Here is a 102,629-nt window from a genome sequence, read left to right on the forward strand (position 1 = left end):
CTGAGCGGGCTGCTCTGTTCCCGAGTCAATGTCGCCAACATTCATCCTGGATATCTCGGCGCCGATTTTCAGCTCACGCCGAACCCGCACGCGGCCGTGCCGCTGCCGAACGGGTTCCGGCTCGACGGCACATACTTCCAATTCGCCGAGTCTAAGGAAGATTACACGGTAACCCCTGTCGAGACTGCGTTTACCCCGTCAGCAGAGGCGTAACCCTTTGCATAGGGTTTTCCCCCACGCAGCGACATCGCTCAACTCGCTGCGATCGAGATATGGCATCAGGACGCCGAGCAACAGGCGTACCCACGTCAAGGCGGAGGAGCGATCGAGCCCATCGAGGTCCGAGATGTCCATTGCCAGCTGAAGTGCAGCGTCTACGCCTTCTTGAAGTTGTCACGCACAAAATGAAATGCGGAAAGCGCCTCGTCATTCACCCGCAACATCTCGTCCATCAACTGGCGGTATCCGGTTGCAGTAGCAACGGAGTTCGGCACAGGTTCGAACTTTTTACCGGTTGCCCGCAGAAGAAGACCGGGTGCGTGCTCGGCCAACGGCAGCTTGGGAACATCGTGTTTCCTGAACTCTAACGCGTAGGAGGATAGCGACTGCGCAAGAAAACCGAAGAGAGCATATTTGTAGAGCAGCTTGCGGAACTGGACGACACCGTCTTCTGAGAGCGAATGCCACCATGAAGGAACGCCTACCGGCTCGACATACCCGACCAAGGTGTCGAGCTTTTCAGTGATCACGGGCGAGAAGTGTTTCCTAAACCAAAGCTGCTCAAATTCGGCTTGAAACTCCGGCCAAGTCACCAACGAGATGTTGGTAGCAGCTGCGGCATCAAACGCGCCAGACTGAAACCCGCCAGTGCTTATGATGTAGCCCTTGTTCGCGCCAACGTCGTTCATGACGGACCTCAGTGCCAACACCTTCTCCTGGGGGACTGCAGTTTTCCAATTTTTGCATTCGCAGACTAGTGAGTAGCGTCGACCATCGTCGGTTGTTTCGACAGAGTAGATGTCGATTTCAATCCTGGAGCGAACGGTCGGCAGGGTCTTCTCCACCTCAGCATTCATGCCTGCCTCGCGGAGGATAGCCGCAACCATCTGCTGCAAATCGCGCCATTGCTCCGGTGTCTCAGTGGTTATTGTCATGGAAGCACCCCTCGCAGCTGGTGCTGGTAGCCCTTAGTGCATTTCCGAAATACGGTCGAATCGAGCCGGACGCGCCGAGGCGAACTGGTGCCGCTACGGAGCTCACAGAGCGAGCGGCAGCGATCAGTGGAGAAGCAATGCCCATGCCCAGGCACAATCGGCGGCATAGTGAAAGCCATCCAGCATGAGGCTGACGGCACGGCTTCGCGTGAGCTGAAAAAGCGCCTTTGAGCGGGCGTCACCTCGCGATTTGGTGGTAGACAGAACAATTGGATAAGAAACGTCTGCCTTTGCCTCTCGGCGAGCACGCGACTTTGACTATTTCCATTTGCCCGAGAAGATTTTAGCGTTCGTTGTTGATCAGCGTACAGCAGCGTCTGGAAATACGTATTGGGCCGTGCACGACCGATATGAAGGTCATAACCGCTATTCAGCACGTAAAGCCGGTCTCGTGCTGACGCACACGACCAGAAGTGCACGAACTGAATCTTTGCTAACACCGAGTTGATGTGCCCATCTGTCCCATGGGCAATGCAACTCGGCCTCATGCGCGATCCAGAAAGTTGGAAGCATTCCAGGCCAATTGGGTGCCGCGTCGGACAACCGGGGGCACGGATATCGCAGCGAACCTCCGCGATGGAAGGGGCAACATCGTCGGTAAAAAGAGCTAACAAAGAGCTGTCGGCGGCTACGTCGTGGGAACGAAAAACGAAGAGAAGCAGAACTTTCACGTGCGATTTTTGCGCACGCTATTCCATAAATATCTGATTTTATTTACCTATTTTCCCCATCCATCAAAGGCGTTGATCAGACGGGATAGCTAACGGGCGCTATGAGCATTCGATCAGTCTCACTCGTCTCGTTCGCCAACCCGGCTCCATTGTAAGGTACCCATACTCTTCTCGGCATCGAGCTGAAAAAAGAATTTGTGGGGATCGATCCTGTCAAACGATCGTTCAGTTGGTCAATCCTGTCGGAACACCGAAACGCCGATCGAGCCTAGCTATCTCCCGACAGACCGATCAGCCTTCAATTTGACCTTCGAATTTTGCTAGGAGAGATGTTCCAAGGCCCGGGCCTTCCAGATGCACGCCAATCTCGTCGAGAGGGTTGTCCATTGAACCCGATTGAGAACCCCAGTTCATGGTGCTAACGACGACATGATCCTTGTCCCACAAGAGAAATTTCGCGTGGACTTGGGGATCCTCCACGGCGATCAGATCGACAACGCCATTTAGCCGTTCCCGGTGGGCCGCGATATGCCGCCGCTTAATAGGACCAGACCGGCGGGAGTAGTAAACTCGGACATCATCGAGCCGGCGACCGGCGACTTCGGCTGGATTGAATAGTCCGGGCACCATAGTGGCGCCAACCTTGTTGGTACAGCAGACAAACCGCTCATCGGCCTCATGCGCCACCGTGCGAAGCAATCGCTCATGATCATCCGCTTGAAGGATACTCATCCGAACCGGCACACGGCCACCTACATCGGTGCTGGGCGACAAGGGACTTCGGGTGCGCCTTAATTCGGATGCCGTAAACTGAAGGATTTCAATCGAGCGGCGAGCGCCTGAAAGAGGCGAGATGATCGAACGTAGAAGATCCAAGCCGGCAGCCGCCGCGAGATTTTCGTTGAGTTCGACAGATACCTCCACGGCCGAAAACGGCGACGACAGCCAATTGGAAGAGCCAAGCAAGACGACAGCGCCTCCTTGGCCGTCATCGGCAGCGAGGCATTTGACATGGCTTCTAACGGAGTCACGCTGTGCAAGGATAGAACCACGCGCATGCCGCACCGAGGACAGCCGTACGTTTAGCTCCTGCATCGCGATCGCATTTTTCCTCTCGGCGTCTAGCGTTGTGCCATAGAACAAATGGCAACGCACGCCCCGCAGACAAGCCTGTTCTAGCGCTATGCGGACACGCTCGTGACGTTCAGTGTATTTTTCATTGTGAGGCGCGACAAAGGTTGAAAGGACAAAGACATCGAATTCGGCTTGACCGACGATGCGCTCGAAGCATTCGAGATGTAGGTCCCCGCCGACGATCAACTGTTCGTCGGCAATTGTCGTGTCGATGGCGGGTGACCGGCTTGGTTGCGGGTCGCTCGCTTCTGGAAGCATTCCGGTGCTGATCGTTTCCTGAAGTGCTTGGATCAAGTCCTGACTCGCTCCCTCGGGAAGGAGACCGTTTTTTACATCGTTGAGCTCGATGGCGAGGTACTTTCTTTCGAGAACAGAATTGATCGTTTGGACCCCACGCAACCATTCTCCGGGGCGAAGCATGCCGGCCACAAACTGATTGACCCGTGCCGCCATTGTGTCGTCGGTCTCATCCGGCCCGGCAGGAAAGTTTACCTTGTGATTGGCATCGGTCATTCGATAGAGCGGAGCGGTTTCTACGTCACGGTTTCGAAAGACGGAGTGTCCCACTTTCTCAAGTACGAGACTGATGTGAATCTCGCGATCTTCGGTCCGCTCGGGCAGAGCGCCGCCTAACCGAATGAAGTTCTGACCGATAGTGCTTGTAGCCAGTTGGGGCGCGGGAGAGAAGCGAACTTCGACCAACCCGAACTGCATCAACCGCGCGATGGTGGACCCGACGACTTGGGTAGGGATTGCAAGCGATGTGGCAACATTCTCGATCGTGCCCGGGGCACGATCGAGCGCGAGTAGGATCATTTCTTCGATGGGGCTCCATCCCCAGGTGCGCTGGACGATGGCGCGCGCGCGGTAGTGCCAGGCAGGAAGGTATACTTTCACGCCGAAAATCTCCCATTGTCATCGACCTCAACGATGAAAACCCCCTTCCCGACGCGCTCGAACTCGACCGTGGAGAGCTTCGCGAGTTCCTTCAGCATCTTTCGAAGGAATTCAAGCTCATCACTCTTTTCCTCCGGATCGATCCCTTCGACCACCTCGCGGATGAATCGCTGACTTGTGGCAAGAACCAGCTTTTGTTTGGCACGGCTGAGCAGCACATTCATGCGTTGTGGGCTTTTTACGAATCCAAGGGCACGTGATCCAACCATTACGTTGTTGCGCGTGAGGCTGGCCGCAACAACGTCGGCCTCGCTTCCTTGGAAACTGTCGCTCGTAAAAACAAACTGTCCGTTACTGCGCGGGCTGGCGAAGCCGAACAATGTCTTGTCCTTCTTAACCTGATGATTAAGCAAATGTTTGAGCCAATTAACCTGCGCCGAATAGGGCGAAAGGATCACCAGCGTGGGCCTGCGCCCGTCCGAGCCAATCACCGGCTGTAAACCCTTTAACGCTGTTATCAGGGCCTCCGCTTCAAGCTCGTTTCGGTACGACCGCTTCACTTTAAGTTCGAAATGTCGCCTTTTGGCCATGCTGAGTGGGGGAAAATCGAGAAGGACGATCGGTGCACCGAGGTAGGGCACGGTCGACATAACGGTGAGCGCGCGATCTTTGACACGATCGGAATGAATGAGTTTTTTGTCATAGAAAGTATTAGACACGAGATCGCCGATTGCAGGGTGCATGCGGCTCTGCTCCAAAAGGGTATTGACAATGGTGCTCGACCGGCCCGTGTGTTTTTCACGCTGAACTTCGCGCTCAGCAATCGACCGAAACGGCTCTTCAAGACGCGCCGCTGTCGCGAGCACCTCCTTCATTAGAGGCTCGTTCGCCTTGATAATATCAAGCGCTTCGGTGACTTCCTTCGGCAGATCGGAAATGGTTTCAAGCTGCTCTTTAGCGTCGCGCAGTAGCTCGGCCGAACGTTCACTATCGTATAGTTTTTGCCGTTCTGCTGCATCGAAGGGAGAAAGCTGGTTATGATCGCCAACCATAATTCTCCTGTTGCCCAGTAGTAGTGCTCCGATAAGCTCCGCACCATTCGCGCGAGCTGCTTCCTCAATGATTACCCAGTCGAACTGTTCGCCGTCGGCGATCATCTCTTCGATGATAGGCGATGATGTCGTGGCAAGCGTAACATCGGACGATCGCAGCAACAGATTGTCGGTGTCACGCAACACGCGCTCCGCGACGCTTGTTTCCGACGCATCAGGCCGGAGCGCCTGCTTGATTTGGTATCGCTGATTGACCATCACACGTTCAGTGGCATGATCGGCGGCCGAAACAGACTGCAGAAGTCTAACAGAGCTCTCGCGCAGAGAGCTGATCTCCTCGGTCGATCGCGTTCGCTCGACACGAACGACAATCGTCGTATCGGACCCCAGGATCGTTTTGAGTTCATCCTCCATCTGAATCAGGGTCTCGTGGTTTTGGGCCGAGACCAGAAGCCGGGCATCCGGCGTTTCTCCCAAGATGCTCTTAACGAGATGCGAGAGTAGAAAGGTCTTTCCGACACCAGGAGGGCCGACAATGACGTTGATGGATCTCCCAGACACAATAGCGTCCCATGCGACCTTCTTCGACGCATCCATCGTTGCGGGCGGAGCACCCGGAACCGCAATATCGCGTAGCATATCGTCCATCGTGACCTGCGCGGGATCGTCGATAGCTCGCAAGAGTTCAATATTTGCTCGGGCTGCCACGATGTTTTGAAAGCGCCGGCGAATAGCGCGCTCGAATCCACTATCCCGTCGTGGGCGAAGATAGAAAGTATCTCCGGGCACAACCGCTTCACTTGTTGCGAACGTGAAAGCTAAGCGGCCGTCAGCGACAGCGCCGGTTCCCTCATAGCTGAGTTCGGGCAGCCGCTCGCGATCGCCGGCGAGCTTATCGATGTGTGACAGCGTCCAATTCGGCTTGCCGTCGTCATACTTCAATTCGCGACTTAAGGCGTCGTACGCCGGGCGCAGTCCCATCAGTTTGCGCTGAGCGTCACGCTCTGCGTCCTCGCGCGATGCGATCCAGACCAAATCGGGATCTCCGCGCGATGGCGGATCAAGCACTTCGACGGGATAGAAGCGAAACTTCTCGCGCAGCCAGCTAAAGGCTTCGAGGAGAATTAGGGCGTACCAAGTTGGTACATCGTCTGCTTGGTTGCCTGCGCGGCTTTTGCCGTTAGGATCCATCCAAGGCTTGGCACCAGGGCCAAGCCGGAGCACGCGCTCTTCCGCGCTCTTGCGTGTTCGCGTGAGATGAAGTCTGTGGCGAACCTCGACTGCATCATAGATATAATCGTCAGGTCGCCTCTTGCTGGCATTTTCAATCATGCCAATACAGTCATCGACTACTTTTACGCCGTACGTGGCAAGGTCGGTAACTAAGCGCACAAAGGTCTGGTTTACGACAGCGGCTCGAATCGTCGGCCGGCCCAGATCTTCCTCCACAAACCGGAGAATCGCATCTCTGTCGTCGGCCCGAATGGTGCCCGACGTAAGAGCCGGGAAGTCGCTTTGCGCGACTTTGGGCGACGGGTAGAGGATCAGTTCGCCCTCGGCGCTTGAGCCCGACCGCTCAAGATCGGCCACGACCTCGGCCAGCTCGCCTAGGACAATGCTGCCGTCAAACAGTTGGTAGTGTGGTGGATTGGCAAGTCGATTGAGCATGCGTCGTTCAATCGACAACAAGGACGGGCCACCTCCGTCCTCTGTAAGGCCAAGGATACGGGATGCGGCTTGCCCAAGATCGCTCCAGTCCTGCCGAAACGAAACGGTACCTGCGGGCCGCAGAAGATGACCCGCACCACCGATATCACCATCCGCAATATGTACGCACGCTTCGTATCCGCCGAGCCGGAAATCCTCTTTTTCATCACCATGGGAGAAGATCGCATGTTCACTGATGGTGCCATGCACTATGCCCGAATAGTGACAGAGCGCGAGCCCTTCCGCTACCCGCACGATATTGCGCCAGAACACCTTGCGCCCTGTCGTTGTCAGTAGGCGGCTGTGTCGTGCTCGGACCCGGTGCGACGACCCGCAGATGGGACCACCAGGATCAACCATGATGATACCGAGTTCATTCTGATCTTCGACGATCTCAAGGACCTCAACCAATAGATGGCGCGCTCGGCGCGACGAGAGCACACGGCGCACGCGTCTGAGGCCACGCGTGATGAGCCGCTTTAGATCTTCGTCGAGCGGAGTTCCGGTCTTCTTGAAGAGACGCAGGAGATAATGTTCGCCATCCGCAATGCCCGTTGCAAAGCGAAGCTGGGACTTCCACCCGTCGATCCCGCCGTGAAACCCAGACTCAGCAAAGTTAAATCGTGCATCAAGAGTGAATTTGCCTTGCGTGGGAGCTCGCGTCATAGAGTCCTGACCTGCTTTAGAGACAACCCTGATGATTCGCATGCGAGAACGCAACTATAGGCCTAGTGGGACTGTTCTCGACCTCAAACGGGGCTTTTGCCCACCTTTGTTTGCCGGCAGAAGGGAACGGGATGCCATTCCTCGCGGAGTGCTGTTGCTCCGTGTCAACCCCGCACCAAACGGGGTAGAACTCGGCTATAGAGGTCATGGCGAGAAACTCAGCCCTAAGGCACTTGGTGACCAGCTCAGTTCCAAAGGCCGAAAATCGACTCTAGGAGCGCCCCGGTGCGACCGCCGTCAACTATACCGGTCGTACACCTAAACATCATCCAAAACAGCGGAGCCCATTTGCCGATACGAGGAGTGTGGGAGCTATCAAGACACTTTATCGGTAGCTCCATGGAATTCGCCCGATGCAGTGGCGCGTATGCGGCGGCTAAGCCAGACAATGGCGTGCGCCTGACGACTTGCCAGAAGAGGCGAGCCAGCTAGAAGCAAAAAGAGTTGCAACGCGTTTTCGCCGTTCGCAAAAGCGAGCGCCTATTTCCAACGCGGCCGCCCTTAGCCACTATCTCCGTTTTGGGGGGCAGCCATGGACGCACCAATGTATCAGCTCCTAAAGGAGCAACTTGCCGCAACCATTCACGCGCTGAGGGTCACGACCTTCAATCGCGGCAACGCCGTCCAACGGCTCATCATGGCTCTTTACGCCACCATCATCGAGCAGATCGATAGCGCAGTCGCGTTGGTCGACTCCGGTCGCTCTACAGGCGTTGAGGCAATCTTGCGCTCGTGCCTGGAGGCTCATGTCGACCTACTGAACTTGGCGTCAGACCCGGCGTATGCCGACCAGATGCAAGCCCATTACCATCAGCAGTTTCGGATCGTTTGCCGCGAGGCGATCAAGGGGACCAACCCGTTTCTTGCCGGGATTGAGGCCGACGCGCCGGCGCGCCTTGCGGAGCACGAGAAGGAGCTTGCGCGGCTCGGGAAGCCACTGGACACCAAGACCCGCTTCGACATGGCAGGAATGGGTGACATCTACCGATCGATCTACAACAGCCTGTGCTGTGAGACCCACAACGTAAGCGCGAATTTCCCCGCACCTTTTGCTGTTGAGTGCTCTGATGCACAAGGTGTCCACCGAAATAGGTGGACACCAAGTGATCGAAGAAGATGAGCAGAAACTGCGGGTGAGGCTTGTCGGTCGGGACGGGCGACGCCGATACGACGCCGCATCGAAGGAGCGTCTTGTCTCGGCCTGCCTTGAGCCTGGCGTGTCGGTATCGAAGCTCGCGCTCGAACATGGGGTCAATGCGAACCTTCTTCGGAAGTGGATAAAGAAGCGCGCGGAGACCCAGTCCCTCCCGCCGTCCCCGCCACCTGCGTTCATCCCGGTTCAGATTGAAAGCACTTCCGATCGGGCCTTGCTGCGACAGAGCAGCATGGCTGCGGTGGATTTGCCGGGGACTTGCGATGGGGTGCGTTGGTCGGCATCGAAAAGGACAGCGCATTTTTCCTCTCCAGCCAAGGTGAGCGCGTCGCTGCCGAACGGCGTGACGTTGACGCTGGAATGCGGTGATCTGGATGCATTGACGGCGACCATCGGAGCACTGGGTCATGTTCAGACTGGGCGCTGACCTGAAAGTCTACCTGCACCGCGAGCCGATCGACTTCCGGGCCGGCATCAACAGCCTCGCGGTTCTGGTCCAGGAGACGATGGCGCTCGATCCGTTTGCTCCGGCGGTTTTTGCGTTCTGCAATCGCCGTCGCGACCGGATGAAGCTCCTGTTCTTCGATCGCTCGGGCTTTGTGCTGGTCCTGAAGCGGCTGACCGAGGACAGGTTCAGGTGGCCGCGCCGGGAGGCAGCGGTGGTCACGCTTACGACCGAGCAATTGCACTGGATCCTCGACGGCATCGATATCGATGCGATGGTCCGCCATCCGGTGCGGCAATATCAGGTTGCCGGTTGAGGGCTCTCGAATTGAGCGGTTGACGCGCCGGCATGCTTTCGATTCAAGAATCTGATGAATCGACCCGGCGAACCGACTGTTGAAGAGTTGATGGCGCGTATTGCTGCGCTGCAGGCGCAGAACCGTCACCTCACCGAACGCGTCGTCAAACTCGAGGAAGAGCTGGCGCTTGCACGACTGCATCGTTTTGCGCCGAAGAGCGAAAAGCACATTGACCGCCTCTTCAATGAAGCCGAACAGGCTGCGGATGAGGACGCCGCCGACGGCGAAGATGGCGGCGTCGTTGTCCTGCCGGACACGGGCTTGCCGGCGAGCGAAGGGGCGACGGGAAAGAAGCGCGGCCGCAAGGCCTTGCCGGAAAACCTGCCGCGCGAGCGCGTCGAGTACGACCTTCCCGACGATCAGAAGGCTTGTCCTTGCTGCCGTCACCAGATGCATCGCATGGGCGAGGCCGTTACCGAGCAACTTCATATCGAGGTGAAGGCGAAGGTCCTGCAGAATGTGCGATTCAAGTATGCTTGCCGTCATTGTGAGCATACCGGCATCAACACGCCGGTCGTGACCGCGCCGATGCCCACGCAACCTTTGCCGGGCAGCATCGCTACGGCCTCGACGCTGGCCTTCGCGCTCGTTCATAAGTATGTCGACGGCACACCGCTCTACCGCCTGGCGCAGGCATTCGAGCGCGCGGGTGTTCCTGTCAGCCGTGGCGCTCTGGGTCACTGGGTGATCGGCTCGAGCGAAAAGCATCTCTCCCGCATCTATGACGTGCTGAAGCTGCGGCTCAGATCGCAGCCCCTCATCCATGGCGACGAGACCACGGTCCAGGTGCTGAAGGAAATGGACAGAGAGGCCACCAGCACCTCGTACATGTGGGCATACCGGAGCGGCCACGACAGTGACGAGCCGATCGTGCTGCTCGATTATCAGCCGGGTCGCGGCCAGATACACCCGCAGACCTTCTTGGGCGATTACCGCGGCATCGTGATGAGCGACGGCTATTCCGCCTGGCGCACGCTGGAAGGAGCAACGCATCTTGGATGCATGGCCCATTCGAGGCGGCGCTTCGTCGATGCCCTAAAGGCGAGGAAGAAAGGCGGCGGCCCGCCGGAACAGGCGCTCCGGTTCTTCGAACAGCTCTATCGGGTTGAAAGGCGGGCGCGGAACCAAATCCCCGATGACGGCGAAACGCGAGATCACTGCATTCGCCGCTTCCGCCAGCAACATAGTGTCCCGATCCTCCAGGCTCTCAAGGCATGGCTCGACGACATCGCTCCAAAAGTCTTGCCGGACAGCAAGCTCGGCGACGCCGTCTCCTACACCCTGAACCAATGGGGATATCTGACTCGTTACACCGAGGACGGCAGCATGCCGATCGACAACAATCTTCTCGAGCGTGACATCAGAATCTTTGCAACGACCGATTCATACTGCACCTCCTCTTCAAACGTCCGGAAACAGGGACTTTTGGTTTTCCATTTTGATGCGACACGGGCCTCTGTGACGCGGAAACTGGGTCACTTGATCCTTTTCCAGGTCCGCAGCTCGTATTTGGTGCGGTGCATCGGGTACCACCTGCTCGGTAGGGAGCACGCCCTCCTTGATCAATCGACGGACCCGATGGGCAGTAACCCCAAGCTTTTTGGCGGCTTCGGTCAATGTGAGCCACTCGCCATTCTTTTCGGCGGATCGGTAGCCGTGGATTTTATGGACCGTGCGCAGTGCCCCGACACGGCGCCCAGTCCAGGTTTTGCCTTGCCCGGTCTGCATTCCCATCCGGTTGAGAGTGGCGGCAATGTCTGTGTCGGACCACCGGGTCGCCATAGACCGCATGACGGCAAGGGCGGCCTCCGGAGTACTCTGGCCATGTTCGCCAGCTTTGGGTTTGCGAATGCGCAGCTGGGAGTGCTGGCCGCCTTTCCAGTGGATCGTCAAAATGACTTCACGCTGCTCTTCATCGATGTCAGCAATGATATCAGTCACGAGAGCACGAAGGAGTTGCTGACGACATCGCATGTCGACGTTAGGTGCGCGCCAGGCGGCCTCCAGATCGGTGGCAATGCCAGTAAATTCGGGGACTGGGGTGACAAGATCGATTTGTCGCGCTTGGGCCAAACCAGCTTCACAGGCTTCCACGCGCCTGAGCGCTGCCTCCCAGCTCTTCTCCAGTTGGGCAGCGATCAGCCGGTTGTCAGGGTCGCAAGCAGCATAGCGACGTTCAGCGAGAGAGGCCTCGTATCGGGCTTGCTGCAAGTCCAACTCCACCATGCGGTGTCGTTCTTCCAGATTATCCCGATGCGCCCGATCAGCTTCCATTGCGGCCTCGATCGCCATCGGCGTCACGGCCCTCAATATCTCTTTGCCGATAGCAGGGTCGATGCGAGATGCGCCAAAAGTCATGCATCGTGGCTTGGCCAGCATCTGATTGATACGTTCGCAGCGGTAATAGGGATGCCCCGGAGGCCGCCCCGAGTAGACAACGCCCAACCGCCTTCCGCATCGGCCGCAGGTGAGCAGGCCCGCGAGCAACGCGCGGCCGCCACGACCAGACTTGATGCCGCCTTTCTGGCCGAAGGCATTGACAGCGATGTGGCTCTGGTTCCTCTCAAACTCACTCCAATCGATATAGCCTTCGTGATGATCCTGGAGCAGCACGTCCCACGTTCCAAAGGGTTTGCCGTGGCCGTAGCTTTTACGCGCCCTGCCATCGACAATCTCGGTTCGCTTCTCGCTTTTACCATAGACATAGACCCCAGCGTAGACGGGGTTCTTCAGGATCGAAATAACGCTTCGATAGCGAACCGGCACCCAGTCGAAGGACACCGTTTTGCGCCCGTCAGAAGGGCGAGGAAAATGGAAATTATCAGCCGTCAGCGAAATCAGCACCTGGCGGGCGCTGCCAAGCTCGCGGAAGCGCGAAAAGATGAGGCGGATCGCCTCTTGTACCCGCAAATCGGGATCAAGCCCCAGCCCATAGTCGCGGTGCCAGATATAACCGATCGGCACACTGAGACGCAGCTCCCCCCGCCGCGCTTTGGCGCGAGCCGCGTCAAGCATGCGCGTTCGCAAAATGCCGAGCTCAAACTCGCTGATACTGCCCTTCATGCCCAACAACAATCGATCGTTAGGCCGACAAGGATCGTACACTCCGTCGAGATCTATGACGCGCGCTTCAACCAGGCCGCACAGTTCCAGGAGATGGTGCCAATCCCGGCCATTGCGAGAAAGACGCGATGCGTCGAGGCAGAGCACTGCGCCAATTTTGCCCGTGCACAGGCCGCTCACCAGTCGTTCGAAACCAGGGCGGTCTACAGCACCGCTGGCGGTACGACCAAGGTCATCGTCGATCACATCGACATCACGGAAACCCCAGCGTCGCGCGACATCGACAAGTTCATATTGTCGCCGCTGGCTCTCCAGGTTGTTCTGGACCTGACCCGGGGTCGACTGTCGAACGTAGACCACAGCTTTGCGCTTCAGCACCGTGGCTGGAAGGAGATTATTGCCCGTCATCGCTCGCCTCCTTCGTCGCGACGCCGGCCGCGGCCATCAGGAGGGTCGCCAGCCTGGCGACAACAACGCTTCGTTCCCCGTCGCTCAGGCCTCGCATCTGCGGCGTATCGAACGGCATGCTCAGCTGCTGGGTCAGCACTGGTAATGTCGGGGGTAGTGGTAAAGCTTTCATGGCGCGCCTCCTGGATGGCCGTGAGTCCATCCCTCGAAGTCTGCCTGAAACCGCGCTCGGTAAGCAGTCTATGAAGCTCTACAAGCCCAATCACCGCAACGCGCGGTTCGCCCATCTCCATGTCGGCGCAAAACGCCCGATCCAGCATCCACTCCGCCGCCTGGATGATCTCACCCGGCCTGATCTCTACCCGGATGATCGCGCCATTGGCCCGGTCCTCGCGACCTTCATGCCGAAAACGACCGCCGTAATATGGATGCCAGCGATAATGAAACTCCACCATCTGCCCAACATGGGCAGAATGACCCTGCGATGGCCACTGGTCGGAAAAGTTGGCTGTTCAGCGATACCGTCGACGGAGCCAGGGCCAGCGCCGTCATCTACAGCCTGATGTTGACCTGCCGCGCCTGTGGCGTCGAGCCGTTAGCCTGGCTGCGCCACGTCCTCACTGAACTACCTCAGCGCCCCGAGAACGCAGCCATCGACGACCTGCTGCCCTTCAACTTCCTCAAAACCGCTGCAGCCTGATCCGCTCGGACGCGTCCGTCTGAAAGCGATCAGCTGTTGCAAGGGCCGTCGACGTGCGGGGAAATGAGCGCTTACCCCACAACAACATGCGGGCGCTGATGGATCGCCATTTCACGAACCATGGCACGGACGAGATACCAATTTTCCAGATCGCGATATTCACCGGCATGGAGAAGGTGGATTTCGACGCGGCGATCGACACCTTCCTGTCAATCCTCACCGGCTCCAACCGCACCGTTCACCACTACCTTGGTTCAGACCAACTGGAGAAGCTGAAGGTGTATGCGCAGCGGCGGGCGGAAATGCCGGTCGCTACACCAGTGACCGCGTCCGTTCCAGCAGAGCAGCCTCCGTCCCATAAATAGCCACGAGCCTCTTCTGCCCTTTATGGATGGCGTGGCGATAGGGGAGGTCTGACTGTGAAAGTGATGCCGCCAGCACAAAGGAATAGCTTCAGAATGGAGAGCACGTTGTCCCATGCCTTGGCCGTCACGGGGATGATGGATTTCGGCCGGGGACCACCAGCGTTCACCGGTATCAGGAAAAACCACCACGCAGCCGAGGGCGGCTATGCGGGGTAAAGTGGGCACGATCAGCGGCATTCACCCCAACACAATACCACCTAAACGGTCACTTGCGGGAAGGATCGTTCCAGCGCGTGTATCGACGGAACAGCGAAGTTGGGTCCGGCTTCTCCTCCGGCTTGGGCTTCACCAGCTTCTGCGGCGCCATGTGGTATTCGATGGCGTCCTTGCCGAGGCAGATTTGCTTCAGGTTTTGCACGAACAGCGACACGTCGCCGAAATAGTTGGGGTAGGTCTCCACCAGGCCATCCATCCGGTCGACCTCAACCATGACCACCCGGGAGTCGTCCTGCCCTGTTTCGACCAGTCGCTCTATGGCGCTCACCATCGTCGAGGCGTCGCCCTCGCTGCTGAACGACGTGACATCAACCGTCTTCTCAACGCGGCGGTAGCGGATCACATAGAACTGACCCTTGTCGTAGTCGTAGTTCTCGGCGTAGTGCGCCAAAATCTTGATGTTATCGAGCAGCTGCGCGGCACCCAGAACGTGATCCAGCTCCCGCAACTCCTTCAGGCAGTCGCTGCGGCTCGGCATCCCCTGCGGACCGGCGCCTCCTTCCACGCGGGCAAACTCTCCCGACATGAGCTGAAACAGCCTTAGCCAGTTCACATCGCCTTTGTGGTGCTTGATGTCCTGCCCGAGAAAGAGCCCGACAGCTTCCACGGCGGTTGCCCATGAATGCTGGAGCCGTGTCCGAACCTGAAGCTCAACACGCCGTCGCTCGCCCTTTTCGAAGTCCAGCGCAAAGTGGTGACTGCGGTAGCCATCGTCTTTCGGCGTCGATGTAGGGCGACTGACGTCGGATGTTATGCGGAAACTCGCCGCTGATGGATGCGACCAGCTTTCGAACGCCATCCATGTTGTCGAGGATCGCTCTGCAACCGGCGATGTCCTGTATCTGGTCGAGATGGATAGGCGTCGTGGAGAGCTTACGGCGAATGGCTGCCATGCGCTTCACGCGGCCAGCGGTCATGCCGTTGCACCCCAGTGTTCGCATCCGGGCGATGACGGACTGGCGGACGCTTCGCATCGGGTAGACGTGCGACTCTCGCCAATCGTTGGCGACCGAGAACACCCGGTAGAGTTCGTCCTTCTCCGCCTTCGACATGTGTTCAAAGCCAACGATCGGTTGGCCGAGTCTTTTTCCGGCAGGCCGCACTTCGTTGCCGGCGAGGATTGCTGCTGCTTGCATCGTCAGAGTTCGAGTCTCTATTGATGATTGCGCACCATAGCCTGATCCCGGAAGTTCTGCATCCGTTCTTGCGCACCCTTCACAGAAATCGCTAGTCAGCTAGTCGAACTTTGGCCCGTCCGACAGCTTCATGTATGCATCGAACCCGGCAAGGTTTTCGTCGGTGGGCAATTCGCTTCGGTCTCGCCACGACCGAATGCCTTCGGCCACGTTGCGACGGTTCAGGTTGCCCAAGATGACCTGGCCGGCTTCCATCTGGTAGTCCAGCGATCCGCACCAGCGATTGATGCGGCCGTAACCCGGCGCGTAGGCGGTCGAGCTCTTTTTGCCGCTTACCTCGTGCTTGGCGAGGGATATGCGGAGGAATTCGAGCTGGGAGAACAGAACGTGGGAGACCCGAAGGTCTTCCCAGATTTTGTCGATGATGGTCGGGTCATCCAAAACCCGCTGGAGCTGCTTAGCCCGAAGCTCTTTCGCGTAGTGGCGAAAACCCTCGTCCCGGCTCAGCCCTTCAATCTTCAGTTTCAGGCCGCCGTTTTCATGCCACTTGGCCACGTCCTTGACGCGGGCCCGCCATGTACGAAGCAATTCGTAGGCGCTGAAAATCCACATCTGAGACTGGGCGTTGAGGAAGGCGAGTAACGAAGGATCGAGCTGTTCGTTGAACTCGCTCTGCAACGCGTCGTATTCCAGTCGGGTGATGAACTAGTCGACGATAGAGACGTTGGTTGCCTGCATCCGCAGATACGGGTCGTCGAACAGCTGTAGCTCGGACAACGAGGCATCCAGTGCCGACCAGTCGATCTTCTCGAACGGGAGGTAGCCCGGCACCCGATCGTCGCAGTGGTCGTCGTCGAAATCCAAAAAACGTCCTCCTGCAGCGAATTTAGCATGCGCTGGCGTGACAGCACATCGCCACCGGACGGCAGCTTCCGGGAAATGGCATTGAGATCCCAGTAGCCGGAATGAGGCGCATTGCCGCCGTTCAAAACGTAGATCACTGGGCGTTCCTGCTGACGCGCGCGGTCAGGAAGGCACACATGCCAGAAGTCGACGCCATCCAGACTATCCAAAAACCAAATCTAGTGTGCCACTTTGTCCATAAGCAACCGCAATTCCGGCTGAGGCGCGACCCAGAAAGTTCGAAAAGCTTCCAAGAACCCCAGGCAAACTGGACGCTGCAGCGGACCATGAGGTTCACGGATATCGCGGCGAACATCCGCATTGGAGCGGTCAATATCGTCGGCAGAAGAGCGTCCGAAAAGGGCTGCCGGCGGCTCCGTGGTGGGAACGAAAAAGAAGAGAAGCAGAACTTTCGTGTGCGATTTGCACACAACATGTGAACTAGCTGATTGTATTTAGGTATCTGCCCCATCCATCACTGGACAGATCTTGTCTCTCCAGAGCTCAATCTGACGCAGCATCGCCTTTTGGTCGAATCCCCCAACTGGGTCTGAATTTGCGATCTGGTCCGGTCTAAAGATATCCATCTCTTCCAGTTGGAGACCAATCACGCGATTCACGCTGCCGTTTCTCCCAATTCTCGGCGATCTCAGCCCATCAACGTTGGGCGGCGAAATGATGCGTAGCGGTAAAGCAGCACGCCCTGGCAGCGGCCGGTTTGCAGGCCCCAGAAGGCGACGTGCATTCCGGCAGCGGTCCAACTCTCGATTTGATAGCCGAAGCTGGTGAGGGATCCGCCGAGGACAGGCGCTTGCCCCGATGAGCGGCTCCGCCGAGGTCCCGCACACCAGCGTCGTCGGAGGGCTCGTGGCGACAGAGAAGAACGCTGTCACCGCCGTCGCGGGGAGAAAAGGGCACTCCTATCGGCCGCATCCTCACCGGGCAGGCTTTCGCCGGGATCGCTGTGGCATTGCAAAATTGTTATACTCTGTTGCCCCCACTGCCGATGCGGCCTCCCACTCGAAACCTCTGAAGGCATCAGGGCGAGAAGGAATGCGACGCTTCTTAAGCGTGTAAACCGGATCGTGCGGATGCGGTGCTCCAATAGGCTGTCGCGGGCCGAACCGTTCTGCTTCAATGACCGCTGGTGGGATCTGCTCCTCGAGCCAATCGTAGACCACTGTCCGTTCGGCAATCCGCCACTCCCCCTCCCTCTTGTGAAACAGATCGCAGTATCGGCCGCAGAGGAGCGCCTGGCGTACTTCTCCGTCGTTGTCCGGTCCGCGTTGCAGCGCGGTGAAATAGCTCTCGACCGCGGCCTCTGCCCCGCCGATGAATTCGATCAGGACGTTTGTGATCTTATGGATGTTGCGGGGTCCGCTCTTGAAGACGCCGAGCGCAAACCGGATGAAGCCCTCTGCCGAGCCGCAATTTGCCCGGTGATTGTCATGCGCATCGGGCCAATACGCGCTGCGGAGCGCCGCTTCATCCGCGCGGTCTATTCCGCGGCAGTACCGATAGAGGCAGTCGCGGATCGCCTCGCGGTCGAGTAGTTCGGTAATTTTCGTCTGGTCCATCGGCTCTGTCGCAAATTCTGTGATTGGAAGAGGTGTTTCGCGAACCCTCGCCCTGCCGTTTGCGCCTCATGGGGAACACCTCGGCGCCGGGAATGCCCCCGCGGAGTTGGACGTGGACCGTGCTGGGACAGAGGTCGCGTGCCGTCCTTTCCAGTGCGGCCACATGGTCGACCCCATTCAAGCCCGCCAGACTCTCGGTTGAATGACGTCTGATTCAAAGCGTCAGCGGGTGAGTTCCAGCGCACGTTCAGGACAGGACCGCGCGCCTCGCGATGCACGCAGTTCCTCCCCTTCCGCAACTTCAATGTCACCAGGCAGGATGTAACCCTCGTCATCAAGCTTGAAGATGTCCGGCGCTTGCGCCGCGCATCGCGCGTGACCCTGGCATTTGGCACTTTGGACGATGATGCGCATGGCGCTGCCTCCATTGTCTGTGCCCGTCGCGGGCGGGCCTAGGACCAGTCCAAGATCAAATTTTCGATCCCGAACACATGGCCGCCAGAGGTTATGGGTGCCGTACCCTGCTTGATCCTGAAAGCCGGGATGCGCGCCAGCCACTCCTCCAGGCCAATGACAATCTCCCGCCGGGCCAGGTGTGAGCCAAGGCAACGGTGGGGACCATAGCCAAAGGCGGCGTGGCGGTTGTCCTCCCGCTCCAAATCGATCGTGTTGGGGCATTCGAATTCCGCCGGGTCACGATTGGCAATCATCGTGGCGCAGGAAACATAGTCCCCCTTCCGGATCGGCGCGCCTTCGAAGTCGATATCTTTCGTTGCCACGCGGATCAACTGAATGGGCGGATAGGCCCGCAGCAATTCTTCGGTTGCGAGCGGGATGCGGTCCGGTTCGCTCCGCAGCAATTGCTGATCTTTGAGGTTGCGCGCGAGGTACGCCAAGTCAAAGCCTATAGCTGCTGCGACCGTGTCGAGCCCAGCGACGAAGACAAGCACGCCGATGCCGCGGACTTGGGTGTCCGTCAGCCGGCGGCCCTCGACCTGTGCCTGCACGATAAAGGTCATGAAATCGTCAACCGCCTCCTGGCGGCGCATGGCTGCAAGTTCGTCGATGAATGCCACGATCGTCCGGGCAGCCACAGGTCGTTCCTTATCGTCGCCGTGGAGCAGATCTTTCCCCCAGCCGACGAATGTATCGAGTCGGTCATCGGGCAACCCCAGAAAGCGAAGAAAGGTGCTCACCGCGAAAGGAAAGGCAAAATCCTTCATCGCGTCGCAGCTTGTGCCCGATGCGACAATTCTATCGATCAGCATGATCGCTTGCTCGCGGACAGCCGGCTCCAACACCCTCACCCGCTTTGGCGAAAGCAGCGGACTGAGCAGTGAGCGAAAGACGCCATGGGCCGGTGGATCGAGCTCAAGCGGGATCGTCGGCCAGTTTTCACCCAGTATGGAGGAGAAGATGCTGCGATGGCTGGAAAAAGTCTCTGCGTCCTGCAGCACCTTCCGCTGGTCCGCGGCACGGGTGATGACCCAGGTACCCCGGCCATCTTGCGTGTTGTAGCGGGAGTAAAAGATCGGAGGCCCGTCATGTACGCAAGCGACAGCTGCGTGTGGATCCCCGTTGGGTGTTGGTGGCATCCCTGGCGATGTAAACAGGCTGAAGTCCCTCACCATTTCGGGCGGGACATGATCTGGAACGGGGTTGGTCGCCATTTTGCTTTCTCTACATTGGCGTTCATGGCTCGATTGAGATTGCACCGCTGTTCATAAAGTCGATTTCCAGCATGGGTACGTCTCTTGTCGGGCGCCTTCTAGATTCTGTCGCCTGATACAGCCCACCTGCACCAGCGCGAATGAGATCGGTTGCGAATTCAATCAGAAGGGGCATCTCCGCCGCGCTGCGGTCATGAAGCAAAGCCGCCGCTTATCCCCGTTAGGGTTGAGAGGCTGGTCAATCGCCGCTGAGCTCCGTGATGCACTGCTGACGCCCTGCTGATGCCCTGCTGATCAAATTGTCAAAGCAAGTTGCGTGCCGGATAGGCGTACCCATGGCGCTGCACCCAAGCGATGCCAGCCTGCACTGGGCCCACCGCCGCTAGGTTGATGATCACCTGTCCATCATTCTTAGGACAACGTCCGACAACCGACATCCACGTCGGTTCTGTCGAGACCGCTACATCGGGCTGTTCGGCCTGGCTGCTGCTGCCTTCCGGTCGACGAGCGAGGAGATCGCTCGCACGGCCCGGATTGAGCAACGACGCGATCCAGCACAAGGATCGGGTCCGGTCCGACAAGACCCGGCGGCGCTTGCGCGCGATGATTGAAATTATCAACAAGGTCGAGCCGCGCTTCGGTTCGGCGCTGATGGCGTATGGGTTGTATCGCTCGGAGCCGCTGCAAGGATTTCCGGTCAGACGAGCGATGCACTCGTGCGCAGCGATCCGGCCGGCGACGAGCCTGACTGTATCGATGCGGTCAATTCCGGCGTGCACACCTGACCGTCCGTATGCGCTACGACGGCAAGCTCTATCGCACATGGACTATATTTCCTCGCGAGCCGCTGTCGGAACGTGGTGCCGAGTCCTATGGCGGCCGGTTCATTCCGAGGGCCTGTCGGCTCTACACATCCCTGTCGGTCGGACCGGGAACGCGTGGCAGACTCTCGGCCAGAAACCGCCAGTCGCTGCGCTCGCGTTCGCCTTCCTTGCGCGCGCCGAAGAACTGGATGATCATCTTGCCGTCGGCGCCATAGGCTTCAACGGACGTGACGTGACCGTCCCTCGTCGGCTTGCGCACGGCCCAGACCTCGCGGATGTGATGAGTCCTAAGATGGAGATGGAAGTTCTCGTCGAGCACATTGATCCGCGGCCCGATCTGCTTGACCGACTTGATCGGGCCGGAATGGATCTGGATGCAACCACGATTGCCGACAAAGCACATGATCGGCATCTCGTCTTCGGCCGCCTGTTGGAACAGGGCGCCAACGGCGTCATTGTCGAGCAGCCAGGCGTAATCCTCGTCGGCCATACGCATCGCCTGGCAGCGGCTGAGCTTCAGTGTCTTCAACATATGGTAGAACTGATGCACGTCGCTCAGCCGGCTCCAGTGCTCGCGTAGGTCGTCGACCGTGGCGGCTTGGTCTGGACTCACTGCGTTATCGCGCGCCCCGCTCGCCTCGACCGATATGATCGGCTCCTGGTCGGAGGATACGAGCTCTGCCGCCAGATTCTGATAGGCGTGCAGGTTCGAGGCGGGCCTGAGATGTATTTTGTGCATCGCCTCGCCGGTGGCATCAAAGAATTGCAGGCTGCGGCGGATCTCGGCTTCCTCGCGCTTCTCGACGGCGAAGCCATACGCCCACGCTTTCGGGAAGATGCGCAGGTCGATCTCGTCGCCGAGCACCATGGCATGCGGGTTGCCGGTGACCACTTTGTCGTAAACGCCGATCTTTTGGTGCACGGCACTTTGGTTGCGGGTGACCGCCATCACCTCGCCGACCGCTTCGAGGCCGGTCAGCAGATCATCGACGCGCGGCTCGATGCGCACCGCGCCGTGACCACAATGCGCCGCGACCAATTCGGCTTCCGAAATGCCCAATCGAGCGGCGAGATCATGCTCCCGGATTTTCGGATTGTCTTCGCACGCCCGCCGGATTTCGTCCGGCGACGGTTTCTCGCGCTGGTCCATGTCTTACCCCTGCTTCCACCTAAGTGTGAGGATCAGCTGCCCTGCCGGTGAATCTTCAGCCGATAGGGCGTGCCGTAATGCTCGACCCTGATCTGCTGCTGGCCCGTGAACAAAGTGTCGCTGGACAGCGTGCGCACGTCGCACCCGCGCGAAAACCGGGGGTGCTGTCGGAGCGGCGAGACCCGAGTGACACGAGCAGGCACATGCCGACGGAATCCCATCGAGCCGGTCGGCGGCCACTGGGCGGTGGTGAGCGATTGTGGGTGTTGTCGCAATCGGCCAATCGGGCATTCGGATGCCACGGGCGGCGCTGCTTTGCCAAACAAAGCGTATCTGACCCAGTCCTGACATTTTGCTCCCTTGCTTCGCCCCATCGACCGCGAGGGCACCCCGACATGATTGTGGATCGGCAGTCTCTTGCCGCCTCGCCAAATGGAGCTTCAAAAACCGTGCCAATTGCGCCGAAGCAAGCTCAGAAGAAGTCTTCTGTAATGGTCATTGCTTTAATGTGAGTTCAGCCAACAACTCAGGCCCAACATCCCCCGTGGCGGACCCGACAAACCCGACAGTACGTGTCGGCTGGCCGACACCTTCGCAGCAATGGACTCACAAGAACCACCGCAGTGTCAGAGATGCCGTGCTGTGTTGAAACATTTTTTCGCTTTGGCACGGTGCATGCAACGTGATGCGCAAGCAGGTCCCGGACTGAGGAGAATGGAGCCATGATTACGCTCACCGACAACGCTGTTGCCGCCATCAAGACTGCTCTTTCCCGCGCCAGCGAGCCGGCGGAAGGCTTTCGCATCATGGTCCAGGCCGGCGGCTGCGCCGGCTTCAAATACTTAATGGGCCTGGAGAGCGTGTCGCGCGAGGGCGACGCGATCACCGAGACAGATGGCATCAAGCTGTTCGTGGACGCGGGCTCCCAACCGCATGTCGCCGGCATGACCGTCGACTTCCTCACCGGGCTCGAATCTTCCGGCTTTGTCTTCGATAACCCCAACGCGCGCGAGAAGTGCGGCTGCGGCAAGTCCTTCAGTTGATCGCCCGAAGCGCCTGTGCGGGTCCATGAAGCGATTGCCGCCGACGGACTCATTTGCGGCAGAGGAGGCTTATATGGCCGGCACAACAGATGTCCCTGTCCTCAAGAACAAGGCAAGGTCGAAGCCGATCTTGGGACCGGCAATCGCTTCAGGTAGGATGCAAAGAACGTCGCCTCCCGAAACAGTTCGGTTCCTGGTGGCACCCAAGCTGCTGGCGGCCAAATCGCGCCGCTGCGCCAAATTCGGCTTATCGATAACGTTGTCGTGTTCGGGCGTCCTTACCTGCGGGCTGACGGCGGCGACTGCGGACTTGTCCATGTCGACGCCGATCCGGTCTACGTCAAACTCTCGGGCGTCCGCGCCGGCTGCCAGTTCGGGCCCATCATCATCAACGGCATACGCCAGAGGCTCAATGAGGCGGTCGCGCGCTCGCGTCATTCCGGTCAACTGAGGATCGCACATGGTACCTGTCTACCTCGACAACAACGCAACCACACGGGTCGATCCTGAGGTCGTGCAAGCGATGTTGCCGTTCTTTAGGGATCAATTCGGCAACCCTTCGTCGGCGCACGCTCTTGGCGCCTCAGTCAGTGCGGCGGTGAGAAAGGCGCGGAGGCAGTTGCAAGCTCTGATCGGCGCCGAGTTCGACGATGAGATCACCTTCACCTCGGGTGGGACAGAAAGCGACAATGCAGCGCTTCTTTCGGCGCTCGAGGCGGCGCCCAACCGAACCGAGATCGTGACGTCCGCGGTCGAGCATCCCGCCGTGCTGACGCTCTGCGCGCATCTTGAGAAGACCCGCCGCGTCAAGGTGCACAGGATCCCGGTGGATTGCCGTGGCCGGCTCGACCTCGACGCCTATATGGCCGCCCTCACCCCACAGGTGGCAATCGTCTCGATAATGTGGGCGAACAATGAGACTGGTGTGATCTTCCCCGTGGCCAGGCTTGCCGAGTTGGCCAAGGAAGTGGGCGCCCTTTTCCATACCGATGCTGTGCAGGCGGTCGGCAAGCTTCCGATGGACCTGAAGTCGACCGCAATCGACATGCTGTCGCTCTCCGGCCACAAGCTGCACGGGCCGAAAGGGATCGGCGCGCTTTTCGTAAAACGTGGCGTCAATTTCCACTCGCTGATCAAGGGGGGCCACCAAGAACACAACCGGCGTGCTGGCACCGAGAATACGCCCGGCATAGTCGGGCTCGGCATGGCGGCCGAACTCGCCTTGAAATTCATGGACGACGAGACCACACGGGTAAAGTCGCTCCGCGACCGTTTAGAGGACGGGATTCTCCAGCGCATCCCAAGCACCTGTGTCACTGGTGATCCCCTGGAACGGTTGCCCAACACCGCAAACATCTCCTTCGAACATGTCGAAAGTGATGGAATTCCACTCCTCCTCAGCCGCGTGGGCATCGCGTGTTCCTCCGGCTCCGCCTGCACCTCCGGCTCTCTGGAACCGAGCCATGTCCTGAGCGCGATGAAAACGCCACACGCGGCAGTCCGCTTCTCCTTGGCGCGGGACAACGGCGAAGCGGACGTCGACCGGGTGCTCGAGGTCATGCCGGCAATCGTGGAGAAGCTGCGTGGCTTTCCCAGTTCTGGGCCGGGTAAGCGAAGCTCCGAAGACGTTCAATCCGGTCTGTGCCTGAGCGGCAGCAGAACAGGCTACCGTTCATGACCCGTCATGTCTTTCTCAACGATACGACCTTGCGCGATGGCGAGCAGGCGCCCGGCGTCGCCTTTACCACGACGGAAAAGCTGGAGATCGCCGAGTCTCTTGCGGCGGCCGGCGTCACAGAGATCGAGATCGGCACGCCGGTCATGGGCGCCGACGAGATCGAAACAATTCGCGCCGCGGTCGAGCGACGTCTCCCGGTTCGGCTCATGGCCTGGTGCCGGATGACGTCGTTGGATTTCGATGCAGCGATCGAGAGCGGCGTCCACGCCGTCAATCTATCGCTGCCTGCGTCGGACATCCAACTTGCCGCCAAGCTCGGCCTCGATAAGGCGGGAGCGCTCCATGTCATCGAGCATATGGTCAGGCGCGCAGCCGCCGCCGGCTTCTTCGTCGCGGTGGGCTGCGAGGATGCCTCGCGGGCCAATCGGGATCATCTCGCCCGCGTCATCGAGACGGCTGCACGCGCCGGCGCAAGCCGCGTCAGGCTAGCCGACACAGTCGGCGTTCTCGACCCGTTTTCGACCTTCGAACTTGTCGCCCAGCTCGTGGCGCAGTCTCCAATCGACCTTGAATTTCATGCGCATAACGATCTCGGACTTGCTGCCGCCAACACGCTGGCCGCGATCCGCGCAGGCGCGCGCCATGCGTCCGTCACCGTCCTGGGGCTCGGTGAGCGTGCGGGCAATGCCGCGCTGGAAGAGGTGGCCGCCGCGATGGCGGTCTTCGACGGCGCGGATACCGGCATCGAGCTGACCGCATTGCCCGACCTCGCCGCCCAGGTGGCTTGGGCTGCCCGCCGGCAGACCGCGGCCATTAAGCCGGTCGTCGGCGCCGATGTTTTCACCCACGAATCCGGCATTCACGTCGCAGGGCTGCTGAAGGACTCGCGTACTTATCAGGGGCTCGATCCGGCTCTCGTGGGCCGCTGCCGGCGTATCGTCATCGGCAAGCATTCCGGCGCCACTGCGATTGCCCATGTGCTGAGCGAAAGCGGTCGCGATCTCGACCCGGATCTGGCAGCCGCGATGGTGGCCCGCGTCCGGCGCGAGGCGGCCGAGACCAAATCGACCGTCACTGCAACTCAACTGGTCGAGCTCTACGATGGAATGTGCAGCGAGGCATCCCTCGCGGAGCTGTGCGGGTCCAGGTCAGCCGTGCGCGAGCGCACCGACACCACAGTTTTCCGACCAGGGAGAATGCAATGAATTGTTCCGCTGACAGCCGCCCCATCGATGTCACCGACATCCTCGCACGACTGAAGCGCCTGTCGGCTGCGGAGGAGTTCTTCGCAGTCCTTGGCGTCTCCTATGATCCGAAGGTGCTGAATGTCTCGCGGCTCCATATCATGAAGCGCGTGGGCCAATACCTTGCCGAAGAAGATTTCTCCGGTCTGCCCGACCAGGTGATTGCCGCGCGGGTGCGCGCGACGCTCGAACGCGCTTACGAGGACTTCGCGGTTTCCTCGCCGCTCACGCATCGGGTCTTCAAGGTGCTCAAAGACCACGATCCGAACAGACCTGCCACGCCGGGCCGCACCTTTGTCCCGTTCGACTCCGTACTGAAGCGGTTCGGACAGGAATGACCGCGACACGGGTTGCGACGCGACAATGTCGAGAAGCCGACAAATCCGGTCATCACCACGGCGCCCTCAGAAGCAACCAAGCGAAGTTCTAGGAATAGGGGGCAGCGCAAACAGTTGGCACGAATGATGCGCACCAAAGAGATAACCGCCAAGCCCGCATCCGGACAGGAGCCTAGAGAAACCGCCAATGCACATCGTAATCTGCATCAAGCAGGTGCCGGACTCGGCACAGATAAGGGTCCATCCGGTGACGAACACGATCATGCGCCAGGGTGTTCCGACTATCATCAACCCTTACGACCTGTTCGCCCTCGAAGAAGCCCTCAGACTGCGCGACGCCTATGGTGGAGAAGTCACCGTGCTCACTATGGGTCCGCCCATGGCAGAGGACGCGCTGCGCAAGGCGCTCGGTTACGGCGCCGACCGAGCGGTGCTCTTGACCGACCGCTATTTTGCCGGCTCCGACACGCTGGCGACCTCGTTCGCCCTTTCCCAGGCAATCGCGAAAGTTGGCGAGACGTTCGGCACGCCAGACCTCGTCTTCACCGGCAAGCAGACGATCGATGGCGACACCGCCCAGGTCGGGCCCGGCATCGCCAAGCGCCTCGAACTCCTGCAGCTGACCTATGTCGCGAAGATCGCCTCCGTTGATATTGCTGCGCGCGAGATCAAGGTCGAGCGCCGCTCCGAAGGCGGCACACAGATGCTGAAGAGCAAGCTCCCTTGCCTCATCACCATGCTGGAAGGCACAAACGAGATCCGCCGGGGCTCGATCCAGGACGCCCTGTGCGCCGCGCGCAGCCAGGTCTTGAAATGGAGTGCGGCCGACGCGGGCATTGAGGATCTCACCAAATGCGGCCTGCGCGGTTCACCGACGGTCGTCAAGCGTGTTTTCGCCCCTACTGCGCGGGCAGAAAAGGCGGCAAAAATCGAAACCGCCGAGATGGCCTTGCGCGATGTCGCTGACGAACTCATCACGGCAATCTTCACCCGCCAGCCGGCATTGGAACATGAGCTCGCCTTCAACGGCGGCGCGTGAGAGGGCAAGGAGCAGACGATGTCGAACGCGAACCGAGAAACCCCTCGCCCTGCCGCCGGCCGTGCCGGCATAAAGAAGGAGCTGCCCGCGCATTTCAAGGACTACCGGCACGTTTGGGTTTTCATCGAGCTCGAACGCGGCCAGGTCCATCCCGTATCATTCGAACTGCTCGGCGAAGGTCGCAAGTTAGCCGACAAGCTTCAGGTCCAGCTTGCGGGCGTCGTGCTCGGACCGCCGGGAGAGGCCATCGGGAACGCCGTTGCCGAAGCCTTCGCTTATGGTGCCGACCTCGTCTACATCGTCGAGGCGCCGCTGCTCGCCGACTATCGGAACGAGCCTTTCACCAAGGCGATGACGGATCTGGTCGATACCCACAAACCCGAGATCCTTCTTCTGGGTGCCACCACACTCGGCAGGGATCTTGCCGGCTCCGTTGCGACGACCTTGCAGACAGGGCTCACGGCCGACTGCACCGAACTCGATGTGGATACCGACGGTTCGCTCGCCGCCACCCGTCCGACTTTCGGCGGTTCCTTATTGTGCACGATCTATACGCTCAATTTCCGGCCGCAGATGGCGACAGTGCGACCGAGGGTCATGCCCACGCCGCAGCGGGCGGATAATCCGGTCGGGCGTGTCATCCGGCACAAGCTGTCGGTAGCCGAGGACGAGATCGTTACCAAAGTGCTGGGCTTCCTGCCGGATAGTCAGTCGGCAAAGGCAAATCTTGCCTATGCCGACGTCGTGGTTGCGGGAGGCCTCGGTCTAGGCGCGGCGGAGAACCTGCAGCTTGTGAAGAACCTCGCGCGAGCAATCGGCGCCGAGCACGGCTGTTCGCGCCCGTTGGTCCAGAAGAGCTGGATGCCAGCTGATCGGCAGATCGGCCAAACTGGCAAGACCATCCGCCCGAAGCTTTACATAGCGGCCGGGATTTCCGGCGCCATCCAGCACCGGGTTGGCGTCGAGGGGGCGGATCTCATCGTGGCCATCAACACCGACCCGAACGCGCCGATTTTCGATTTCGCTCACCTCGGGATCGTCACCGACGCGATCCGCTTCCTGCCCGCACTGACGGAAGCCTTCACCCGGCGGCTGTCGCCCCACAGTCGCGATAAGCTTGCGAGCTAAGGGATGGACATGATTGAGGAACAATTCGACGCCATTGTTATTGGGGCCGGCATGTCCGGAAACGCAGCTGCTTACACCATGGCCAGCCACGGCCTGAAGGTGCTGCAGTTGGAGCGGGGTGAATATCCGGGGTCCAAGAATGTCCAGGGTGCCATCATGTACGCGAACATGCTGGAGAAGATCATCCCGGATTTCCGGGACGATGCGCCTCTCGAGCGGCATTTGGTTGAACAGCGGCTTTGGGTGATGGACGACACATCCCATACCGGGATTCACTATCGGTCGGACGACTTCAATGAGGCGAAGCCCAACCGCTACACGATCATTCGTGCCCAGTTCGACAAATGGTTTTCGCGTAAGGTGCGCGAGGCCGGCGCGACGGTTCTGTGCGAGACGACCGTGACGGAACTCATCCGTGACGCCAAGGACAGGGTGATCGGCGTCCGCACAGACCGGACCGGCGGAGCCATTTACGCGGACGTGGTCGTCCTCGCAGAAGGTGTCTGCGGACTCCTTGGCACGCGGGCCGGCCTGCGCGAGATGCCGAAGCCGCAAACCGTGGCGCTCGCCGTCAAGGAAATGCATTTCCTGCCCGAAGAGGTCATTGAGCAGCGGTTCGGCCTCAAAGGCGATGAAGGCTGCGTGATCGAGGCGGTGGGCACGACCTCCCGCAGCATGGCCGGGCTCGGCTTCCTCTACACCAACAAGGAGTCGATCTCACTGGGCATTGGCTGCCTCGTCTCCGATTTCGCCGCGATGGCCGAGAGCCCTTACGTCCTCCTCGACGCCTTAAAAAGCCATCCTTCGATCCGGCCGCTGATCGCCGGCTCGGAAGTGAAAGAATATTCCGCGCATCTCATTCCCGAAGGCGGCTACAAGGCTATTCCGCAGCTCTTTGGCGACGGTTGGGTCGTGGTCGGCGATGCCGCGCAACTGAACAACGCCATTCACCGCGAGGGTTCGAACCTCGCCATGACCTCCGGCCGCATCGCGGCTGAGGCAATCATCGAGGTCAAGAGCCGCAACGGTCCTATGACCAAACGGAATCTCGCCCTTTACAAAGCCATGCTGGACAAGTCCTTCGTGGTCAAGGACCTAAGGAAATACAAAGACATGCCGGCCTTGCTCCACACCAATTCCTGCAATTACTTCACGACTTATCCGCGGTTGATGTCGCAAGCCGCGCAGAATTTCATGCGTGTCGACGGCACGCCGAAGATAGAGAAGGAAAAGGCGACCACGGCGGCCTTCATCAAGGCGCGCTCGCGCTGGGGGCTGGTCAGCGACGCGGTCCGCCTTGCATTGGCGTGGCGCTGAGGGGAGACGAAATGACGATCGCAGTGACGAAGTCACGTGTCGAGGACAAGCTTTACCAGAACCGCTACTTGGTGGATTCCGGCCGTCCGCATATCAAAGTGCTACCGCACGAGAGGCCAAGCGCGAACTTGCTCGCGCTGACCCACGTCTGCCCGGCGAAATGTTATGAGTTGAACGACAAAGGTCAAGTGGAGATCACCGCCGACGGCTGCATGGAGTGCGGCACCTGCCGGATTTTGTGCGAGACCAGTGGCGAGATCGAGTGGAACTATCCACGCGGCGGCTTCGGAGTCCTCTTCAAATTCGGATGAGGACGCACGCACCGTATCAAGCGGGTCAATCTTGGTACACCTGAGGTCGCGACCAACGCCAAGTCTATCTTTGCTTGAATTGCCGCGCCACGAAGAGAAGCTCGTCAATACTGTGCTTTCACAATTCAGACTCAGACACAAAAGGAGGAGCACTCTGGACGACAACCGCTGAGGTGTTTCCATGGCTCACGTACCGCAAGATCGGGTCGACGAGGTAGCACCTCGGGATACCCGCCCTGAACCGCCCATCAAAAGCATGCCCCAAGCAGATATCGCGCTCAGGGGACTCTACGAGATATCGAAGGTGCTGACCGCCCCCAGCGAGCTGGAGATTACGCTCGCCAATGTCGTGAACATCCTGCCTTCGTTTCTGCAGATGCGTCACGGAGCAATCGTCGTCCTGGACGCTGAAGGAGAGCCGGAGATTGCCGCAACTGCCGGCAATACCCACGCACCTCAATCAGGCACTCGCCGCGTCATACCACAGGCCATAACAGATCAAATCGTCGCTACGGGGACGCCGCTCTTCATACCGGACGTCCGCAAGTCCCAACTATTTCAGGCTGACCTTCAAACATCTTCGAGCAGCGGCACCATCCCAATTGCCTTTATCGGTATCCCGCTAAAGGCTGATCATAAAATCCTTGGGACATTGTCAATCGACCGCGCCGGAGACGGCGCCACCGACTTTCGCGACGACGAGGACACATACTTCCTGACGATGGTCGCCAACCTTGTCGGCCGGACGATCCGTCTCCATCGCATCCTGAGTACAGATCGTCAGCGGTCTGTCCATGAGCAATGCAGACCGGAGAAATCGCCCAACGAGGGGAGGACCTACGACCCTGCCCGGCATGCGGATGTCAAAATCGACGGGATCATCGGGGAAAGCCCCGCACTCAAGCAGGTGCTCGAAACCGTCTCGGTCGTAGCAGGGACCAATTCCACCGTGCTACTGCGGGGTGAAAGCGGCACCGGCAAGGAATTCTTTGCGCAAGCCATCCATAAGCTCTCACGTCGGAGGAAGAAGTCTTTCGTCAAATTGAACTGCGCCGCACTGTCTGAAAGCGTTCTGGAGTCAGAACTGTTTGGGCATGAAAAGGGCGCTTTCACGGGTGCTATCTCCCAGCGCGCCGGTCGTTTTGAATTGGCAAATGAGGAAACGCTGCTACTTGATGAAATCGGCGAGATTTCGCCGGCCTTTCAAGCCAAGCTGTTGCGTGTCTTGCAGGAAGGCGAGTTGGAGCGAGTCGGCGGCACCAAAACGCTACAGGTCGACGTGCGCCTCATATGCGCCACCAACAAGGACCTCGAGACGGCCGTCATAAAAGGGGAGTTCAGGGCCGACCTTTATTACCGCATCAATGTGGTGCCAATTATCCTGCCTCCGCTCAGAGAGCGACCCGGCGATATTCCACGCCTTGCGAACGCCTTCCTCAATCGATTCAACAAGGAGAACGATCGCGCACTCGCCTTCGCGCCGTCGGCGCTTGACCTGATCTCGCAATGCTACTTCCCTGGTAACGTCCGCGAGCTGGAGAACTGCGTCCAAAGGACGGCCACACTTGCGCGTTCAAGGACGATCGCGCCATCCGATTTCGCCTGTAAGAAGAGCCAGTGCCTTTCCTGGCTCCTCTGGAAGCGAGCCGACCGCTCGAATGGCGGCAATACCATCGACGATCTCGCACGGGTCAACGCAGTGCCGGTCGGATTGCGGCTGCCGGCCAGTCGCATCGGTGCCTCCGCAGGCAACGTTTCTCCCCTTGCGGCCGGCGATCCAAACGATCCCGCTTGTCCCCCGCGTCTGACGGAACGCGATCGGCTGATCGACGCGATGGACAAGGCCGGTTGGGTTCAGGCCAGGGCGGCTCGTATCCTCGGCCTCACGCCGCGGCAAATCGGCTACGCGCTGCGCCGATATGGCATCGAGGTGAAGAAATTCTAGACGTTGTGATGACGTCAAACGTAAGCCCGAAGTAGTCTCCCTCACACCCTTCGCGCCCAAGGCTGGTAGCCTTCGCGACCCGATTTGCTTGTCCACTGTCGGAAGCCCGACAAAGGTGTGTCGGAGCAATCCGACGGAATCCGACACGAAAGCCAATTCGTGAACCAAAACCGCTCTTTGAGCTGGCATAGCTCTTGCGGTTTGAACTGCGACATTCACCCAGCAACGGAGCCGTTCGATGTCCGCACCGGCAATTTCGCTTGAGAGCCTCAGCACGACATTCGATGACCAGTTGCTTGCCACCGTGAAAGCCGGTGGCTGCGCGTCTTCGTCCTGCGGCTCGTCGATAAAGCCGGACGACACGGATCCGGCTGTCTGGGAGAAGATCAAGGATCACCCCTGCTTTTCAGAAGAGGCGCATCACTATTTCGCGCGCATGCACGTAGCGGTCGCGCCCGGCTGCAATATCCAGTGCAACTACTGCAATCGCAAATATAACTGCGCCAACGAAAGCCGGCCTGGGGTGGTCTCCGAAAAGCTGACGCCCGACCAGGCGCTACGCAAGGTGGTCGCGGTCGCCAACGAGGTGCCGCAGCTTTCCGTGCTCGGCATCGCCGGACCTGGCGATGCCTGTTACGACTGGAAGAAGACGAAGGCAACGTTCGAACGAGTCGGCAGGGAAATCCCAGACATCAAGTTTTGCATCTCCACGAATGGGCTCGCGCTGCCGGACCATGTCGATGAGCTTGCCGACATGAATGTCGATCACGTGACGATCACCATCAACATGGTCGACCCTGAGGTCGGTGCAAAGATCTATCCTTGGATCTTTTACGACCATCGCCGCTACTTCGGCATCGAAGCCGCCCGGATCCTGCACGAGCGGCAGATGTTGGGTCTGGAGATGCTGACCGCGCGCGGCATCCTCACCAAAATCAATTCGGTGATGATCCCCGGCGTGAACGATGAGCATCTGATCGAGGTGAATAGATGGGTCAAGGAGCGAGGCGCGTTCCTGCACAACCTCATGCCGCTGATTTCGGACCCGGCGCACGGCACGCACTACGGACTGAGCGGGCAACGCGGCCCAAACGCAATGGAGATGAAGGCTCTTCAGGATGGTGTCGAAGGCGGCGCCCAGTTGATGCGCCACTGCCGGCAGTGCCGGGCAGATGCCGTCGGCCTGCTCGGAGAGGATCGTGGCCAGGAATTCACACTCGACCGGATTCCCGGCGAGGTCACCTACGATGCCAGCAATCGCAAGGCCTATCGGGAGCTGGTCGCGGAGGAGCGCCGTGATCAGGTGGCGGCTAGGAGAGAAGCGATCGGATTGGTCAAGGCAGCGAGCCCCGGCAAGTCCCTTCTCTTCGCGGTGGCGACCAAGGGCGGCAGCCGCGTCAATGAACATTTCGGCCATGCGAAGGAATTCCAGGTTTATCAAGCCTCGCCGAGAGGGATCAGTTTTGTCGGGCATCGGAAGGTGGAGCAGTATTGCCTCGGCGGCTGGGGCGGAGAAGCCGCCCTCGATGGCGTCATCGCAGCGCTTGAAGGCATAGATATCGTGCTGTGCGCCAAGATCGGAAACTGCCCGCAGGATCAGCTCGCCGACGCTGGAATCCAAGCCACCGACGCATATGCCCACGACTATATCGAGACCGCAATCAGCGCGATTTACGCGGCCGCGTCTGGGACCCCCGCACTCGCGGCGACGGCCTGAGCGCGTCTCATCCATTCGGACCAGGAGTTAAAATGGCTTTCAAGATCATCGCATCCCAATGCACCCAATGCGGCGCCTGCGAATTCGAGTGTCCCTCCGGCGCCATCAAGTTCAAAGGCGAGAGCTATGTGATCGAGCCGCAAAAGTGCACCGAATGCGAGGGGGTCTTCGATGCGCAGCAATGTGCCTCGGTATGCCCGGTGCCGAAGACCTGCGTTCCTGCGTGACGGACATTGGGCCGCCGACATGGTCGGGGATGCCTTCGCAGGACGCCTGGAACGCCTTTGTTCACAATCTGCAGCCTCAAGAGAAATCAGGGAACGGACATGTCGCTCGGACGCGAAGAGGAGGTCGAAATCCGCAGGCCTCCACGATTCATGCCGGGAGAGCGGGTACGTGCCACTCGCCACATAAAGAATGACGGCACCTATCCTGGCAGGGAGATCGGCGAAAATCTCGTGCGGAAGGGCGACGAGGGATATGTGCGCGACATTGGCACCTTTCTCCAGCAGTTCTTCATCTATGCGGTCGAATGGATCGACCGTGGCACAGTCGTCGGCATGCGAGCGCGTGAACTGATGAGCCTCGACAAAGCCGAGGTGCCCTGCAGTGCTGATAGCAATACCAATGAAGGAACGGCCAGATGAAAGTCATGATCCGCAGGACCGATGCTGGCTTGTCGGCGTATGTCCCGAAGAAGGACCTCGAAGAGCCGATCATCAAGCTCGAGAAGGAAGAGTTGTGGGGCGGAACTGTGACGCTCAGGAACGGGTGGCGGCTCCTCCTACCCGATCTTCCACGGGATACGCGTCTGCCGATCACCGTCGAGGCAAGGAAGGTTTCCGAAGAGGACTGATGCTGCCCCTTGATAGGTGCGTCGCGAGGAACGAGCATGAACACGATCCTGACATCGGGCCACCTCGTCATCGTGCGGGACAGTTTTGCCGAAAAGCTGCTTGACCTGGCGAAGGAAGCGCTCGCCGCCGATGAGGTGATCCCCTATCTCGGTCCGGGTCTTCTTGGGTTCAACTGTGCGGAACCGCCTGTGCCGCATACGCCCGAGGTCGTTGCCGCGGCACTCAATGCACGGGCGCCAGCCCCTTCCAGGATCCGCACCAATATGTGGTCGGTTGCGCAGTTCATCGAACAGCGCCGGCATCGCCGGACGCTTCAAGCTTGGATGACCGACATATTCGCAGCGCCGGTGGCGCCTACCCTCCTTCACGCCTGGCTCGCAAGGCTGCCGCTCTCCCTCATCGTCGACAGCTGGTACGACGGCGCGATGCGCACGGCTCTCGTAGAGACCGGCCGAACGGACGTCGTTGAGATACAAGGCGTCACGCGCGCGAACGAAATCGGTAACATTTGGACGAAAACCTACGATTTGTCCGGGAGGGAACTCGCCCCCCGATCGGGGGCAAAGACGGTTCTCTATACACCTCACGGGAGTATTAGGCCGGCGCAAAACTTTCTCGTCGCAGATTCGGACTATGTCGAAGTCCTGACCGAAATCGATATCCAGACACCGATCCCAGACGTGGTGAAGGAACGGCGCATCACCCGTGGATTTTTCTTCGTTGGCTGCCGCTTCAACGATCAGATGCTGCGCACCTACGCCAGGCAGATCATGAAGCGCTCCCGAGGTCCACATTGCGCGGTAATGGACGCGGAAACGCTGACCAGAAACGAAGCGCGTTTCCTTGCGGCAAGCGGAATCACGGTGATCGACATGCCAGTAAGTGAAGCCGCGGCTCGGCTTATAGGAACGCGCACTGCTGCAGGTGGTGGACAGGATTAACAATGGCGGGCCCCTTTGATGATTGGTCCTTCGGCTTGCCTCGAAGGCGCAAAATGCAGTCGGGAATACACCCGTGAGCAGTGATGCTATCGGCAGCGCAACGAACGCTCTGAATTCGTTGACCCATGTGGAAGCGGCGCGCTGGGGCCGGGATTTGAGTACGCTGTTGCGCATCACGCGTATGAATTTGCGGCATCCCTGGCAGGTCGCCTTCGCTATGGGCTCGACGATCATGGCGGCAATCCTCCAGTTGCTCATTCCCCAGCTTCTCGGCCGGGCTGTCGACCAGACCCAGACAGCCATCGGGGGCGGTGTCGCGGGGACCGCGGCAGGACAAGCGCTCTGGACCCCGGCTCTCCTGCTGCTCGCCGTCAGCGCGCTACGCGGCCTTTTCACGATGGCGCAGAACTATTTTGCCGAAGCCGTCGGGCATCATGTCGCGTACGAACTGCGGCTCGCCTACTACGACAAGATCCAGCGTCTCAGCTTTTCCTTTCACGACCGGGTCCATTCAGGCGATCTGATCACCATCGGAATGCTCGATCTCCAAGGCGTGCGGATGTATTTTTCCACCGCGCTCGTTCGCGTGCTCCTGCTCACCATGCTGATCGGGATCGGCGCCTACATGATGATCTCGACCGATCCCATGCTCGGCCTGGTCGCGCTGAGCTTCGTGCCTTTTGTCGCCTGGCGCTCATCGGCCACACAGCTTAGGCTGCGCGCCACCTGGCTCGACCTGCATGAGCGGCTTTCAGTACTAAGCCGCGTGATGGAGGAAAATCTCGCAGGCATCCGCGTGGTCCGCGCTTTTGCGGCTCAAGCCTATGAGATGCTGAAGTTCGACGGCGCTTCCAAGAACGCGCTCGACCTCGCCAACGACCGAGTTGACATCTACGTGCCCAGCACGTCGGCGATGACCTTGTCCTTCTTTTTCGCAATGGGATTCGTGCTCTGGATCGGTGGCAGCAAGCTCGTCGCTGGCGAGATAAGCGTCGGAACGGTGGCGACCTTCCTGACCTTCATGACAATCCTGCAAATGCCAGTCCGCCAGATCGGCCTCATGGTCAATGCCTTTGCCCGCGCTTCTAGCTGCGGTTCGCGGCTTTTCGGTCTCCTCGACCAGGAGATCACAATCAGGGATGCTCTCGAGGCCAGACCGCTCGAGATAAGCGACGGCACTCTGCGCTTCCACAATGTCTCGTTTGCGTACCCCAGCGCCGAAAACCGCGCCATTCTGAAGAACGTCAGCTTTGAGGCCCGTAGAGGCGAGACGATCGCGATCGTCGGTCCGCCGGGTTCGGGCAAATCGACGATAGCTCATCTGGTCCCCCGCTTTTATGACGTGACCGGTGGCGCCATCACGCTGGACGGCCAGGACATACGCAATGTCACCCTCGCGACGCTTCGCAAGGCGGTCGCCGTCGTACAGCAGGATGCATTCCTATTCACCACTACGATCGAGAACAACATCGCTTATGGCGATCCCTGGGCGAAGAGACAGCGAATCGAACGCGCTGGCGAATTCGCCCAGCTCCACAACTACATCCTCGGGCTCCCAGCGGGCTACGAGACGGTCGTGGGCGAACGCGGCGTCTCTCTCTCTGGCGGCCAGCGCCAGCGTCTCACGATTGCTCGCACCATGATGCTGCGCCCCTCCGTCGTCGTTTTCGACGACTCAACGGCCGCGATCGATGCCGGCACCGAGCAGCGCATCCGCGCGGCGATGCGGCGCTTCGCCAAGGATCGGGTGACGATCATCATCGCGCACCGGCTGAGTGCGCTTGTGCATGCCGATCAGATCCTTTTTGTCGATAACGGCGAAATCGTAGAACGCGGCACGCATCAAGAGCTTTTGGCGAAGCGGGGACGCTACAGGGCCCTTTACGATCTCCAGACGCGCCCGGGTGATGACAATATGACCCAGTATGGGGGCGCCCGCTGATGGCGCAGGGCCGCGCCGGCGAAGTCGAAGCCGAACGTGACGACGGCAGACGCCCTCCGCGCGCGGTTGTCGGCTCGCACCGCATCGAGGAGGAGATGTTCGGCCGGGCTTTCGACAAGAGCATCCTCCGGCGCATCTGGGCTTTCGTCCGTCCCTATCGGGCCAGGGTAGTCATCACGATTGCAGCAATGCTGATCTTCACCGGGACGCAGCTTCTCATCCCGTTGATCATCCGCTACGCGCTCGACCAGGGCATGAACCCGGCAAGGACCGATCGCTCAGCCCAGCTCGCGGCCGTCGGCGCGTTCGTTTTGGCGATTTTGGTCAATTTCGCTGCCGGCTACATGCAGGAAACTGTGGTTGGGAAAGTGGCCGAAACTGTCCTGTTCGACATCCGCCGCGCCATGTTTGGCCATCTGCAGAAGGTTTCGCTCTCCTTCATGGACAAGACCGAGGTCGGACGCCTCATGTCGCGCCTGCAAGGCGACGTCAACTCCATACAGGAATTCCTCGAAACCTCGGTATATTCCGTAGGCGATGTTGCGCTCCTCTTCGGCATCGTTTTCGTAATGCTGTCGCTCGACTTCCGCCTCGGCCTCCTGACGCTCTCGGTTCTGCCGGTCCTGGTGATCGTCCGCATTGTCTGGCTGCCGCGTGCCCGCGACGCCTTCATGGCCGCACACGAGACTAATTCCGTCGTCAACGGCGCGCTGGCCGAAGCCATTCACGGCGTGCGCACCGTCCAGTCAATGGACCGCCAGCAGGTGAATTTCATCCTTTTTGACGACAAGGCCCATGCCAACCTCAGGACCCACCTGATCGCTGCCAAATATGCACTGGTCATGGTGCCTATCGTCGATGGCCTCACCGGCCTCGCCATGGCCGCCGTTATTGTGGTCGGCGGCTCGATGGTCATGAATGGCCGCATAGATGTGGGCGTATTGGTTGCCTACCTATTTTACATCCAGCGCTTCTTTGACCCGATCCGCTCACTCACCCTGCAATATTCGGTCATGCAGCGCGCCATGGCCTCAGGCAAGCGCCTGACCGATGTGCTCGACGTCAAGATCGATGTTCAGGACAAACCCAATGCCGAGGTGCTTTCGCCCGAAATGGACGGCTCGGTCGAGTTCAGGGACGTCACCTTCGGCTACAATCCGAACCGTTCGGTGCTGAAAAATGTCTCCTTCCGGGTCAATCCCGGCGAGACGGTCGCACTGGTGGGGCCGAGCGGTTCTGGCAAATCGAGCGCGATGGCCCTGGTCCACCGCTTCTATGATGTTCAGCAGGGCCAAGTGCTGGTCGGCGGACATGATGTGCGCGATCTCACCCAGGAATCGCTCGGCCGCCAGGTCGCCATGGTGCTGCAGGAGCCGTTCCTGTTCACCGGGACGGTCTTCGAGAACATTCGATACCACAAGACGGAAGCCACGCGCGACAAGGTGATCGAGGCCGCCAAGGCGGTCGGCGCCCACGATTTCATAATGAGCCTCGCCGACGGGTATGAGACCCAACTTGGCGAACGCGGCGACAACTTATCTCTCGGCCAGCGCCAGCTTATCAGTTTCGCCCGCGCCCTCGTCGCCGACGCCAAGATCCTCGTGCTCGACGAAGCTACCGCCAACATCGACAGCTACACGGAAATGCAGATTCAGAAGGCTCTGGTAAAGCTGCTTGAAGGGCGCACTGGCCTCGTCATCGCCCACCGTCTTGCCACGACCCGGGGTGCCAACCGCATCATCGTGCTTCAGAATGGCCAAGTTATTGCGACTGGCAATCACGATCAGCTAATAGCCATGGGGGGCCTGTATTCCAAACTCTACAATCTCAACTACGCCTCCTTCGACGATATTCCCGAACACGATACGACCGTACAAGCCGGCTCCCAGACCTGACGTCTTGTCGGCCTTGTGGTACTGGCATTGACTTCGGGCGTGCCGGCGGACACTCAGGCCGCCGCAGACGAGGAAGCAGGCAGCATTCATGCAAAGCACTCGCGCGGATCGTGAAGACCGGCTGCGAACGATTTCCTCCAGCGTCGTTATCCGACCGCGGTGCACGCCGCGACATCGGGCGAACTCGCTCCAGGTGGTGTCGCTCGGCGTAGCAAAGCCGCTCGCGAGCGCGCCCTCAACAGCGCCGTAGCGAGTGACGGCTTTGCTACCGCCGAGCCGCTGATGAAGCTGGATGCGGGAGCCGCCACCGGCGCCGCCCCGGTCGAGAAGAACCTCTTGCGGCGGGCTATGGGCAACGACTAGCGCGAGCGCGACGAGCAGATGCGTGCCGGCATCGTGACGCGCTCGGCCATCATCTCCTTAGGATCGTGCAGTCTCACACCGTGCCCAGATGCCGGCCAACGCACAAACCTGGTAATCTGTGCCGCCGGCTCGTGGTCAGTTTGGCCTCCCTCACGATTTCCCAATCCCCACCACGTGCACGCTCGAGCAATGTGAGGGAGCGCTGTTACAACGATTTACCTTCGGATCAGACCGCGAATTTCATGGTCAGCCAAGTCGAGCCATGATTTCGGATTGAATGGTCGTCGCGGTGTATAGGGAAGCATCGAGCGGCAGATTCCCAAATGCCAGTTGACAAAGAAGGTAGTTAGCACCTGCCTCTTCCAACTGACTGAGCAGAGCTTCTCGCACAGACGCTGCTGATCCTACCACGCACAATTCACTCTCGACTGCCGCATCGAAGGTCAGCGGCAGGTTGGGTGGAGTGGGGATAGCGTTAAGCTCGTAAAGGAATTGGAAGCTCTTGAGCCATCGTTCGTAAGCAGGTGCCGCGAGCGAATAGGCATGTGTGTCACAACGCCCAACCACGACCATGCGGAGCAATCCAATAAATGGCGCTCGATCGCCCGCGCCAGTGTTGTCCTCTTGATAGGCGCGGAACGCATCAGTAGTTTTGCGAACAGAAGAGGAAGGTCCTACACACGCGATATTTGCTCCATTCGCAGCGGCCCAGGCTGCGGACTCGGGTCGATTGGCGGCGACCCATGTCGGCGGATGTGGACGCTGATGAGGTCTTAGCGTCAAAGGAACGTCATTGAGCTCAAAATGGCGGCCTTGATAGCACAGCGTGCCAACCTTCATGGCATTAACAAGTATTTCAACAAGAATTTCGCTGGCTTCCGCATAGCGGCCCGGCACCGCGTCCGCACCAATCCCGAAGTAACCCAATTCGATCGGGAGAGCACCGCGCCCTATGCCCAGTTCGAGCCTGCCACCGCTCAACTGGTCCAGCATACAGATCTCTTCGAACGCACGCAGCGGATGATAAAGCGCAAGCAGCATCACCAAGGGTCCGAGACGCAGGCGCCGGGTGCGCTGGGCGACGCTCGATAAGAACAGATTCGGCGATGGACCTCTCCCATGGGGGGTACAGTGGTGCTCTGCGAGATGATAGGCATAGAACCCTAGCTGATCGCACGCCTCTGCTAATATCAGGCGATCTTCGTACTGCCGGGCGATATCGAGGCCGTCCTCGTCCAGATGATCGAAGATGCCGAAGGCTAGGTTTGAAGGAAAGACGTTTGTCACTCGATATTGTCCCCGATTTTAAAGAAAAATGTTGTCGTGCTTGGGTGACCAAGCAAGCCTAAAGATAGCAATGTGTGATATCGGATTAGCGTCAGCGTACCGAACGAGCAGAGCCTGACGCTCCCCTGCCCGTGGTGCTTGGTATGTTTAAGCTTCCAACTATATCGCGAGCGGCAGCAAGAAATGCATCCAATTGCTCTTTTGTGCCGATGCTGACGCGGATGCAATGTTCCAAACCATTGTCCGGAAAGTAGGCAACGAGTATCTTTTGCCTTTCCAAGGCTGCTTGCCACCATGAGCCGTCCTGTCCCGCTGGCACACGGGCTAGCAAGAAATTTGCGTGGGAGGGCGTTACGGAAAATCCAAGTTGCGACAGTGCGGCTGTCACTCGCTGTCGTTCATGTCTGATGTGCTTGTGGTTCTCTGCGTAGGCGCCGCGATGCGCAAGCACGCTGATACCAACCGCATGCCCGATCACGTTCATGTTGAAGACGTTCTGGATGTTGCGCAGCCTGCCAATAATCTCAGGGTGACCGAAACCGAAACCGACGCGAATGCCGGCGGCGGCATAGCTCTTCGAAAATGTTCTCAAGATCAGAAGGTTCGAATAACGGTTGATGAGGCGCAGCCCGTGATCGGGTGCAAAGTCGACATAGGCCTCATCAAGGACGACCAGGCGATCCGATTGTGCCACGAGGCGTTCGATATTGCTTATCGAGAGGAATGTTCCGGTCGGATTGTTTGGATTGGCCACCAGAATGAACTTGGCGTCTTTTGCCGGACCGAAAAGCAATTGCTCCATTGGCAGCGAATGAGTTTGACATCCGATCTCGAGAAACTCAGCACCATGCAACATGGCAAGTTTGCGGTTGAACGAAAACCCTGGCGATATCATCGCCACCTTGTCGCCAGGGGCGAGGAAAGCTCTGTAGATGAGTCCGAGCAGTTCAGACGACCCGTTGCCTGCGATGACCTGATCCGTGGATACGCCATAGGTATTGGACGCTGCTTCCCTCAAGCTGATGTTATCGTCGTCCGGATACAGATACTGGCGATTGAGGGCCGCCACTGCACTTTGCATTATGATTGGCGGCAACGGAAACGGGTTCTCATTCGTATTCAGCTTGACAAAACTTCTGTCCGGCGCTGGTCCGTTGGACGGCAGAGCATCTAGCTGTCGCGTCCCTTGCGGAAGAGACGAAAGCACAGCTTGCAGTTTTGCATCGGACATATTTTATCTCCGTTTCAGTCGCACAGGGCATCCGTATGAGCTCGCAACGAGAGCAACATGGCGGACGGATTGACGATGGCAGCGTCGCCTTTCACAAGATGGTCGCAACGCCGGCTGCCACGGGAATTCGGCCAGGCTGTCCTCGGTCGGATCGACTTGACGCGGACGCGGATCTGCATCCCTGCGCGGGCCAAGCCGCTAAGCGGTCTCAGCTAATCCGCCTGAGTCATGCTTTCACAGACGCTTGACCTCGATGCCGTATTTCCTCAGCACGTAGCCAATCTGGCGCGGGGTCAGTCCAAGCAGGCGCGCCGCCTTTGCCTGCACCCAGCCACATCTTTCCATGGCAGCAATGACGCGCTCGGCGTCGGTGGTCCTCGCGCCCAATGAGTGGGTTGCTCCGGCAGGCGGGACTGTGGTGGCGGCCGAACGAGCGGCCGCATCCGGCGGCGTGGCCGGATTCACTGCCTCTGGGAGGATTGGCGCTGGTTGCAGCGCGGCCTTGCCCGATCTGCTCTTCCGCAGCGCCTCGGCAAAGCATTGGTCGTGGGAGCACGCAAAGTCGTTTCTCCCGATTGATCGTCCCTCCGCCAGGATCGCTGTCCGGTGCACGCAATTTTCAAGCTCGCGAATGTTGCCGGGAAATTCACATTTCATCAGTACTTCAATCGCACGCGCATCGAAGGTCAGCGTACGGCCGTTCTCATCGTTGAAATTCTTGAGAAACTCAGCTGCGAGGAGCGGAATATCGCTGCGCCTTTGGCGTAATGCCGGCACCAGCAAGGGAACCACGTTGATGCGATAATATAGGTCGGCGCGGAACTCATTCCTTGCAACCGCCTCTTCAAGGTTCCTGTTCGTGGCGGCAATCACGCGAACGTCGACCTTGATGGTCTGGTTGCTGCCGACGCGCTCAAACTCCTGCTCCTGCAGCACGCGCAGTAGCTTTGCCTGGAAGGAGGCCGAGATCTCGCCGATCTCATCCAGAAACAACGTCCCCTTGTCGGCGAGCTCAAAGCGACCCTTGCGGGAATTGAACGCGCTTGTGAAGGCACCCTTCTCATGACCGAACAATTCGGATTCCAGGACTGTCTCTGGCAGCGCTGCACAATTGAGTTTGATGAAGGGCCGCTTGGCGCGCGGCGACAACTCGTGAATTGCCTTGGCGACCAGCTCCTTCCCGGTACCGGATTCGCCTCGCAACAGAACCGTGGTCTTTGCCTTAGCTACCACTGCGATCTTCTCGAGCAGCGCGCTTAGCGCCGGACTATCGCCAATCATCCCCTTGACGTGAACCTTCTTGCGCTGCGGTGCAGGGTGCTTGACATCAGAGAATTGCGTTTGCAGCCGATCTTCCACCTCTGTCGGTCGTTCGCGGTCGCCCGCGGAGAAGCGGTGCAACTTGACTGTCTGTCCCACCATGTTGGCGATCATGGTGAGCAGCCGGACATCATAATCGAGCCGATACGTTGACCTGCTGTCCAAGGCGCGGTCGATAATCAGCGTGCCTACGGCGTTCCCATCAACACGAATGGGAACGCCGATGAACGACACGGGGTCGGAGGCCCCAAGCACCTCTATGTCAGCGGTAGTGAAGGCCGAATGCACCGCTATGTTCTCGGCGACGAGCGGCGTGTCCGTCGTCACAATCCGATCGATTGCCTTGCGCGGCAGACGCATCCGGGAGCGCTCATCGCTGTTCTCGTCGCAGCCGGTGACTACGGTGATGTCCAGTATGCCCTCAGCGTCGAAGAGAGCGATGATGCCGTGCCGCATCTGCACAAACGAGGGCAGGAGATCGACGACCTTGGCCAACGTGACTTCGAGCCGGGCGGGGTCGGTGAGTACTTTCGATATTTCGAAGATGCCGGTAAGCGCGTGCTCGTGCGATGGCACAAAAGGGACCGCGGTGTTCGTCTCGGACTTTGGGTAAGCCCTTTTCGCATCCGGAAGCGAAATGCGGCACTCGCTGGCATTTTGTTCTGATTTGGGAATGTTGTGGTGCATGTGATCCTCGATCTCGCGCCATGAAATGCATGCCGGCGGCATGTGCGCCCGCGACGTCGCGGGCAAGCGCGAAAATGCTCTGACGTGAACTCGTGCCACCGCCGTGTGGTCGAGTACAAAGCGGGTCGACCCCTGACGCATCGCTTGGCTCTCCCTCCACGAAGCTTGGCCACGTTCTCGGCTTGCACGGGGGCAACCACACGTTGATTTTCAAAAGACTGGAGCGAGGCGGGATAGTCAATCGAGCTTTCTTTCATTCGTGAAAGGAAACCTCGCGGCCTATGATAGAATTCATCAGTTCTAATTTTTGTCGGCGATGTTGAACGACAGAAATACGGCGCCGGCGATGCGGTGCCCGAGCGGCTGACCGCGCCGAGTATAAATTGCCGGGCCGTGCCATTCACCAGCGCCTGCGAACCAGGGGCGGCAGCGATAATCACTGCCGACGACACTGGTCGGTCGCGGCAACCGCCATTTCCTCGATATTGATGACGCAGATAAGGCGGCGGCGTCGCGTGTGAAGGCGCGAAGCTGGCGGTCGAGCGCGGCTTTCTCGCCGGTGCTCGGAACTTCTGAACCGCATCGTCGCGGTCAGCACCAGCGGCGTCAATCCCTACGTCTCGACGTCGCTTTCAAGCTGTCGCTGCAGCGGCAGCGCGGCAAAGAACACGGCAATTCTCCGCTCTGGTGCCAGCGATGCGGCCCTTCCCAAAGTCGGCAAACCGAGGAGCCCACCACGATGTGCAGCAAAACCGCAAGCCAGAGAGATCGACCGGCAATCTGCCGGAGAACATCAAGCGCGTGCTGGACGGCGGCCTTGTCATTCCCGTCTTGTGCCACCGCATTCATCCCATCATTGGCGAGCCCAACGTCAGTTCAGGTCATGCGGATCCATTTGGCATGGGTATTGCGGCGGCGTTGGTGCAGCGTTCGACCGGAGCGCCGCGATAGGGAGAAGCCCGGGAGAAGTCACGCCACCTCGATCCGGTCAGGGAGAGAGAAACAGTGTCAGCTGCACAAGTCCGCGGCGCGAGTCCCGCGCCCCGCAAACCCTTCTATGCCAAGCTTTACGCGCAGGTGCTTGCCGCCATCGCCCTCGGCGTCGCAATTGGCTATTTCTATCCGGGGACCGGCGAGAGCCTGAAGCCGCTGGGTGATGCCTTCATCAAGCTGGTCAAGATGATCATCGCGCCTGTCATCTTCCTGACAATTGCGACCGGCATTGCCGGCATGAACGATCTTCACAAGGTCGGCCGGGTCGCCGGCAAGGCAATGGTCTATTTCCTCACTTTCTCGACGCTGGCGCTGATCGTCGGCCTCATCGTCGCCAATGTCGTCCAGCCTGGCGCCGGCCTCAACATCGATCCGGCCTCGCTCGATGTCCAGGCCGTGAATACCTATGCCGCAAAGGCCCACGAGCAGTCGGTCACCGGCTTCCTGATGAACATCATCCCGCCAACGATTGTCGGTGCCTTCGCGGAAGGCGACATCCTGCAGGTGCTGTTCTTCTCGGTTCTGTTCGGCATGGCGCTCGCGATGGCCGGAGAGACGGGCAAGCCTGTCGTTTCCTTCCTACAGGCGCTCATCGCGCCTGTCTTCAAGCTCGTCGGCATTCTCATGAAAGCCGCGCCGATCGGCGCCTTCGGCGCAATGGCCTTCACCATCGGCAGATATGGCATCGGTTCGGTCGTCAACCTCGCGATGCTGGTCGCGACGTTCTATTTCACCGCCTTCCTCTTCGTGTTCGGGGTTCTCGGCGCGGTCTGCCGCTACAACGGCTTTTCGATCTGTTCTCTCATTCGCTACATCAAGGAAGAGCTGCTGCTTGTCCTCGCAACGTCCTCCTCGGAGGCCGCGCTCCCCTCGCTCATGCAGAAGATGGAGAAGGCGGGCGCCAGGCGTTCGGTTGTGGGTCTCGTCATCCCGGCCGGATATTCGTTCAATCTGGACGGCACGAATATCTACATGACCCTGGCGGCCCTCTTCATCGCGCAGGCGACGAACACGGATCTGTCAATCGGCGATCAGGTGCTGCTGCTGCTCGTTGCGATGCTTTCCTCCAAGGGCGCTGCAGGTGTAACAGGTGCGGGCTTCATCACCCTGGCTGCTACGCTCGCCGTAGTTCCGAGTGTTCCCGTTGCTGGGATGGCACTGATACTCGGCATCGACCGCTTCATGTCCGAATGCCGGGCGCTGACGAATTGCGTCGGCAACGCAGTGGCATCCCTCGTCGTTGCCCGCTGGGAAGGAGAATTGGACCGAGCGCAGATGAAAGCCGCCTTCTGCGGTCATCAGCTTGCCGAGGCATCAAACCGGATATCCTCCGCCGAGTAAGGGCGACGCACCGCGACCGGTTTCGCCAAGCTGGTCACATGACCTGAACGATCGACTCGCAGGCTCTAAACGGCGCCTCACGGACCATGTATCAGAAGCGCTAAATGTGTGAGTGCAAATCGTCGCCGCCCTAAGCGAATGAACCTTCCGTTATACCCGGCCGGTCTACGTCTGGAGTAGCCCAATACGCTGTCGATCATTCAGTATGCGGGCGTCTTCACTTTTGCCCACCCGAAACCATTGTCGAATCGCGCTAGGTGACAGAGAGCCAGCCTGCGTCAAAAACCAATCAGAATAGGACCCATGACCAAGCGCCCCACAATTGCCGATCTCGCCCGCGAAGCCCAAGTCAGCGTAGCAACGGTCGATCGGGTTCTGAACGCCCGCCATCCGGTGCGCGAGGAGACCGCGCGGCGGGTCCACGACGCCGCCCACGCGATCGGCTATCATGCTGCCGGGCTCATCAAGCAGCGCTTTCGGCGAGACCTACCGTGCTACCGTCTGGGCTTCATCTTGAGAAAACCGGCCCAGCATTTCTACCAAGACTTTGCGCGCGAGGTCGAAGCGTCGGTCAATTTGGCCCAGTCCTTCCACGGCATTCCGCTCATCCAATTCGCCCCGTCACATATGCCGAGCGACCTAATCGCACCGCTCAAGGATTTGGGCGCACGCTGCCATGCGATCGCGATGGTGGCACCGGACCACCCAAAAATTACAGCAGCGGTTGAGGACCTCAAGGCCAAAGGCATTCCAGTTTTCTCGCTGCTTTCCGACTTCGCCGCCGGCGTGCGACAGGGCTATATCGGCCTCAACAACCGCAAGGTGGGGCGCACGGCCGCTTGGATGGTGTCCAAGGTCGCAAAACGGCCCGGCAAGGTGGCGGTGTTTGTCGGTAGCCATCGTTTCCAGGGGCACGAGCTCCGTGACGTCGGCTTTCGCTCCTATTGCCGTGAGAACGCGCCGACGTTCGAGGTGCTCGATCCGCTTGTGAACCTGGAGAAACGGCAGATCACCTACGAGGCAACGCTTGATCTCATGCAGCGGGAACCCGAGCTCGTCGGCTTCTATGTCGCCGGGGGCGGCATGGAGGGCGCCATCTCCGCGGTCCGGGAAGAGGGTAAAAGTCGCGATCTCGTCGCGATCGTGAATGAAATCACGCCGGAATCTCGGGCGGCACTCGCTGATAACATCATCACGATGGCGGTCGCCACGCCAATGCGCCGGCTTTCCCAGGAGCTGATAACGCTGATGATGCGGGCTATCGAGACCGGCACTGCTGAAACACCAGGACAGACATTTCTGCCGTTCGACATTCATCTGCCGGAAAATATATGAAACTGATGGCTTCTATCGTAAGCGGGGAAGTTTCCTTTCATAAATGAGAGAAAGTTGATTGATGATCCCATCCACGCGGGGTAGCCGCACCCCACAGGCCTCAGCCGCGGCCCAGGATGAAGCGCCAATTGGGTGAACGGATCGGCCACGCGTTCAGGCGGAAGCGCGAGGTAAATTCCCTACATCCGCAGCGTCAATCGCGACCGGCTTCATTGCCAACATCTCGACGTTGTCGGTGCAGGGCGGTGTCGTCAAGGATGCCTCACGCCAGTAGCCGAGCGAGGCCGGCACAGTCCATTGGGATTGACCTCGTCGACCGGCATCTCCTCGCCTGGCCGCGCGTGAAAAGCCGCGGCAAGGCCGGCAAAGTTGGCATTTGAGTGGGGCTAAACATCTTCTGGGACTTCGCACGCGAAATCGGAGGCGGCAGTCAACTCAGCACCAACCCGGGCATGTGTTCTGCTCGTTCCTGGCCCTCGTACTCAGCAAGGAACTGCGCCGCTCTGCCGAGCCAAAGGCCTGACGCCCGAATGGCAACCGCTCCTACGCGATCGCGACCGCCTCCAGGAAGCCCGAGACGCTCAATAGCTTTCAAGCAATGGCGCCAGGCGAGATGCCTCCTGCAACATCATTTCCCGCATCCACAGGCTTGCCGGATCAGTATTGTGAAGCGCAGGCCATTGGACGGCCTCCGTGAATGCGGGATGAGGAAGTGGCGGCGGAAGTCCGACAATCCGCAGGGGTGTTGTTTTTGCGAAATGCTGCGCCAGCCGTAAGGGCATGGTCCCGATGCGGTTGGTGCCTGATAGGACGGGCGCGATCAGGCTAAAGCCCTGTACGACGACCTCGATACGTCTCTCGAAACCGTGCTCGAGCAAATACCACTCCTCCATGGTGGGCTGCCGGGTGTGCCTGAATTTGAGCACGACATGCCCCATCGACAAGTATCGCTCGAATGTAAGTGGCTCTGACAGCTGCTTGTTCGTGCCGCAGCCTACGCATACGAGCATATCTTCGAACAGGGCTGCGCGAGGATGTTTCGACATGAACACTTCCGGCATAATCAGAAAATCAACGTCGCCGCGCCGGAGAAGCTCCTCGGGGTCGTCGCAAATAGGCAGACATTCGAAGCGGACGGCGGGAGCTTCCCGCGCAGTACGCTCTACGATCCCCTTAAAAAGCACGAGCGTGAGGTAATCGGAAAGCATGATTCGGAAGAGACGATCCGATTGGGCTGGGTTAAAGGCGTCGGAGGAAATAATCGATAGCTGGATGTGCAGCAATGCGTCCCGGACTGCTGGGGCAAGCCCCTCCGCGCGCGGTGTCAAAATGAGCTCGCGGCCGTTCATCGTAAATAGCTCATTGCTGAAGTAGGCGCGTAACCGAGCGACGGCGGCGCTCATGGCCGGCTGGCTCAGATTAATACTGTTGGCCGCGGCAGTGACTTTACGCTCCCTGATCAGAGCGTCCAGCACAACGAGGAGATTCAGATCCAGCCCCTTAAACCGCATATCCTGATCTATCCAGCGTGTGGATGGGCATCATCTAAACAATCAATTTTACGAATTTACGAACCATGCATTAGAGGAACGTAAATGACCGACGTCAAGCTCAAATCGACGGCGCCGACACGGGCGGGAACATCGAGAGAGCTCATTGGCGAGCCCCACCGGCTGGCTCACCTTCGCTAACGACAACGGTTGAGTGCAGCCAACAACGCCGCCGCTTTGGCCGGGTAATGCGGCCCGCAAGAAACTATTTTGAAGAGAGGTCCTGAATGCGCCCTCAGGTGCAGTGGAAATTGTGCTGGGAAAACGAGTTGCAGCTCTCCGATCACGTTGAGCTCGCCGAGTTCTTTCGTGATACCTACGGGCCGACTGGGGCGTCCAACGCAGAACCGTTCGTGGGTAGTCGAAGCTGGGCCGGAGCCAGGCCTGAACTCCGCGCAATCGCCTATGATTCAAGCGGTGTAGCGGCTCACATGGGCGTACTGCGCCGTTTCATCAAGGTTGACGCGGTCGACCTGTTGGTGGCTGAGCTGGGCCTGTACGGGGTACGTCCGGACCTTGATGGTCTCGGAATCGCCCATTCAATCCATGTCATGCTTCCAATACTGCAGGAGCTTGGCGTTCCATTCGCTTTCGGAACGGTCCGGGACGCGCTGCGGAATCATGTTGAGAGGTTCGGGCGGCGATACAGCCCTTTGGCCGTTTTGTCGGGAATTCGCGTGCGCTCCACCCGACCAGAGGCGCGCCTCGACCTGCCGCCCACACGCATCGATGACGCACTCACCATTGTTCTGCCAGTTGGACGGCCGATCAGCGAATGGCCCACGGGCACGATGATCGATCGGAACGGACCAGAGCTATGAGCCGTCCCGATTGCTTGTACGAAGTGCGCCGTGAGTGCTCTGACGGCACCGGCCGTCGCAGCGTTTATCTGACGTTTGACGACGGTCCCAATCCACTTTTCACACCGGAGATTCTGGATGTGTTGGCAGAGCAGCGGGTGCCGGCGACTTTCTTCGTCATCGGCGCCTACGCCTTAGAGCACCCGGATCTAATCCAACGAATGTTTGCAGAAGGGCACGAGCTAGGCAACCACACGATGACTCATCCGGATCTGTACAAATGCGGCTTCGGCGAAGTGCAACGTGAGATCTTTGAAGCGAACGGCGCCATCATGAGGGCGTGCCCTCCGGCCTCGGTGCGCTATATTCGCGCGCCCTACGGGGCCTGGAGCGAAGAAGTCTTCACAGCGTCACAGATCGCCGGGCTGACGGCCCTCCATTGGTCCGTCGACCCTCGAGATTGGTCTCGCCCTGGGGTCGACGCGATTATCGATACCGTGCTCGCCTCTGTCCGGCCGGGCGCAATCGTACTCTTGCACGACGGATGCCCTCCCGGCGAGTTGAGCCAGGGCGCTCACGCCGGTCTGCGCGACCAGACGGTCACGGCGCTGTCCCGGCTGATTCCAGCACTTCATGAGCGCGGATTTGTAATCCGCTCACTTCCTCAACATCACTGAACAAACGAGATCCCATGACTCTTCTTGGTACAACCAGCACTGTGGCCATTTCGCTTTATGCACTGCTCTCGACTGCTTATAAGAGCATGCAGGGGATTTATGCTCTGCCGACAAACGACTCATCGGCGTTGGAGGATCTCGTCGGCTCCGATCAACTGCCCAGCGTGGATGTCATCGTCCCCTGCTTCAACGAGGATCCGCGCACGCTTTCAGAGTGCCTGGCGTCCATTGCAGACCAAGAATACGCCGGAAGACTTCGGGTCTATGTGGTTGATGACGGTTCTGGAAATCGCGAAGCCGTAGGAACTGTCCACGAAACCTACGCGCGCGACCCTAGGTTCGACATCATTTTGCTTCCCGAGAATGTTGGAAAGCGCAAGGCGCAGATCGCCGCGATACGCCGCTCATCCGGGGATTTGGTGCTTAACGTTGATTCAGACACGATACTCGCGTCCGACGTCATCACCAAGCTTGTACCGAAGATGCGAGATCCAGCGGTCGGCGCAGTCATGGGTCAGTTGATTGCCAGTAACCGGAGCGAGAGCTGGCTGACAAGGCTGATAGACATGGAGTACTGGCTGGCTTGCAACGAGGAGCGCGCGGCACAGGCTCGCTTCGGTGCCGTTATGTGCTGTTGCGGCCCATGTGCCATGTACCGCCGGTCTGCGCTCCTTTTGTTACTGGACCAGTACGAGTCGCAATTTTTTCGGGGCAAGCCAAGCGACTTCGGGGAGGATCGCCATCTCACTATCCTCATGCTGAAAGCAGGCTTTCGAACCGAGTACGTTCCGGGCGCCATCGCGGCCACAGTCGTTCCGAACAGACTCGGACCGTATCTGCGCCAACAACTCCGTTGGGCACGAAGCACATTCCGGGACACGCTGCTTGGGCTGCGCTTGCTGCCCGGCCTCAATAGCTATCTCACGTTGGACGTGGTCGGACAGAATCTCGGGCCGCTACTCCTCGCCCTATCGGTACTAACGGGCCTCGCACATTTCGCACTGACAGGCACTGTGCCTTGGTGGACAGGACTGATGATTGTGTCCATGACCATGCTCCGATGCAGCGTGGTAGCATTTCGTGCTCGACAGTTTCGATTTCTGGGCTTTTCCCTGCACACGTTCATCAACATCTTTCTCTTACTTCCCTTGAAGGCCTACGCGCTGTGTACATTGAGCAATAGCGATTGGCTGTCGCGAAGCTCTGCTGTCGCTACATCGAACACTGGGGGAAAACAGGCCCCCACCCAAACTCCGATCACTGGATCAAGCAGGGCAGAATTCTCACCGCATGCGGCTCCGCTTCGCAGGCTCAATCTTGCGCGGATTCTTCGGGATTAGCGCTGTCGAGCAACATCTGCGGCGACGAGTGATCGCTAATTACCTAGGTGGACGAGAGGTGGACGAGTTTGACCCAGAACATGAATCATCAGTTGCTCGATCGGGAATTGGCCGCAGACGATCCGTGGCGCCTCGACGGCAATCCGTTCGAGCGGGAGCGCCACACGCAAATGCTCCAGCTGGCGCTTGCCCAAGGCTCCATTACAAATGCCCTCGAAGTCGGGTGCGCTGCCGGCGCATTCACGGAAAAACTAGCTCCCTACTGCCAAGGGCTCACCGTCATCGATGTCGTGGCGCAAGCGATTGCTCGAGCACGTCAACGGATAAAGGAGCCGTCGCGCATCAACTGGATAGTCTCCGATGTTCAACAGTTTTCGACCGACCAGTTGTTTGACCTGATCGTTGTGGCGGAGGTCCTATACTACCTCGAAGACATAGCCGAGATGCGCGCGGCCGTCAAAAACCTGGTGCGGGTGCTTGCGCCAGGCGGGCATCTGATCTTCGGATCGGCAAGGGATGCTAATCGCCGTCGCTGGGGTCACGCCGCTGGTGCTGAGCCGGTCATCGCCATGCTGAACGAAACGTTGATCGAGGTAGAGCGTCTTGAGTGTCGGGGCGAGTCGGCTAACGAACACTGCTTGCTCGTCCGTTTCCGGAACCCGCTTTCCGCTTCCTGATGAATCGAATTTATCGCCGTTAACGTGGAGACACTATGCGCATCTGTGGTATCAAGCTGACCCATGACGGGGCGATCGCCCTTGTCGAGGATGGACGGCTCGTCTTCTGCGTTGAGCAGGAAAAGCGGCACAACAATCCGCGTTACCAAACCATCGATAATCTCGACGCAATTGTCGCCGCTTTGGCGGAACAGGGGCTAAATCCTTGTGATGTCGATCAATTCGTTATCGACGGCTGGGATGGCGAAGACGAGTCACAGTTTCAGGTCGGGCAGGCAACCAAGCAACCGCCAGTCTTGGCGACCCTCTCGGTAAAATGAACCCATGTCCATGGTAGCGATCGATCTTACTGACGTAAGCAAAACTTATGACAAGCTCGTTGTCGACAGACTGTCGTTCCGCGTTGCAGCGGGGGAATGCTTCGGGCTCTTGGGACCGAACGGTGCGGGCAAAAGCACAATTGCGCGTATGGTCCTCGGCATGACATCGCCTGATGCGGGGAAGATTACTGTGCTCGGCGCTCCAGTGCCGGCGCGCGCGCGTTTGGCACGTATGCGCATCGGCGTGGTCCCGCAGTTCGACAATCTTGATACCGCGTTCACTGTACGCGAGAACCTGTTGGTGTTCGGGCGCTACTTCCGGATGAGCAGACGCCAGATCGAAGCGGTTATACCGTCGCTGCTTGAGTTCGCCCGCCTCGAGAACAAAGCGGATGCGCGCGTCGCCGAACTGTCCGGCGGCATGAAGCGGCGCCTGACGCTCGCGCGTGCGCTGATCAATGACCCGCACTTGCTGGTGATGGACGAGCCGACCACCGGCCTCGATCCGCAGGCCCGCCACCTGATCTGGGAACGGCTGCGATCGCTGCTGGCGCGGGGCAAGACTATTCTTTTGACTACCCATTTCATGGAAGAGGCCGAGCGGCTGTGCGATCGGCTGTGCGTTATGGAGGAGGGGCGCAAGATCGCCGAAGGCCGCCCGTCCGCACTCATTGACGAGCAGATCGGCTGTGACGTGGTCGAGGTCTACGGCGGCAATCCGCATGAACTGGGTGCGCTGATCCGGCCGTACGCACAGCGCATCGAGGTGAGCGGTGAGACGCTTTTTTGCTATGCACCCGATCCGGAGCAGGTGCTGGTGCAGCTACGCGGGCGCGCGGGTCTACGCCTTCTGCAGCGTCCCCCCAATCTCGAGGATGTGTTTTTGCGGCTAACCGGGCGCGAGATGGAGGACTGAACAATGGGCGAACGTTATGCGGCGGGCATGCCCGCCAATGCGTGGAATTGGGTCGCGGTTTGGCGCCGCAACTATCTTGGATGGAAGAAAATCGGGCTTGCATCGGTTCTCGGCAACCTCGCCGATCCGATGATCTATCTGTTCGGTCTCGGCTTTGGCATCGGAACAATGATAGGTCCTGTTGATGGCACTTCGTACATTGCGTTTCTCGCGGCTGGCATGGTTGCCACAAGCGCGATGGCATCGGCGACCGCTGAAACGGTTTACGGGAGTTTCGGCCGCATGGACCACCAGCGCACCTGGGAAGCAATGCTATGCACTCAGCTGACGCTCGGCGATATCTTACTCGGCGAATTGGCGTGGGCAGCCACCAAGGCCCTGATGGCGGGCACAGCAATCACTATTGTTGCCACCACGCTCGGCTACGCATCGTGGCCATCCATCCTCTGCTTGCTGCCAGTCATCGCTCTCAGTGGCCTCGCCTTCGCGAGTCTAGCGATGGTCGTCACGGCGCTTGCGCCCAGTTATGAATATTTCATATTTTATAATACGCTTGTTATAACACCCATGCTGTTCCTTTGCGGCGCGATGTTTCCGGTCAACCAATTGCCCGGCGCTTTTCAGGACGTCGCCTCCTTGTTGCCGCTCGCACATGCAATTGACCTCATTCGTCCGGCGATGCTTGGCCGTCCGGCCGGCAGCATGGGCCTGCATATCGGCGCGCTTTGCATATACACGGTTTTACCGTTCTTCCTGTCGGTTGCTCTATTTCGTCGTCGGCTGATGCGTTGACGCTACTCACCATTCGTAAAATTGATTGTTTTGGCGATACCCATCCACGCGTCGGATAGGTCAATAGATGCGTTTTAAGGGACTCGATCTAAATCTCCTCGTTGTGCTGGACGCTTTGATAAGGGAGCGTAAAGTCACCGCCGCGGCCCGCAGTATTAACCTGAGTCAGCCGGCCATGAGCGCCGCCGTCGGTCGGTTACGCGCCTATTTCAGCGATGAGCTATTTACGATGAACGGCCGCGAACTCATTTTGACACCGCGCGCGGAGGGGCTCGCCACAGCAGTCCGGGAAGCATTGCTGCACATCCAGCTATCGATAATTTCCTGGGACGCCTTTAACCCGGCCCGATCGGATCGTCGCTTCCGCATCATCCTTTCCGATTACCTCACACTCGTATTTTTTAAGAAGATCGTAAAGCGTGCTGCGCGGGAAGCTCCCGCCGTCCGCTTCGAATGTCTGCCTATTTCCGACGACCCCGAGGAGCTTCTCCGGCGCGGCGACGTTGATTTTCTGATTATGCCGGAAGTGTTCATGTCGAAACATCCTCGCGCAGCCCTGTTCGAAGATATACTCGTATGCGTAGGCTGCGGCACGAACAAGCAGCTGTCAGAGCCACTTACATTCGACCGATACTTGTCGATGGGGCAGGTTGTGCTTAAATTCGGGGACACCCGGCAGCCCTCCATCGAGGAATGGTATTTGCTCGAGAACGGTTTCGAGAGACGTATCGAGGTCGTCGTACAGGGCTTTAGCATGATCCCGCCCCTTCTATCAGGCACCAACCGCATCGGGACAATGCCCTTACGGCTGGCGCAGCATTTCGCAAAATTAATACCCCTGCGGATTGTCGAACTTCCGCCGCCACTTCCTGCCGCATTCACGGAGGCCGTCCAATGGCCTGCGCTTCACAATAATGATCCGGCAAGCCTATGGATGCGGGAAATGATGTTGCAGGAGGCATCTCGTATGATTACCCCGCCTAAGAGCACCGGACGTCTCAGTTGTCGGCCGAATTGAGCAACTGACTCCCTCGGTTATGAGAGGAGGCATGGATGGCGATTGGGATTGGGCGATTCCTGCATTGTCGAGAACGATGCAGGGAGAGCAGATCCTTCAGCATGAAGAGGTGGCAGCGATGCTGCGGCTGCATGAGCTTGGTTGGGGAATGAACCGACGGGCGAAAGAATTCGGGTGCGCGCGCAACACGGTGCCTCGGTATCTAAGGGAGGGCGGGACTGTTCCGTTTCGCAAGCCTGTGCGGCCGACCGCGTTTGACGGACTGGACGATTGGCTGCGGGAGCGCTTCTTCCCCCATGGCTCGGGCTGGATGACGATCTCGACCCGCTCCAGATGCGCCGGGAACGCCTTGCGCGGTCGCGCAGCACGTCGCGGCTCGCCTGTCGGTCTTGCGGCCTCGAGCTCGGACTCAATCGCGCCGAGCCCGGTCTGGATTTCGTCGAAGGCGAAGGCCTGCTGGTCACGTTCGAGCTTCTCGGAGCTGCGACCGAAGCGGCGCGCTCCAGCTGCTTGACGATCCCATAAAGGTCGGCGATCCGCTCCTGGGCAGGCTCGTTGAGTATCGCCATCCGGACGATCTCGGCCTTGAGTGTTTCGCTCCGGAGTTGTTGGAGTTCGGCCTTCTCCGCCGCCATGGCGACGAACATCGCCTTGAGCATATCGATTTCGTGGGGACGGGCCGAAGCGCTTCTCGTCATGACGCCGACAGAAGCTTATTGTGCACGGCCTGAAGCCCGCCTTTTGCGCCTGAGTCACTTCGCCACCGCCTTCCGGCCGGACGCCGTCGCCGTTCGGCTCGAACGCGTGTCCAGTCCATGCCTTCGACGAGCGCCATCAGTTTCGGCGCGGCAAGCCGATCACGCCGTTCTCCGCCAGCGGAACTTGTCCTCGTCCAGCGCTCACGGTGCGGGTATGCCGGCGTCGAGCAAACAGAGAGAAGTTTGGGGCCCAACCAGGACGGCCCCGTTACGAAGTTCGTCCTAGTCCCGGTTTGAGTGTCGAATCTTCATCGATTGCATCGGCGACCAGCGTCTCCGCCGCCTGCGAGCCCGCAACTGCTCAGCAGAAGGAAGCGAACGTGAGTGCATCCATTTCGTAAATGTGTGTCTATCCAAGCAATCGATTTCTCTAATTATCCGATGAGCAATATGAACGCGTCAGGCAGGGTGCATCATTAGGAGTATTTTTCGATGGCAAACATTATCAAGGGTGGCCCGGGTGCCGAAACACTCATGGGCACCGAGCTTGACGATTGGATGGAGGGTTTCCAGGGCGGTGACTGGATTGACGGTCGTGGCGGCAACGACGAGATCTCGGGTGGCCCGGATAGTGACCGACTCATCGGCGGCAAGGGTAACGACCGCATCTTCGGCGGAGATGGCTGGGACGATCTCTCCGGCGACAACGGCCGCTTCAACCCGCGCGTCTCCGGTGAGGACAATGACAGGCTCAGCGGCGGTCCCGGCCAGGATGTCCTCTACGTGGGTGACGGCCAGGACACGTTGACCGGGGGCACCGACAGTGACACGTTCGTGTTCCAGTTCCACAATCCGGTGCCTGGGGTTGTCGGGTCGAAGTCGGACATTTCCACTATCACCGATTTCAACCCAGCGGAGGACAAGTTCGCCTTCGATGCGGTGGGCCTCTACAATGACGGTTTTGGCGCGAACTTCGTCAACAACGCCAGCATACAGTCCGGCTACCCGGTGAGCAGCTTCTACAGTGGTGCGGCCTCAGGTGCGAACGGCGAACACGTCGTGGTAATCACTGGCGAATCTTTCAACTCTGCTTCTGAAGCCGCGAGTGCGATCTCCGGCGAGCACGCCGGCGACATCATTGTCTACCAAAGCAGCTACACCGACAGAGTCGCAACTCTGGCCTATGTCACCGCCGACAACAGCGCGCATGAATTCGTCCACCTGGGCGGTGTGGTCACCGTGGCCGACCTAGGCCTGACCGCGTCGGACTTCACCTTCGTTTGATCCAGAAAACCCATACGGAACAGCGCCCCGCCCCCCGGGGGCGGGCGCTTTCCGTTTCCGCTACTTGCGATGGGCCGGGGCGCCCGGGAGCAGTCGCAGCGTGTACAGCTTGACGAAGCCCTGCACGTCGCGCTGGTCGTACACCGAAATCTCCCTGAAGGCGTGGAGGCGGAAGCCTGTTCGGGCCCTTGCGGCCGGCCACGATGACGTTGCCCTTCCAAACCTTCAGCCGGACGGTGTTGTTGTTGACCCGCTCCATTAGATGCCAAACCAAACACATTCGGCGGGAGCACTGATCCTGAATCAGCGCGCGGATGCAGTCGGTTGCCGCTCGGGGAGCAATATAGGGAGCTGGGTCGCCAGATCCTCACGGAGACCTACGTGAGTAACCATTCCTTGAAGAATTCAGCTTTGAGACCTTTCCCTCTGAGTTCCGCTATTTGGGGAATTCTGTTGATCAGCGGCGTGGTCAACGTGCTTGCGCTGATCTCGCCGCTGTTCATGCTTCAGGTCTACGACCGCGTTCTGGCAAGTGGCAGCGTATCGACGCTAGTGGGGCTCGTCGTGCTTGCTGCAGGGCTTTATGCGTTCCAATGCCTGCTCGACGTTTTGCGCGCCCGCGTGCTGCTGCGGATTGGCGAGCGTTTCGATGAACAGTTTTCCGGACGCGTTCACGATGCGATCGTTCGCCTTCCGCTTTTAAGGCGCATGCCGGGCGACGGCTTGCAGCCGCTTCGCGATCTCGACAATATTCGCGGATTCTTAGGTGGAAACGGTCCGACAGCGTTCTTCGATCTGCCATGGATGCTGCTTTATCTTGCCATTTGCTTCCTCTTTCATTTCTGGGTCGGCATGACGGCCCTTATCGGGGCGATCGGTCTCACATCTCTGACACTTCTTGCCAACACTCTCTCGCAACAACCGATACGCGATACCATTGCCCACAACATGGCACGAAATGGTCTACTGCAAGCAGCGCGTTGCAATGCCGAGGTCGTGCAAGCTCTCGGTCTCGGAAGGCGGATCGCTGCCCGATGGCACACGGCCAATGCCAAGTATCTGGCCGCCAGCCGGAAAGCCGGGGACGTGGCAGGTGGGCTGGGTGCCATTTCAAAGTCGCTGCGCGTGCTGCTGCAATCGGCCATTCTTGCCGTCGGCGCGTACCTTGTCATCAGACAGGAGGCTACGGCCGGGGTCATGATTGCCAGTTCGATCATGATGGGGCGTGCGCTGGCTCCGGTCGATCTGGCCATTTCAAGCTGGAAATCCTTCCTCATGGCGCGCCAGGGTTGGGCGCGGCTGGAGGACCTCTTGGAAAAGGTTCCTGAAACCGCTCCTGTTATGCCTATGCCTGCACCTGAACGCGAACTCCGCCTCGAAGGCGTGACAATCGTTCCGCCCGGTGAAAGGGAGCCGACCGTGACCGGCCTTGCGTTTGCCGTTCAGGCGGGAAGCGCACTCGGGATCATCGGTGCATCGGGTTCGGGCAAGTCGACACTCTCGCGCGCCATCGTCGGCGCATGGGCGCCGGTCGCCGGAAAGGTTCGCATCGACAGCGCAAGCCTCGATCAATGGGACCGGGAAGCGCTAGGCCGTCATATCGGCTATTTGCCGCAAGGTGTTGAACTGTTCGACGGCACCATTGCCGAAAACATCGCTCGTTTTGAAGATAATCCTGACCCTGAGGCTATTGTCACCGCGGCGAAAGCAGCGGGCACGCACGAACTGATCCTCCGATTTGAGCACGGCTACGAAACTCCGATTGGTGAGGCCGGATCGGCACTTTCCGCCGGGCAGCGCCAGCGTATCGGTCTTGCCCGTGCTCTTTATCGAGACCCTTTCCTTGTTGTGCTGGATGAACCCAATGCCAATCTCGATGCGGAAGGCGAGGCTGCGGTCGTCAAGGCGATCGCCTCCGTGCGCGGGCGCAAGGGCATTGCGGTTGTCGTCGCCCATCGGCCGAGCGCCATCCGCGCCGTGGATTTGGTGTTGGTGATGGAAGGTGGACGGCAGCGAGCATTCGGTGCGCGTGATGAAGCGCTTTCCAAAGTCTTGAAGAGGGGGGCGATGGCACCAGGCGCTGGCGTCAAGGCCATCGAGTCTACACAGGATAACGTGGGAGCGCGCGCTGACATGGAGGAACCCGGTGTCCGGCATTCATCAGAACAATGACGTTTCCAGCTCCATTCGCCGGCACCTGGTGGCGGGCCTTCTGGCGAGCGTGATCTTTGTTGGAGGAGCCGGAGCCTGGGCGGCCTTCACGAATCTCTCCGGTGCGGTTGTCGCGTCCGGACACTTTGTCGTCGATTCCTATGTGAAGAAGGTGCAGCACCCGACCGGTGGGGTGGTGGGAGAAATCCTGGTGAGCGAAGGTGATAAAGTAAAAGCCGGCGACATCCTCATGCGGCTCGACGCCACCCAGACGCGCGCCAATCTCGCTGTAGTCACCAAGCGGCTCGATGAGCTGGCCGCCAACCTGGCACGACTCGAAGCTGAGCGTGACGATCTGGCGGAGATCGCCTTCCCGGACTGGCTGCTCGCCCGCAGAGATGTTCCGGACGTAGCTTCGGCAGTACATGGCGAGACGCGGCTGTTCGAATTCCGCAGACAATCCCGCGACGGAAGGCAGGCGCAGCTAGCGGAACGCATCACTCAATATGAGCACGAGATCGAGGGACTCAAGGCGCAGGAAATTGCTTGTGAGAAAAGCACCGAGATCCTCCAAAAGGAAATTGCTGCCCTGAGTGGGCTGCGCGACCAAGGCATTGTCTCGGACCAACGCTTGAACAGTCTGAAGACGCAGGTTGCCACTTTCGGCGGCGAACGCGGTGAGAAGATTGCACATCAGGCACAGACGGCAGCCCGCATAGCCGAAACGCGCCTGCAGATCCTGCAGATCGATCCGGATTTCAAGACGGAAGTCGGCCAGGAGCTCAGAGAGGTTCAGGCGCAGGTTGGGGAGTATGTTGAGCGCAAGGTGGCGGCTGAACAGGAACTGCGACGGATCGATATTGTCGCGCCGCAGTCAGGCGCCATTCAACAACTCGCAGTTCATACGGTCGGAGGAGTGATCACGCCCGCCGATCCGATTATGCTAATCGTGCCGGAAGGCGACGATCTTGCGCTTGAAGCACGAATCACCCCGAAGGACATCGACCAAATCCAGCTTGGTCACAAGGCCGTGCTGCGGATGTCAGCCTTCAATCTGAGGACCACGCCGGTATTGAACGGATATGTCAGCCGGATCGCAGCCGATCTGGCGACGGACGAAAAAAACGGCGTTTCGTATTACCTGGTGCGTCTGTCGGTTCCGCATGTGGAACTGACGAAGCTCAAGGACCTGACGCTCGTGCCCGGCATGCCGGCCGAAGCGATGATCCAGACGGGCGAGCGTACGGCGCTTTCTTATTTTGTGAAGCCGCTGTCGGACCAAATCAGTCGCGCATTCCATGAGGAATGAAAGTGATCCACAGAAATATTTTGTTGGTATTCTTGTTGGTTGTTACGCATGCATGAGAATCATAACCGTCTGAAAACACAACCATACGTTCCTCAGTTGGATTCCGCCTCTGACTCAGATTCGTGGTTCCGCGGTCATTTTGCCCTTCCAAGTCGCCGCCCATTCAGTTCTTGGCCTCGAGCGCATTAAGATACCCATCATCGTACACAAAGGCTGGAAAAGAGTCCGGTGTCTTGAGCGACCCTAGGTCTGGAGACCTAGGGTGAGCCTGCAAGCACAGGGCCAGGAAATGATTGAGCGTCTGCAATATTCGGACAGGTGCATAGGAAGACAGGCAGGCGTTAAAGACGCGCTTTCAACGCGCTAAACCGATGCTACGCACCCCGACCGTCTTGCCGCCCTCGCTCCCGCCGCTAGGAATCAATCGCGAGCAGGCTGCGACGTTCATCGGCGTAAGCTCAACGACCTTTGATGAAATGGTCCAGGACGGCCGGATGCCGCAGCCACGAATGCCGAGCAAGGGGCGCATTGTTTGGGACGTCGAGGAACTTGTATTGGCGTTTCGAAAGCTCCCTCACCGCCAAATCGGAGGAGCACCAAAGCTTGACGAAGATTCGCCGCCACTAGACAATCCTTGGGATCGAAAACCACGAACATGACGGATGAGCCCGTGAAAATCGATCTTAAGGGCGTAGTGAAGGACACTGATCGCCACGGCAATGATCGGTACTATTTTCGCGCACCGGGTCGGAAGAAGGTCCGGCTCCGTGAACCGACCGGCAGCGACGAGTTCCTCGAGGAACTGCGCTGCGCGCGCGCCGAGGTCACTTATGTTCGGCCCGGCACTCTTCCCGAGATTTGCCGGCGCCTCCCCAAGCCTTCCGAGCCAGCGAAGAAAGGCACGTTACTGTGGCTTTGCCAGGAGTATTACCGTCGGGGCGGCACGGAAATCACCCAAGACACTATGGCGCGCCGACGAGCAATTCTGGAGCGCGTATGCGAATTACCTCATCCCCTCGAAGGTGAGCCGGATCCTCAGTATCCTACCAAGGGATCACTGCCATTCGCCGGTATGAAACGGTCTCATGTAAAGGAGATCAGGGACACAAGGCTCGACGCCCTTGGCGCCGCAAACAATATCGTAAAAGCCATCAGTGCGATGTTTGAGTGGGCAAAGGACACAGAGATTCCGGGCGTCGACTCCAATCCCGCCCGCGGCATCAGACGGCTGAAGAGCGGCGACGGCTGGCACCCCTGGGACGTGTCGGAGATCGTTCAATATGAGAAGCGGCATCCGCTGGGTACCGCAGCCAGACGTGCGCTCTCGATCTTCATGTTTACTGGCCTGCGCTTGTCCGACGTCGCGATCTTCGGTCGACAGCACATCACGCTCGTCTACAACGAGGAGACCGAGCAGTGGGAGAAGTGGATCAGAATCAAGCCTGGGAAGACCAGTCGTAACAAGGATGCGGTGTTGGTAGAGCTGCCGCTTCTGCCCGAACTAGAGGCGGAACTTGAGCACACGCCCTCCGACCAGATGACATTCCTGGTCAATGAATATGGTCGCCCGTTCTCGGAGAACGGTCTAGGCAACAAGATGCGCCAGTGGTGTGACCAAGCTGAGCTGCCGCACTGCAGTGCTCATGGAATTCGGAAGGCCGGCGCGACGATCGCCGCGGAGAACGGCGCGACGCACGAGCAGCTGAAGGCGATATATGGGTGGACTACGTACCAGCAGCCCGACCACTACATCAAGAAAGCGCGCCGCCGGAAGGTAGCGAGAGCGGCGAAATACCTGCTGCTTATCGATCGAAAAGAGAACAAAATTGTCCCACTTTCCGCCGGGGTGGAATTAGGTGGGACAATTACGGCGAAAAAATCGTGATTTAACAATAGCTGTCAATGGTCATGGTGGGCCCGGAGGGACTCGAACCCCCAACCAAGCGGTTATGAGCCGCCGGCTCTAACCATTGAGCTACAGGCCCCACGGCGCTGGATTAGTGTTTTTCCCTGAACCGCACAAGGCTTTCCGAGGCCTTTCCGAGCAGGCGTTCCAAGGGGGCTGGCAGAGATCGCCCAAATCAGCCCATATTGATAACCTATTGCACGTCGCCCATTGGACGCCGGCCAACACTCGGCTGTCTTGGGATCCCAGATCGAGGAGATTTCATGACCAGACGTATTTTGCCCCTGGCGATTGCCGCCGCAATCGCATTTCCGGCGATCGCGGCCGCCGCCGATTCGCCACCGCCGCCGCGTATCGTCGTCACCGGTGAAGGCGAGGCGGCGATAGCACCCGATCTGGCTCTGCTGACGCTCAGCGTCATGCGCGAAGCCAAGACGGCACGTGCAGCGCTCGATGCCAATAACGACGCCATGGCCGCAGTGATCGCTGCCATGAAATCGTCCGGCATCAAGGAGCGCGACCTGCAGACCGCGGGCATCCAGATCAATCCGCGCTATAACTACACCAACAAGCCCGACGGCAGCCAGGAGGCCGAGCTTGTCGCCTACCAGGTGACCAACACGCTTTCGGTGCGCATCCGAGACATCGACAAGACCGGCGACATTCTCGATAAGGCGGTGTCGCTCGGCGTCAACCAGGGCGGCGGCATCTCCTTCTCCAACGACGATCCGGCGGCAGCCGTCACCGAGGCGCGCAAGAAGGCCGTCGCCAATGCCATGGCCAAGGCCAAGACGCTGGCCGAAGCGGCCGGCGTCGGCATCGGCCGGGTCCTGGAAATCACCGACCAGAATTTCGCACCACCGCCGATGCCGATCAACGCCAAGGCATTCGATGCCGCCGGTGCGTCGGTCCCGGTGCAAGCCGGCGAAAATTCCTATACCGCACAGGTGACGGTGACTTTCGAATTGAAATGATCATCGCTTGCAGCATGAAAAACCCCGGAGGATCGATCCTCCGGGGTTTTTTGAGCCGCGCTTCCTGGCGGAAAGGGCTCCGCTACTCTACCGGCTGCAAGTCAGCCGGCCGCAGGCCCGAAGACCTTAGCGATAGATGATCGGACAGCCGCGCTCGTTGGCGAATACGATCACGACGCGGTCGCCATACTGGCGGCCGGCGACCTTGACCGTGCGGCGGTTGATGTCGATGATGCGGGCGCGGTGCAGGCCCATGCGTTCGGCCTTGTCGATGGCACGCTCCGGCGAACAGGACCGGCGCCAGCCGCCATGACGGCGGTGTTCGCGATAGTAACCATCATCTTCGTCGCCGGTATAGACGCCGACGCGCGGATCCTGGTTGTTGCCGAAGCCGAGATAGATGCTGTCAGCATGAGCGGGGATGGCAGCAAGCGTGCCAAGGCCGACAAGAGCCGAAAGAGCCGCCGTCTTGATGGTGTTGAACATTGTCTTCTCTCCTTGTTGAGGGTTTCCACACGTTTTCGTCGAACCGATGGGAGGAGAATGCACCCGTCTGTCTGAATTTTTTGCGAACCGGCCGTTCATCTCCAGTTCATGAGGCAGAACCGGAATAGTCTCTCGCTTCTGGAACCGGTGTTATGGACGGCGGTGCTGCATAGGGTGGGCATGGTGGATGGACAACGTCCGTTTTGCCGTCGGTTCCGGATTCTCGATTTCGCGGTAAAATCCTAAGGCTCGTCCGCGAGCATATGGTCGAAATAGTCGTCCGGCTCGGCAAGGTCGGTCTCGCTGGCGCTGACCCGGCCGCGCATCGAGATGCCGGCCTCGTGCACGGTCTCGTCGCTTCCCGACACCAGCCTGTGCCACCAATAGAGATCGCGGCCCTCGGCCACCAGCCGGTAAGCGCAAGTCTTGGGCAGCCAGCTGATGGTGCGCACATTCTGCGGCGTCAGCCCGACGCAATCCGGAACACGCGCCAGCCGGTTGGCATAGTCGGAGCAGCGGCAGCTTCCAGCGTCGAACAGCCGGCAGCCGACGCTGGTCCAGTAGATCTCTCCGGTGTCCTCGTCTTCGAGTTTGGACAGGCAGCATTTGCCGCAGCCGTCGCAGAGTGATTCCCACTCGGCCGGGGTCATCGCCTCGAGCGTCTTGGTCTTCCAGAATGGCTTTTCCATCGTCGGCATGTGGCCCTCGGACGCTTCAAGGTCAAGCACGGCAACCGTGCACCCTCGTCCGAACGATACGCCGGGACAATACGCCGGAACATGCGCCAGGACCATACGAATGACATGAAGTCGCCTTCAAAACGCCGGTCAATCGCCCTGTGCCACAGCTAGAACCTACAAACAGGAACCAAACATGGTTGCTGAATGTTTGGGCAGGGATGGGACGCCACAAGGAGTGTTTATGATGAAACGCCAACCACGGATTCTGGCAGGCACGGCGCTTGGCCTGTTGATGGCGTCCGCGCCGTTAGGCGCGTTCCCGCTGCAAGGCAATGCCGCATTCAGCCCCGTGCAACGTACCGCGGCGCCGCTCATCCCAGTGCAATCGAGTTGCGCCGAGGGCGAGTCGGCGGAGGCCTGCGCGCATAGCCAGCAGGCAGAGCAGCCCAGAAAGAAGAAGCGCGACCAGCAGCAGCAAACGGAATCCGCTCCGGCCGAGCAGGCGGCTCCAGCCGAGTCCGAGCAACCCCGCAAGAAGCGGCGCAATCAGCAGCAGCAAACAGAATCCGCTCCGGCCGAGCAGATCGCTCCGGCCGAGACCGAGCAACCCCGCAAGAAGCGGCGCAACCAACAGCAGCAAACGGAATCCGCTCCGGCCGAGCAGATCGCTCCGGCCGAGTCCGAGCAACCCCGCAAGAAGCGGCGCAATCGGCAGCAGATCGAAGCGGCCCCATCGGAACAACCGGCCGAGCAGGCAGCGCCGGCAAACGACAACCAGCCCAACGTCAATCCGCGCAAGAAGAAGCAAAAACAGAACCAGCAGATCGAGGCTGCCCCGGCAGAACAGGCTCCGACTGTCGAGCCCGGACAAAAGCCGGGCAAGCGCAAGAAGCCTGCTGAATTGACCGGACCCGCCACGGAGGCGGAAGGCCAGCCGGCGCCGACCAATAAGGAAGCGACCCCACAGGCCCAACCGGCTCCGACCGAGCAGCAGGCCGCTCCCGTCCAGGGCGAACAGCCCCAGGACAAGATCAAGAAACGTGGCAAGAGGCCTGTCGGCGAACAGCCGGTGACAGGAGAGCAACAGCCCTCGACCGGCGAACAGCCTTCGACTGGCCAGGCCGCGCCTGTCCAGGGTGAAAATCCGGTCCAGGGTGAAGCCCAGGCCAATCCGAACGAGGCACCTGTTCTGGACAGCCAGAAGGATGTCTTGCGCAAGCGCAAGGGTGGCAAGGAGCGCGGCCAAAATGCCGGTAAGCAGCAGGGCAACCAGCCCGCCCAGCAGGGCGAGAACCAGGTCGAACCCCCGAAGCCGGCTCCGGTCGATCAGGGGCCGCCACCCACCGACGACCGGGCAGCCCAGCGGGAGATCAAGCCTGAAAAGATCGTTCCGGTGACCGAGGAAAAAGGCAAGCGCGTCGAGCGTGCGCCGGACATCGAGGATGTTCGCCGCCGTCCGCGCCCCCAGGGCGCCAACGTCGTCAGGGAATTCGGCGACCGCGTCATCCTCCAGTTCAACAACCAGACGTTCGTGGAAAGCAGCGATGCACCGCGCATGCACCGCGGCGCCAGGAATGTCTATTATGAGGACCTGTCGGGCGATCGCACCCGGGAAATCGTCGAGCGTGACAATGGTGTCCGGATCGTCACCATCCGCAACCGCTACGGCGACGTCATCCAGCGTTCACGCATCGCGCCCGACGGCCGCGAATATGTGCTGAGCTATGTCGACGAGCGGAACTATGACGATGATGCAGACTGGCGCGACCCGGGCGACGACCTGCCGCCGATGCGCCTTACCATCCCGCAAGAGGAATACATTCTGGATTCCGAAGAGGTCGAGGATCCGGACGACTACTACACCTTCCTCGAACGGCCGCCGGTCGAGAGGGTCCAGCGCCTCTATTCGATCGACGAGGTCAAGCGCTCGGCCCGCGTGCGCGACATCGCCCGCCGCATCGACCTCGACACGCTCAACTTCGAATTCGGTTCGGCCTCGATTTCCGACACCGAGGTCCAGAAGCTGGAGGGTGTTGCCAACGCCATGGACAAGCTGCTGAAGAAAAACCCGGCCGAGAGCTTCCTGATCGAGGGCCATACCGACGCTGTCGGCACACCGGAAGCGAACCTTGCTCTGTCCGACCGCCGCGCCGAGGCGGTCGCCGAAGCCTTGACCAACGCCTTTGGCATCCCGCCGGAGAACCTGACGACGCAGGGCTATGGCGAGGAGTATCTCAAGGTCAACACGTCGGGACCCAACCGCGAGAACCGCCGCGTCGCCATCCGCCGGATTACCCCCCTGGTAGCGCCGGTGGCCAGCGCCCAATAAACCGCAATGTGAACCGCGCGATTTGATCAACCATTGAATCGCGCGGTCATCAATCTTGAAACGCGCGGTTACCCATCCCAGATTCTGGAAAGGGCGTTCCCTGCCCTGTCCCGACTCCAGCGGGACACACGAGCCCCGCCGGTTCCCCTCCCCGGCGGGGTTTCGTTTTTTTGCAACCTTGCAAACCGCCGCAGCCTGCCCGAAATACGGCACTCCGACAACGGAGCCCGAATCGCCGCATGAAGCGCCTCGAACTCGCCATCGAATCGATCATTCTCGCCTCGCGCTGGCTGCTGGTCGCCTTCTATCTCGGACTGGGTGCGGCACTTGCCATCTATGCCGTGTCCTTCGGCAAGAAGCTGTTCGAGTTCGTCTCCGTCGCCTTCACGCTCGATGACACCGACACCATCCTGAAAATACTCGGCCTCATCGATGCCGCGCTGGTCGCCTCACTGGTGGTGATGGTGATCATCTCGGGTTACGAAAACTTCGTCAGCCGCTTCGATGAAAATGACGGCAAGGTGCATTGGCTGGGCACGATCGATGTCGGCTCGCTGAAGGTCAAGGTCGCCTCGACAATCGTAGCGATCTCCTCGATCCACCTCTTGCAGGTGTTCCTGAACTCGGTCTCCTACACGACCGACCAGCTGATGTGGCTGACCATCATTCATCTGGCCTTCGTTCTGTCGGCACTGATGCTTGCCTATATCGACCGGCTGATGGGTCTTGGCAAAGCCAAGAAAGCCGAGGAGTGAGCACGCGTCTGTGCCGGTCTTTTGAGAGATACTTCTGTAGCGAGATACTTTCCGTCAGTAGATACCTTTGATTTTGGTATCCGACCGGCCGAACACCTCGTCCGGCACAAAAAAGTCGCCGGCGAGCGGGCCTGTCGCACCCGGCGCATAGGCCGAGAAATCGCTGACGCCCTCAGCGCGCAGCACTTCTTCGTCAATGTAGAAATTGCCGGTCGCCTCACGCGACGGCCTGACCAGGATGGCGTATGCCGCATCGGCCATGATGTCGGGCGAACGGCTCATCGCCGCCACCGTCGCCCCGCCCAGGAGGTTACGCACCGCCGCTGTGTCGATGGTCGAGATCGGCCATAGCGAATTGACCGCAATGCCGTCCCTGGCGAACTCGGCGCTCATGCCCAGCGTGCACATCGACATGCCGAACTTTGCCATCGTGTAGGCGACATGGTTCTTGAACCACTTGGCCCTCATGTCAAGCGGCGGCGCCAGATTCAAGATGTGAGGATTTTCCGCCAACCTCAAGTGCGGAATGCACATTTTGGAGACGAGAAAAGTGCCGCGCGTGTTGATCTGGTGCATCAGATCGTAGCGCTTCATATCAGTCTCCAGCGTGCCGGTGAGTTGGATGGCACTGGCGTTGTTGACGCAGATATCGATGCCGCCGAACCTCTCCACGGTCTTGGCGACCGCTTCGGCGACCTGTTCTTCATCCCGAATGTCGCACAGCACCGGCAGCGCCTTGCCGCCGGCCTGCTCGATCTCGTGCGCCGCCGTGTAGATCGTCCCGGGCAGCTTCGGATGCGGCTCGGCGGTCTTGGCCGCGATCGTCACATTGGCGCCATCGCGCGCGGCGCGCAGCGCAATCGCCAGCCCGATGCCGCGCGACCCGCCGGAGATGAAAAGCGTCTTTCCCTTGAGCGACATCCTTGCGCCTTCCTTCAACATGAAAGACACGATCCTTGCGCGGCTGAGAACCGCCGCGCAAGGCCCAACACACCGGATGCGGGTTACGCTGCGTCGGCCTTGAGACAATCTGAGCTAGACCAGCACCAGGCCCTGCCGCATGGCGATGGCGATCGCATCGGTGCGGTTGGCGGCACCGAGCTTCGTCAGGATCGCTGCGACATGGAACTTCGCCGTATGCACGGAGATGTTCAGCCGCCGCGCGATGACCTTGTTGGGGGCGCCCTCGGCCAGCAGCGCCAGCACTTCGCTCTCGCGCGGCGAAAGCGTCGGCCGGACGATCTGCTCGTCGGTCAGTTCCTCTTCGAACCGGTCGCTGTCATGGAAGATCAAATCGTGATGCCGATCGGATAGAGCATGGCTGTCGCGCGAAATCCGGTAGCCCGCAGCCGCGAGCCGCGCGGCGGCGGCGATCAGCAACTCGTCCGCTTGCACCGGCAGCACGGCAAACACTGTATCGGCCGGCCGTTCGCGGGCCGCTCGCGACGATAGCAGCACGCGAGGCATAGCCGCGTCGACGAGCCCGCCTTGTAGCCCATGATCATCGACGATGGCGACATCCGCCGCCTCACGCCCGTCGACTTCGCCGGCCAGAACCGGCCGCAGATCATCGGTCGCGGCGAGAACGGCGGACAGACTTCGCGCGCGCTCGACGTCACCGAGCGCGATCAGCACCGTCAGCCGTCTGCCAGCGACCTCACCGCTTACCATCTATCCCTCAGCTCAGTGGCTTTTCACCGATGGTCAGGGAAACCTCACGGTTCTCGCCGCCGCGCACCACGCCGAGTGTCACCAAGGCACCGGCGCTGTCCGGCCCGAGCTTGCGGATCAGCTCGCGCGGGCCATGCACCGTCTCTGCGTTCCACGACACGATGATGTCGCCGAGACTGAGACCGGCTGATTTCGCCGGCCCGTTATCGTCGAGGCTCATCACCATGGCGCCCTGGGTATCACCATTGCGGACCGGATGCAGGCCGGCGCCAAGATAGCCGCGCGCCACATGACCCTTCTCGCGCAGCGTCGTGACTGCCCGCTCGATCGTTTCGTAAGGCATGACCAGCGCCCGCCGGCGTGGCCCGAACAGCAGCATGCCGATCAGTCCACCCTTGGCGTCGAGCACAGGGCCACCCTCGAAACGGCCGCCGGCATTGACGGCAAGGTTGATGCGCCGGTCGATCGTGCCGCCGCGCATTGAACGCCAGGCCGGGCCGACCTCGCCGACCGTGCCGAAGGTAGCGAGCGAGGTGCCGTCGCTATTGCCCGCCACGACCGCCAGGTTGCCCGGCCGCACCGCATCCGCCTTTACCAGTGACGGGGCGCCCGGCGCGCCGGCCGGTTTCAAAACGGCCGTGCCGGTGGACGGGTCGCGGCCGACCAGTTCCGCCTTGACGGCTTCGCCCGAAGAAAACGTCAGCTCGATCTCCTCGCCGGCCTCGACTGCCTCCTCGGCAGTGACGAAATAGCCGTCCCGCCAGTGGAAAGCAGTTGACGTCCGGTGGTGGGTCGCGAAGCTGGCCGTCGCTGGTGCCGCGGCTGCCGCGATGTCGGCAATGGCGTCGGAAAACGTGCTCAGATTGAAATCGCTCATGATCTGTCTCCTGGGTTCTTCGTGACCCAGATATCGCCCGGCAGGACGTTGGCGGATACTCGCCTGACGGCTAGTTTGGGCATGTGACTGGCCATCTGGTCAGGTCGCGGCCGGTCCGGCCGCTCCGCACATATAGGCATTGTTCATCTTGTTCCAAACGGAGCCCTCGGATGGCCCTGCCCGCCCAGCAATTGCAATATGACGATGCCCTTCTCGATGCCTATTCGGCGACGGTCGCCGATGCCGTCGACCGCATCGGGCCCGCCGTCTGCCGCATCGAGCGCATCGGTGGCCCGGGCGGCCATGGCTCCGGCTTCGTCATCGCGCAGGACGGGCTGGTCGTCACCAACTTCCACGTCGTCGGCGATGCGCGCAGCGTGCGCGTATCAATGCCGGATGGCGCCTCCAGGGAAGGCCGCGTGCTCGGCCGCGATCCCGACACCGACATTGCGCTGGTGCGCGCCGACGGCAACTTTGCCGACGTCGCGCCGCTTGGCGATTCCAAGCGATTGAGGCGCGGCCAGATTGCTATTGCCATCGGCAATCCGCTCGGCTTCGAATGGACCGTCACCACTGGCGTCGTCTCGGCACTCGGCCGCTCGATGCGTGCCTCCACCGGCCGGCTGATCGACGACGTCATCCAGACCGACGCCGCGCTCAACCCCGGCAATTCCGGCGGACCGCTGGTGTCCTCGGCTGGCGAGGTGATCGGCGTTAACACCGCGATGATCCACGGTGCGCAAGGCATCGCCTTCGCGGTTGCCTCCAACACCGCCAATTTCGTCATCTCGGAAATCATCCGCTTCGGCCGTGTGCGCCGTGCCTTCATCGGCGTTTCCGCCGACACCACCAACCTGCCGCGCCGCGCAGCCCTTTTGTCGCAAGTATCGAGCAGCACGGCGGTGCGCCTGCGCACCGTCGAAAAGAACAGCCCGGCGGCCAAAGCCGGCCTCAGGGAAGGCGACATTATTGCCGCCATCGACGGCCGTCCGGTCACCGGCGTCGACGATCTGGTGCGCATGCTCGACGCCGAGCGAATCGGCCGCGAGACACTGTGCACGGTGGTGCGCCGCTCCGGCATTACTCAGGTCACCGTGATGCCGTTGGCGCGGGCGAGTTAGCGCGCCGCAGCACCCTGCGCATATTGCGCCATAAATTCTGGGCTCGGCGGGATCGGCCTGATCACGTCGATCAGCACGCCATTGGGATCCCTGGTGATGAAATGGCGCTGGCCGAAGGGTTCGTCGCGTAGCGTCCGCAGGATCGGCAGGCCAGCGGCGGTGATCCGCTTATAGATGGCATCCGGATCCCTGACCTCGAAATTGATCAGCAGGCCAGATGTGCGGCCCCGCCCTTCCTCCGGGATCGTCTCATGATCGCCCTGGACGATGCCGAGGTTGACGCGACGGTCTTCGGCCGAGCGCAGATGCACGTACCAGTCGGCCTCAAACAGCGGCTTGAAGCCGAAATGCGCAACATAAAAGGCTGCCGTGCCGGCAACGTCGCTCGTCATCAGCACCGGATAATAGCTCGTCGTCCTCATCTTTCCTTCTCCCGGCAAATAACATACAGTCTGCAGGTAAATGGAATTAACATACAGGCTGCATGTATGCAACAAGGATCCGCTCGTCGCTCCAACCGTGATCGCACCGCCGCGACACGCGCCGAGCTCATCGCCGCGGCTCGCAAACTGTTCACCGAAAAGTCCTATGCCGAGACCGGCACACCCGAGATCGCCGCCGCTGCCGGCGTCACGCGCGGCGCGCTCTATCATCACTTTGCCGACAAGCAGGCGTTGTTTGCCGCTGTGGTCGAACAGGAGGCGCAAGCCGTCTCGGAAGAGATCGAACGCGCGTCGCCGCCTTCGCTATTTGCCCGCGATGCGCTGATTGCCGGCTCGGATGCCTATCTGGCTGCCATGCGTGCGCCCGGCCGTACGCGGCTCTTGCTGCTTGATGGCCCGGCCGTGCTGGGCCGCGCCGCCATGGATGCGATCGACAATCGCCATGGCAACCGTTCGCTGCGCGAAGGCCTTGTTGCCGCGATGCGCTCGCACTCCATGACGAGACTGCCTGTGGAAGCACTGACCGCTTTGCTCGCAGCCGCCTTCGACCGCGCAGCGCTCGCCATCGAAACTGGAGCATCGATCGAGGACTATCGCGCCGTTCTCATGGCGCTGATCGACGGCCTGTCTCCGGCTGCTCCTCAGGTATCTCACCCGGTTCGAACTCGTTGAAACAGCCTAGCTGGCGCTTGAACTGGTCGATCAGCCAGGCGGCCGCCGGTTTCGGGCTGCGATCGGCGCGGTGCATGGCATAGAGCGGCGAGCGGACTTCGCTGTAAGGCTCGAGATCGAGTTCGACGAGCCGGCCGGTCGCCAGATCATCGGCAATCAGCCATCGCGGCAGCCCGCCCCAGCCCAGCCCCTCGCGCATCAGCACGTGCTTGGTGCGCACATCCGTCAGCCGCCAGGTGCGGTAGGCGAAGACGCCATAGTCACGCCCGCGCGTACGCTCGGACTGGTCCGAGACGACCAGTTGGATGTGTTCGCGGACATCCTCTAGCGCCACTGGTCTCGGCAGCAGCGCCAGGGGGTGATCAGGCGCTGCGGCTGGCACCAGGGAGAAGAAGCCGATGCGAAGCAGATTCACGTCCGTCTCACCCAGAAGCCCCCCGATGCCGAGATCGGCCTGTCCGCCGACAACATGATCGAGGATAAGGCCAAGCGAGCCGATATGGAGACGCAGCGTCACGGCCGGGAACTGCGCCTCGAATGCCTTTAGCACCCGAACCAGCACCGGCGACGGTAGCGTCACGTCGACCGACAGCGTAACTTCCGCCTCCAATCCCTGCCGGTATCCGTCGACACGCGAGCGGATGCGTTGCAGCACGCCGACCATGCGCCGCGCATCTTCCAGCGTCGCCTTGCCGACATCGGTCAGTTGCGGTTCACGCGTGCCCTCGCGCTCGAACAGCTTCAGCCCGAGCTGCGCTTCGAGGTTGGCGATGGCGTAGCTGATCACCGATTGCGCGCGATTCAATTTGCGCCCGGCGGCCGAGAAGCTGCCGGTCTCGGCCACCGCAACCAGGATCTGCAGTTGGTCAAGCGTCGGGTTCGGTTGCATCGTTCAATCCACATTTTAGATGGATAATATACAAAATACACCAGTTTTTCAAATGGGTCTGCGCACACATATTTGCCAGGAGATTTTAATCCAACCCTGGAGACCCCATTATGTCCATCCTTCTTGTCACATCGAGCCCGCGCGGCGCTGCCTCGCACTCGACCCGAATTGCTACTGAATTCGCTGAAAAGCTTGTTGCCGCCGATCCGTCGAACACGCTTGTCGTGCGCGACCTCGTCGCCAATCCGTTGCCGCACATCGATCCCGATTATGCGACCGGCATCTACACGCCGGCCGAAGCGCGCACCTCACGCCAGGCTGAAGTCGTTGGCGTCTCCGATGTCGTGCTGGATGAACTATTCGCGGCCGATACGGTGATTCTCGCCACCGGCTTCATCAACTTCAACATCTCCTCGACGCTGAAGTCCTGGGTCGATCACATTGCCCGTTCCGGCAAGAGCTTTGCCTATGGCGAGAACGGCCCCAAGGGGCTCGTCACCGGCAAGAAGGTCTACATCGTACTGGCTTCGGGCGGCATCTATTCCGAAGGTGCGGCCGTGCAGTTCGATCACGCCATTCCCTACCTGCGCAGCGTGCTTGGCTTCCTCGGCATGACCGATGTCGAGGTCATCCGCATCGAAGGGGTCGGCATGGGCGCCGATGCGGTGGCAGCAGCGCTGGCCAAGGCCTCGACCAAGGTCGACGCCATTGTGGCTGCGACCGGAAATGCCGAGCGCGTGGCCACCGCGGCATAAAGCGTCAGCATCGTCTGAATTGTACAAGGGCAGGCGCCGGCGCCTGTCCTTGTTGTCGTTGGCGACAACCTATTGTGGTGGGCCACACAACCGCCATTGGTTATTCCGCTTGTCTGCGCTATCGGTCGCGGATGTTCCTTTCCGTTGCCACAACGCACCGTCCGGCCACCGATCTCGGTTTCTTGCTGCACAAGCATCCGGATCGCCTGCACGAGACCGACCTGTCTTTCGGCAAGGCGTGGCTGTTCTATCCCGAGGCAACCGAAGACCGTTGCGAGGCTGCACTCCTGCTCGATGTCGATCCTGTGGGACTGGTGCGGGGCAAGGGCCAGGCAGAAGGCCTGCTCGACCAATATGTGAACGACCGGCCTTACGCAGCATCATCCTTCCTGTCGGTGGCGCTGAACAAAATGCTGCGGACGGCGATGACCGGTATATCGAAGGAGCGCCAGGAACTGGCCGACAGCGAACTGCCGCTGGAAGCCGTGGTTACTCCACTGCCAATGCGCGGCGGTGAGGTTCTGGTTCGAAGTTTGTTCGAACCCATGGGCTGGACAGTCGATCTGACGCCAATCGAAGGAAACGGGGGTGCTGCAGGCGAGCCCCGATATGGCCATCTGAAGCTGACTGGCACGGGCCGACTCAGCGCCTTGTTGAACCACCTCTATGTGCTGATCCCGGTGATGGACGATGCCAAGCATTATTGGGTCGGCGAAGCAGAGATCGACAAGCTGCTGTCCAAAGGCGAAGGCTGGCTGGAAAACCATCCGGCCAAAGACCTGATCGTGCGCCGCTATCTTGGCAATCGCAGGGCCTTGACCCGCATCGCCCTGGAGCGACTGGCTCCCGAGACGGCTGGCGAGGCACAACCTGCCGAGTTGCGCGTCACGCCCGAGGAAGCGCTTGAGACGCCTATCCGGCTCAACGATCTGCGCATGGACGCAGTTGTCCACGCCATTCGGGCGACGGGAGGAACCACGGTTGCGGACCTGGGATGCGGTGAAGGCAAGCTGCTCGACAGGCTGGTGCGCGAGCGATGGATCCACAAGCTGTTCGGTCTGGATCCGGCGGCGCGCGAACTGGAATGGGCCGCAAAGCGTCTCAAGCTGAACGAATTAGGCGGGCCGCCCGAGGGCCGGGTCACGCTGCTGCATGGATCGCTGACCTACCGGGACAGCCGTTGGGCCGCAGCCGACATCGCCGTTCTGGTCGAGGTCATCGAGCATCTCGACGAGGACAGGCTGCCCCTGGTCGAACGCATCGTTTTCGGTGAGACGGCGCCCAAATCCGTCATCGTGACCACTCCGAATGCGGACTACAACGCTCTGTTTCCAAGACTGGTCTCTGGCGCATTTCGCCATCCCGATCACCGTTTCGAATGGAGCCGGGCTCAGTTCCAAGCCTGGGCGGCCAAAATCGGCGAGATCTATGGCTATGCAGCCACCTTCAGCGGTATCGGAGCCGAGGACCCGACCCTCGGCGCCCCCACACAGATGGCGGTGTTCACCCGATGAGAGAACCCGATAAGACCAACCTCACCATTCCTGACTTCGCCCTCGTCGTGCTGATCGGCTCGACCGGATCGGGCAAGTCGACTTTCGCCGCCAAGCATTTCCTGACGACCGAGATTATCTCCTCGGACCAGTGCCGGGCGCTGATCTCCGACGACGAGACCGACCAGGACGTCTCTGCGGATGCCTTCGATCTGGTTCGCGAAATAGCCGGCAAACGGCTTAAACACCGCAGGCTGGCCGTCATCGACGCCACCAATGTGCGAGCCGCCGACCGCAAGGCCTGGATTGAGCTGGCGCGCAAGTGGCACGCTTTGCCCGTCGCCGTGGTCCTCGATCCAGGCGTCGAGGTGTGCGTCGCACGCAATGCGGTGCGAGCCGACCGGCAGTTCGGCGCCGGGGTCGCCCAGCGCATGACAACCGAGATCCGCAAGGGTCTTGGCGCCCTGCAACGCGAGGGCTTCCGCCAAGTCTGGAAGCTTACCAGCGAGGCCAGCATCGACGCGGCCGAGGTGTCGCGACAGCCGCTGTGGACCGATGAGCGCGACGACCATGGCCCGTTCGATATCATTGGCGACATCCACGGCTGTTCGGATGAGCTTCATATCCTGCTCGCTCGATTGGGCTACAGCATCGTCTGGTCTGAGCATCAGGGCGACCGAACGGTCACCGTGGTCCCACCAGAGGGCCGCAAGATCGTCTTTGTCGGCGACCTCGTCGATCGCGGCCCCAACTCGCCCGACGTGCTGCGCATTGCCATGAGCATGGTCGCGGCTGGAACCGCATACTGTGTCCAGGGCAACCATGAAGGCAAACTCAGCCGCTGGCTAGAAGGCCGCAAGGTCACGGTCGCTCACGGCCTCCAGCAGACTGTCGATCAGCTAAATGCACAGGACCGAGGCCTGCGCGAGGCGCTGCCGGCCTTTCTCGACGGCCTGCGCAGCCATGTCTGGCTCGATGGCGGAGGCCTCGCCGTCGCCCATGCCGGCCTCAAGGAAGAGATGATCGGACGCGGTTCCGGCGCTGTGGCGAGTTCGCTCTGTACGGCGAGACCACAGGCGAGACCGACGAGTTCGGGCTGCCCGTCCGCGCCGACTGGGCCGCGGCCTATCGTGGCAAGACGGCCATTATCTATGGACATACGCCCACGCTATCGGCTGAATGGGTCAACAACACCCTGTGCATCGACACCGGATGCGTATTCGGCGGCAAGCTGACGGCCTTGCGCTGGCCGGAACGCGAACTGGTCGAGGTGCCGGCAATCCAGACCTGGTCGGAGCCGATACGTCCGCTGGGCGGGTCCGGTCCCGGTAAATCGGCACAGGCCGACGCCGACGGCGTGCTCGATTATCAGGATGTCTCCGGTCGCCGTTGGATCGAGACCGGACTGAGGGGCCGGATTGTCGTGGCCGAGGAGAACGCGTCGGCAGCACTGGAGGTGATGAGCCGCTTCGCGCTCTCGCCGCAATGGCTGATCTATCTGCCGCCGACCATGTCGCCGTCCGAGACCAGCAGCCAGGACGGCTGGCTGGAACGTCCGGAGGATGCCTTCGCTTACTTCCGCGAGCGCGGCGTTGCGCAGATCGTGTGCGAGGAGAAGCACATGGGTTCGCGGGCAGTGATCGCGCTCTGCCGCAACGCGCAGGCGGCACGCAGCCGCTTCGGGGTCCCTGGCGACGAAACCGGCGCAATCTGGACCCGCACCGGACGCTCCTTTTTCAACGACAGTGCCATGACGGAGGGCCTGCTCGCCCGTCTCCGCGCCGAGGTCGACACGGCGGACCTGTGGAAGGAATTGAACAGCGACTGGCTGCTGCTGGACGCCGAGATAATGCCTTGGTCGGCCAAGGCCGGCAGTCTGATCGAAAGCCAGTATGCGCCTGTGGCCACATCCTCTGCCGCCGGTCTCAAGGCCAGCAGCGAAGCGCTGGCCCGTGCTATTGCGCGCGGCGTCGATGCAGCCGGCCTGAACGCACGCCTTGAAGACCGGGCCGTCCGCGCAGCCAAATACGCCACCGCCTGGGCGCCCTACGTATGGCCAGTTTCGGGCGTCGAGGACCTTAAGGCCGCGCCTTTCCACCTGCTGGCCAGCGAGGGACGTATTTGGTTTGACCAGGACCATGTCTGGCACATGTCGCTCGCGGACCGTCTGGCTGCCCGTGGCGGCGTGGTCACGCCGACTCGAAGGCGTATGGTTGATCTGGCCGACGGCGGCGCGTGTGCCGAGGCCGTCGCCTGGTGGGAAGCGCTGACTGGCTCAGGCGGCGAAGGCATGGTGGTCAAACCACGCGACTTCGTCAGCCGTGGCAAGAAGGGGCTCATCCAGCCGGCGCTGAAGGTCCGCGGCCCGGAATATTTGCGCATCATCTATGGTCCCGAATATGACGCGCCCGACAATCTCGTCCGCCTCCGAGAACGCGGCCTGGCCGGCAAGCGCAGCCTGGCGCTCCGGGAGTTCGCGCTTGGCCACGAAGCACTGACGCGATTTGTCGCCAAGCAGCCGCTACGCCGGGTTCACGAGTGTGTCTTCGCCGTGCTGGCGTTGGAAAGCGAGCCAATCGACCCAAGGCTGTAGTAGCCGATCTATCCGAAGATCTTTTCGCCTTGCTCGTCGACCAGCTGGATGCCCTTTTTGATCGAGATGTCGACGGCATCATCAAGCCCGGCAAAGCGGTCGGCGCGGATGAATTTGTGCTCCTTCATCACGCCGTCGATCTCCTTCGAAACCACGCCGCAGGTCTGGTACTGGCCCTCCGCCTTGTAGGGCGTGGCGCTGATCAAAAATCCCTTGTGCTCGATCTGCTTTGCCGGCGCCGCTGTCTTTGGCTCGGCGGCTTCGTTGCCTCCGCCGAAAAGACGCTTCAGAAAAGACATGGGGTATCCTCCAACGGCAATCATCCTGCACCACATAGCGCGGTGCAGGATGATTTTCAGTACCGGTCCTTGGCCGAGCGGGCAAGGGCCGCAGCTAGCTTGGCACTCAGAGATCAGTCGCGCGACAACGCTTCCAAGGCCTCTGCGGCAGCTTCCAATATGCTGATTGCCTCGGCCTGCTTTGCTTCAGGCGCATCGGCGATTTCGCCGAGCGCGGCGCGCAGCCGGTGGCGCACGGCGCGAAACTCGTCGCGCTTTTCCGAGCGGCCGCGGCCGCGCCGGCCGCCGTCCTCGCCTTCATCGTTCCAGCCGAACCAGTCGCGCGCCTTCGCCATCTTGCGGCCGAAGCGCTCGAGGTGGTCGAGCACGTGGTCGATCATCTCGCGATTTTCGTTGAGATGCGCCTGCCCCGCCTCGGTGATCGAAAACACCTTCTTGTTGCCTTCCGGCGCAGAAACGGCGTAGCCGGCCTCCTCCAGGAAGGTCAGCGTCGGATAGACCACGCCGGGGCTCGGGCTGTAGACGCCGCTGGTGCGCTCCTCCAGCGCCTTGATGATGTCGTAGCCGTGCCGCGGCGCCTCGGCCAGCAGCGACAGCGTGATCAGCTTGAGATCGCCGTCGGCCAGCATGCGGCCGGCGCGGAACATGTCGCCCGGCCCGCCGCGTCCGCCGCCTCTCATGCCATGCCCGAACGGGCCAAAGCCGCCGCGCCCACCGAACTTGCCGGCCATATGCATGAAAACGCGCTCGGCGTGTTCGCCAAAACGATGATGCCCGAAATGATCGCCTTTGTGCATTGTCTGCTCCTGGAGTTATGTCTTACGATATATCTCAACTAAGTGCCCGCCACGGTCGAGTCAAGATATATCTTACGATGTATCTGAAAATGGCACCAGCAGGATTGATTTCGCCAGCGAGGGCAGCTAGAGGGTGCATGAGGGCCGAAGGCCGCTCCGTAAGCGTCTGACGTGAAGCAACGCATCCACCCCGGTCGTTCCGGGCAGTTACGCCGACAATACCGGCGAATGGATGCAAGGCGACGAACCGGATGCTTCAGGGAAATCCAAATGACCATGAACACCCCGCGCAGTAAGCTGCCTGCGCGCTATGCCGCCGTGCTCGGCCCGCTGGTGCTGTCGTTGCTGATGACGTTCATCGTGTCGTTCATCTCGACACTGAAAAGCCTTGGCTTCCAGCCCGACATGCTGGCCACTTGGCTGACGGCTTGGGGTCTGTCCTGGCTGGTGGCCTTTCCGACGCTGCTGCTGGTGCTGCCGGCGGTGCGCTGCATCATTGGCTGGCTTTGCGAGCCCGCGGCTCGATAGCAGGGCACGCGAAAGGCCTGGAAACAATCTCCGGACCTTTCGGTGCGGAGCGAATAATACCGTTACCAGCGGCCTTTGCGCCGATTCCAGGCGTAGAGCAGATCGGCGAAACGATCATAGCCATAGCGCGTCAACGGCAGTGCGCCGGGATTGCCGAACAGCGTTGCGAGCCAGCCTTCGCCGGGCGTCGTCCGCCATACAGCAATGGCAACATCGGCGCCGGCCAGCAATTTGCCGTCGGCGTCGATCGCATACAGCCGGCGCCGGATGTCCTCCAGCCCGATGCCGTATCCGGCCAGCGCCGCCGGTTCGGCATTGATGTCGCGAAATTCGATCCGCCCGGCCTTGACCGCCTCGATCAGTCGCCGCTTCTGCCGGCTGATACCGGCATCGCAGACCGGACAGCGCGTATTGTACCAGACAGTCAGCAGAGGCTTGGCCATGTTTCGAAACGGCACCAGAGGACACGCACGGATTATCCGAGAAATGCCGTTGCGCCGCAACGTGACACGATACCGGCGGAATGGCCGGTTTCGCTGATCCAGGTCGCCCAAAGGGTACGCAGCGGTTTTACGATAACGACATGCATAAAAAGAAGAGCTTAAAGCGCGTCGCAAGGGCCGTTCAGCGCGACGCGCTTCAGGAGCAGCGGCTCACCCGAGCGAGGTGATGATCTCGCGATAGGCATCCTCCGGGAAAGCCTTGAGCGTCCGAGTCCTGACGTTGCCAGCCGTCGCCAGCATTAACGAGAAACGAGCCAAGACGGCATCGTCGGGCGCTTCGAGCACCGCCACCATGTCGCAATCCCCCATGGTGAGATAAAATGCCTTGAATGATCCGCCCATGTCTCCCAGCATCTTCTTGGCGGCATCGAGCCGCTTCGGCGACTCGCGCACGTTTTTGGCGCCTTGTTCCGTCCAGTTGATCAACACGATGTAAGTTGTCATGGCACACCTCCCTCCGGGGCCACGGAGCACGGCGTCAACCGCCGGGGCGGGCATCCGGGTTTGTCGCCCAGAGAATGCGTCCGTCGCGGAATTATCCTCTCGTAGGGCACGACACGCAAGAGCGGCGCGTTCAGAGCGGCGCGTTCAATCGTGATCGCCTCTGCCCAAACGGAAAAGGGCGCCACCGGCGCCCTTGAAACTGCTTATCCGTCACCCGGCCTCAGCTGTCGAGGAAGCTTCTGAGCTTGCGCGACCGGCTCGGGTGCTTGAGCTTGCGCAGCGCCTTGGCTTCGATCTGGCGGATGCGCTCGCGGGTGACCGAGAATTGCTGGCCGACCTCTTCAAGCGTGTGGTCGGTGTTCATGCCGATGCCGAAGCGCATTCTGAGCACGCGCTCTTCGCGCGGCGTCAGCGAGGCCAGCACGCGCGTCGTCGTCTCGCGCAAATTGGCCTGGATCGCCGCGTCGATCGGCAGGATCGCCATCTTGTCCTCGATGAAATCGCCGAGATGCGAATCCTCCTCGTCGCCAACCGGCGTTTCGAGCGAGATCGGCTCCTTGGCGATCTTCAGCACCTTGCGCACTTTTTCCAGCGGCATTGCGAGTTTTTCCGCCAGTTCTTCCGGCGTCGGCTCACGGCCGATCTCATGCAGCATCTGGCGCGAGGTGCGCACGATCTTGTTGATCGTTTCGATCATGTGCACCGGAATGCGGATGGTGCGCGCCTGGTCGGCGATCGAACGGGTGATCGCCTGCCGGATCCACCACGTCGCGTAGGTCGAGAACTTGTAGCCGCGGCGGTATTCGAATTTGTCGACCGCCTTCATCAGGCCGATATTGCCTTCCTGGATCAGGTCGAGGAACTGCAGGCCGCGATTGGTGTATTTCTTGGCGATGGAGATGACGAGGCGCAGATTGGCCTCGACCATTTCCTTCTTGGCGATCGCGGCTTCGCGCTCGCCCTTCTGCACCTGGTTGACGATCTTGCGGAATTCCTGGATCGAAATCGCCGTCTCGGTGGCGAGGTTCTGGATCTCGGCGCGCAGGTCGCGGATGGCGTCCTTCTCGTTCTTGGTGAATTCCTTCCAGCCGCGCGAAGTCAAATTGCCGATCGAGCGGGTCCAGTTCGGATCGAGCTCCGAGCCCTGATATTCCTTGAGGAATTCCTCGCGGCGCACGCCATAGCTTTCGGCCAGCCGCAACAGCTTGCCTTCGTTCTGCACCAGGCGCTTGTTGATGTCGTAGAGCTGCTCGACCAGCGCCTCGATGCGCGCCGTGTTCAAGGACAGCGACTTCACCGCCTTGATCAGTTGGTCCTTCAATTCCTTCAGCCGGCGGTCCTGACTGGGCGACAGCGTGCCGGCGGCGGCCAGCCGGTTCTCGACCTGCTGGTCCTGCAGCTTGCGCAGTTTCTTGTAGGTGTCGGCAATGACGTCGAGCGTCTCCATCACCTGCGGGCGCAGTTCCGCTTCCATGGCCGCCAGCGACAGGCTCGCCTCGTCATCGTCTTCCTCGTCGTCGTCCACCAGGCCACGCGTGTCGCCGCCGACATTGGTGATGTCGTCCTCGTCCTCGCGCGAACGGCGCGACTTTTCCTCGGTCTTGGCTTCCTCGATACGCTCGACAACCGGCGCCTGCTTGGCCTCCGGCCCGGCATAGGTCGCCTCGAGGTCGATGATCTCGCGCAGCAGGATCTTAGATTCGTTGAGCTCGTCACGCCAGATGATGATGGCCTGGAAAGTCAGCGGGCTTTCGCAAAGGCCCGCGATCATCGTCTCGCGGCCGGCCTCGATGCGCTTGGCGATCGCGATTTCGCCCTCGCGCGACAGAAGCTCCACCGAGCCCATCTCGCGCAGATACATGCGGACCGGATCGTCGGTTCGGTCGGTCGGCTCTTTCTTGGTCGTGGTGGCGGCGACGGCGGTGCCGGTCTGCTCGGCGAGCTCGTTGGCGTCTTCCTCGGCATCAGCGGCGGTGTCGGCGGCTTCGGGCTCCTCGCCCTGCTCGTCGTCCTCGACCACGTTGATGCCCATGTCGGAAAGCATGGCCATCGTGTCCTCGATCTGCTCGGAGGTCACTTCCTCCGAGGGCAGCACCGAATTCAGCTCGTCCATGGTGACATAACCGCGCTTCTTGGCGGCCTTGATCATCTTCTTGACAGCATCGTCGGAAAGGTCGAGCAGAGGGCCATCGGTCGCGGCCTCGCGTTCGGTCTCGACTTCTTCCTTTTCTTTTGTCGCCATAGTCTTTATTTTCTCCAAGCGGCTGAGTATCAAAGCCGCGTAAGCTGCCGGTCCGGTCAAATTGGATGCGCTCCTTCCAGAACGCGCTTTACCGGGCCAGTAACTGCATCTCTCGTTAAGTCCAGATTAACCCTGATATCTGTGGCAAGCTGACTGCCTGTCCAGTGATCAGTACCTTACATCGCTGCATTCCCGTCGATGCCGGGGCGGGTTAACGTTTCGAATCGACCTGATTCCGCCATTCTGCCGGAAGGTCAAGCGCCTCTCGCATGATTCGCATGAAAAAAGCGAATCAATTACCCGACTTAGAGCACCGCACGCTTGATTCAACGCGCAAGCACGTCCTTACATTTCAGTCTTCTGGAGGCTTCGATCTAAACGCGCCCAGCTCTGCCCGACGATACGCCAAACCCTTCGATCAGCGCTTCCGTTGCCTGCACATCACGAAATTGCGCCTGGATTTCGACCAGGTGCCGGTAATTTTCGTCCGTGGGATCGCTGGCGAGCGCTGCTTCCGCCTGCTTCAGCTCCTTATGTAAGGTGCGCGCGCTGCGCTGCAAGTGGAGAGCTTGGCTGAACGCATCGCGAGCATCGTCGAGTGCTGCCGTTTCCAGCGCCGGCCATTGCCGCGCACGTTTGATCAGCGCCACCGCGCGCTGCCAGATCTCACCGCAGCCGGCCCGCTCGATCGTCGCGATTACAGCCTCGCGGTTGTTGGCCATATCGTGCGCCATGGCGTCGAGGATGGCCGCATGCAGCCGCTTCAGATCGGAATTGGCGAGATCGAGGAACTCGACATGGGCGAAATTCTCGTCGATCAGCACGGGATGGTTGACGAGGGCCGCAATGATCGTCGCCTCGCGCACCGACATGCCCTCGCCGCCGCGTTTGACCAGCGCCGAGCGGCCGAGGCTTTCGGTGATCGCGGTGCGCCCACCGGCACCGCCGCCACGTGCAAACTGTCCGCCGGGTGCTGAGACCCTGCCCGGGAAGCGCTCACCGGGCCGTCCGTCCTGACGTCCCTGGCGTCCGCGCTGGGCACCGAAGAAGCTCTGCACGCGCTCGCGCATTTCCTGTTGGTAGTGATAGCGAAGGCTCTCGTCGCGGATGCGGCTGGTCAGTTCGCGTAGCGTCTTTTCGAGCTCCGCCCGCCGTTCCGGCGTGTCGAAGATGCCGCCGGCGGTCTCGCGCATCCACAAGAGGTCGGCCAGCGGCCGCGCCTCGGAAAGCACGGCGCGGAACGCATCCGGCCCGTCACCCTTGACCAGATCGTCGGGATCCTTGCCCTCCGGCAGCAGGGCGAAGCGCACGGAGCGGCCTGCCTGGACCGCCGGCAGCGCCATGTCGGCGGCGCGCCACGCTGCCTTCAACCCGGCTTGGTCGCCGTCGAAGCACAGCACCGGCTCGCCAGCCATGCGCCATAGAAGTTCGAGCTGGTTTTCAGTCAACGCGGTGCCGAGCGGCGCCACCACGTTTTCGAAGCCGGCCTGCGCCAGCGCGATCACATCCATGTAGCCTTCGACGGCAATGACGGTGCCGCCCTTGGCCAGCGCCCCCTTTCCCAGTGCTTGCCGCGCACGGGCGAAATTGTAGAGCACGTTGCCCTTGTGGAAGAGCTCCGTATCGGGCGAGTTCATATATTTGGCCAGCGCATCCGGCGCCAGTGCCCGCCCTCCGAAGGCGATGATCTTGCCCCTGGAATCCGGGATCGGGAACATGATGCGGTCGCGGAACCAATCATAGGAAACCGGGACGTCGTCGCCATGGCGCACCAGCCCGCACGCCTCGATGTCGGCCTTGGGGACACCCTTGGCGGCAAGATGCTCCTTCAGCGCATTGCGGCTGTCGGGGGCATAGCCGAGGCGGAAAGACTGCTGCGTCGCCGGTGTCAGCCCCCGGTCGCGCAGATAGGCGCGGGCCTTTGCCCCTTCCGGTCCCTGCAGCCGTTCCTGGAAGAACGCCGTCGCCATCTCCATGACGTCAGTCAGGCTGGCGCGTTCCTTTTCGCGCCGCTCCTCCTGGGCATCGCGAACCGGCATCGGCACGCCGGCCATGTCGGCGATCTTCTCGACCGCTTCAGGAAAGCTCATCCCGTCAAGTTCGGTCAGGAACTTGAAATGGTCGCCCGAAACCGAGCAGCCGAAGCAATGGTAGCGGCCCTTCTTGTCCTCGCAGTGGAAGGACGGGCTCTTCTCGCCATGGAAGGGACAGCACGCCCAATAGTCGCCGCGCGGCGCGTTAGTCTTCTTCCTGTCCCACGCGACGCGCTGGCCGATCACCGAAGAAATCGGCACGCGGTCGCGGATCTCGTCGAGGAAAGCAGGTGGAAAGCGCATGGGGGGACAGCCCGTTTGGCCTCCATATAATCACACGGGCGAAGCCCGACGACTCCTAATGGCGATCATACCCGGTTTTCACAGGCCAAAAAGAGAAGGCGGCCCGCGGGCCGCCTTCTCGATCTAAACCGACGCAGCGCGGTCAGCCGTTCCGGGCTCATTGCGCGGCGATAGCACCGAAGATCAGGCCGGAGAGAACGCTGACCAGCAGATAGTCGTTGCCGACCCGGATCCATTCCTGCCCGGGACCCGGACGGCGCAGGCCATAGTGGCGATAGTCGCGGATCGGCTGGTGACGCTTCCAGCTGGAATATCTCTGGCCGTTGCGCCAATGGCTGCGCTTCACGACGATCTTTTTCTTCACTACGACGCGCTTGTTCACGTCGACATGCCTGCCGGGCCTTTGCCAGTCGACCTGGCTGTAGTTCGACTGCGGCGCGTTTGGTGTGTTCAGAGGTGCAGCCTGGCCCTGCCAGGTGGTTGCAGCCAGCATCGAGAAGGCAATGGCGGAAAGAACGACGCGTTTCATGGCGGGTACTCCTTGGTTGTCGATGCCTAGGGAATAGAGCCGGACGGATGAACCGAAACTGAACACCGAGATTACGTTTTCGTAATGATTTCTTATATTTAGAACGACTAATTCAGCGCTACCTTTAAAGCTGGCATCCGCGAATGGACGCATGACCCGCCGCAACTCCGCAGTCTATGCAACCATTTTGTCAGCCATCCATTTCCGACACGCTCCGTCGCGTGCCAACAGGCGTCGGAACCGGGCAAAATTTATTATTCGGCTAAAATAAATCGGAGTAATATCAACCTCTGCAATGTCCACGATTCGCGCCCACTTTTGCACCCTTGACGTCACGGCGCCCGCGTCGCTGGCATCTGTTGGGTTGCGGGGTCGGGCATGAGTGGCTCTGTCGTTTTGCTGCACCTTGCCGGTGCGGTCGCATTGATGCTGTTTGCCACCCGTTTGGTGAAGACCGGCGTCGAGCGCGCCTATGGCGATGTGCTGCGCCACAAACTGCGCGCCACAATGCGCAATCCGTTCATGGCGGTTCTGGCCGGCTGCGGCCTGGCTGTCGCGCTGCAAAGCTCGACCGCCGTCACCTTGCTGGTCGGCTCATTCGCCGGCTCCGGTATTGTCAGCGGCATGTCGGGCCAGCTTGCGGTGCGCGGCGCCGAGATCGGCTCAGCACTGGTGGTCAAGCTGCTCACCTTCGATCTGTCGCTGCTGGTGCCGATCTGCCTGGTCGCCGGCACCGTCATGTTCATGGCCACCGAGCGGCGCGACTGGCGCCAGTTCGGCCGCATCCTGGTCGGCATCGGCCTGCTGCTTCTGTCGCTGGAGATGATCGGCCAGGCGTCGGAGCCACTGCGCCAGAGCACGCTGATGCCGCTCATCGTCGATTACTTCTCCGGCGATCCGGTCACCGCCTATCTTCTGGCGGCGTTGGTCACCTGGCTGTTCCATTCCTCGATCGCCGCGGTGCTGCTGATGGTGACGCTGGCCGGCCGCGGCTTCATCCCGCCCGAACTCGGCATCGTGCTGGTGCTCGGTGTCAATCTCGGCTCTTCGATCATCGCGCCGCTTCTAACCCGCAACGCAGAACCCGGCGTTCGTATCGTGCCGATCGGCAATCTCCTGATGCGCGGCATGGGTTCGCTGATCATGCTGATCCTGTTCCTGACGTTCAAGCCGCCGGTCGCCTTCTTGGGCAGCACGGTGCCCGAGCAGATCGTCAATGCCCACATTGTCTTCAACATCCTGATCCTGATCGCCGGCCTACCGCTGGCGAGCCTGGTCTATCGCGCCTCGGAAAGGATCGTGGCGTTGGGCACCAAGCCCCAGGAAGCTAACGCGCTCGACGTCGTCGAGCTTTCGGCGCTCAACGAAAGTGCGCTCGACGTGCCGAGCCAGGCATTGGCCAACGCCACCCGCGAGGTGGTGCGGGTCTGCGAAACGGTCGAGATCATGCTGAAACGGATCATCGAGCTCTATGAGAGCGCCGATGCCGACAAGATCGGCGCGTTGGCCGCACTCGACGACCGTGTCGACAGGAAGCACGCTGCGATCAAGCTCTATCTGGCCAAGGTCACCAAGAACCCGTTGAGCGAGGACGAGGCGCTGCGTTGCCAGGAGCTGATCGGCGCCTGCGTCAAGCTGGAGCAGGTCGGCGACATCATCGTGCGCAACATGCTGGTCCACGTGAAGAAGAAATTCGAGCGCGGGCTGGAGTTCACGCCGGAAGGCTGGCGTGAGCTTTGCGCCTTCCATGGCTTGGTGCTTGCCAATGCCAGGCTTGCCTTCAACGTGCTGGTATCCCGCGATCCGGAGACCGCTCGCCAGTTGGTGCTGGAAAAGGACCGGCTGCGCGACCGCGAGAAGGAAACCAGCCAGAGCCATTTCGTGCGGCTGCGCGACGGCACCCCCAAGAGCGTCGAGACCAGCTCCATTCATCTAGACACCATTCGCGACCTCAAGCAGATCAACTCGCTGCTCGCCTCGATGGCCTATCCCGTGCTTGAGGAGCGCGGCCTGCTCACCGGTTCGCGGCTGAAGGCTGGATAGATTGCGTCCACAGGCCGGGTAGCTTCAGAACATCGCCTATGAAAATTGCTGTGGGCCAATGCGCAAAAATTATCTTTGCGCCACCTCCTGTCTGTCGGCTAAAGATCGCCGCATCTACCGCAAGGAAAGTCGATGGACACCCATTCCCGCAGCTTCGCCAAAGCGCTTTCCTGGCGCGTCACCGGCACCATCGACACGATGATCATTTCGCTCGTCGTGACCGGAAGCATCAAGCTCGCCGCGGCCATCGGCCTGACCGAGGTCGTCACCAAGTCGCTGCTCTACTATCTTCACGAGCGAGCGTGGCTGAAAATTCCTTATGGAAGGAAGGCAGCCGCCTAGCTCTTGCCTCCGCGGCGGGCGCCCGACCGGCGATCAAGAAAAGCTAAAGCGGCGTCGACAATTTCTGGATTGCCCGCTGCCCTGATCCGTGGTTTGAGGCCACCTTATCCGAGGATCGCCTTTCCGCCATGCTCCCCCTCATTGCCCTGTTCATTGCCGCCTTCGCCTTCGGCACCACCGAATTCGTCATCGCCGGCGTGCTGCCGCAGGTGGCGGAGGGCCTTGGCGTCGCGATCCCGACCGCCGGCTATCTCGTTTCCGGCTATGCCGGCGGCATTGCAGTCGGCGGCCCGCTGCTGGCGCTCGCCACCAAAAGGTTCTCCCGCAAGGCCCTGCTGCTTGGACTGACTGCAGCCTTCACCATCGGCCAGGCCGCCTGCGCGCTGGCGCCCGACTTCGCCTCGATGCTGCTGTTGCGGATAGCGGTGGCCGTGGCGCATGGCGCCTATTTCGGCGTTGCCATGGTGGTGGCCGTCGGCCTCGTGCGCGAAGACCAGCGCGGCATGACGGTGGCGCTGATCCTGTCCGGCCTCACCGTATCGAACGTAATCGGCGTTCCGGCCGGCACGGCAATCGGCAACATCTGGGGATGGCGTGCGACATTCTGGGTGATGTGCGCGCTCGGTGTGGTGGCCTTCACGACAATCGGCGCCCTGCTGCCGCGCAAGACGGGATCGTCGAGCCCGTCGGCGAGCCTTGGAAGCGAGGTCCGCGTGCTCGCACGCCAGCAGGTCTGGACCTCGCTCATTATTATGCTGATGCTGATGATCGGCCAGTTCGGCCTGTTCACCTACATCACGCCGACGCTGCTTGAGGTCACAGGCCTCGACGAGAAATGGATACCTTGGGTGCTCTTGCTCAATGGGGTCGGCGCAACGATCGGCGTCTTCGTCGGCGGGCGGCTCGCCGACTGGAAGCTGATGCCGTCGCTCATCGCCATGCTTTTCCTACAGGCGGCAATGCTCGCCTTGATCTACGCTGTCAGCCCTTACCCGCTGCCGATGGTGATAGCGATCTTCGTCTGGGGCGGCCTCAACTTTGCCATCGGCACGCCGATCCAGACCCGCATCCTGACCTGGACCGCAGACGCCTCCAACCTTGCCTCGTCGCTCATCCCGTCGGGCTTCAATGTCGGCATCGCGCTCGCCGCATCGCTCGGCGCGGCGATGCTCAATGCCGGCTATGGCTATCGCAGCCTGCCGGTGGTTGGCGCGATCGCCATGCTGGTCGCGGTCGCGGTTGCGCTTGCCTCGCATGTCTGGGAATGGCGAAGCCGGGCTGCGCCGCCGCTGCCGGCTGCCGCCGAATAGGGCTACAGATCGATCCGGTAGCGCAGGCTTTCCGCGCCGCCATAGGCGGCGTCCTCGAAGAAACGCCCGACGAGCCGGCCGCCATTGGCCAGAACGACCTTCTGCGAGGGCACATTGTGAGGCTTGCAGGTGATTTCGACGAAGGGCAGGCCAACCGCCCTCGCCTCCACCAGCATCAGCCGCAGCGCCTCGGTCGCATAGCCGCGTCCCCGTTTCCACGGCACCACCGCATAGCCGATGTGGCCGAGCACATGCGACGGCAGCGCCGCGGTGCCGTGCTGCCAGCGCAGGCCGATTGAGCCTGCGACTTCCCCGTCCCAGATCCAGCGCCGGAATCCGGGCAGCCGCGGCACCGTCGAACCGTCGGGCAAGGTGATCGGCGGTCCCTTGCCATCGGAATCGTCGAGATCGCCAAGGAAAGTCGCTGGATCCTTTTCGATAGCCGCAAGCTGCTCGCGCGTCGCGTCGAGCAGCCGCACATTGTCCGGCGACCAGCCGCGCTCGAGGGCCGCCTTGTAGGACGGCAGGTGTTCAAGCGCCGGTTTGACGAGTTCGATCACGGGCGCGAGCTTTTTGGCTGCCGGATTGCGGGCGCGACGGCAAGGGCCTTCGGCAGCTTACTGAAGCAGGCTCTTGACGATGCCGCTCGCCTTGGAAAAATCCATCTGACCGGCGTATTTCTCCTTGAGCGCCGCCATCACCTTGCCCATATCCTTGACGCCGCTAGCGCCGGTCTCGGCGATGGCGGAACGGACGGCGCTTTCCGTCTCGGCCTGACCCAGTTGCGTCGGCAGGAAGTCGCGGATGATGGCCATCTCGTCGCGCTCCTGCGCTGCAAGCTCCGGCCGCTTGCCGTCATCGAACGCCTTGGCCGATTCTTCGCGCTGCTTCACCATCTTGGCCAGGATCTGCAGGATTTCGTCGTCGCTGGCCGGCTCCTTGCCGGCGCCGCGATTGGCGATGTCGCGATCATGAATGGCCGCCTGGATCAGCCGCAATGTCGGCAGCCGGCGCTTGTCCTGCGCCTTCATCGCACTCTTCAGGGATTCGGCGATTTTGCCTCGCATGGTGCTTTCTCCTTCGAATGCCGCGGACAATAGTCGTGCCGATAGCTCAAGGCAAATTCGATAGCGTCCGGCAAACCGCTGATATTATTCGACGAAATAAATCCAGGCACGCACGGCGCGGCATCATTGACCGCCTTGGCGCCTTCCCCTATGTACTGGGCCTTGCATGAATTGAATTCTAGTGCACGTCGCCCAAAAATGCGTAGCGGTTTTGGCAACGACAGGCACAAATGAAAACTTAGCGCGCCGAGGCTGTGAGATCGCCGCTTCGCGCCTTTTGTTGCGCCGACTGAGGGCGCAACCTTTAGGAGTGCCGCCATGGCAACGATGACAGCCGCGTCGACCCCCCCTTGGGCCAGCGAGAGACCGACAGCCCTGCTGGTGCTGGCGGACGGCACTGTCATAGAGGGCCGCGGTCTGGGCGCCACCGGCTCCGCCGTCGCCGAGGTCTGCTTCAACACCGCGCTGACCGGCTACCAGGAGATACTCACCGACCCATCCTATGCCGGCCAGATCGTCACTTTCACCTTTCCGCATATCGGCAATATCGGCACCAATGACGAAGACATCGAGGACCTCAACCCGCTGGCCCGCGCCGGCGCCGTCGGCGCCGTGTTCAAGGCCGATGTCACCAACCCGTCGAATTACCGCGCCGGAACCGGTCTCGACCAGTGGCTGAAGAAGCGCGGCATCGTCGCACTTTCAGGCATCGACACGCGGGCGCTGACCGCGCTGATCCGCGAAAAGGGCATGCCCAATGCCGTCATCGCGCACGCGCCCGACGGTATCTTCGACGTCGATGACCTCAAGCGCCGCGCCGCCGCATGGTCAGGGCTTATCGGGCTTGATCTCGCCAAGGAGGTGACCTCCGGCCAGTCCTCGGTCTGGCGCGAGACGCCCTGGGTCTGGAACGAGGGCTTTGGCGAACAGGCTGATCCGTCGATGCACGTCGTTGCCGTCGACTACGGCGTCAAGCGCAACATATTGCGCCTGCTGGCCGGCCTCGGCGCCAAGGTCACTGTGGTGCCGGCAAAAACCGGCGCCGAGGAGATCCTGGCGATGCGGCCCGACGGCATTTTTCTATCCAACGGCCCTGGCGATCCGGAAGCCACCGGCGACTACGCCGTTCCGGTCATCCAGGATCTGTTGAAGACCGAAATCCCGCTTTTCGGCATCTGCCTCGGCCACCAGATGCTCGCGCTGGCGCTGGGCGGCAAGACCGCAAAAATGCATCAGGGCCACCACGGCGCCAATCATCCTGTCAAGGACCACACCACCGGCAAGGTCGAGATCGTCTCGATGAACCATGGCTTTGCCGTCGACGCCGACTCATTGCCGAGCGGCGTCGAGGAAACCCATGTCTCGCTGTTCGACGGTTCGAATTGCGGCATTGCGCTCACCGGCAGACCGGTCTTCTCGGTCCAGCATCATCCCGAAGCCTCGCCGGGCCCGCAGGATTCGCACTATCTGTTTCGCCGCTTCGTCAACTTGATCCGCGAAAAGCGCGGCGAGCCGGCACTGGCCGAGCGTGTTTAGCGCATTGCGTAAAAACGGATTTGACTGACGGCGCCGGCCGGGCTCCCGGCGCCGATCAAGCCCCGTCTGTCACCGCTTCCTGCGCGTGCATGCGTTTGACTTCCTTCGGCGTCGGCTTGGCCACCCTGGTGACGAAGACGACGAGCGCCAGCGTGAGGAAAATCGCGCCGAGCAGATAGGGGGCACCGCCGAAAACCACGGGCGCGTTCGGCCCCGTGAACCAGGAAAAGATCGCCGTATAAAGCAGCGGTGTGATGATCGAGGTGATCGAGAAGATCGAGGTCATCGCGCCCTGGAGTTCGCCTTGGGCGGAAGGTGGCACCTTGGCGGCCGCCAGGCTTCTGAGCGGCGGGTCGGCCAACGCCTCGAGACATCCGACGACGATCACTGCATAGATCATCCAGCCTTGTGACGCGAAGGCGTAGCCGAAGGCGCTGAGTGCGGTAAATGCCAGACCGATTACCGCCGTCTTCCACTCGCCAAGCTTAGGGATCACGCGCGGCAAGACTGTCGCCATGACGATCGCCCCGCACAGGCCGAAAGCGCCGAGCGAGAAGCCGATCTGTTGTTCGCTCCAGCCATAGCGATAACTGGAGACGAACGACCAGACCGCAGGATACATCATGTGCCCCAGCGTCATCAGAAAGAAGACAAGTCCGATCCAGCCGATACCTTCGTAGTTGCGCATCTGGACGAGCGTGCCGACCGGGTTCGCGCGTTTCCACTCGAAGCGGCGGCGGTGCTTGTTATCAAGTGTTTCCGGCAACAGAAACAGCGCGATCAGAAAGTTTGCGAAAGCAAGCCCGGCAGCGAAATAGAACGGCACACGCGGCCCGAACGTGCCGAGCAACCCGCCCAGAACCGGCCCTATGACGAAGCCGACGCCGAAAGCAATGCCGAGCAGCCCGAAATTCTTCGCACGATTTTCGTCGGTCGAGATATCGGCAATGAACGCCGATGTCGTGGAATAACTGGCGCCGGAAATGCCGGCCAGCACGCGGCCGATGAACAGCATCGGATAGGACCAGGCGATAGCGCAGATCAGATTGTCGATAGCGAACGTCAGCACCGAGGCGAGCAGAATTGGCCGCCGCCCGAACCGGTCGCTCAACCCGCCCATCACTGGTGCGAAAACGAACTGCATCGCCGCATAGACGAAGAACAGCCAGCCGCCCTCGATAGCCGCCTCGCTGATGCCGACGCCGGTCAATTCCCTGAGATAGGCCGGCAGCACCGGCATAATGATGCCGAAGCCGATGATGTCGAGCAGCAGGGTGGTGAAAACAAGCGCAAGGCCCCGCCTGGCGGTTTTGGGGTCTATCATGATGGTATCTCCTCGGGCCGCCCGAGCGAACGGGAACACACCTTATAGGCGAGCACATCGCTGGGAACAATGAGGGAACGGGCAGAGTGCTTTCATCCTGACATCCCCTGACTGCGGTCCAGTCTCTCGGATTACGAGAAAACCGTCGGCTCAGATCGGGTTGTTGAACGTGTCGCAGTCCGAAAGCTTGCCGTTCTGGAACCCGCGCGCCAGCCAGGTCTGCCGCTGCTGCGACGTTCCGTGGTTGAAGCTTTCCGGCACGACGTAGCCCTGCATCTTCTTCTGCAGCGTGTCGTCGCCGATCTGCTTGGCGGCGTTCAGTGCCTCCGCCATGTCGCCCTGCTCCAAAATGCCCTTCTGGCCGGTGAAATGTGCCCAAATGCCGGCAAAGCAGTCGGCCTGGAGCTCGACCTGCACCGACAAGTGGTTGGCGTCCGCTTCGCCCATGCTCTGCCGCATCTGGTTGAATTTGGGCAGGATGCCGACGAGGTTCTGCACGTGATGGCCGACCTCATGCGCGATCACATAGGCCTGTGCGAAATCGCCCGAGGCACCGAACTGCTGATCGAGCTGCTGGAAGAAGGTGGTGTCGAGATAGACCTTGCGATCGTTGGGACAGTAGAATGGTCCGGCCGCTGACGAGGCAGAACCGCAGGCGGAGCGAATCTGGCCGCTGAACAGGACCAGTTTTGGATCTTGATAGGTCAGGCCCTCGGACTGGAAAATACCGGTCCAGGTATCCTCGGTCTCGGCCAGCACGGTCGACACGAACTGCTTCATCTCGTCGGATGCCGGCGCACCGGTGCCGCCGCCTTGCTCGCCGCTATTGTCGGTGATCTGGCCGCCGCCGGGCTGCAAGCCGCTGTTATCGAGGATCTGACTCGGGTCGAAGCCGAAATACCACCCTGCCAGAAAAATCAACCCTACGATGATAATGCCCGACATGCCGCCGCCGCCGGCGCGACCGCCGATCGGGATGCGAAACTGCCCCGGCCCGCCGCCAAGCCCGCCGCTCTGGCCGCGCTCGTCCTCGACATTGTCACTCTGACGACGGCCCTTCCAGAGCATGGCAACCCCCGTGATGCAATTTTCCGGCCGATCGGGCCGTGTCCCGGTTCGATCGGACACGACAACAATTATCTCAACGGTTACGCCAAGTCACAGTATTTTTCGTGCGAACAAGCAATGCTTGCTGACGCTTGCCTGCTCTGGCCGAGACATCGCAAGGTCTGTGCCGTTCACCCTGCTCATGGGAAGCGAGAGTCGCGCGAAGAGATACGCTGGCCGTGCTTTTCAGCGGGCGGCGATTATTGCCTTGCGAAAGGCTTCGAGCGTCTCGGCGCTGACATGATGCTCGATGCCCTCGGCGTCGATGCGCGCCGTCTCGGCGCTGACCCCGAGCGAGCGCAGGAAGGCCTCGACGGTCTGGTGGCGAATGCGGCTCTCTTCCGCAACCTTGCGGCCTGCATCGGTCAGGAACACGCCGCGATAAGGCTTCCGGGAGACCAGCCCGTCGGCGCACAGCCGCGTCAGCATTTTCGCCACCGTCGGCTGAGCGACGCCGAGCCGTGCCGCGATATCGACCTGGCGCGCCTCGTTGCCATCCTCGATCAGGTCGGCGATGAGCTCGACATAATCCTCGACCAGCGCGCTGCGGCGCGCTTCACGCGTCTGCCTGAAGCCTTCCGAGTGGATTTCTGCGTCAGGCAGCGGCTTTTCGCGAGGAACCGGTCTTTTCTTCAGCGCCAATACGCGCTCCTCCCGGCAGTTTGAATCGACATTGCGGTCATAACACGGAACCCTATTGGTTCTGGCCGTTTATTTCCATTCGGTGGCCGGCGCAACCGGCGTTCACTGCCGTTCCGGCCGCACGGCCAAGCGGCCACAAGAAAAAGCTCAGACAATGAAATATAGCATATTGCATAATGTTCAGCCGTGGCATAGATAAGGAGACAACATCGATCGTTCCAGCGGAAAGCCATTTCATGTCGGAAGCCGAAGCCACCTCAGCCCCCCGGTCCATGTGGCGATTTGCCCGCCCGGAGGACGACGAGCAGCCCAGCCTTCGCGAAGTCAACGCAACGATCGCGGTGCCGCACTCGGGGATCTGGCTTCGCCGGCTGTTCGCCTTCATGGGGCCGGGCTACATGGTTTCGGTCGGCTATATGGATCCGGGCAATTGGGCGACCGACCTCGCCGGCGGGGCCCAATTCGGCTACACGCTGCTTTTCATCATCATGTTGTCGAACCTGATGGCGATCCTGCTGCAGGCACTCGCCGCCCGGCTCGGCATCGCCACCGGCCGCGACCTTGCGCAGGCGTGCCGCGCCTATTATCCGCGACCGGTCAATTTCATGCTTTGGGTCGCTTGCGAATTGGCCATCATTGCCTGCGACCTGGCCGAGGTCATTGGCACGGCGATCGCCTTGCAACTGCTGTTCGGGATTCCGCTGATCGGCGGCGCCATTATCACCGCGCTCGATGCCTTCCTGCTGCTGCTGCTGATGAACAAGGGCTTCCGTTTCCTCGAGGCCTTCATCATAGCGCTTTTGATTATCATCTTCGGCTGCTTCGCCATTCAGATCTTTGCCGCCGCCCCGCCGGTCGGCTCCATCCTGCACGCGATGTTCGTGCCGTCGTCCGAGATCGTCACCAATCCGGCCATGCTCTACATCGCCATCGGCATCATCGGCGCCACGGTGATGCCGCACAATCTCTATCTGCATTCCTCGATCGTGCAGACCCGCGCCTATGAGCGCACCGATCGCGGTAAGCGCGACGCCATCAAATGGGCGACGACCGACTCGACCATCGCGCTGATACTGGCGTTGTTCGTCAATGCTTCCATCCTGATCGTGTCGGCGGTGGCGTTCCACGGCACCGGTCATCATGACGTTGCCGAGATCGGCCAGGCCTTCGAGCTTCTGTCGCCGCTGCTTGGCCTCGGCATCGCTTCCATCCTGTTTGCCGTAGCGCTGCTCGCCTCCGGCCTGAACTCGACGGTGACGGCGACGCTCGCCGGCCAGATCGTGATGGAAGGGTTCTTGCGGCTGCGCATCCCGCAATGGGCGCGCCGCCTGCTGACGCGCGGCATCGCCATCATCCCGGTGGTGGTGGTCACCGCGCTCTATGGCGAGAAGGGAACCGGCCAGTTGCTGGTCTTCAGCCAGGTAATCCTGTCGATGCAGCTCCCCTTCGCTGTCGTACCGCTGGTGCAGTTCGTCTCGGACAAGCGCAAGATGGGCAATTTCGCCATTTCCCGCGCCGTTGCCGTGCTGGCCTGGGTGGTCGCCGGGCTCATCCTGGTGCTCAACTTCAAGCTGCTCTACGATACGGTCGTTGGCTTGGGCTGAGCGTTCTCGGCTCCAAGCTGAGACGATAAGGTCGGCAGTCATCTGCCCTTCCAACCCTGGAAATTTGCCGGCCGCTGTCGGATAAATGTCCGTTCGCCCGTCCTTGGCTCGAACTCCGGCCATGACGGCACGGATCAGGGAAAGGGAGCTCCAATGAGGAAGATCATCGCCGCAACATTCGTCAGCCTCGACGGCGTCATGCAGGCGCCCGGCGGCCCGCAAGAGGACCCTGTCGGCGGCTTCAAATTCGGCGGCTGGACGTTTCACTACTGGGACGATGTGATGGGCGCCGCGATGGGCGAGACGTTTTCAAAACCGTTCGCGCTGCTTCTCGGCCGCAAGACTTACGACATCTTCGCCGCCCACTGGCCTTATCAGAAGAATGATCCGATCGCCGACAGCTTCAACGCCGTCACCAAATATGTGGCGACGCACAGGCCGGATTCGCTGTCCTGGCAAAACAGCCAGCCGCTCGGCAGCGATGTCGTGGCGACGTTGCGCCGGATGAAGCAGGAGGACGGCCCCGACCTGCTCATTCAGGGATCGAGCGAGCTGATCCAGACCTTGCTCGCCAATGACCTGATCGACGAGATCAGCTTGCTGATCTTCCCGCTGGTGCTGGGCAAGGGCAAAAAACTGTTCGGCAGCGGCACGATACCTGCCGCCTTCAAGCTGACCCGTTCGCAGGCATCGACCACCGACGTCCTCATGGCGAGCTATGAACGCTCCGGCGAGATCAAGACCGGGTCATTTGCCACGGAGCAGCCGTCCGAAGCCGAGATCGAGCGGCGCAAGAACTGGAAGTAGATGCCGCGGGGCGATCAAGGACGGCTGAACACTGGCCGTCCTTTTTGCTGTTTTTAAGCCGCCTCTCGTCGCCCTGCCAACCCATCGCGGAGGTGGCCCGCGAATGCCAGTGCAGCCGGCGCGACGTCGTGCTTCGGCAAATGCAGATTGATCGAAAAATTCGGCAATGACGGCAGCTCCGGATCGTTGGCCAAAATGTCGAGGTCGACAGGCACGGTCGACGCCAACCAGGTGGTGACGGCCAAGTCCGAACGCACCGTCGCCGTCGTCGCGTCGATGCTGCCGTTTTCGAATACGGTGCGCCATTCCAGCCCATGCTCGTTAAGCGCCTCCAGCACCACCGGGCGGAACGCACAGGTCTCGGCGACCATCGAAACCGGCAAGGGCCGCTTGCCGCGGGCGGCGCCGCCTTTGGCGCCGACCCAGACCAGCCGGTCGACAACAAGGCATTCACCGGCCGACCGACCGATCGGCTCCTCGATCACCGCGAGCTCTATAGTGCCGGTCGCCAAGGCTGCGGCCAACTCTGGCGACGAAGCACAGACAAGCGAGATCTCGACCTGCGGATAGGCCTCGGCATAGGCCTTCAGCACCGGCGCAAGCAAGCTGCCGACAAGGTCGTACGGCACCCCGAGCCGCACCTGACCGGCAACCGCATCGCCCGCCATCTCCGCCAGGATCTCGTCATTGAGGGAAAGCAGGCGCTTGCCCTTGCCGAACAATCGCTCGCCGGAGCGGGTCAATCGCAATCCGCGCCGATCGCGATCGAACAGGCTGCAGCCGAGAACCTCTTCCAAACGCTTGATCTGCTGGCTGACGGCACCTTGCGTCAAATGCAGCGCGTTGGCCGCCGCCGTCATGCTGGCCTTGTCGGCAACGGTGACGAAGGTTCGAACCAGGGCAGTATCGAGGTTGCGGAGCATCCGGCTATTATATTTGCTAATACAGATCATAGCAAACATTGCATTTACTGATGAGCCAAACAGCCTACCGTGCAGGCTTCAAAGGAAGCAGCATGTTTGAAACCGTCCTTCCCCTCGTCCTGTTCGCGCTGGTCTCAACCTCAACGCCCGGCATGGCCACGACCTTATCGACGGCGTCCGGCGCGCAGTTCGGCTTTCGCCGCTCTATCCCGCTGATGGCCGGGAGTGCGGCCGGCTTGGCCACGGTGGCTGCGGCAGGTGCTGCCGGGCTCGCCAGTCTGCTGGCTGCCGCTCCTTCGCTGCAACTGGCAATGAAAATGGCCGGTACCCTCTATCTGACGTGGCTTGCCCTCAAGATCGGCCGCAGCGGTCCGCCCAACCTGGACGTGGCCATGGCAAAGCCGAACAGCTTTTTGGGCGGCGCCGGCCTGCAATGGATGAACCCAAAGGGCTGGGCCATGGGGCTGGGAGCGGCGGCATCCTTTGCCGCGCTCGCCAACGGGCCGCTGCAGCTCGCCGTGCTGCTCGGCACGGTCTTCGGCCTTGCAGCGGCCCTATCGCTGGCGGCGTGGTGCGTGGCGGGCACGCTGCTCGCCCGGTTGCTGCGAACCGAGCGGCAGTGGCGCATGCTCAACGCCGTGCTTGGCCTGCTGCTGGCCGCCTCGATCATCCCGATGTGGCGGACAGCGTAAGATCAGTCTTTAGCCATGTCAGGCAGCGTAACGCGCCGCCGGCTTGCCCGCCAGAAGACTGCCGAAGAAGCCTTGCGGACGCGAAGAAAGGCACCCCCCCGGCAATATCGGCAAGACCCGGTGCCGTGAATGCTTCACCTTTTTCCAGGCCAACCAGCGCTGCATCGACCAGATCGTCGGCGGTCATGACGATTTCTTGCGGAACGTCGGCGAGGTCGCTTCCGGCAACTTCCCAGAATTCGGCACTGGACGAAATCGCCGCGCTGGATTTTGACGCACCGCCGCCGCGACTTGAACTATCGGCGGCCGGCAGCCAAGCTTTGCTAACAAGCCTTACTCGGCCGGCATCGCCACCGGACGCGCCGCCAGGTGGCCCGCCAGCACGACGCCCAGACCGACGATCGGGAATGCCGCCGCGACCACGCCGAGGTCGGCCGGTGCGCCATAGCGCAGCACCGCGGCGCCGACCACGGCACCCAGTGCCACGCCGAGATAGAGCGCCGAAGCGTTCAGCGACAGCACGATTGGCGCGGCATCGGGCGCCAGCTTGATGATGCGGCTGGCCTGCGCCGGCGGGAATGCCCAGCCGACGATGCCCCACGGCACCATCATGGCCATCAATGCCGGCCCGGCGATCTCGCGCGGCAGGAACATCGGGATCAGCGAAAACGTGACCAGCATCGCGGCACTCAGCGCCAGTGACCAGCAGACGGTGCGCGTCGCGCCGAAACGGTCGGCGGCCTGACCGCCGCCGATATTGCCGATGACCGCGCCAACGCCGAAAGCGAGCAGCATTCCGGGAAGCGCGATCGGGTTCAGTCCGCCGCCTTCGATCGCGAGCGGCGCGACAAAGGCAAAGACGGTGAAGGCGCCGATCAGGGCCAGGATGGTCGTCACCAGGATAGGCATGACGCCGGGGCGAAGTGCCGCTGCCAACCGCATCCGGAGCGGCAGCCTGGTGCCGACGATGCCGCGCGGCAGCCGGTACCACAGGATCGCGCCGGCGAGCGCACCAAGGCCGGCGATGGCAAAGAAGGTGCCGCGCCAGCCGGCAACCGTCGCAACGAGCGCGCCGAGCGGTGCTCCGACCGCGACCGCAACCGTAGTGCCGCCGACGACCACGGCAATGGCGCGGGCGCGGTGATGATCGTCGACAAGCGCAACGGCCGTTCCCTGTGCGGTCGCCGCGAACAAGCCTGACGACAGCGCCATGACGATGCGCGCGATCAACAGCAATTCGAAGGAGGAGCTTAGCGCCGCGGCGACGTTGCCCAACACGAAGAACACCAGCGTCCACAGGATGACGCGGCGCCGGTCCCATTCGCCGGTCAGCGTTGCCAGGATCGGCGTGCCGATCGCATAGGCGAGCGCAAACGCGGTGATCAGCGTGCCGGCGAGCGGAACGGAGATGGCGGCATCCTTTGCAATGTCGGGCAAAAGGCTGGAGATGACGAAACCTTCGGTCGAAATCGTGAACGATCCGAGCGCAAGCCAGATGAGGCGCTTATCCATGGCAATTTCCTTAGTTCAAAGGTTATTGAACAATTGGACATAACAGGGCATGATGTCAATAAAGCCGCTGCAAAATAGCCGAACCATCCTGACAGCCCGGTGTCAGGACGGGGCGACGGGACGAAACTATGTGTCCATTAGCCACGAGAGAAGATGCGTTGAAATCGGCTCCGAATGTGCTTAATTCCTGGGCATGACCTTGCCCCATCCCACCGCCGACCAGATCAGCCTGCCGAACGTGCTTGCCGTGCTCGGCGACCCGACGCGACTGGCCATCGTGCGCTATCTCGCCAGCAAAGAGGGCGTGCCGCTGAATTGCAGCCGGTTCCTCGATCTCTGCTCGAAGACCAATCTGAGCTACCATTTGGCCAAGCTGCGTGAGGCCGGCGTCACCCGCACCGAGGCGGTTGGAACCAGCCGGCTGATCACGCTGCGCCGTGACGATCTCGACCGCCGCTTCCCGGGCCTGCTCGACAGTGTTATTGCCGCGGCCGGCGACGCATCGTTGCCGGCGGTCGGCGGCCACGAGATCGAAGTCCGCGCCTGAACGACCCGAAGCTGGGTTCCGCTCTCGCTCGCCTCGCGAGGCGAGCAAAGTAGCTTCACCCGCCCTCCAGCCATTCCAATTAACGGAGCCTGCCATGCGCATTGCCGTCCTCGCCGACATCCACGGCAATGTCCTGGCGCTCGACGCCGTGCTCGATGATCTGCGGCAGCGCGGCGGCGCCGACCTCATCGTCAATCTCGGCGATTGCGTTTCCGGCCCGCTCTGGCCGCGCGAGACCATGGAGAGGCTCGAGACGCTCGACCTGCCGACGGTGCGCGGCAACCACGACCGCCGCGTTGCCCGCGACACCGCCGACGAGACCATGTGGCCGTCCGACCGCTACGCGCAGGAACGGCTGACCGCAGGCCAGCGCGAGGCGCTGTTCGCGCTGCCCCTCACGCTGGAAGTCGCGCCCGGCATACTCGCCTTCCATGCCCGGCCCGACCACGATGAAAAATACCTGACTGACGCGATCGTCGACGGCCGGCTGGTGCGCGCGCCGCTGGTCGCAATCGAGCGGCGCCTCGGCGCGATCGATCCCGCCTGCCGCATCATGCTTTGCGGCCACAGCCATCGCAGCGAGCTGGTCCGCATTCCCGGCGGTCCGGTCATCTTCAACCCGGGCAGCATCGGCTGCCCGGCCTATCACGATGATACGCCGCCGGCGCATGTCTCCGAGCAGGGCTCGCCGCACGCCCGCTACGGCATCGTCGACTTGCACCCCGACAGTTTCGAAGCCATCGCCGTCGATTATGACCACGAGGCGGCGGCGCGCCAGGCCGAGCAGGCGGGACGGCCCGAATGGGCTCACGCGCTGCGCACCGGCTTCATGCCGGGCTGAGCTTGCTCATGCCTAGAGCGGCGGACTTTCATGTGAGTCCATACCCTGCGGCTGCGAAGTAATTTCTGCATTCTATTGGAGAGAAGAGATTGCAGAT

Annotated in this window: 94 protein-coding genes, 1 tRNA gene and 8 pseudogenes; 62 read left to right on the plus strand and 41 right to left on the minus strand. The window is 60.7% G+C overall.

Annotated elements, in window-relative coordinates:
• Positions 1–213: hypothetical protein (locus tag NKK47_RS17185; RefSeq protein WP_352577693.1), on the plus strand; the 213-nt coding region annotated here is incomplete at its 5' end.
• A 161-nt stretch (positions 214–374) separates the two neighbouring features.
• Here NKK47_RS17185 and NKK47_RS17190 read toward each other — a convergent pair.
• The 3 genes from NKK47_RS17190 to NKK47_RS17200 form a co-directional block, all read right to left on the minus strand.
• Complete coding sequence (locus NKK47_RS17190; protein WP_352577694.1) at positions 375–1,154, minus strand: restriction endonuclease; 780 nt, start codon at positions 1,152–1,154, stop codon at positions 375–377.
• Between the two features lie 1,022 nt (positions 1,155–2,176).
• Positions 2,177–3,916: a phospholipase D-like domain-containing protein gene (locus NKK47_RS17195; protein WP_352577695.1), complete on the minus strand. Its 1,740-nt coding sequence runs from the start codon at positions 3,914–3,916 to the stop codon at positions 2,177–2,179.
• Positions 3,913–7,341: a DEAD/DEAH box helicase gene (locus NKK47_RS17200; RefSeq protein WP_352577696.1), complete on the minus strand. Its 3,429-nt coding sequence runs from the start codon at positions 7,339–7,341 to the stop codon at positions 3,913–3,915. Before NKK47_RS17200 ends, NKK47_RS17195 begins: the two co-directional genes overlap by 4 nt.
• A 592-nt stretch (positions 7,342–7,933) precedes the next feature.
• Between NKK47_RS17200 and NKK47_RS17205 the strand changes: the two genes are divergently transcribed.
• The 4 genes and pseudogenes from NKK47_RS17205 to tnpC form a co-directional block, all read left to right on the plus strand.
• Positions 7,934–8,521, plus strand: a complete 588-nt coding sequence (locus NKK47_RS17205; protein WP_352577697.1) for a DUF5677 domain-containing protein — start codon at positions 7,934–7,936, stop codon at positions 8,519–8,521.
• A complete protein-coding gene (gene tnpA / locus NKK47_RS17210) occupies positions 8,508–8,981 on the plus strand; it encodes an IS66-like element accessory protein TnpA (protein WP_352532721.1) in 474 nt (157 codons plus the stop codon). Before NKK47_RS17205 ends, tnpA begins: the two co-directional genes overlap by 14 nt.
• Positions 8,962–9,315 carry an IS66 family insertion sequence element accessory protein TnpB gene (gene tnpB, locus NKK47_RS17215; RefSeq protein WP_023721448.1) on the plus strand — a complete coding sequence of 118 codons (354 nt, stop codon included), beginning with the start codon at positions 8,962–8,964 and terminating at the stop codon, positions 9,313–9,315. Before tnpA ends, tnpB begins: the two co-directional genes overlap by 20 nt.
• Positions 9,316–9,369: 54 nt before the next feature.
• Positions 9,370–10,734: pseudogene (tnpC, locus tag NKK47_RS17220) on the plus strand (IS66 family transposase); the annotation flags it as partial.
• Between the two features lie 24 nt (positions 10,735–10,758).
• On the opposite strand, the gene NKK47_RS17225 reads toward tnpC, so the two are convergent.
• Positions 10,759–12,828 carry a recombinase family protein gene (locus NKK47_RS17225; protein WP_352577730.1) on the minus strand — a complete coding sequence of 690 codons (2,070 nt, stop codon included), beginning with the start codon at positions 12,826–12,828 and terminating at the stop codon, positions 10,759–10,761.
• A 487-nt stretch (positions 12,829–13,315) separates the two neighbouring features.
• On the opposite strand from NKK47_RS17225, the pseudogene NKK47_RS17230 reads away from it, so the two are divergent.
• Together NKK47_RS17230 and NKK47_RS17235 are read left to right on the plus strand one after the other, a co-directional pair.
• A pseudogene (locus NKK47_RS17230) lies at positions 13,316–13,528 on the plus strand (transposase domain-containing protein); the annotation flags it as partial.
• A 98-nt stretch (positions 13,529–13,626) separates the two neighbouring features.
• Positions 13,627–13,893, plus strand: a complete 267-nt coding sequence (locus tag NKK47_RS17235) for a hypothetical protein (protein WP_352577698.1) — start codon at positions 13,627–13,629, stop codon at positions 13,891–13,893.
• A gap of 265 nt (positions 13,894–14,158) precedes the next feature.
• Here NKK47_RS17235 and NKK47_RS17240 read toward each other — a convergent pair whose 3' ends face one another.
• The 4 genes and pseudogenes from NKK47_RS17240 to NKK47_RS17255 all read right to left on the minus strand — a co-directional run bounded on the left by NKK47_RS17240 (position 14,159) and on the right by NKK47_RS17255 (position 16,169).
• Positions 14,159–14,776 (minus strand): hypothetical protein, encoded by a 618-nt coding sequence (locus NKK47_RS17240; protein WP_352577734.1) that lies wholly within the window; start codon positions 14,774–14,776, stop codon positions 14,159–14,161.
• Positions 14,777–14,833: 57 nt separating this feature from the next.
• Positions 14,834–15,305, minus strand: a pseudogene (locus NKK47_RS17245) (RelA/SpoT domain-containing protein); the annotation flags it as partial.
• Positions 15,306–15,404: 99 nt separating this feature from the next.
• Positions 15,405–15,983 (minus strand): hypothetical protein, encoded by a 579-nt coding sequence (locus NKK47_RS17250; RefSeq protein ID WP_352577699.1) that lies wholly within the window; start codon positions 15,981–15,983, stop codon positions 15,405–15,407.
• A gap of 27 nt (positions 15,984–16,010) precedes the next feature.
• A complete protein-coding gene (locus NKK47_RS17255; protein WP_352577700.1) occupies positions 16,011–16,169 on the minus strand; it encodes a hypothetical protein in 159 nt (52 codons plus the stop codon).
• A gap of 176 nt (positions 16,170–16,345) precedes the next feature.
• Between NKK47_RS17255 and NKK47_RS17260 the strand changes: the two genes are divergently transcribed.
• On the plus strand, positions 16,346–16,648 hold the full coding sequence (locus tag NKK47_RS17260; protein ID WP_352577701.1) for a hypothetical protein: 303 nt from the start codon (positions 16,346–16,348) through the stop codon (positions 16,646–16,648).
• 495 nt (positions 16,649–17,143) lie between these two features.
• Here NKK47_RS17260 and NKK47_RS17270 read toward each other — a convergent pair whose 3' ends face one another.
• The 3 genes from NKK47_RS17270 to NKK47_RS17280 all read right to left on the minus strand — a co-directional run bounded on the left by NKK47_RS17270 (position 17,144) and on the right by NKK47_RS17280 (position 19,455).
• A complete protein-coding gene (locus tag NKK47_RS17270) occupies positions 17,144–17,785 on the minus strand; it encodes a nuclear transport factor 2 family protein (RefSeq protein ID WP_352577702.1) in 642 nt (213 codons plus the stop codon).
• A gap of 222 nt (positions 17,786–18,007) precedes the next feature.
• Entirely contained in the window at positions 18,008–18,199 is a 192-nt protein-coding gene (locus tag NKK47_RS17275; protein ID WP_352577703.1) for a ferredoxin, read from the minus strand.
• A gap of 38 nt (positions 18,200–18,237) precedes the next feature.
• On the minus strand, positions 18,238–19,455 hold the full coding sequence (locus NKK47_RS17280) for a cytochrome P450 (protein WP_352494971.1): 1,218 nt from the start codon (positions 19,453–19,455) through the stop codon (positions 18,238–18,240).
• 464 nt (positions 19,456–19,919) lie between these two features.
• Here NKK47_RS17280 and NKK47_RS17285 point away from each other — a divergent pair.
• Positions 19,920–20,240: pseudogene (locus NKK47_RS17285) on the plus strand (hypothetical protein).
• Positions 20,241–20,361: 121 nt separating this feature from the next.
• Here the strand turns inward: NKK47_RS17285 and NKK47_RS17290 are convergent.
• Both NKK47_RS17290 and hemP read right to left on the minus strand, forming a co-directional pair.
• Positions 20,362–21,429, minus strand: coding sequence for a hemin-degrading factor (locus NKK47_RS17290; protein ID WP_352577704.1), 1,068 nt, complete (start codon positions 21,427–21,429; stop codon positions 20,362–20,364).
• A 32-nt stretch (positions 21,430–21,461) separates the two neighbouring features.
• Positions 21,462–21,566, minus strand: a complete 105-nt coding sequence (gene hemP, locus NKK47_RS17295; RefSeq protein ID WP_352577705.1) for a hemin uptake protein HemP — start codon at positions 21,564–21,566, stop codon at positions 21,462–21,464.
• Positions 21,567–22,151: 585 nt separating this feature from the next.
• On the opposite strand from hemP, the gene NKK47_RS17300 reads away from it, so the two are divergent.
• The 18 genes from NKK47_RS17300 (at position 22,152) to NKK47_RS17385 (ending at position 39,187) form a co-directional block, all read left to right on the plus strand.
• Positions 22,152–22,472, plus strand: a complete 321-nt coding sequence (locus NKK47_RS17300) for a HesB/IscA family protein (protein WP_023678237.1) — start codon at positions 22,152–22,154, stop codon at positions 22,470–22,472.
• Positions 22,473–22,736: 264 nt separating this feature from the next.
• Complete coding sequence (locus NKK47_RS17305) at positions 22,737–22,982, plus strand: NifU family protein (protein WP_352577706.1); 246 nt, start codon at positions 22,737–22,739, stop codon at positions 22,980–22,982.
• Positions 22,933–24,150 (plus strand): cysteine desulfurase NifS, encoded by a 1,218-nt coding sequence (gene nifS / locus NKK47_RS17310; protein WP_352577707.1) that lies wholly within the window; start codon positions 22,933–22,935, stop codon positions 24,148–24,150. Before NKK47_RS17305 ends, nifS begins: the two co-directional genes overlap by 50 nt.
• The gene (gene nifV, locus NKK47_RS17315) at positions 24,147–25,355 is read left to right on the plus strand and encodes a homocitrate synthase (protein WP_352577708.1); all 1,209 of its coding nucleotides are present in this window, start codon (positions 24,147–24,149) and stop codon (positions 25,353–25,355) included. Before nifS ends, nifV begins: the two co-directional genes overlap by 4 nt.
• Positions 25,352–25,732 (plus strand): nitrogenase stabilizing/protective protein NifW, encoded by a 381-nt coding sequence (nifW, locus tag NKK47_RS17320; RefSeq protein ID WP_352577709.1) that lies wholly within the window; start codon positions 25,352–25,354, stop codon positions 25,730–25,732. Before nifV ends, nifW begins: the two co-directional genes overlap by 4 nt.
• A 187-nt stretch (positions 25,733–25,919) precedes the next feature.
• The gene (locus NKK47_RS17325; protein ID WP_352577710.1) at positions 25,920–26,771 is read left to right on the plus strand and encodes an electron transfer flavoprotein subunit beta/FixA family protein; all 852 of its coding nucleotides are present in this window, start codon (positions 25,920–25,922) and stop codon (positions 26,769–26,771) included.
• A gap of 18 nt (positions 26,772–26,789) precedes the next feature.
• The gene (locus NKK47_RS17330) at positions 26,790–27,899 is read left to right on the plus strand and encodes an electron transfer flavoprotein subunit alpha/FixB family protein (protein WP_352577711.1); all 1,110 of its coding nucleotides are present in this window, start codon (positions 26,790–26,792) and stop codon (positions 27,897–27,899) included.
• 9 nt (positions 27,900–27,908) lie between these two features.
• Positions 27,909–29,216, plus strand: a complete 1,308-nt coding sequence (locus NKK47_RS17335; protein WP_352516063.1) for an FAD-binding protein — start codon at positions 27,909–27,911, stop codon at positions 29,214–29,216.
• An 11-nt stretch (positions 29,217–29,227) separates the two neighbouring features.
• A complete protein-coding gene (locus tag NKK47_RS17340) occupies positions 29,228–29,527 on the plus strand; it encodes a ferredoxin family protein (protein ID WP_352480510.1) in 300 nt (99 codons plus the stop codon).
• A 181-nt stretch (positions 29,528–29,708) separates the two neighbouring features.
• Positions 29,709–31,472 carry a nif-specific transcriptional activator NifA gene (gene nifA, locus NKK47_RS17345; protein WP_352577712.1) on the plus strand — a complete coding sequence of 588 codons (1,764 nt, stop codon included), beginning with the start codon at positions 29,709–29,711 and terminating at the stop codon, positions 31,470–31,472.
• Between the two features lie 238 nt (positions 31,473–31,710).
• Positions 31,711–33,189 carry a nitrogenase cofactor biosynthesis protein NifB gene (gene nifB / locus NKK47_RS17350; RefSeq protein ID WP_352577713.1) on the plus strand — a complete coding sequence of 493 codons (1,479 nt, stop codon included), beginning with the start codon at positions 31,711–31,713 and terminating at the stop codon, positions 33,187–33,189.
• Between the two features lie 32 nt (positions 33,190–33,221).
• Positions 33,222–33,416: a 4Fe-4S dicluster domain-containing protein gene (locus NKK47_RS35205; protein WP_023678248.1), complete on the plus strand. Its 195-nt coding sequence runs from the start codon at positions 33,222–33,224 to the stop codon at positions 33,414–33,416.
• A gap of 99 nt (positions 33,417–33,515) precedes the next feature.
• Positions 33,516–33,836, plus strand: coding sequence for a nitrogen fixation protein NifZ (locus NKK47_RS17360; RefSeq protein WP_352450751.1), 321 nt, complete (start codon positions 33,516–33,518; stop codon positions 33,834–33,836).
• The gene (nifT, locus tag NKK47_RS17365) at positions 33,833–34,045 is read left to right on the plus strand and encodes a putative nitrogen fixation protein NifT (RefSeq protein ID WP_023678250.1); all 213 of its coding nucleotides are present in this window, start codon (positions 33,833–33,835) and stop codon (positions 34,043–34,045) included. Before NKK47_RS17360 ends, nifT begins: the two co-directional genes overlap by 4 nt.
• Before the next feature lie 36 nt (positions 34,046–34,081).
• Complete coding sequence (locus NKK47_RS17370; protein ID WP_352577714.1) at positions 34,082–34,987, plus strand: SIR2 family NAD-dependent protein deacylase; 906 nt, start codon at positions 34,082–34,084, stop codon at positions 34,985–34,987.
• Between the two features lie 73 nt (positions 34,988–35,060).
• A complete protein-coding gene (locus NKK47_RS17375) occupies positions 35,061–36,929 on the plus strand; it encodes an ABC transporter ATP-binding protein (RefSeq protein WP_352577715.1) in 1,869 nt (622 codons plus the stop codon).
• On the plus strand, positions 36,929–38,824 hold the full coding sequence (locus NKK47_RS17380; RefSeq protein ID WP_352577716.1) for an ABC transporter ATP-binding protein: 1,896 nt from the start codon (positions 36,929–36,931) through the stop codon (positions 38,822–38,824). The genes NKK47_RS17375 and NKK47_RS17380 overlap by 1 nt, the downstream gene beginning before the upstream one ends.
• 159 nt (positions 38,825–38,983) lie before the next feature.
• A complete protein-coding gene (locus NKK47_RS17385) occupies positions 38,984–39,187 on the plus strand; it encodes a hypothetical protein (protein WP_352457028.1) in 204 nt (67 codons plus the stop codon).
• Positions 39,188–39,433: 246 nt separating this feature from the next.
• Here NKK47_RS17385 and NKK47_RS17390 read toward each other — a convergent pair whose 3' ends face one another.
• The 3 genes from NKK47_RS17390 to nifA (NKK47_RS17400) form a co-directional block, all read right to left on the minus strand.
• Entirely contained in the window at positions 39,434–40,474 is a 1,041-nt protein-coding gene (locus NKK47_RS17390) for an LLM class flavin-dependent oxidoreductase (RefSeq protein ID WP_023678254.1), read from the minus strand.
• Between the two features lie 91 nt (positions 40,475–40,565).
• Positions 40,566–41,705 carry a histidinol-phosphate transaminase gene (hisC, locus tag NKK47_RS17395; RefSeq protein ID WP_352577717.1) on the minus strand — a complete coding sequence of 380 codons (1,140 nt, stop codon included), beginning with the start codon at positions 41,703–41,705 and terminating at the stop codon, positions 40,566–40,568.
• 234 nt (positions 41,706–41,939) lie between these two features.
• Entirely contained in the window at positions 41,940–43,712 is a 1,773-nt protein-coding gene (nifA, locus tag NKK47_RS17400) for a nif-specific transcriptional activator NifA (RefSeq protein WP_352516383.1), read from the minus strand.
• Positions 43,713–44,453: 741 nt separating this feature from the next.
• Between nifA (NKK47_RS17400) and NKK47_RS17405 the strand changes: the two genes are divergently transcribed.
• From NKK47_RS17405 to NKK47_RS17415, 3 genes are all read left to right on the plus strand, one after another.
• Complete coding sequence (locus NKK47_RS17405; protein ID WP_156937379.1) at positions 44,454–44,663, plus strand: hypothetical protein; 210 nt, start codon at positions 44,454–44,456, stop codon at positions 44,661–44,663.
• 54 nt (positions 44,664–44,717) lie between these two features.
• Positions 44,718–46,046, plus strand: a complete 1,329-nt coding sequence (locus NKK47_RS17410) for a dicarboxylate/amino acid:cation symporter (RefSeq protein ID WP_352523373.1) — start codon at positions 44,718–44,720, stop codon at positions 46,044–46,046.
• A 303-nt stretch (positions 46,047–46,349) separates the two neighbouring features.
• A complete protein-coding gene (locus NKK47_RS17415) occupies positions 46,350–47,381 on the plus strand; it encodes a LacI family DNA-binding transcriptional regulator (protein ID WP_352577718.1) in 1,032 nt (343 codons plus the stop codon).
• A gap of 581 nt (positions 47,382–47,962) precedes the next feature.
• Here NKK47_RS17415 and NKK47_RS17420 read toward each other — a convergent pair.
• Positions 47,963–48,892, minus strand: coding sequence for a LysR family transcriptional regulator (locus NKK47_RS17420; RefSeq protein ID WP_352523371.1), 930 nt, complete (start codon positions 48,890–48,892; stop codon positions 47,963–47,965).
• A 266-nt stretch (positions 48,893–49,158) separates the two neighbouring features.
• On the opposite strand from NKK47_RS17420, the gene NKK47_RS17425 reads away from it, so the two are divergent.
• The 9 genes and pseudogenes from NKK47_RS17425 to NKK47_RS17465 all read left to right on the plus strand — a co-directional run.
• On the plus strand, positions 49,159–49,752 hold the full coding sequence (locus tag NKK47_RS17425; RefSeq protein ID WP_352577719.1) for a NodA family N-acyltransferase: 594 nt from the start codon (positions 49,159–49,161) through the stop codon (positions 49,750–49,752).
• A complete protein-coding gene (gene nodB / locus NKK47_RS17430) occupies positions 49,749–50,408 on the plus strand; it encodes a chitooligosaccharide deacetylase NodB (RefSeq protein ID WP_352577720.1) in 660 nt (219 codons plus the stop codon). The genes NKK47_RS17425 and nodB overlap by 4 nt, the downstream gene beginning before the upstream one ends.
• Before the next feature lie 14 nt (positions 50,409–50,422).
• Positions 50,423–51,748 carry a chitooligosaccharide synthase NodC gene (gene nodC, locus NKK47_RS17435; RefSeq protein ID WP_352466667.1) on the plus strand — a complete coding sequence of 442 codons (1,326 nt, stop codon included), beginning with the start codon at positions 50,423–50,425 and terminating at the stop codon, positions 51,746–51,748.
• Between the two features lie 80 nt (positions 51,749–51,828).
• Positions 51,829–52,425, plus strand: coding sequence for a nodulation methyltransferase NodS (gene nodS, locus NKK47_RS17440; protein ID WP_352523407.1), 597 nt, complete (start codon positions 51,829–51,831; stop codon positions 52,423–52,425).
• Positions 52,426–52,460: 35 nt separating this feature from the next.
• Positions 52,461–52,694: pseudogene (locus NKK47_RS17445) on the plus strand (carbamoyltransferase N-terminal domain-containing protein); the annotation flags it as partial.
• Between the two features lie 55 nt (positions 52,695–52,749).
• The gene (gene nodI / locus NKK47_RS17450; protein WP_023719311.1) at positions 52,750–53,661 is read left to right on the plus strand and encodes a nodulation factor ABC transporter ATP-binding protein NodI; all 912 of its coding nucleotides are present in this window, start codon (positions 52,750–52,752) and stop codon (positions 53,659–53,661) included.
• A 3-nt stretch (positions 53,662–53,664) separates the two neighbouring features.
• Positions 53,665–54,453, plus strand: a complete 789-nt coding sequence (locus NKK47_RS17455; protein WP_352516374.1) for an ABC transporter permease — start codon at positions 53,665–53,667, stop codon at positions 54,451–54,453.
• Between the two features lie 67 nt (positions 54,454–54,520).
• Positions 54,521–55,471: a LysR family transcriptional regulator gene (locus NKK47_RS17460; protein WP_352577721.1), complete on the plus strand. Its 951-nt coding sequence runs from the start codon at positions 54,521–54,523 to the stop codon at positions 55,469–55,471.
• A gap of 31 nt (positions 55,472–55,502) precedes the next feature.
• Positions 55,503–55,769, plus strand: a pseudogene (locus tag NKK47_RS17465) (hypothetical protein); the annotation flags it as partial.
• A gap of 77 nt (positions 55,770–55,846) precedes the next feature.
• Here the strand turns inward: NKK47_RS17465 and NKK47_RS17470 are convergent.
• Positions 55,847–56,227 (minus strand): annotated as a pseudogene (locus NKK47_RS17470) (transposase domain-containing protein); the annotation flags it as partial.
• A 434-nt stretch (positions 56,228–56,661) separates the two neighbouring features.
• Between NKK47_RS17470 and NKK47_RS17475 the strand changes: the two are divergent.
• From NKK47_RS17475 to NKK47_RS17490, 4 genes are all read left to right on the plus strand, one after another.
• The gene (locus NKK47_RS17475; RefSeq protein WP_352577722.1) at positions 56,662–57,453 is read left to right on the plus strand and encodes a calcium-binding protein; all 792 of its coding nucleotides are present in this window, start codon (positions 56,662–56,664) and stop codon (positions 57,451–57,453) included.
• 396 nt (positions 57,454–57,849) lie between these two features.
• Positions 57,850–59,625 (plus strand): type I secretion system permease/ATPase, encoded by a 1,776-nt coding sequence (locus NKK47_RS17480; protein WP_352577731.1) that lies wholly within the window; start codon positions 57,850–57,852, stop codon positions 59,623–59,625.
• Positions 59,600–60,913, plus strand: a complete 1,314-nt coding sequence (locus tag NKK47_RS17485; protein ID WP_352577723.1) for an HlyD family type I secretion periplasmic adaptor subunit — start codon at positions 59,600–59,602, stop codon at positions 60,911–60,913. Before NKK47_RS17480 ends, NKK47_RS17485 begins: the two co-directional genes overlap by 26 nt.
• Positions 60,914–61,583: 670 nt before the next feature.
• A complete protein-coding gene (locus tag NKK47_RS17490; RefSeq protein WP_352577724.1) occupies positions 61,584–62,798 on the plus strand; it encodes a tyrosine-type recombinase/integrase in 1,215 nt (404 codons plus the stop codon).
• 24 nt (positions 62,799–62,822) lie between these two features.
• On the opposite strand, the gene NKK47_RS17495 is transcribed toward NKK47_RS17490, so the two are convergent.
• A tRNA-Ile gene (locus NKK47_RS17495) sits at positions 62,823–62,898 on the minus strand.
• 184 nt (positions 62,899–63,082) lie between these two features.
• Between NKK47_RS17495 and NKK47_RS17500 the strand changes: the two genes are divergently transcribed.
• Positions 63,083–63,793, plus strand: coding sequence for an SIMPL domain-containing protein (locus tag NKK47_RS17500; RefSeq protein ID WP_023678276.1), 711 nt, complete (start codon positions 63,083–63,085; stop codon positions 63,791–63,793).
• Between the two features lie 126 nt (positions 63,794–63,919).
• Here the strand turns inward: NKK47_RS17500 and NKK47_RS17505 are convergent, their stop codons facing one another.
• Positions 63,920–64,279: a hypothetical protein gene (locus NKK47_RS17505; RefSeq protein WP_023678277.1), complete on the minus strand. Its 360-nt coding sequence runs from the start codon at positions 64,277–64,279 to the stop codon at positions 63,920–63,922.
• Positions 64,280–64,521: 242 nt separating this feature from the next.
• Positions 64,522–64,968 carry a YcgN family cysteine cluster protein gene (locus NKK47_RS17510; RefSeq protein ID WP_023678278.1) on the minus strand — a complete coding sequence of 149 codons (447 nt, stop codon included), beginning with the start codon at positions 64,966–64,968 and terminating at the stop codon, positions 64,522–64,524.
• A gap of 235 nt (positions 64,969–65,203) precedes the next feature.
• Here NKK47_RS17510 and NKK47_RS17515 point away from each other — a divergent pair, with 235 nt between their 5' ends.
• Together NKK47_RS17515 and NKK47_RS17520 are read left to right on the plus strand one after the other, a co-directional pair.
• On the plus strand, positions 65,204–67,288 hold the full coding sequence (locus NKK47_RS17515) for an OmpA family protein (RefSeq protein ID WP_352577732.1): 2,085 nt from the start codon (positions 65,204–65,206) through the stop codon (positions 67,286–67,288).
• 239 nt (positions 67,289–67,527) lie between these two features.
• On the plus strand, positions 67,528–68,043 hold the full coding sequence (locus NKK47_RS17520) for a TIGR00645 family protein (protein WP_023678280.1): 516 nt from the start codon (positions 67,528–67,530) through the stop codon (positions 68,041–68,043).
• A 54-nt stretch (positions 68,044–68,097) separates the two neighbouring features.
• On the opposite strand, the gene NKK47_RS17525 is transcribed toward NKK47_RS17520, so the two are convergent.
• From NKK47_RS17525 to NKK47_RS17535, 3 genes are all read right to left on the minus strand, one after another.
• On the minus strand, positions 68,098–68,964 hold the full coding sequence (locus NKK47_RS17525) for an SDR family oxidoreductase (protein ID WP_352571121.1): 867 nt from the start codon (positions 68,962–68,964) through the stop codon (positions 68,098–68,100).
• A gap of 114 nt (positions 68,965–69,078) precedes the next feature.
• Positions 69,079–69,714: a helix-turn-helix transcriptional regulator gene (locus NKK47_RS17530; RefSeq protein WP_352570981.1), complete on the minus strand. Its 636-nt coding sequence runs from the start codon at positions 69,712–69,714 to the stop codon at positions 69,079–69,081.
• Between the two features lie 7 nt (positions 69,715–69,721).
• Positions 69,722–70,591: a S1C family serine protease gene (locus NKK47_RS17535; RefSeq protein ID WP_023678283.1), complete on the minus strand. Its 870-nt coding sequence runs from the start codon at positions 70,589–70,591 to the stop codon at positions 69,722–69,724.
• Between the two features lie 170 nt (positions 70,592–70,761).
• Between NKK47_RS17535 and NKK47_RS17540 the strand changes: the two genes are divergently transcribed.
• Positions 70,762–71,712 carry a S1C family serine protease gene (locus NKK47_RS17540; RefSeq protein ID WP_023678284.1) on the plus strand — a complete coding sequence of 317 codons (951 nt, stop codon included), beginning with the start codon at positions 70,762–70,764 and terminating at the stop codon, positions 71,710–71,712.
• On the opposite strand, the gene NKK47_RS17545 is transcribed toward NKK47_RS17540, so the two are convergent.
• Positions 71,709–72,134, minus strand: a complete 426-nt coding sequence (locus NKK47_RS17545) for a VOC family protein (RefSeq protein ID WP_023678285.1) — start codon at positions 72,132–72,134, stop codon at positions 71,709–71,711. The genes NKK47_RS17540 and NKK47_RS17545 overlap by 4 nt on opposite strands.
• Before the next feature lie 66 nt (positions 72,135–72,200).
• On the opposite strand from NKK47_RS17545, the gene NKK47_RS17550 reads away from it, so the two are divergent.
• Positions 72,201–72,827, plus strand: coding sequence for a TetR/AcrR family transcriptional regulator (locus NKK47_RS17550; protein WP_023678286.1), 627 nt, complete (start codon positions 72,201–72,203; stop codon positions 72,825–72,827).
• Here NKK47_RS17550 and NKK47_RS17555 read toward each other — a convergent pair.
• Complete coding sequence (locus tag NKK47_RS17555) at positions 72,760–73,716, minus strand: LysR family transcriptional regulator (RefSeq protein ID WP_023678287.1); 957 nt, start codon at positions 73,714–73,716, stop codon at positions 72,760–72,762. The two genes, NKK47_RS17550 and NKK47_RS17555, sit on opposite strands and share 68 nt — an antisense overlap.
• 110 nt (positions 73,717–73,826) lie before the next feature.
• On the opposite strand from NKK47_RS17555, the gene NKK47_RS17560 reads away from it, so the two are divergent.
• From NKK47_RS17560 to NKK47_RS17575, 4 genes and pseudogenes are all read left to right on the plus strand, one after another.
• Complete coding sequence (locus NKK47_RS17560) at positions 73,827–74,471, plus strand: FMN-dependent NADH-azoreductase (protein ID WP_352577725.1); 645 nt, start codon at positions 73,827–73,829, stop codon at positions 74,469–74,471.
• A 131-nt stretch (positions 74,472–74,602) separates the two neighbouring features.
• On the plus strand, positions 74,603–75,985 hold the full coding sequence (locus tag NKK47_RS17565; RefSeq protein WP_352570978.1) for a 3' terminal RNA ribose 2'-O-methyltransferase Hen1: 1,383 nt from the start codon (positions 74,603–74,605) through the stop codon (positions 75,983–75,985).
• Positions 75,982–76,782: pseudogene (locus NKK47_RS17570) on the plus strand (AAA family ATPase); the annotation flags it as partial. The gene NKK47_RS17565 and the pseudogene NKK47_RS17570, both read left to right, overlap by 4 nt.
• Before the next feature lie 278 nt (positions 76,783–77,060).
• Positions 77,061–78,557, plus strand: a complete 1,497-nt coding sequence (locus NKK47_RS17575; protein ID WP_352577733.1) for a polynucleotide kinase-phosphatase — start codon at positions 77,061–77,063, stop codon at positions 78,555–78,557.
• 8 nt (positions 78,558–78,565) lie between these two features.
• Here the strand turns inward: NKK47_RS17575 and NKK47_RS17580 are convergent, their stop codons facing one another.
• Both NKK47_RS17580 and NKK47_RS17585 read right to left on the minus strand, forming a co-directional pair.
• The gene (locus NKK47_RS17580) at positions 78,566–78,856 is read right to left on the minus strand and encodes an HlyU family transcriptional regulator (protein ID WP_023678291.1); all 291 of its coding nucleotides are present in this window, start codon (positions 78,854–78,856) and stop codon (positions 78,566–78,568) included.
• A gap of 113 nt (positions 78,857–78,969) precedes the next feature.
• Positions 78,970–79,653, minus strand: a complete 684-nt coding sequence (locus NKK47_RS17585; protein WP_352570976.1) for a PadR family transcriptional regulator — start codon at positions 79,651–79,653, stop codon at positions 78,970–78,972.
• Positions 79,654–79,923: 270 nt separating this feature from the next.
• Between NKK47_RS17585 and NKK47_RS17590 the strand changes: the two genes are divergently transcribed.
• Entirely contained in the window at positions 79,924–80,181 is a 258-nt protein-coding gene (locus NKK47_RS17590) for a DUF2798 domain-containing protein (protein WP_352570975.1), read from the plus strand.
• Between the two features lie 62 nt (positions 80,182–80,243).
• Here NKK47_RS17590 and NKK47_RS17595 read toward each other — a convergent pair whose 3' ends face one another.
• From NKK47_RS17595 to NKK47_RS17615, 5 genes are all read right to left on the minus strand, one after another.
• Positions 80,244–80,624 (minus strand): thiol-disulfide oxidoreductase DCC family protein, encoded by a 381-nt coding sequence (locus NKK47_RS17595; RefSeq protein ID WP_352457540.1) that lies wholly within the window; start codon positions 80,622–80,624, stop codon positions 80,244–80,246.
• Positions 80,625–80,834: 210 nt separating this feature from the next.
• Positions 80,835–81,128: a GYD domain-containing protein gene (locus NKK47_RS17600; RefSeq protein WP_023678296.1), complete on the minus strand. Its 294-nt coding sequence runs from the start codon at positions 81,126–81,128 to the stop codon at positions 80,835–80,837.
• A gap of 220 nt (positions 81,129–81,348) precedes the next feature.
• Positions 81,349–83,370 carry an RNA polymerase sigma factor RpoD gene (gene rpoD / locus NKK47_RS17605; RefSeq protein ID WP_023678297.1) on the minus strand — a complete coding sequence of 674 codons (2,022 nt, stop codon included), beginning with the start codon at positions 83,368–83,370 and terminating at the stop codon, positions 81,349–81,351.
• A 374-nt stretch (positions 83,371–83,744) separates the two neighbouring features.
• Positions 83,745–85,706, minus strand: coding sequence for a DNA primase (gene dnaG, locus NKK47_RS17610; RefSeq protein ID WP_352567921.1), 1,962 nt, complete (start codon positions 85,704–85,706; stop codon positions 83,745–83,747).
• A 157-nt stretch (positions 85,707–85,863) separates the two neighbouring features.
• Positions 85,864–86,235, minus strand: coding sequence for an RcnB family protein (locus tag NKK47_RS17615; RefSeq protein WP_352567922.1), 372 nt, complete (start codon positions 86,233–86,235; stop codon positions 85,864–85,866).
• Positions 86,236–86,613: 378 nt separating this feature from the next.
• On the opposite strand from NKK47_RS17615, the gene NKK47_RS17620 reads away from it, so the two are divergent.
• From NKK47_RS17620 to NKK47_RS17630, 3 genes are all read left to right on the plus strand, one after another.
• Positions 86,614–88,278 carry a Na/Pi cotransporter family protein gene (locus NKK47_RS17620; RefSeq protein WP_023678300.1) on the plus strand — a complete coding sequence of 555 codons (1,665 nt, stop codon included), beginning with the start codon at positions 86,614–86,616 and terminating at the stop codon, positions 88,276–88,278.
• Between the two features lie 132 nt (positions 88,279–88,410).
• Complete coding sequence (locus NKK47_RS17625) at positions 88,411–88,620, plus strand: DUF2061 domain-containing protein (RefSeq protein ID WP_023678301.1); 210 nt, start codon at positions 88,411–88,413, stop codon at positions 88,618–88,620.
• 128 nt (positions 88,621–88,748) lie between these two features.
• Positions 88,749–89,930 carry an MFS transporter gene (locus NKK47_RS17630; RefSeq protein WP_352577726.1) on the plus strand — a complete coding sequence of 394 codons (1,182 nt, stop codon included), beginning with the start codon at positions 88,749–88,751 and terminating at the stop codon, positions 89,928–89,930.
• 2 nt (positions 89,931–89,932) lie between these two features.
• On the opposite strand, the gene NKK47_RS17635 is transcribed toward NKK47_RS17630, so the two are convergent.
• Together NKK47_RS17635 and NKK47_RS17640 are read right to left on the minus strand one after the other, a co-directional pair.
• Positions 89,933–90,490, minus strand: coding sequence for a GNAT family N-acetyltransferase (locus NKK47_RS17635; protein WP_352457535.1), 558 nt, complete (start codon positions 90,488–90,490; stop codon positions 89,933–89,935).
• A gap of 57 nt (positions 90,491–90,547) precedes the next feature.
• Entirely contained in the window at positions 90,548–90,997 is a 450-nt protein-coding gene (locus NKK47_RS17640; RefSeq protein ID WP_023678304.1) for a GatB/YqeY domain-containing protein, read from the minus strand.
• A 318-nt stretch (positions 90,998–91,315) separates the two neighbouring features.
• Between NKK47_RS17640 and carA the strand changes: the two genes are divergently transcribed.
• Positions 91,316–92,533, plus strand: a complete 1,218-nt coding sequence (gene carA / locus NKK47_RS17645) for a glutamine-hydrolyzing carbamoyl-phosphate synthase small subunit (protein ID WP_084641355.1) — start codon at positions 91,316–91,318, stop codon at positions 92,531–92,533.
• A gap of 55 nt (positions 92,534–92,588) precedes the next feature.
• On the opposite strand, the gene NKK47_RS17650 is transcribed toward carA, so the two are convergent.
• From NKK47_RS17650 to mntR, 3 genes are all read right to left on the minus strand, one after another.
• Positions 92,589–93,857 carry a TCR/Tet family MFS transporter gene (locus NKK47_RS17650; protein WP_352577727.1) on the minus strand — a complete coding sequence of 423 codons (1,269 nt, stop codon included), beginning with the start codon at positions 93,855–93,857 and terminating at the stop codon, positions 92,589–92,591.
• Between the two features lie 150 nt (positions 93,858–94,007).
• The gene (ypfJ, locus tag NKK47_RS17655) at positions 94,008–94,925 is read right to left on the minus strand and encodes a KPN_02809 family neutral zinc metallopeptidase (RefSeq protein ID WP_023678307.1); all 918 of its coding nucleotides are present in this window, start codon (positions 94,923–94,925) and stop codon (positions 94,008–94,010) included.
• 225 nt (positions 94,926–95,150) lie between these two features.
• On the minus strand, positions 95,151–95,606 hold the full coding sequence (mntR, locus tag NKK47_RS17660) for a manganese-binding transcriptional regulator MntR (protein WP_023678308.1): 456 nt from the start codon (positions 95,604–95,606) through the stop codon (positions 95,151–95,153).
• Between the two features lie 236 nt (positions 95,607–95,842).
• Between mntR and NKK47_RS17665 the strand changes: the two genes are divergently transcribed.
• Together NKK47_RS17665 and NKK47_RS17670 are read left to right on the plus strand one after the other, a co-directional pair.
• Positions 95,843–97,210 carry an Nramp family divalent metal transporter gene (locus NKK47_RS17665; protein ID WP_352450711.1) on the plus strand — a complete coding sequence of 456 codons (1,368 nt, stop codon included), beginning with the start codon at positions 95,843–95,845 and terminating at the stop codon, positions 97,208–97,210.
• Between the two features lie 153 nt (positions 97,211–97,363).
• Positions 97,364–98,017, plus strand: coding sequence for a dihydrofolate reductase family protein (locus NKK47_RS17670; protein ID WP_352567931.1), 654 nt, complete (start codon positions 97,364–97,366; stop codon positions 98,015–98,017).
• Between the two features lie 53 nt (positions 98,018–98,070).
• Here NKK47_RS17670 and NKK47_RS17675 read toward each other — a convergent pair whose 3' ends face one another.
• Entirely contained in the window at positions 98,071–98,940 is an 870-nt protein-coding gene (locus tag NKK47_RS17675; RefSeq protein ID WP_352577728.1) for a LysR family transcriptional regulator, read from the minus strand.
• A 92-nt stretch (positions 98,941–99,032) separates the two neighbouring features.
• Between NKK47_RS17675 and NKK47_RS17680 the strand changes: the two genes are divergently transcribed.
• Complete coding sequence (locus tag NKK47_RS17680) at positions 99,033–99,632, plus strand: LysE family translocator (RefSeq protein ID WP_352567933.1); 600 nt, start codon at positions 99,033–99,035, stop codon at positions 99,630–99,632.
• On the opposite strand, the gene NKK47_RS17685 is transcribed toward NKK47_RS17680, so the two are convergent.
• Both NKK47_RS17685 and NKK47_RS17690 read right to left on the minus strand, forming a co-directional pair.
• A complete protein-coding gene (locus NKK47_RS17685; protein WP_352567934.1) occupies positions 99,607–99,819 on the minus strand; it encodes a hypothetical protein in 213 nt (70 codons plus the stop codon). The two genes, NKK47_RS17680 and NKK47_RS17685, sit on opposite strands and share 26 nt — an antisense overlap.
• Positions 99,820–99,965: 146 nt before the next feature.
• Entirely contained in the window at positions 99,966–101,144 is a 1,179-nt protein-coding gene (locus tag NKK47_RS17690) for an MFS transporter (RefSeq protein ID WP_352457527.1), read from the minus strand.
• Between the two features lie 193 nt (positions 101,145–101,337).
• On the opposite strand from NKK47_RS17690, the gene NKK47_RS17695 reads away from it, so the two are divergent.
• Positions 101,338–101,691 (plus strand): ArsR/SmtB family transcription factor, encoded by a 354-nt coding sequence (locus NKK47_RS17695; RefSeq protein WP_352457526.1) that lies wholly within the window; start codon positions 101,338–101,340, stop codon positions 101,689–101,691.
• A 94-nt stretch (positions 101,692–101,785) separates the two neighbouring features.
• Positions 101,786–102,532, plus strand: coding sequence for a metallophosphoesterase family protein (locus NKK47_RS17700; protein WP_352577729.1), 747 nt, complete (start codon positions 101,786–101,788; stop codon positions 102,530–102,532).
• Positions 102,533–102,629: the final 97 nt, after the last annotated feature.

It is taken from the genome of Mesorhizobium sp. M0019 (assembly GCF_040323975.1).
Taxonomy (GTDB): Bacteria; Pseudomonadota; Alphaproteobacteria; order Rhizobiales; family Rhizobiaceae; genus Mesorhizobium.

What these genes read in the sequence shown, in the direction of transcription:
- NKK47_RS17190 (WP_352577694.1), bottom strand. Translation starts at nt 1,154, where the DNA reads ATGACAATAACCACTGAGACACCGGAGCAATGGCGCGATTTGCAGCAG.
- NKK47_RS17200 (WP_352577696.1), bottom strand. Translation starts at nt 7,341, where the DNA reads ATGACGCGAGCTCCCACGCAAGGCAAATTCACTCTTGATGCACGATTT.
- NKK47_RS17205 (WP_352577697.1), top strand. Translation starts at nt 7,934, where the DNA reads ATGGACGCACCAATGTATCAGCTCCTAAAGGAGCAACTTGCCGCAACC.
- tnpB (WP_023721448.1), top strand. Translation starts at nt 8,962, where the DNA reads ATGTTCAGACTGGGCGCTGACCTGAAAGTCTACCTGCACCGCGAGCCG.
- NKK47_RS17225 (WP_352577730.1), bottom strand. Translation starts at nt 12,828, where the DNA reads ATGACGGGCAATAATCTCCTTCCAGCCACGGTGCTGAAGCGCAAAGCT.
- NKK47_RS17235 (WP_352577698.1), top strand. Translation starts at nt 13,627, where the DNA reads ATGGATCGCCATTTCACGAACCATGGCACGGACGAGATACCAATTTTC.
- NKK47_RS17260 (WP_352577701.1), top strand. Translation starts at nt 16,346, where the DNA reads ATGCCAGAAGTCGACGCCATCCAGACTATCCAAAAACCAAATCTAGTG.
- NKK47_RS17270 (WP_352577702.1), bottom strand. Translation starts at nt 17,785, where the DNA reads ATGGACCAGACGAAAATTACCGAACTACTCGACCGCGAGGCGATCCGC.
- NKK47_RS17275 (WP_352577703.1), bottom strand. Translation starts at nt 18,199, where the DNA reads ATGCGCATCATCGTCCAAAGTGCCAAATGCCAGGGTCACGCGCGATGC.
- NKK47_RS17280 (WP_352494971.1), bottom strand. Translation starts at nt 19,455, where the DNA reads ATGGCGACCAACCCCGTTCCAGATCATGTCCCGCCCGAAATGGTGAGG.
- NKK47_RS17290 (WP_352577704.1), bottom strand. Translation starts at nt 21,429, where the DNA reads ATGGACCAGCGCGAGAAACCGTCGCCGGACGAAATCCGGCGGGCGTGC.
- NKK47_RS17300 (WP_023678237.1), top strand. Translation starts at nt 22,152, where the DNA reads ATGATTACGCTCACCGACAACGCTGTTGCCGCCATCAAGACTGCTCTT.
- nifS (WP_352577707.1), top strand. Translation starts at nt 22,933, where the DNA reads ATGGTACCTGTCTACCTCGACAACAACGCAACCACACGGGTCGATCCT.
- nifV (WP_352577708.1), top strand. Translation starts at nt 24,147, where the DNA reads ATGACCCGTCATGTCTTTCTCAACGATACGACCTTGCGCGATGGCGAG.
- nifW (WP_352577709.1), top strand. Translation starts at nt 25,352, where the DNA reads ATGAATTGTTCCGCTGACAGCCGCCCCATCGATGTCACCGACATCCTC.
- NKK47_RS17325 (WP_352577710.1), top strand. Translation starts at nt 25,920, where the DNA reads ATGCACATCGTAATCTGCATCAAGCAGGTGCCGGACTCGGCACAGATA.
- NKK47_RS17330 (WP_352577711.1), top strand. Translation starts at nt 26,790, where the DNA reads ATGTCGAACGCGAACCGAGAAACCCCTCGCCCTGCCGCCGGCCGTGCC.
- NKK47_RS17335 (WP_352516063.1), top strand. Translation starts at nt 27,909, where the DNA reads ATGATTGAGGAACAATTCGACGCCATTGTTATTGGGGCCGGCATGTCC.
- NKK47_RS17340 (WP_352480510.1), top strand. Translation starts at nt 29,228, where the DNA reads ATGACGATCGCAGTGACGAAGTCACGTGTCGAGGACAAGCTTTACCAG.
- nifA (WP_352577712.1), top strand. Translation starts at nt 29,709, where the DNA reads ATGGCTCACGTACCGCAAGATCGGGTCGACGAGGTAGCACCTCGGGAT.
- nifB (WP_352577713.1), top strand. Translation starts at nt 31,711, where the DNA reads ATGTCCGCACCGGCAATTTCGCTTGAGAGCCTCAGCACGACATTCGAT.
- NKK47_RS35205 (WP_023678248.1), top strand. Translation starts at nt 33,222, where the DNA reads ATGGCTTTCAAGATCATCGCATCCCAATGCACCCAATGCGGCGCCTGC.
- NKK47_RS17360 (WP_352450751.1), top strand. Translation starts at nt 33,516, where the DNA reads ATGTCGCTCGGACGCGAAGAGGAGGTCGAAATCCGCAGGCCTCCACGA.
- nifT (WP_023678250.1), top strand. Translation starts at nt 33,833, where the DNA reads ATGAAAGTCATGATCCGCAGGACCGATGCTGGCTTGTCGGCGTATGTC.
- NKK47_RS17370 (WP_352577714.1), top strand. Translation starts at nt 34,082, where the DNA reads ATGAACACGATCCTGACATCGGGCCACCTCGTCATCGTGCGGGACAGT.
- NKK47_RS17380 (WP_352577716.1), top strand. Translation starts at nt 36,929, where the DNA reads ATGGCGCAGGGCCGCGCCGGCGAAGTCGAAGCCGAACGTGACGACGGC.
- hisC (WP_352577717.1), bottom strand. Translation starts at nt 41,705, where the DNA reads ATGTCCGATGCAAAACTGCAAGCTGTGCTTTCGTCTCTTCCGCAAGGG.
- nifA (WP_352516383.1), bottom strand. Translation starts at nt 43,712, where the DNA reads ATGCACCACAACATTCCCAAATCAGAACAAAATGCCAGCGAGTGCCGC.
- NKK47_RS17415 (WP_352577718.1), top strand. Translation starts at nt 46,350, where the DNA reads ATGACCAAGCGCCCCACAATTGCCGATCTCGCCCGCGAAGCCCAAGTC.
- NKK47_RS17420 (WP_352523371.1), bottom strand. Translation starts at nt 48,892, where the DNA reads ATGCGGTTTAAGGGGCTGGATCTGAATCTCCTCGTTGTGCTGGACGCT.
- NKK47_RS17425 (WP_352577719.1), top strand. Translation starts at nt 49,159, where the DNA reads ATGCGCCCTCAGGTGCAGTGGAAATTGTGCTGGGAAAACGAGTTGCAG.
- nodB (WP_352577720.1), top strand. Translation starts at nt 49,749, where the DNA reads ATGAGCCGTCCCGATTGCTTGTACGAAGTGCGCCGTGAGTGCTCTGAC.
- nodC (WP_352466667.1), top strand. Translation starts at nt 50,423, where the DNA reads ATGACTCTTCTTGGTACAACCAGCACTGTGGCCATTTCGCTTTATGCA.
- nodS (WP_352523407.1), top strand. Translation starts at nt 51,829, where the DNA reads ATGAATCATCAGTTGCTCGATCGGGAATTGGCCGCAGACGATCCGTGG.
- nodI (WP_023719311.1), top strand. Translation starts at nt 52,750, where the DNA reads ATGTCCATGGTAGCGATCGATCTTACTGACGTAAGCAAAACTTATGAC.
- NKK47_RS17455 (WP_352516374.1), top strand. Translation starts at nt 53,665, where the DNA reads ATGGGCGAACGTTATGCGGCGGGCATGCCCGCCAATGCGTGGAATTGG.
- NKK47_RS17460 (WP_352577721.1), top strand. Translation starts at nt 54,521, where the DNA reads ATGCGTTTTAAGGGACTCGATCTAAATCTCCTCGTTGTGCTGGACGCT.
- NKK47_RS17475 (WP_352577722.1), top strand. Translation starts at nt 56,662, where the DNA reads ATGGCAAACATTATCAAGGGTGGCCCGGGTGCCGAAACACTCATGGGC.
- NKK47_RS17500 (WP_023678276.1), top strand. Translation starts at nt 63,083, where the DNA reads ATGACCAGACGTATTTTGCCCCTGGCGATTGCCGCCGCAATCGCATTT.
- NKK47_RS17505 (WP_023678277.1), bottom strand. Translation starts at nt 64,279, where the DNA reads ATGTTCAACACCATCAAGACGGCGGCTCTTTCGGCTCTTGTCGGCCTT.
- NKK47_RS17510 (WP_023678278.1), bottom strand. Translation starts at nt 64,968, where the DNA reads ATGGAAAAGCCATTCTGGAAGACCAAGACGCTCGAGGCGATGACCCCG.
- NKK47_RS17515 (WP_352577732.1), top strand. Translation starts at nt 65,204, where the DNA reads ATGAAACGCCAACCACGGATTCTGGCAGGCACGGCGCTTGGCCTGTTG.
- NKK47_RS17520 (WP_023678280.1), top strand. Translation starts at nt 67,528, where the DNA reads ATGAAGCGCCTCGAACTCGCCATCGAATCGATCATTCTCGCCTCGCGC.
- NKK47_RS17525 (WP_352571121.1), bottom strand. Translation starts at nt 68,964, where the DNA reads ATGTCGCTCAAGGGAAAGACGCTTTTCATCTCCGGCGGGTCGCGCGGC.
- NKK47_RS17530 (WP_352570981.1), bottom strand. Translation starts at nt 69,714, where the DNA reads ATGGTAAGCGGTGAGGTCGCTGGCAGACGGCTGACGGTGCTGATCGCG.
- NKK47_RS17535 (WP_023678283.1), bottom strand. Translation starts at nt 70,591, where the DNA reads ATGAGCGATTTCAATCTGAGCACGTTTTCCGACGCCATTGCCGACATC.
- NKK47_RS17540 (WP_023678284.1), top strand. Translation starts at nt 70,762, where the DNA reads ATGGCCCTGCCCGCCCAGCAATTGCAATATGACGATGCCCTTCTCGAT.
- NKK47_RS17545 (WP_023678285.1), bottom strand. Translation starts at nt 72,134, where the DNA reads ATGAGGACGACGAGCTATTATCCGGTGCTGATGACGAGCGACGTTGCC.
- NKK47_RS17550 (WP_023678286.1), top strand. Translation starts at nt 72,201, where the DNA reads ATGCAACAAGGATCCGCTCGTCGCTCCAACCGTGATCGCACCGCCGCG.
- NKK47_RS17555 (WP_023678287.1), bottom strand. Translation starts at nt 73,716, where the DNA reads ATGCAACCGAACCCGACGCTTGACCAACTGCAGATCCTGGTTGCGGTG.
- NKK47_RS17560 (WP_352577725.1), top strand. Translation starts at nt 73,827, where the DNA reads ATGTCCATCCTTCTTGTCACATCGAGCCCGCGCGGCGCTGCCTCGCAC.
- NKK47_RS17565 (WP_352570978.1), top strand. Translation starts at nt 74,603, where the DNA reads ATGTTCCTTTCCGTTGCCACAACGCACCGTCCGGCCACCGATCTCGGT.
- NKK47_RS17580 (WP_023678291.1), bottom strand. Translation starts at nt 78,856, where the DNA reads ATGTCTTTTCTGAAGCGTCTTTTCGGCGGAGGCAACGAAGCCGCCGAG.
- NKK47_RS17585 (WP_352570976.1), bottom strand. Translation starts at nt 79,653, where the DNA reads ATGCACAAAGGCGATCATTTCGGGCATCATCGTTTTGGCGAACACGCC.
- NKK47_RS17590 (WP_352570975.1), top strand. Translation starts at nt 79,924, where the DNA reads ATGACCATGAACACCCCGCGCAGTAAGCTGCCTGCGCGCTATGCCGCC.
- NKK47_RS17595 (WP_352457540.1), bottom strand. Translation starts at nt 80,624, where the DNA reads ATGGCCAAGCCTCTGCTGACTGTCTGGTACAATACGCGCTGTCCGGTC.
- NKK47_RS17600 (WP_023678296.1), bottom strand. Translation starts at nt 81,128, where the DNA reads ATGACAACTTACATCGTGTTGATCAACTGGACGGAACAAGGCGCCAAA.
- rpoD (WP_023678297.1), bottom strand. Translation starts at nt 83,370, where the DNA reads ATGGCGACAAAAGAAAAGGAAGAAGTCGAGACCGAACGCGAGGCCGCG.
- dnaG (WP_352567921.1), bottom strand. Translation starts at nt 85,706, where the DNA reads ATGCGCTTTCCACCTGCTTTCCTCGACGAGATCCGCGACCGCGTGCCG.
- NKK47_RS17615 (WP_352567922.1), bottom strand. Translation starts at nt 86,235, where the DNA reads ATGAAACGCGTCGTTCTTTCCGCCATTGCCTTCTCGATGCTGGCTGCA.
- NKK47_RS17620 (WP_023678300.1), top strand. Translation starts at nt 86,614, where the DNA reads ATGAGTGGCTCTGTCGTTTTGCTGCACCTTGCCGGTGCGGTCGCATTG.
- NKK47_RS17625 (WP_023678301.1), top strand. Translation starts at nt 88,411, where the DNA reads ATGGACACCCATTCCCGCAGCTTCGCCAAAGCGCTTTCCTGGCGCGTC.
- NKK47_RS17630 (WP_352577726.1), top strand. Translation starts at nt 88,749, where the DNA reads ATGCTCCCCCTCATTGCCCTGTTCATTGCCGCCTTCGCCTTCGGCACC.
- NKK47_RS17640 (WP_023678304.1), bottom strand. Translation starts at nt 90,997, where the DNA reads ATGCGAGGCAAAATCGCCGAATCCCTGAAGAGTGCGATGAAGGCGCAG.
- carA (WP_084641355.1), top strand. Translation starts at nt 91,316, where the DNA reads ATGGCAACGATGACAGCCGCGTCGACCCCCCCTTGGGCCAGCGAGAGA.
- NKK47_RS17650 (WP_352577727.1), bottom strand. Translation starts at nt 93,857, where the DNA reads ATGATAGACCCCAAAACCGCCAGGCGGGGCCTTGCGCTTGTTTTCACC.
- ypfJ (WP_023678307.1), bottom strand. Translation starts at nt 94,925, where the DNA reads ATGCTCTGGAAGGGCCGTCGTCAGAGTGACAATGTCGAGGACGAGCGC.
- NKK47_RS17665 (WP_352450711.1), top strand. Translation starts at nt 95,843, where the DNA reads ATGTCGGAAGCCGAAGCCACCTCAGCCCCCCGGTCCATGTGGCGATTT.
- NKK47_RS17670 (WP_352567931.1), top strand. Translation starts at nt 97,364, where the DNA reads ATGAGGAAGATCATCGCCGCAACATTCGTCAGCCTCGACGGCGTCATG.
- NKK47_RS17675 (WP_352577728.1), bottom strand. Translation starts at nt 98,940, where the DNA reads ATGCTCCGCAACCTCGATACTGCCCTGGTTCGAACCTTCGTCACCGTT.
- NKK47_RS17680 (WP_352567933.1), top strand. Translation starts at nt 99,033, where the DNA reads ATGTTTGAAACCGTCCTTCCCCTCGTCCTGTTCGCGCTGGTCTCAACC.
- NKK47_RS17685 (WP_352567934.1), bottom strand. Translation starts at nt 99,819, where the DNA reads ATGACCGCCGACGATCTGGTCGATGCAGCGCTGGTTGGCCTGGAAAAA.
- NKK47_RS17690 (WP_352457527.1), bottom strand. Translation starts at nt 101,144, where the DNA reads ATGGATAAGCGCCTCATCTGGCTTGCGCTCGGATCGTTCACGATTTCG.
- NKK47_RS17695 (WP_352457526.1), top strand. Translation starts at nt 101,338, where the DNA reads ATGACCTTGCCCCATCCCACCGCCGACCAGATCAGCCTGCCGAACGTG.
- NKK47_RS17700 (WP_352577729.1), top strand. Translation starts at nt 101,786, where the DNA reads ATGCGCATTGCCGTCCTCGCCGACATCCACGGCAATGTCCTGGCGCTC.